Consider the following 108,374-nt stretch of genomic DNA (forward strand, 5'->3'; position numbering starts at 1 on the left):
CAGTCGAAATCTACGCTGCTGGAGATAACGGCTCTGCGCTTGCTACTTAGCAAATGCAACCAGTATCGTTGAATGCAGAAATAACCTAAAGCCTGATGATCAGGTTTGTGTAAGTGTTTTAGAACGGCATGAAAATCAATAGAATAGGTTTTATTAGCCATTGCTTTTTAATTCACTCAAAAAAACTTCGTAGCTCACTTCAGGCTCATTTACTCTTTCTGCAATTGCTTGTAAGTCTTGTTGGTCTTCAACTATTAATAACCTCACGGCTTCATCAACCAGTTCCGAAATAGAAGCATCAGTAGAAGCGGCACGCAACTTCAATGCTTGATGCAACGCAGGATCAAAGTAAATGGTTGAACGTTTTGATAAATTACTCATTACACCCACCAATAGTTAAATACGCCTTATAAAATGCCTTGTCGACTGAATTGAATCATTGATTTCTTTTTGAGTAGTATTAAGCCGTTCAGCGATAGCTTCAAAAGGACCTGGTTTTGTAAAAAACATACCTCCAGAAACCGCTTCCTCATGATCTTTTGTAATACTTTCTAATCTTTGAGCTTCAGGTATGAGTGATATTTGACCCTGCAATATAGCTTCGCAATCGACACCAGGACTTGCCCAGCGATACTTTTTCATCTCTATAACTGCTTGCATGGCTTCATCTGAATTTAGGGGATCGGCAAAATTCATATTTAAAAGACAGTCTACATCATACCAATGTCGAGCAAGTCTGTTTGGTGGAGGCTCTTTCTCTTGTGTTGAGAATTGATGTAAAGCTGTTAACTTTTCCCAGAGGATAAATTCCTTTTGATATGCCATTACTTTGGCTCTAGGCAAAGCAAGTGATTCAAAACCAGAAATACTGTCCATGTAACAATCAATATCAATAGACTCAGTTGGTTTTCCTCTATTTCTGCCTCCAAACTCTAATAAAACATGGTCAATGTATCGATAAATCGATATCTTCAGAAAATCGCTCGATTGCTGACCAGCATTTACTTAATGCTGTCCCACCTTTAAAAGCTACCGAGCAATCACCTAATAGTTTTTCATCATATAGGAGACGGAGAATTTCGGTGACCCAAACATCTTTTTCTAGAAAGTTTGCCGCTAAACCATTCTTATGCTGCTGAGCTGCATAAGTGAACATAGCAGCCAACTCATCATGCTTTGACTTATCTGCATAGAGGTCAAAAATACTCACGACAGAAGGCTACTCTCTAATTGATTTAACTTTGACTGCCACATTTTCAGCATCGGGCTATGGCTTAACTTATTGACAACATAAATAGCTTCTTTTTCATTTAAATTTAAACGCTTGATAGCTACTTTCAATGTGGACACAGGCGTATATTCTGCGGAAAGGGAAAGCAACCCTCTAAATAAGGTCCCTTCTGGTTTGTTCTCCCAGCGTAATTTAGTTGCTGTAGTGTGTTTTACCTGAACAACTTCATTCCCAACTTTAAACTCACGTGATGGACCTGTAGTCCAGTATACAGCCTTAACTGGAGCTTGAGTTTGCATACCTAAACGATAAGCAGCCTCTAACCCTTGTGGAACTAATTTATAATGATGTGTACGAGCCCAAGTTTTAGCAATATCTTCAGCCTTCGCTGTAATCTTGATAGAAGGAATGCTAGCTAAAGGTTTGGGGCGAGAGTATATACCTTTTGCTACGCGAACAACTTTACCTTCTTTAGCTAATCGACTCATTGCCTTTTGGACAGATGTTGTGGTGCCTAGAGAATAAAATCTCTCAATAGAAAAAGGAACACCTCGTTTCATTCGAAATAGTCTATTAGAGACCAAAACCGCAACGGACATAACACACCCAATACTGACAACACATAACCAACGTGATTTTATTGTAGCCCATATTTAATGTAATGCATATCCACATTGACGTCAGGATAAGTAGGTTTAACATTGTCGGTTAAGTTACTTGCTATATGACTTAAAACGTTTGCATAATAAATAGTAATTACTTAAAGAGGCAAATTATTAGCGGAAACCTAGCAAATTTTAAGTAGACGAACGGCAAGCTTTTATTGGATTGATGGTAAATTAGGAGGAGAATCTAGCGGCTAATGAACGCTAAAATACCTTTAACGTATGCTATATTTGTTAATCATCACTTAATTAAAATAATACCCATGTCTTACGATAAATCGGTATCCGATCATTACCTGCATGGCAATTTACTCAACGCCATCGAAGCGGCGCTGCCAGCATTAGGCAAAACCACAACAACAGTAACGATTGCAGATTTGGCACCAGTAGATGAATTCCATATTGGCGGGCGACAGGCAACCGATCATTTACTGGCGCAACTCAATTTTTCAGAACATGCCAATTTATTAGATGTCGGTTGTGGCTTAGGTGGTGCGGCACGCTATATCGCGAGTCAATTTAACAATAGCGTTACCGGCATAGACTTAGCCCAGGAGTACATAGATACCGGCAACGCCTTATGTCGTTGGCTAAAGCTGGAAAACAAGATCAGTTTGGTACAAGGCAGCGCCCTGGATATGCCATTTAACAATAATACCTTTGATGGTGGTTACATGTTGCACGTAGGCATGAACATAGAAGATAAAGCCACATTGTTTGCGCAAATTCATCGAGTATTAAAGCCAGGTGCCACGTTTGCTGTCTATGACATTATGCGCCAAAGTGATGGTGAATTAACCTATCCGGTTCCCTGGGCCACAACCAGTAGTACCAGTAAATTAGCCACATCAGAGCAATATCAGCAAATGTTAACACAAGCCGGGTTTACCCTGATAAAAGCAACCAACAGGCATGATTTTTCCGTAGATTTTTTTAATCAGTTACGCGCCAAAATAGCAGCCGATGACGGCCCGCCACCATTAGGCCTGCATACCTTAATGCAGCAAAGCGCCGCACAAAAAGTAAAAAACATGGTGGCAAACATTGGCAAAGGGATAATTGCCCCGGTTGAAATGATAGTGCAAAAGCCATAACCACTGACAGTGGCCCTGCCAGTTTCATGATGATTGACCCGGATGGTAATTCCATATTGATAGATCAACACGTATAACCACTATCGCCTACACTCAAGTTCAAATAAGTACACTTAAACTTGAATGTCGACAGTAAACTCATTATCCATGATAATTCTAAGCTAATTAATGGCACGATGCTGACGATGGATTGCTGCCTATCAGTTTAACAAACACATTGAATAATGGTGTAGTTCGTACTTCCTGCAACTCGTAAAACATATCAATTTTTGTACGTTTAACCGTTATCAGGCCAAAAAACTCACAAAAATTATTCATTAACCAGTGCTGATAACATCGATGTATTTGTTCTTCCTGGTTATCTTGTACATATGAGTGAAACTCTATGTCATCTACCAGCCTTGGAAACGCACTGAGGAACTCTTCGGCATACCAGCTGCCGTCTTTTACCGAATGACCGTATTTGGCCAACAGATACAAACTAAAACCAACGCTGTTTTGGATAAAGGCAAACTCTTCGCCATAGCTGCGGTAAGCCCAATTAAACTCAAGACAATAGGTTTTAAACAATAATCCATAAATTTTTCCGGGCATTTGTTCGGGATTTTTCAGCAGCTTTTTCATTGGCGCGGTAAAGATGTATTTATCTTTAACTACCCTGACCAGTTTGGCCAGCACCAACAAAACACGGACTACGTGTAAATCAAAGAAATCTTCTTCTTTGCTGATCGTTCTTGCATACTTTGGCGCACCGAAAGTGGCGTTAAATTCAGTATTGATTGCTCTGCACAGATTTCTGGGTAAATTACCTTTAGCAGTGGCTTTTACGCCCTTGTCACCAATTCCTTCAATGAGCGCCATGGCCAAAAACATCACTTGCGTATTGTTAATCGTATCAACACTCAATAGCGCTTGCTCATTAAATAATAGTACCTCATTGTGTTCAAAGGGTTGCGTTAACAAGCTATGCATTTTGTGAGACGACAAACCATGAAATACGTCAATGCTTTGACTATTGCGCTGTTGCATAAAGTTATTTAAAAACTCATTCGCCTCATCAATAGACTCAAAGTCCTTATCTTGCATGGCTTCCTTGATCTCTTCATTAAGTGCACTAGCAGGATTTATCGCCTTCGCCTTATCACTATCGGTTAGATAACAACATTTTTTATACTTTTTGCCACTGCCACAGGGGCAAGGGTCGTTACGGGCAACTTTCACTTCGTCGCGCACAAATGGTACAACATTATGATTTTCATACTCATCACCGTCGACTTCAGCAATAAAGTTATCATCATCCCAAAATTGATCGTCTGCAAATTCATCGTCATCAATTTCATCATCAAAAGAAGCATCGTCGCCATCAGTCCAAAAATCCTCTCCCAGCTCATCTGCAACTACGCCTAGTTTGAATTGTTCAATTTCAACGGCGAGTCGATAAAGGCTGATCAGCCCCACTTCCAGGTTTTTCACCTTATCAACATATTCGCTAATATCTTTTACGTTTCGGCCTTGCTCTGTTTTTAGTTTTTTACCGCTGGCAATTAACTCAACAGAGCCAATAATTACCTTGCAAATCTCTTCAATCGGCATTTCACTATCAAATTCTTCCACATTGGCAATCAGCTGGAAATCTTGCTGCCAGTCGCTAAAGGTATATGCAAATGCCGCCATGAAGCCCTGACAAAACTCAACCAGGCCCTGCGGAAACTCGGCTTTTATCTGTGGGTATAGTTCGCTTAGTGGATAATTACCCGCCAGCAAACCATCGTTGATCTGTTGGTCAAGTTTGCGGCGTGCCTCAATATTTTTTACATCTTCGAACCAAAGATCATGAACACCACTATCAGTAGAGAGAATATCGCCAGTATAATCAAACTCTTCCATCAACTCAGAGCAACAGCTCACACCACAAACAAACCCATGGTAGTAATCAAAACTTAAAGGCGGTTTGGTACAACAGCCTAGCTGGCCCTTAACCAAATCAACATAACTTTTATCAAAAAAAATGAGATCCACTGCCCGTTTCTAAAACTGAGATTAACTCTTCAAATTGCTCAAGCAAGATAGCACTTTTTATCGATTTTGCCGAGTGGATCAGGTCTGACACCAACATATCACGATAAAAACTATCAATACTTAAGGTTTGAAACTCAAAATTGGCCGCGCTTTTTTGCAATCGCTGCAAATCTTCTGATACTTCTGGCAAGGGCGCGCTATATTTAAGCAACAAGTTAATTTCAGTGTGGGTAAGTTCAATTTCGATCATATGTTTTCTAAGTGTCAAACTGCATCTGCAGCCATTGTAATCCACTTATTATTTGTTATAAAGCAAATCAGGATGATTTACTTATACAGTAAACAATAATTAATCAGAACTTTCGGTATATCTTGTTTTTGCGAAATAATTACGTCAGCGATAATCATTCTGCTGCCTTTTTCTTCAATTATTCGGTAAAGAAGTCTGAAATTATCAGCCGTAAATTCTCTGAACAGAATAACGCCTAACTCTAGCAAGTACGGTGATATAGGTGCAGCTTTTGGAGTAAAACTAACTAAACTTTCAAAGCGTTCGATGAAACTTTCAAGCCGAAGTATCACTTGTTCTTCGTTTGAATGCTTGCCTAAGTGATTGATTAAGTCATTTAATAAATTTTCAAAGGTTTTAGTGTATTGGATCCTAACCGGTTTATTTTTCATTCGCAGTAGATAAATTAGCGCGACGGTTAGCTAAACGTTGTTTAAGATCTGAACTGGATATCAAGCGGCCATTATTGCTGTCATCAACGGAAAAAGATGCTAACTTCAACATAGCAACAGCTTCATCTCTGCGCATCCTATCTTCATAGGATTCAATGACATAAGCAGGAGTCCCATTTTGGGTAATGGTCATCGGCTCATCGAGCTCAAGATTGGCCGCATTTTTTTTGAGGTAACTTATCGTTTCTACGCGCATAAGTACTTCCTTCTAAGACTTTAAATTCCGATAGTCCAAATATAGTTTTTATTTAGACTTTGTGCAAATGATTAAATTAACCGCTGCACATTTACCCAGTGTTAGTTATTATTATGCTTATAATAAATAGCAAAGTAAATTAACCGGATTTAGGATCTAACTTTGACCACAGCTCACAACAATTCTACCGCCCAGCAAGTTTTACAGAATGTATTTGGTTACGCCGACTTTCGTCACCAGCAAGCCAATATTATTGACGAGCTTGTTGCCGGCAACGATGTCTTTACTCTAATGCCAACCGGTGGCGGTAAATCGTTGTGCTATCAAATACCAGCGCTTGTGCTAGATGGTGTTGGCATTGTCATTTCACCGTTAATCGCGTTAATGCAAGATCAAGTGGATGCCTTAAAAATACTCGGCGTGAACGCCGAGTTTTTAAACTCCAGCCAAGACTATCAACGCCAGCAACAGATAGAGCAGCAACTACTCAACGGTGAACTGGACTTGCTCTACATCGCTCCGGAGCGGTTATTAACCGAGCGCATGCAAAACTTATTACTGCGAACCAACATCGCGTTATTTGCCATCGATGAAGCCCACTGTGTGTCGCAATGGGGCCACGATTTCAGACCCGAGTATCAACAGCTGTCGATACTGCATAACATTTTTCCCAATACCCCACGTATCGCGCTTACCGCCACGGCCGATCAAAGAACCCGCGATGAAATTGTCGACTTACTCGCCTTGCACCAGGCGAAACAGTTTGTGCACAGTTTCGACCGGCCGAACATTCAATATCGCATTAACGACTTACCCAACGCCAAAGAGCGGTTATGGGACTTTATCAGCAGCGAGCACAATGACGATGCGGGTATTGTCTATTGTTTGTCAAGAAAGATGGTGGAATCCACGGCACAATGGTTAAGTGCCAAGGGCCGAGTTGCACTGCCCTACCATGCCGGTTTAGCCAACGAAGTAAAGGCACAACACCAGCAGCGGTTTTTGCAAGAAGAGCAAGTGATCATTGTTGCCACCATCGCCTTTGGCATGGGCATAGACAAGCCCGATGTCCGTTTTGTCGCCCATTTAAACATCCCGAAAAGCATTGAAGCCTATTACCAGGAAACCGGACGTGCCGGCCGCGATGGACAACCTGCGAATGCATGGCTGGCCTATGGCATGCAGGATGTGATCAAGTTAAAACAAATGAGCCAAAACAGTGATGGCAACGAGTTATTCAAACAAATCACTCAACGCAAACTCAATGCCCTGCTAGGCTATTGTGAAGTGAGTTCTTGCCGCCGACAAGCCTTATTGCAGTATTTTGGCGAACAGTTAGACACGCCTTGTGGTAACTGTGACAACTGCTTAACCCCTCCGATTACCTGGGATGGCACCCTTGCCGCAAAAAAAGCCTTATCGACCGTATACCGAACCAAGCAACGATTTGGCGTGACTTATCAAATAGACGTATTACTGGGAAAAACAACACCGCGTATTATTAACTTTGGCCACAACCAACTGAGCACCTTTGGCATTGGCGAAGAACTAAGCGCACAAGCCTGGCAAGGCGTATTCAGACAATTAATCTCGATGGGCTTTTTGTCGGTAGATATGGAGTTTGGCGCCTTAAAATTGACCGAACAAGCAAGACCGGTGCTTAAAGGTGAACAGCAAATTCAATTGCGCGAACAAAGCAAAAAAGCCAAAGCGGCCAAACAAAAACGCAGCCCAAAAAACAGCCAGGCCATCACCGACTTAACCCCGCAAGATACCAGTTTATTTGAACAACTCAGAGCGCAACGAACCTTGTGGGCAAAAGACAGAGGCGTACCGCCGTTTGTTATTTTTCATGATGCCACCTTAATCGCCATCGCCCAGGCCAAACCCAACACCGCCGCAGAGCTGTTAACCATCAATGGCATAGGGGCGAGTAAAAACGACTTGTATGGTGAAGAGATCATCGCGATCATTGCCCAATCTTTGTAGATGAGGATAAAACCAAAGGTTTCAGCAAGTGCCACTTAGCTAACCAGGCACTCAAGCAACATTCGCCTTAGGCATTCTTTATCGACTTTATTATTGCAATGAAAATCTTCAAGGTTTAAACGTTGCTCTTTGATAAGCTGCTTAAGCACTGAATCTTTTATCTTGATCGACAAATAGTCAAAACCAGGCAAAAAATGCTTTGTCGTTGGACTAACCAAACCACCAGAAAAACTTAATTCATCAATATCTTGATAATATTTTTGATAATGATTGTGCCAATTGTTTTTCATCATAACGTCCTAGTGCAGCACTGCCAACGCCTTATTTACTTGAGAATGAATACGTAATAGGCAATCAGATAAGATTTCTCTTGGTAACGATTTTACCTTCATTAAGCGTTGCACACACAAGTTAAGGATTTCATCACACTCATTTTCTAAACCAGCCAACGATAAGCTTTTGGCTAGCATGACAGCAGATTCAGTAAAACAAAGCGCATAATGATTTACGTTAAGCGACATTTGCTCTAACAGCATTTCGGCACTTTCAAATGCACAACCTAAGTAAGGGATAGCTTCACTGTGCAAACCCGAAAACGCTAAATTCTCGCCATGCTCACTCGCATCTCGATAACAACTAAGCGCCCTGCCCGGAGAGCTTTGAAGTTGTTGGCCATGATTACTACATAAAAATTGATATTTCATTTTGAACACCTAAAAGAAAAGACCTAAATGAGAATAATTCTCATTTGCATTTGAGTCAAGTATTTTTTATTAAATTTCAGTTTTTATTAATCTAACCCGTTATTTCGACAGGGTTATATTTTTCATTGAGTTTTGGTGAGATCTGCCTGATTTAATATTCGGCAAATAGTGGCGCTTTTAGACCGGCGTTAACACCTATTAAATATGAGTTAAAATTTATGTTGTTAATTAAACCAAATTGCTGAATAAATGTGGTTAAGCGCTCCTATTTTGTCAACGACCAATATTTAGTTATATTAAATCAGTCTTGGTTTTGCTCACGGTTATCATTTTTGGCCTTATACTCGTGCAACATAGAACTTAGCGTATTCTCTTCATTGTATTCATTAATGTCATAGTCTTCTTCGCTTGTTGTTTTACTAATTAAAATATCGTGTAGTGCAAGCGTTGCAAATACACCCCATATAGCAAACACAAAAGTAGATGGCAGAGCATGATATTCAAGACCTATAGTCCATGCCCCTGTAATAAAAACGCCAATTAAAGACATTCGATACCCGGCATAAGCAACCATTGCGACAAAGCAAAAAATAATAAATATAGACGTAAACATAATAAATACTCTTGGTTATAACCCTGCCATTTAGCCAACTGTGAGTTGATTTTTTGTAAGCACATTGAATTTACCGCCGGAACTTATTTGGCTGCTTGCTTGGCTCGCTTTTTATCTTGAACAAAATAAACCAAACCTTCTTTTTTCATCTCAAACAAATCGATGGCCGCAAAAAAATCACTTAACTTTTGAAAGCCGTAGTTACGTTGATCAAACGAGGTATGATTATTGATGTGCGAACCAACAGGACCTAGCCTCGCCCAATAATCATCATCTTCAACCGCTTCCACCGCTTGTCTAAGCAGGTTCATTAATTTGGTATCCGATTTTATGTTTTTGTTTTTCTTTTGTACTGGCTTATTAACTTCACAAGCTTCGTCTAAATATAAAAAGCGAGTACAGCTATTCACAAACACATCCGGAGTTTTGCGTTCACCAAAGCCAATGACAACCTTGCCATCCGCCTGGGCACGAGTTGCCAGAGGGGTAAAATCACAATCGGAGGTAACAAAGCACATAATATCGATATCTTTGGTATAGAGTACGTCCATGGCATCGATAACCAAGGCAATGTCTGTGGCATTTTTACCTTTGATTAAATCAAATTGCTGAATGGGTTGAATGGCATACTCGTGTAAAACCTCTTTCCATGGCGTTAAACAACCGTTACTCCAATTGCCATAGGCTTTACGAATGTTCACTTTGCCATAACGAGCAAGCTCAGACAGAATGATGTCTATTTTTGCGGCGGGGGCATTATCGGCGTCGATAAATAATGCGATTTTTTCTTGATCCTTCAACTTAAATTCCTTTTAAAGTATTTTTTGAATTTAACTTACAACAACGTCCAATTTTAACTACCACTCCCTTAACTGTTGCATTTCTTTTAAGCGACTTTGCTGTAATAAAAGAGCTTCGAATAAGTCATCTTTAGATTGATTATCAGATGATAATCCAGGCAATGCAATATTAGCCTCAGAGAAGAATAATTGCTTGTTTATCGCGGTGTTTTCTAACCATGCTTCTTGCCACCAATCTTTAATTCTATTTTTGGAATTTCTAAGTCGCTTTTCAGAAGGAAGTTGATCTCGTTTTTCACTATTCACTTTTGAGTTTGTCGGCAATAAGTTCCATAAATCATTATTCGGCCACCTAGCAAATGGCATACAATGATCTATATCAAATTTAACATCTAATTTTTTATTAGACCAAACGCAATGTTGTTGTTCAGATTGCTGAAGTTCTTGCATTCTTTTTCGAACTCCCGTTGTTGTTCTAACAGGGTCTAACCATACTAATGCCGAATTCAATATATGCTGTTCACCATTTTCTATAAAATGATGATTCCCTTTATAAATAGACATTGTATGAGACCATTCGCTAATTAATACTGGTTCAATCCAGCATGCGTAACGATTAAAGGCTAGCCATATTGATTCAGGTAATGAAAATTCTCCCCACTGACTTAGGGATTGTAGATCTAGAAATAAAGTTTCTTTTGCTTTAACCGTTTGCTTTTCTATATTAAATACAGGATCTTTTGAATTTGAATAAGTGATGTACCTACAAGGCATTTCCTTAATGTTTTGCACTGAATGTGAAAGCGTTTTATATAATGCAATTGCATCTTTACCTGTAAATAGGTTACCAATTCGATAATCAGCGCTAGTTCTGTGAACTAATTTGTGCCAGCCATCAGCTTTCATAAACCCCATATTCGGTTTCAAATTTGGCGTTTGAAAGATATTATATTTATCTATCATATCTTTGTATTGATGACACCAGTACAAAGCAACTAAGCCGGCAGGAATGATAACTCGACCATTTTCTCGCTTTAGAACAGCACCTGGGTGTCCATCTGCTATACGCAACAACACTCTTAGCAAGGCAAGTTTATGTGTCGCGGCTTTACCATCATTAAGTGCAACGTGCCGGATAAAAGGAAACGCCCCTGTTCCATCATCGGGAAGCTTTAATTCAATAGAAAAAGTTTTTAAATTGGATAATCTAATGGTTTCTTTTTTTAAGGTTATTAGGCCTTTTAACGTTGCCTGATTTTCAACATGATCTTGATATAATGCATTGTTAGAAAGGAATACAATCTTTCCATTGGGTTTTAATAGATTTGATGTTTTACGAAAAGTCCTTGGTATTTGATTTACAGTGACTAAATGATCAACGTTGCAAATAAAAATAAAATCAAAACTGATTTCTAAATTGGTAATAATATCTAATGAGGGTAACGAGTCTTTGTAAAAATGAAAGCTATGTACAACATCATCATTTAAATTAACTTGTTCCTTGTGGACAAGTAGAATATTACAAATTTTGGACAGCTCCTTGAGTTGGCCGTTTAAATAGTCTATTGGAGGGTTTATGACCAATACTCTTGGGTTTGATAAAGAAGAAAGTTTAACTCCTGCCAATAAAGCGTCAAAACCTGAGGTATTGTCTACTTGATAATTGTTCCCTAAATCTTGCAGGTTGTTCTCATTTGATTTACTCAAAGCTATTCCATTCTTTTAATTAAAATTACATTTAACCATTTTTCACTTTCACGGCTTGGACGATTATCACCAGTTAACCAAGTTTCTTTAATAGCTAAATTTTTCAACTGACTAACCAACTCACCAAGAAGTGATTCATTTAAATCAGTGAAGTTACGGCCATTGTGTTCTCTTTCTGTATTACCATATTTGAAACTCGCATAAAACACACCATTACCCTTTAAATGATTGGCTAAATTGTGGATGGCCTCTTTTAGTTCACTTTTTGGAACATGCAATAGAGACGCGCAAGCCCATATGCCATCGTATTGCTGTGTTAGATTTAATGTTTGAAATGTTGTTACGTCTACTTTTTGATTAAGTAGTTCAGTTGCTTTTGCGGCTAACTCTGCAGAGGCATCAAAGGCATAAACTTGAAAGCCATAATCCATGAAGCGTTTCGCATCTCTGCCGCTACCACAGCCGGCATCTAAAATACTTCCGCCGATAGGGATTAAAGGTAGAAAAATATCGTAAAGAGATCTCATATCTACATTAACCGTTTCACTGAAGAATTGTTGAGCGTTATTGTTGTAGTAGTCGGACATAATAAATTTGAAGATAATTAATATGTTCAAAGTGCAATAGATAAATCCACTTGTCAATGCAACAAATAAAAATATAATATAAAACAATCCATTAATGAGTTTTTATAAAATTAGTGGTTATTTATTAATAAAGGAATATTTAATGAACTCTAATAATGGAAATTACTTCCTGTCCTCAATTTTATTTATATTATTTTTTTCTAGTTTTCAAATTTTGGCTAAAGAAGATTGTCAAAAATACTACGATGCATTAGATAATTTAAGAAGTGTAATGCGTCATGGCTACAAAGAGCCACGTGGTGAATATCTTAGAGGTAAAGAGAGAAAAATTAAAAAGCAAATTCGCCTTTGTAAAAAGGACCAGAACAATGAATTAAACTATTACTCTTCCAACATACAACAGCCAGCTAAATCAAAAATTCGATACCATAATATTAATGTGCCGAACAAAGACCAACTTGGAAGACAAGCACTAACAGTAAAGGGGTTATTTGAAGGTGTAAAACAACAAGCATGGTTAGATTTTTATCAAAGACCTAAAGATTGCCGAAAACCTAAAACAACCAGTAAATTTTCAAAATGTTTAAAGCATCGTGATGAAGCAGCTGAAAACTTCAAGGTGCATTGGGTTAAAAATAATTTGCATACATCTAAATTAGACGTTGCTGTTACCCGGTCAAAACCTAAACAACTAAATAATAAGATAAAAGACACCAATGCCCAAAACAGGAGGTTGGCGATGAATAAAGCTACTTGTATGTTTTGGCAAGAAAAACATAAACAAAACCCTCAAGATTTAAATATCAAAGATCTTATGGAAACTGAATGTAAGAAGTCGAAATAACAAAATTATACCAATCAAATTACAACAAACTCTCGCAGTGTTTTACATTTTGTTAACGGAACTTTTCTGGATAACGAGTATCATAAGTTCATGCGAGATTAAAATCACGCCAACAAATTTTTATTGTTTTCCTCCCTGAAATGAACTTTTATCGCTCTGCTATGAATACGCGAAGTTGAAACTCCGGTAAGTTGCCCTGGCAATGAAACCGACCAGCATGGCATAATAAATATCAGCACATATAATTTATAGATTGTAATTCACTTGGTTAAACTCATAGGTAGAATCTATGCTGTTATTGGTGTGTGCCCTCATTCTAGTTTGTACTATTGGCTATTTAGCCCAAACGACAGGCCTTTGCATGGTACGTGGGGTGAATGAATGGAAAAATGGTAATCCAGCTTTCTTGCTCGCTATATTGTTAAGCGGTGTTTTGGCTTGGGTCGCCGGGCTATTCTCTTATCTTTTGAATATTCCCTTAACGGTTAACACGTATGCAGCCAGTGTATGGTTTGCTATTGGTGGCATTATTTTTGGTTTAGGCACTTCATTAAATAATGGCTGTGGCGTATCTACCTTAAGTAAGCTGTCTCGTGGTGATTTGAAAATGATTGCCACGATTATCGGCTGGTTAGTTGGTTGGACGATTCTATCTTATTGGCAACCGGGCATTGATATTATTGAAATATCTCTACCAACCAATGTTATTTATGGGGTTTTACTCTTTACCTCAATTGTCATTGTTATATGGGCATTAAAAGGCGATAAGGCGCGAAAAAAACTGTGGTTTTCAATGTTAGGTATTGGCTTGCTTGCCGGTTTTTTGTTTCTTTATGAACGTCATTGGACACCTAGTGGCTTGTTACAACACTTAAGCGGCGCCATGTTAAATGGTGATACCCATGTTTGGCCGTCTATTGAGCGTTATTTATTATTTTTTGCTTTACTGGCCGGTATGTTTATCGCGGCTTGGCGAAGTAAAACATTTGATATTCAACTGGGAAATTTGCGCTTATGGTTTGTTCATATTATTGCCGGAACGTTAATGGGAATTGGCGCATCACTGGCAATGGGCGGTAATGATTCGCAGTTGCTTATCGCATTGCCAACACTTTCACCGGCAGGTGTTGTCGCGGTAGTGGGCATGATCGTTGGAATTCGGTTGGGGTTATCGATTAAGAGCCTTAGTAAATGAGTTAATCGTTAGTAAAACAAAGTTTTTCTTAGTTTTACATTTGGGTAACGGAACTTTTTTGGATAACGGGTATCATAAGTATCAGTTAACTTTTTATAGTTTTCCTCCCTTATGTGTTTTATGTTTAGCCTCTCAATTTTTTGAGAGGCTTTTTTTTTGTCCGGAATTTATTCTTGACGTTAACTTTTATCGCGTCGCGATAATTACGCGAGGATGAATCCCCGCCAACCAAGGTTAATTTTTATCGCATTGCGATAATTACGCGAGATTGAAATCCCGCCAACCAAGATTAACTTTTATCGCGTTGCGATAATTACGCGAAGTTGAAACCCCGCCAACCGGCTTTTCGGGGTTTATGGATTACGAGCGTAGCGTTAGGGTGATTTGCACTATGGCATGGTCGGTACTTTGGCCATCGCGTGCAAAAATGGGATTGATTAGATGCTGATCGCAGGTTTGATAATCGCTGATCGCAAAAAAACTGTCATCAAAGTTGGTATCAAACTCATTCGATAATAAAATGTAATCGAGCACCGAGCCTTCTGCGCCGTAGTAATGGGTGGGCAACCGACACACTGTCGAATCAACATTGTTGGCACGTAGATACAAGTCCCACGAGTCTTTTAAACAATATCTGTCTAAATAGGCATCACTGTCAAATTTCGGCGCATGGCGTAAGCGACTGGTTAGCAAATGCGATAATACGCCATCCGTTAAGGTATTATTGAAATCGCCCAGCAATATCATCGGCAACCCTGACGATTCGCGCCGGGTTATCATTGCAATCATCAACAATGTCGCTTCACTGCCCCGCTGCACAGTAGAGCCCCAACCGCCTGCAAGTTGCGCCTTGAGGTTTTCGATGATGTTTTTTTCAGCCGATAATTCCTTACACGTTTCATGCTCAAACAACGGCCGTTTCGATTTAAAATGCACCACGTAACAATCACAGTGCTCTATATGGGGCAAATCTATGGTGGCCCTGATAACTTGTCTATTGAAGGAGAAGTCGGCAGAAATCCCCATAGCAACGGCAAGCTCTTGATCTGGTACAACGCTATCGACTTCGACTATTGGATATTTCGACGCGATGGCCACAACCGGGCTGCGATAAATGAAGTCATCAATGACCTCGCTACTATCCACTACCTGAAAATACTCGTAGCCCTGCTCTGCCACTAAAGTTTTTAATGATTGAGGGCTAAACACTTCCTGAAAGCCAATAACGTCCGGTTGATATTCGGCTAAATAATTGCGGATCCACAACTGTTTTTTTGCCCATTGCTCGCTACTGTAAATCCGCTCAAACTCGTAGTAGGCATTTGGCGGCTCAAGGTAATTAAACAGATTGAAGGTAGCAATTTTAAGCTGCGGCTTTGATACCAGGTCAGGGGTGGCTCCTTGGTTATCTAGTGTTGGTTTTTTGGGGTTGGACAATCCATTTCCTATGGTGATGTATGTTTATAGTGTTTACTTATGATTTTGATTATACCTAAATTGTAAATGGTTGCACTGGCAATAATAATGATCATACGGTTAAATTTTTATTTCATCATGCCCGTTCGGGTAAACATTTTTCGATAGTCACTTGGGCTTAAGCCAGTTAACCTTTTAAATAAGCACCGAAAAAACGCCGCGTCTTCATAGCCTACGTCGGCACTAATATCATCAATGGCTATCCTTTTGGTTTCCAGTTGGTGTTTTGCTTGTTCAACTCTTAAGTTTTGTACTCGCTCTAATAAAGATTGGCCGGTAGCTTGTTTAAATCGTCGTTTAATGGTGCGCTCTGCCATGCTGATGGCTTCAATCAGTTTGCTCAGGGCGTCATGTTCTCGAAAGTGTTGTTCTAGCCACTGCTCAGCTTCCAATACAATTGCATCAGAGTGTGGACTATTTCTGACTAGCACTGCGTAGGGTAGCTGCCCTTCAGCATGCCATTTAAGCAGATACACTTTGCTGATACGTAACGCTTCACCAGGGCTACTATGACGAGAGATAATGTGGATCATTAGATCATGCCAAGATGTGGTTCCTCCAGCGGTAACAATTCGGCCTTGTTCATCGGCAAAACACAAGTTAGGTGCGGGTTGAAACTTTATGTTGGGGTATTGTCTTCGAAAGAGATCTTGATAGCCCCAATGAGAAGTGGCACAACAGCCATCCAACAGGCCTGACTCTGCTAACAGCAAAGCACCGGAACAGGCCGAATAAAGATAACTGCCTTCGTCATATTTGCGTCTTAAAAAGTCCATCAGCTGTGGATATCTGCCCTTTAAGGTTTCATCGGGCCCTAACCATATTTCAGGGATGATCAAAATATCGGCTTTGCTGTTTTCCTTGATGGTAACGTCAGATATTACCGGAATGCCATTTTCACAGGTAAACGATTTTTTATTAAGGGTAAGCACTTGCGTGTTAAATTGCACCGGCAGTACATCACAGCGTACCAGGGTTTGCCAAATATTGCCCGTAGCCGATAACACATCAATCATTCCGTATAACACCGACCCCGCAGTTTCTGGCAAGGCAAGTATGAGTATTTCAACTGGTTTATACATGTATAGGCCTCGCTGTTACTCTGTTTTGGCACAAATGGACCGATATTGGCAAGGCTCCTACTTATTAAACGGCTGCTCAAGTATTAAATTAGGTGTTATTGACCCAACGGGATCGAGCTAACCCAAACCGAGGATAAGATAATGGAACAACATGCAATGAAAACTATAGTCTGTAATGGTGTGAATGTAACGGCGCTAAACTCTACCATTGATGCCGTGAAGCAGGATCCGTCTTTGGCTAATTTTATCTTTAAAGCTGAAAACCAATGGCTAGGTGGTGGTCACAACCGCTCAAAGATTCAAGACTTTTATGGTTGTGGACAAACGGATAATTCAAGAGCCCTGCCATTTATATTAGATGCCGATGAACCACCAGTGTTACTTTCAACCGATAAAGGCGCAAATCCGGTAGAATATATTTTACACGGACTTGCCGGGTGTATGACCACCAGCATGGTCTATCATGCCGCCGCTCGTGGCATTGCCATTAGTGGCCTGAGCTCATTATTGGAAGGCGATTTAGATTTACGAGGTTTCTTAGGGTTAAGCACAGAGGTTAACAAAGGTTATAGCGAAATTAGAGTGAAAATGCGTGTAAAAACCTCCGCTGCAGTTGAAACCCTGCGGGAGTGCGTGAATTTTTCTCCGGTTTATGAAATGATCTCAAGATCGGTTCCTGTAGTTGTTGATATTGAAACTTACTAGAAAACAGGCCGAAATATAGGTTTGTGGCACTTAGTTAGCCCTTAAATCAGAATAGCCAAGGGTTGCTTAGCTATTTTTTTCAGTTTAGTTTGTGCTTATTTCTTGATTATTCCAACTTATCATATATGATAAGTTATTAAGGAGTTTATCATGACATGGAATATACAGTTTTATGATGGCGTGGATGATCAGATTTTAAAAATGCCAGCTAAAATTCAAGCCCGATTTATTAGGATAATGGATTTAATGGAAATACATGGTGCGAATCTAGGATCTCCTCATACTAAAAGCCTTGGACGGGGCTTATTTGAAATAAGGGCAAAAGCTAAAGAAGGTATAGCAAGAGGGATGTTTTGTTACCTACAAGGGAAGAACATTGTTATTGTGCATGCTTTTATTAAAAAGACACAGAAAATCCCAAGTAAAGAATTGGAGCTAGCAAGACAACGTATGAAAGAGGTAACGTTATGAGCCTATCTAAATTAAAGCAAAACGCTTTTACCAATAAAGAAGTAAAAGCTGAATATGACAAATTAGAAAGTGAATTTGCATTGGCAAATCTTCTTTTAGAAATGCGTAATAAAGCAGGTCTCACCCAAAATGATCTGGCGAAATTAATGAACACCAGCTTCACCAGTATTTCCAGGCTTGAGTCTGGCAAGGGTAACCCAAGTTTAAAGACAATTAATAATTTTGCTCAGGCCTGTGGCTTTCAATTAAATTTTAACTATGAAAGGCTAAATTAATAATTAGTTAATGAAATGATTCTTTTTCCTATGAGGCTCTAGTAAAAATAGGAAAATATTCTATTTACCAGTAAGTTAACATGTTTATTACAACAAACTATTGCAAGCTTTTACATTTCGTTTACAGTTTTATTTTTTAACTCGGGTAGAATTACACACAGTTAAGTTTTATCGCACAGCGATAATTACGCGAGGTTAAAACCCCGCCAACACTTTTCATAGTTTTCCTCCATAAAACTTTTTGCCTCTCAATCTTTTTGAGAGGCTTTTTTTTTGCTCATGGAAGAGCTATATGCAGAATTTCCATGGATGGAAAAAATTCTGCTTGTCCGGAATTTATTGGTTTTTGTTAACCTTTATCGCGTTGCGATAATTACGCGAGGTTAAAACCCCGCCAACCTTGAGTTCAGGAAGTTAAATTGATTGATTTTTGTTCAACAACAAACTATTTCAGGTTTTTACATTTGGTTAACGGAACTTTTTTTGATATGGGGTATCATAAGTAACAGTTAACTTTTTATAGTTTTCTTCCCGTGTATGTTTTATGTTTGCCTCTCAAATTTTTGAGAGGCTTTTTTTTGTCTGGAATTTATTCGTTTACGATAACTTTTATTGCGCTGCAATAATTACGCAAGGTTAAAACCCCGCCAACCGGGTTATTCGTATGGTTGGCTATATTTGAATCACGCATTATGGCGCCAGCCAATAGCTGTTATCGCGTTGCGATAATTACGCGAGGTTGAAACCTCGCCAACCTGAAATTTTAAACTATTATTTATTAGGCAAAAATAAACTTTTTAGTTGGGTGCTATGTCCTTCATCAAAGAGCTCAAACGTCGTAATGTATTTAAAGTAGCAATTGCTTATGTCATTGTGTCGTGGCTTGTTGTGCAGGTGATCGACTCCATTGTGCCTATTATTGAAGCCCCGGAATGGGCTGCTAAAGTGGTGCTGGTGTTGCTGCTCGCCGGGTTTCCCATCGCCTGCCTGTTTGCCTGGGCATTCGAACTTACCGCGGAGGGCATAAAACGCAGTAAAGACGTCGACATTGCCGATTCAATCAGCCATCAAACCAGTCGGAAAATAGACTTTATTATCATTGCCGCGCTGTTATTCATTATTGGCGGCCTGTTGTATCAGCAGTACTTTTCAACACCGGTGAACACCACGATTAATTCATCAATTGCGGTATTGCCGTTTCGCAATATTTCTTCCGATCCTGAACAAGAATACTTTTCCGATGGAATTGCTGAGGAAATTTTAAACGCGCTGGTACGGGTAAAAGGCTTATCGGTTAGCTCTCGCACCTCGTCTTTTGTATTTAAAGGCAGCGGAAAAAGTATCAAAGAAATAGCCAAGGCCTTGCGGGTGAATCACGTACTCGAAGGCAGTGTGCGCAAATATGGCAATAAGGTAAAAATCACCACACAACTTATTGACGTGAGTAACGACAAATATGTGTGGAGTAATACCTTTGAGCGCGAGCTAAATGATATCTTTGCGATACAGGAAGAGATCTCATTGGCCATTGTAAGCTCGTTAAAACTCAGCTTAGATCCATTACATAGCCAGCAAAGCCAAACAACCAATATACAAGCGTATTCAATCTACCTGCAGGGCAAATTTGAATATGCAAAACGCTCAAGCGACTCGCTGGCCTTATTTGATGCAATCAGCTTATTTGAACAAGCAATCGAGCTAGATCCCGGTTATGCAAATGCCTACGCCAGCATGGGCAGAGCACACGCAATGTTATTAAACTACGGTTTGGTGACTGATCTGAAAAAACACCACTTACTGGCGCGTACCGCGATTAATATGGCGCTGGCTCTTGATGCCAAAAACGTTGAAGCTCTGCTCTCTTTAGCAACAGTGAAGTTTCAATGGGAAGGCGATTTTATTGGCGCTCAACAAGACTTTCAAAGTGCTATCGCTTTATCGCCCCAAAATGCTGAAATATATAACTTTTTTGGTGACTACTTTAATACCATAATGGATTACGACAATGCTCTGATAATGGAAGGAATGGCATTTGAACTCGATCCTAATTCTTATATCAATGTCGCCGAATACGGGCAAACGTTGCTCAGGGCTGGACAAGTTGACCAGGGCTTAGAGCTTTTGCGTGAGCTTTTTACCGCTAAAGCTGAGTTCGTAAATTCAAACCAAATCACCGCCTTGGGAAATTACTTTGCCCGACGATTAATTGCGACAAAATTAGGCGGGCAAAAGCTCATTGCTCAGGGTTTGCTAAAAAGCCGGTTTAGCGATTTACTGTTAAAAGCCTACTCAGGTGATGAACAAGCGTTAACAACCTTAATCAATACGCCAGTGTTCGGCTATACCTATGCTGATATTTATCCGATATTTATTGCCGATATCTACTTTCAAACGGGTAAGTTTGATCAAGCCGAACTTTGGTTGCAAAAAACGCTGGATAAAGGGGTTAATTATTTTGAATTTATCGATATAAAGGTTGCCGACCCAAGGGTGAAAGTTAACCATGCCGGTATTAATAAGTTATTGAATAGTCCGCCTTTGGATAAATTTATGCGGCTACGCCGAAAAAATTTAGGGCTGTAAAACTAACCAAGCCAACCGGCTTGGTCGAATGGTTGGCAAAACTTCAGTCTCGCGTTTTATATTCTTGCAAACGTTTTAATAGCGCCGGTTTTCTTGGGTTTTTACTGATAAAGCGTGTTAGTTGCAGTTGAAATTGTGGCTCTTGCTGGTTTAATTCGTAGGCGAAACTAAGCTCTTTTATCAGTTGCGTTGCTTCGTTATAACTATGGCCAGAGCCTTTGTCGGCAAGTTTGTTGACGTCACTCCAACAGGCTGCTCTGCTGTCATATATTTGTTGGAGATGAATTTCTCTTTGTTGTTGTCGCTCTTTGGCGAGTTTTTCTTCGGCTAAAGCTTGTTCAGTTACATATATTTGATGCTGTTTTTCATAATCACACTGCAACTTTGCTAGCGATATTGTTTGTGTTTTCTCTGGTTGTTCAAGTTCAAACGTTCTAAATTGTTTTATTAACGTCTTTTTTACCGTATTGGCATTATCATTTATTAAGCTAATTAACATTGCATTTCTGTCTGCTTCAGCTAGTTGCTCAATAAAGGCTAATTGGCTTACCTCAGGCTTAGCTACTTGCTTAGGTAAATGCTTAGGTAAATGCTGGTCAGCATAGTTTTGATACACTTTTGACCAGACAAGATCGACCTGGAAAAACTCCATAATTGCTTGTTGGCATGGGCTTAATGGCTGGTTAGCATTTGCCAATATCGGCAGTGCAAAGTCTAAATTAAAATAACCACACTCTATTGCCGATAACAAGATCAGTATCAATGCCCGATAATCACCATTAATAAGTTCATCTCTTAGCGGTAATATCCTGTGCAACCAATAATTGCCATCCCCTTCATAAAAATAATACTCCTCAGTGGCAGGAAGCGACAATACCAGAATACTGTGCTGTTCAAGTTCAACAATATCAATGAGTTCATTAACCAAAAAGACGGAAATTAGATTACTGGCAAGTATGCCCTTATCCAGCTTTATATATAGCTCGGCATTTCCCCAGTTGGTCAAATAGAAACCAAAATCAAAAAAGGTTGCCATCATCTCAACCGGTTCAGCGTTTAAGTCGCCCCAATGGTATTCATTTTCAAAGTATTGCGAGGTTATCTCGGCACGGGTTGAAATATCTCTAAGTTGCTGTTGCTGTCTCTCGGTTAGCGCCTGGTCTATGGCTTTAAAATGATAATACTGGTATTCACTCATAAATTATAATTACTGTCTCTTGTTACTTTCATCATACTCAATTGAATTAACATCACACCAGGTTTTAATCGCCAACTCGGTTTGTTGTTGCTCATATTGGTACCACTTGTCGGTTATTTGCTGCTCTTCCAGCATCAATTTAAACCTACGATAAGCGCCAGATTTACTGAATATTCGGTAGGCATAATCAAATTGTTGGGGTAAAAACTGTTCCACAAAGCGAAGCGCCAGTCTTTTGCCAAGATCTAACTCATATTTATCCGGCAATTGCAGATAGCGATCATTTTCAAACAGATCATCAGGTAGATCATCCTTCGCTTCAAAACCAAATTCAGATTCATCCATATCAACAATAATCTTGCCCGTACTCGTATCTAAATACGTTACGATTTCGCTAATACTTGACATGCCAGAAAACTCTAACGCATCTACTATTTCGCTTAGGTTCACTTTTATTGGGTTTTGTTGCTGATTGCTCATTTGATTACCCTTTTCTAAGTATTCAATTAAATCTTAGTATAACAATTTAATCGAATTATAATCATGCGAGGTTAAAACCCCGCCAACCGGGTTGGTGAGACTTCAGTCTCGCGCTATGGTGCTAGCCACTTAAGTTATGGCAGCGCTTTTAGCAGTAACGCCAAGCCGGTTACTATGGTCATCACTTCGAACGTTCTTTTCACTAAGGTATTACCTTTGGTCAGGGCGATGTGGGCACCTAAATAGCCGCCAAGTAATGAGCCCAATAATAATGCGGGCAGCCAAGACCATTGTACCGCTGAGATTAATGCCAGGGTGATAGCCCCGGCTCCATTCCATAAAATGCCAACCATCACCAGGGTATAAGAGACTGCGCGCGCATAGCCCATGCCAAACCAGTAAATCAGCCACATGGTGACAAATAAGCCGGTGCCAGAGGTGAGCGAGCCATTGAGGATGCCAATCAAAAACAAGCCCAGGGCACCGATAAAATAGCCTTTAACGGACAGGTTTTTTAACTCATCTTGCAGGCCTAAATGGGGTTTCACGATGGAATAAATGCCCAGCGCTATGGTTAAACAGCCTAACGACAGCATGGCAATGTTCGCGGGTATTTGCAAAATAACGTTGGCGCCAAGCACCACCCCGGGTAATGCCCCGCCAATCATAATGGCGACTAACTGCCAACGGTATCCACCGGTTTTCAGATATTTTATCGAAGCGCCCAAACCGAGTGCCACCGAGGCAATTTTGTGGGTAGCAAGGGCTATCCCAAATGGCAGACCAAGAAAGATTAATACCGGTAATTGCAACAAGCCGGCGCCGCCGCCAGCCAGGGATGACAAGGTATTGGCGACAAGGGAGATGATGAATAATAAAATATGTTCAAGCATGGTAAATGTTGATTGACTGCAGTTATCGAGATATTAGCACTTTATTGATAGGTGATATCGCTTGTTATTTAGCTTAGTTATTCAATTTGGTTATTAGTAGTGTTGACTGCAGAGACTTTGCACAACTTTTGCGTAACTATTACAGATTATTGCTTGGCGGGACTTCAGTCTCGCGTTATGGCGCTAGCCAGCTCTTGGTTATCGCGTTGCGATAGCTGATTCTCAGTTATCGCCAGCGATAATGACGCGAGGATGAATCCCCGCCAACCGGTGAGGAGAAATCCTCGTCAACCGGCGCAGATTACCCGCGTTAATCGGTTTATCGAAAGGCTATTCCATCGTCGCGGTAACGGCGCGAACGGGCTCTGCCGGAGAGGGTTGCTGGCGGTTGTTTTTGTGGGTTTTCAATTCGGCCATGGCCTCTTCAACGGCCCTTTTCAATTGGCTGTCGATGCCTTTACTGGCCAGTTGCAAATCTTCATCCACTTCAATATCGGGCGCTACGCCTTCGTTTTCCACTCTCCATTGGCCATTTAAGTCGTAAAAGCCACTTCTTGGCGCGGTCATATAACCACCATCGATCAAGCCAGGTACGCCCCAAATCCCCACCAGGCCACCCCAGGTGGTTTTGCCAATCAGTTTGCCAATGTTATGAAAGCGGAACAGATACGGGAACATGTCACCACCCGAGCCGGCCATTTCATTAATCAGCAACACTTTCGGGCCACTAATTAACGAGCCGGGGCTGGTCAATGGTTGTCCGGGTTTTAAGGTGTTGTTGAAGTAGCCACTGAGTTTGCGATTCAGCACATCGATGTAATAATCGGCAATCGAACCGCCGTGGTTAAAGCGCTCATCAATTACTGCGCCTAACTTATCTGCCTGCGCAAAAAAGTATCGGTTAAAATACTCATAGCCTTGCGTGGTGGTATCTGGTACCCACACATAGGCCAATTGATTGTCTGACGCTTCATTGACATACCTACGGTTATTTTCTATCCAGGCGTGCATGCGCAGCTCGTATTCATTACCGGTAGGTTTTACCCAGATATCGATTGGCTTTTGAACTGAACCATTGGTGCCGATGCTAAGTTTGGTTTGTTTACCCTTGGTACCATTGAAATATTGATAAAAGTTTTCTTTGCTATCCAGCGTTACGCCATCAACCGCAAGGATTAAATCCCCCACTTTCAGTTTTTCTTTATGGCTGGCAAGCGGTGCTTTGCTGGTCACAGCCGAGTTCCATTGCTCGCCATCGTATATTTTGTCGATGACAAAATGTTTGCCGTTAATGGCCACATCAATACCCAGTAAACCAACGGTAGATTTTGGTATGTCCGGCAACTTGCCATTTCGGGTAAACGAGTGGCCTACCGAGGTCTCGGCGCCAATATTATCTAATAAATAGGTTAAATCACTCGGATGATTCACATGCTCCACCAATGGCAAATAATCTTTATAGACTTTGTTCCAGTTAGCACCGTGAATGTTGCTTACGTAAAAGTAATCTCGTTGAAAACGCCAGGCATCGTGAAACTTTTGTCGCCATTCTTTTTTCGGATCAATCCATAAATTAAGCTCAACGTTTAGTGGCTCGGATTTTTCTAGATCTGCCGGGCTGTCGGCCAGTAACCATTTGCCTTTGCTGGATACCAAAATGTGCTTATTATCGTTGGCCAACACATAGGTGCGCACATCGTCTTTGAGCAACTTGCTTTCTTGCTTATCAAAGTCAAACATATGCAATTTGTACGAGCGATCATTTGCGGTGGCGACATACAATAAACCATCGGCGGCACTGGTTAAATTGGAGTAATGGCCTTTCGGTAATGGAATTGGAATTAGGCGATTAAGTATATTGTCAAAATCGATAGTGACCACTACCTCTTCATCTTTTTCATCACTGTCGTCTTCTTTATCGCCATTATTGTTTTCGGGTTTAGCTTCTTCATCCTCTTGCTTTAACGGCACCGGTGTTGGCGTATCTTTGGTTAATAGCAGCGCATAAATCTCATAGCTTTCCAACGCTTTACCTTCAATACTTAGGTCCAGCCAAGGCGCTTTGCTGGCAAAGTTGGTACTGGCAGTCACGAATAAATATTTGCCATTGATGTCCCAGGCAAAGGCATTGTTATCAGCCATATTGGTGGTGACTAAGTGCGACGTTTTATCTTTCACTGAATAGACATAGACGTTGCGTAAAAAATTGGCTTCGGTTTTTACATAGGCAATAAAATTATCGTCTATTGAAAATTGCGGTTGTACCAGATTTTCTACGATCACCCGCGTGTCTTGATCAATTAACGTGCTACGCTGTTTGTCTAAATCGACAAACCAAAATTGCTGTTTTTCATCGGTGTAAGCAAGTTTTTTGCTGTCATGCGACCAATTTAAATTGCCATAAAACCCTTGCTCACGCAGCTTTATTTCTGTTCGGCTTTGGCCACTCTGGTTTGCTATGACTAACCGGTATTCACCGCTTTCATCACTAAACCAGGCGATTTGCTGACCATCGGGTGACCATACGCCGCTAGTTTCTCGATGACTGGATTTGGACAAGTTTCGGGTATCGCCATGTTTTGCTGGTACTGAAAACACTTCACCGCGGGCGGTGAATAAGGCGCGCTTACCATTAGGTGATAAGGCTATCGCTTCGATATGATCATTTACCTTGTTCCAACTTGCCGCCGCCCATGGAAAATCTGCGTTTATGGTGATAGCTAAGGCGTTACTGTTGCCATCTTTTAATAAAAACAATTTACCGTGTTGTTCATAGACCAAATTGATGCCATCACTGCCATAACCTTTTACGTCATAATCTTGATGGTTGGTGACCTTGCTCACTTGCTTGCGAGTAACGTTGTATTTAAATACATTGACCACATTTTCAATGTCTGACAGATAATAAATATCATCACCATGCCATGTTGGATTCGTCACTTTTTCGCCATTAAACGGCAAGCTTTGCTCTTTCAAAGTGCTTAGGCTTACGATACGCAGCGGGTTGTTTTGGCCACCCCGATATTTACGCCAGCCATCATCCCAAGGGGACACTTTTTGATAAACAAATTGGCTAGAGTCTGCTGAATAGCTGCCGCTTTGTGCTCTGATCATCGGCAGCGATGTTGGCGTATTGCCAGAGATGTTTACTTGGTAGAAACGCGATTGTGCACGTGGTGCTTGATCACGGCCTGAGCCAAACAACACCTGCTGGCTGTCGTTACTCCAGCCTTTTACAATATCGGCGCCCGGATGCCAGGTGAGTTGTTTCGGCATACCACCGTTAACATTGACGATATAAACATCGCTGTTACCATTATATTGGCCGGTAAAAGCTATCCAGTTACCATCCGGTGACAGTTTCGGGTTTTGCGCTTGCCCCTGAAAACTGGTGATGCGTTTGGCATTTAAATTACCCAGCTCGGTTTTCCAAATTTCCTGTCCATAGGTAAAGACAATGGTGTTGCCTTGAATATCGGGTTGTCTGAGTAATAACGTACCTTGATGATTACTGGCATTGGCCTGAATCATGGCCAACATAGAGAGGAGTATTATTCCGAAAATCTTTTTCATTGGTATTTCCATTATTTATTATTTTTCAACCTCTTAGTTTAATAGAGAATGTTGGTAACTCAAGAAGATTGAGGCAATTATTTCGCTTGCAATAATTTCGCGAGACTTCCGTCTCGCGTCATGGCGCTAGGCAAATGCAGTTATCGCAGGCGATAATTACGCGAGGTTAAAACCCCGCCAACCGGAAACCCGAAGCTCGATGCTCGATGCTCGATGCCCGTAGCTCGTAGCTCGTAGCTCGTAGCTCGTAGCTCGTAGCCCCCATTAACCTTCATTTAATCGAAAGAAACAACGACTGGATCAATAAAACTCTCCCGGCTCTCTTTAAAATACAGCGCATTATTCTTTGCCCATTATCAAAAAGGCTATATATGTTCGAGTTGAGTTTAAGTGAATTTAGTCGCGAAACGTTTTTACGCGATTACTGGCAAAAAAAGCCAGTCGTTATCCGCCAGGGCTTTAAAAACTTTGAAAACCCTATCGATGCCGATGAAATTGCCGGGTTAGCCGGATTAAACGAAGTTGAATCACGCATGGTGTACCGTGAAGGTGATCAGTGGCAAGCCGAATTTGGTCCGTTTGACAACTTTCAACGCTTTGGCGAGCAAGGCTGGTCGTTAATTGTTCAAGCTCTGGATCACTGGAGCGAAGAAGCCGCTGAAATGATCGAGCCATTTCGCTTTATTCCCAACTGGCGTCTCGACGATTTAATGGTAAGTTTTGCGACCCCAGGTGGTGGCGTTGGTCCACATATCGATTTATACGACGTGTTTATCTGCCAGGGCTCGGGTAAACGCAACTGGCGCGTCGGCGATATTGGCAACCATGTGGAATTTGCCGCTCATGACGCGTTATTACATGTAGAGCCTTTTCAGCCAATCATCGATACCGAACTATTACCCGGCGATATTCTCTATATTCCGCCAGGATTTCCGCACGATGGCGTCACTTTAGCGACATCCTTAAGCTTTTCGGTAGGTTTTCGTGCCAATTCAACGGCAACGATGATCAGTGGTTTAGCCGATCATTTAACCGATAAGGAACTTGCAGCTGAATTGCTAAGTGATCCACAAAGAGCATTATCTAATCACAGTGGTGAAATTAGCAGTGCTGATTTTCAACAGATTAAAAAGCAGCTGTTACAACTGGTAGAAAACGAGTCACTAATGCGGCAATTTGCCGGCAGCTTTTTAAGTCAGGCAAAACATGAACTCGACCTGCAAATTGCCGATGACGCATATAACAATGATGAGATTTCTGAGCTATTACAAGCAAACAACCTGATGCGCCTAGGCGGCTTAAAAGCATTTTATTTTAATGATTCGGTTGAACAAGGCTTGTTTTACATTAACGGTGAAGAGCACAGCGTAAGCGCTAATATTATTGCCGCAGTAAAACAGATGTGCGATAACGTAACCGTAACTCCTGAAATGATCAGCGGCTTTAGCGAAAATGAAAACTTTATCAGCTTTTTAGGTGAGTTACTCGATGCCGGCTACTGGTATTTCGCCGAGTAAATTTGCCGGGACTTCAGTCTCGCTGGTTGGCGGGACTTCAGTCTCGCGTAATGGCGATAGCCAACTCTTTGTTATCGCGTTGGAATAATTACGCGAGGATAAATCCCCGCCAACCTGGCCCTTGGTTGGCGGGACTTCAGTCTCGCGTTATGGCGATAGCCAATCTCTGTTATCACGTTGCGATAATTACGCGAGGTTGAAACCCCGCCAACCGGTGGTTCTTCGGTTGGCGGGACTTCAGTCTCGCGTTATCGAAATAAAAGTTATTTTTTGAACTAAACTTACAGTAGGTCTATGTAAGGTACTTGTCATGTTACGGTGGATTATAGGCTCATTGTTAATTGTTAGCTTTGCTTGCAAGGCCGCAACAGAATCGTCTGCAATAGACCCGCTTTCCCCTCCATCTAACAACGTGCCAGTGCTTACCATAAAAGGCGCAATCGGGCCCGCCGTTAGTGCTTATTTAGTCAAAGAAATTGACAAGGCAAATCTGCTAAATTCCCCGCTGATCATTATTACTCTCGATACTCCTGGCGGATTGAGCAGTAGTTTACGTGATATCAATATGGCCATAATGGCCTCAAAGGTGCCGATTGCCTGTTTGGTTTACCCACAAGGTGCCAGAGCTGCCAGTGCCGGCACCTATATACTGTATGCCTGCCATATTGCAGCAATGTCAACGGCAACGACTTTGGGGGCTGCAACCCCGGTGAGTATTGGTGGCCCAAGCGCGCCGAAAGATCAACAAGAAAGCAAGCCAGAAAGTGCCACGGCGATGGAAAGAAAAGTATTAAACGATGCCATCGCCTATATTCGTGCGTTGGCGCAATTGCGCGGCAGAAATGAAGAGTGGGCCGAGCAAGCCGTACGCGATGCCGAAACCCTCACCGCCACAGAAGCGCTAGAGAAAAACGTGATCAATCTGTTGGCGCAAACCCCTGCCGATTTATTGCAACAACTCAATGGGTACTCGCTCACCATTAATGAAAAACAACAACAACTCAAGTTAAGCAAGGCAAAATTACTCCCGGTAGAGGCCGATTGGCGCAATAAATTTATAGCCACCATCACCGATCCCAACATTGCCTATATTTTAATGCTGATCGGGATTTATGGGTTGTTGCTCGAGTTTTATAGCCCGGGAGGTGGCATTGCCGGGGTCACCGGCGGCATTGCATTATTTGTGGCGTTATACGCCTTTCAGTTATTGCCGGTTAATTTTGTTGGTGCCGGTTTATTAATTTTAGGTATCGCCTTAATGGTGGCGGAATCTATGGCGCCTAGCTTTGGCGTATTGGGCTTAGGTGGAATCGTGGCCTTTGTCTTAGGGTCTATCTTCTTAATCGATACCGAACAAAATCATTTTCAAATATCGATACCGTTAATTGCCTCAGTCGCCTTTATATCGTCACTGTTTTTTGTCTTTACCTTAGGGTATTTATGGCGAACCCGCAACAATAAGGTGGTCAGTGGCAAGGAAGAAATCATCGGTGGCACCGCCCTGGTGGAAGGCGATTTTAATGATTGTGGTTACGTTATTTTTAATGGTGAACGCTGGGCAGCAGTGAGTCAGGAGCCATTAATTCAGGGGCAAACCGTACAGGTTCTAAGCATACAGGGATTAACATTACAGGTAACTAAATTCACTACGATGCCCAAAGACGGGCGTGCAGCTAAGGAGTAAAACCATGGAGTTTCTCGTGTATAGCTCAGAAATATTCTGGACCAGTGTCATATTTTTAGTCTTGCTGATAGTGCTCAGCATGTTTAAAATTTTGCGCGAATATGAACGCGGGGTGATTTTTTTACTCGGCCGGTTCTACAAGGTAAAAGGCCCGGGGTTTATCATAGTGATCCCGCTGATCCAACAAATGGTGCGAGTAGATTTACGTACTGTGGTGATGGATGTACCAAGCCAGGATGTGATCAGTCGTGACAATGTATCGGTACGGGTGAATGCGGTAATTTATTTTCGGGTGATCGACTCGCAAAAGGCGATCATCAATGTTGAAAATTTTCTCGAGGCGACCTCGCAACTGGCGCAAACCACATTGCGCTCAGTATTAGGTCAGCATGAACTCGATGAAATGTTAGCCAATAGAGAAATGCTTAATGATGATATTCAGGAGATCCTGGATACTCGCTCAGATGCCTGGGGCATCAAGGTTTCCAATGTAGAAATAAAACACGTTGATTTAAATGAAACCATGATCCGCGCCATCGCCAGACAAGCAGAGGCAGAGCGTACCCGACGTGCGAAAGTGATCCACGCCAGTGGTGAAAATGAAGCATCCACCGCCTTGGTTGAGGCGGCCAGTAAACTGGCGCAAGAGCCAAATGCAATTTTGTTGCGTTATTTGCAAACATTAACCGAAATCGCCGGAGAGAAAAACTCCACCATAGTCTTTCCCTTGCCCCTGGACTTAATCAGCAGTCTGACAGCAACGTTAAAGAAAGATAACGGTGGTTAACGGTCTCGCCAATGCCACTATCCTTGCCAAGCATTTCTAACTGGCTGCAGCATCACCAAGGTTCATGGTGCTGACATGGTGGAAAATTCGGTTTTGCTGATTAAGTTTTGATAAATACGGACAAAATCTTTGGTAAAGCTCCTCGCATCTTGCGCCGCCAAATGAGAATTTTCGGGTAAAGTATATTTGCTCAAATCCGGATAGTCTTGAAAATGAATACCGGGCGCACCGGTTTTACGCAAGAGCACATCCCAGGTATCTGCTTTCGGATTATACATGCCCTCTTCCATGGTATAAAAACCTTGAGATGGCATGCGAACAAAGATCAGGGTTGCGCCTTTTGCTTGCATTTTTTTGTTAACGGTAACGGCACGTTCTATTTGTTTATTGCGATTTTCCAACGCTTTTTCTTGCTTCTCTGCCGGTAGCTCTGCAATCGGTTGAAAGCCTTGCATCCATATTTTTATCGCCAGTTTGCGGTATTCTTCATCCTTGACCACTTTATCCCACATTTGGGTATTCCTGTCTTCTGCCATTACCATTAATTTTCGTACGTCCAAATTGTTACTAATGCCTTCACGCTCAGGCCATGGCTGCCTTTTCATGATGGTAAAAAGGGCAAAGTCAGGAGCCAAAAAGCTAAGGTGTGGTTCGATCAACATGGCAAGCTGTTGCCCCAGCCATTGCGAAGGCGCTTCTTGTCGATAAGTTTTTAATGCCTTAGCACGATACTCAAAACCTGAGAAAAACAACCCCGGAGCCACCCCGACAAATACCGTGCCCTGAAAGTTATCATCATCCGCTAAATCTTCTAATACTGACAATGGTGTTGTGCCCTCAAGCGCTAATTGAATCGGTTTAATGCCGGTTTGTTGGTGCCAGATATCGGTTTGCAGGTTGAACAGCATTCTTGATGAACCGGTAAATATCACCGATTCCTTGCTCACTTTGCGCCGCTCTATCGCCCACAAACTGTTTGAATTGATATAATCCGCTTGCACCCCCTGACTGCGCCAGTAACCTTCCCAGCCGGTAAGTAATATGGCAAATACGCTTAAAGTGAGTAATATCAGTTTTAACCAGTGATGCTTTGGAATGTCTCGGTTGAAATCCTCAGTATAGTAACAGTGGTTATAGCGGTTTTTGTCATTTCTCGACTTAGAATTGGAAATAGATGAAGGCATTGCTCCCTCCCTGAGTGATGGCAATGAAAAACATCATGGTGGCGCAGGTTGCGCCAACGGCTGGCAGAGAAATATTGCTGACCACTTGTTCCAGTGTTTTATTGCGCATATACCAATGTATTGCCAACATGATGGTAATGGTGAGCAACGTTTGCATGATGTATTGGCTAGACAGTACATTTTTATCGCCTTGTAACAGCAACATAGATTGCATCATGCGCCAGGCAGTAGCAAAGTCTGGTGCGCGAAAGAATACCCAGGTAATGTTCACCAGAAAATAGGTGAAAAGTGCTAACACCACTTGTCCCTGAGTCGAACTCCAAAAGGCGACCTGCTGGTATTTTCGATACAGTATTCTCTCTCCTGCCAAATACAAGCCGTGTAATCCGCCCCACACCACAAAGGTCCAGGCGGCACCATGCCATAAGCCACCAAGTAACATGGTCAGCATTAAGTTAATAAAGGTACGTTTTGCGCCTTTTTTGTTGCCACCTAATGGAATATACAAATAATCCCGTAACCAGCTTGACAGCGAGATGTGCCAGCGCCGCCAAAAATCAGAAAAACCAATCGCGGCATAAGGAAAGTTAAAGTTGTTTGGCAATGAAAACCCTAAGGTCAGAGCCACCCCGATGGCGATAGTGGAGTAACCGGCAAAATCGCAAAATATTTGTCCGGAAAACGCCAGAGTGCCTAACCAGGCATCAACGGGGGTTAATATTTCCGCAGCAGCGAAGACCTTTTCGGCAGCAGGTGCCAATATGCCATCGGCAACCACAACTTTTGAGAACATACCGATAACCATCATGGTTATGCCCCAAAATAGCTGATTATTGGTTGCCACCCGGGGCGTGGCAAATTGCGGAATTAAAAACGTAGGACGCACTATCGGGCCTGCCACCAGTTGTGGGAAAAAGGTCACGAACAAAGAGAAATCAAGCAAGGATTTGGCTGGCTCTGCCCGCTTTAAATACACATCCAGCGAATACGCCATCGTTTGAAAGGTATAAAATGAGATCCCCACCGGCAAAATAATGTCCCAGGCCGCCGGTTGATAGCCAATATTGAAAAGCGCCATCAAAGCAATAAAATTATCGAGTAAAAATTGGCCGTACTTAAAAAAACCAAGCATTCCCAGGTTCACCACTATGCTAATGATCAACAATACTTTGCGCGCCTGCGGTCGATTTTCAGCAAACATACGTTTTGCCACATGCCAGTCAACTACGGTTGAGATCCACAATAAGATCACAAAGGGCGGGTTCCAGGCAGCATAAAAGACATAACTGGCAAGCAACAAATTTGTTTTTTTGATACGCCAGCTAAACGGCAGGTTATGCAAGGCAAGCACAACACAAAAGAAAAAGATGAAAGCAAACGAATTAAATAACATTCTGTAGCCCTGAATTGTAACTATTCACTCAATAGCTGAATTTTTAACTTAGTAAGGCAAATCCAAACTTTAAGTTTAGAAGTTGCTTATTGAAAGTCAAAACAGTGGCTAATAATGAATAAAAATAGTTGCTATTTTTATTCAAAATGGAATTTTATCGATTATTTGCTAGGCTTTATGCGTGATCTTGCTGGCATTAATGCTAATGAATTCATAGTTTTTTGGAATAATATGAGCAGTTTCGTAGTGAATATGGCCGTGCATTAAATTTCATTAAGGATAAACATAAATGAGTAAATTAATAACCAAAACTCTCGCCTGTAGCATGCTAATAATGGTGCAAATGCTGTTCGGCACAGTTTCAGCTGCCGAGGCAAAGCCAGATTCTTTAGCCGATCTTTGGATTGTGGTGCCTAACCCTGGTCAAAATGAAAAATTTGAGCAAGCGTTTAAACAACACATCAAATTCAGAGCTGAAAAAGGCGATCCCCGCCCTTGGAAAACTTACGTCCCGGTCGTTGGTAAAAACCTAAATTATTATGCCGTGCGTTTTTGCTGTACCAAATTCAACGACATTGAAAGTTATGTAACATGGGGGACAGACAATAAAATACAAGCGCACTGGAATATGAATGTTGATCAATATGTCGCACATTATGAGCATTATTATTCTCGCGTCGACTTTGAAAATAGCAACTGGCCAGAAGGCGAGCAAGGTTATAAATATTTTGGTGTTACCGATTACTCGGCCAAAATGGGCAAAGGTAAATCGATAAGTGCAGGTAAAAAAATGCTCAGCGATAACGCCAAAGCGATGAAATGGCCATATTCTTGGTCCTGGAGCTGGCAAATTGGTGGTGACGGCAATTTGTCGCTGGTTATCCCATACAATGACTATGCCGGCATGACGCCACCCGATAAATCTTTTGCCAAAGTTTTAGCTGAACATTTAGGCGATGAAGCCAAGGCCGGTGAAATTTTCAAGCAATGGTCTGATAATTTCCATTCTACCAATTATACGGTGTATCGCTTACGTGATGACATGTCGATGAGCGAGGATTAAACATTTGAGTTAATCGCGGTCCAGTTAAAGCCACTTGTCCCAAGTGGCTTATTTAATCTATTAATGACTAACTGTACTAACCGAGCTCCCTTCTCTTGAACTTTTTACATCGATGCGCAGTGCCATTTGCTCTTTTAATTCAGAGACATGCGAGATGATGCCGATGGTTCTGCCACTTGCCTGTAAATCGATTAAGGTTTGGATGGCCAGTTGCAGTGATTCTTGATCTAATGAGCCAAAGCCCTCATCAATAAATAAGGTATCTAGTTGGATACCACCAGAGCGTTGTTGTACTACATCACTTAAGCCTAGCGCTAACGACAATGAGGCCATGAACGACTCACCACCAGATAATGTGGCAACCGGTCTGGTTTTGCCAGTGTAGGCATCGTCTATGGCTAAATCTAACCCGGCGGTGACATTTTTCTTTTGGGTTTCTTCATCCTGGCGTACCAAACGGTATTGGCCTTTGCTCATGATGTGCAAGCGTTTGCTGGCAATGGCCAACACCGAATCGAGCAAATCACCCAAGACAAAACGTTCGAGCGACACCCTCACTTTACCCCTGCCAGCAGCGGCGGCGGCCAAGGTGCCAATCACTTCAAATTGCTTTTTGTTCTCACTCTGTTCAGTTTCAAGGCGATTTATTTTTATGCTGGCATCATTTAATTTACTTAATTTATTTTGCGCTTGCGCCCAGTGCTGTTCCGCCTGCTGATAATTAAGCTTTTGCTGACTCTCTTTATCTGCAAGCGCATCTATATTTGGCGGCTGCTTATCGCTTAGTTGCTCGCTTAATAAATTTAGCTCTGAGGTTAATGTTTGTCTGTTTTGCTCAAATGCCATAATTTGCTGCTGCAATGATTGCATTTTTGCGACACTTGCAGTTGCCATTTCAAATGCCGCTATATTGGCAAACTCACTATCACTCAATGCCTGTTGCCAAATATTGGCCTGCTCAGTTTCACGTTGTGTTAGCCCGAGCTGCTGCTTGCTAAGCTCTTCCACCTTGGCCTTTATTGCACTACATTCATTACTCGTTTGTTGCTGTTGCTGCTGGGCATGTTGTAAATCATTATCGAGTTTGTTGATGCTCTGCTGACATTGATCCATCGCTGCAGTTAAGGCTGATTGCTCTCGATATTGTGCAGGTAATGCCTGTTCAGCAGTGTTTAACAAGGTTTTGGCAGAACTGGATTTTGCGGTTAAATTCGGCAATTGCGCAGTCAACTGCTCAATTTTTGCGGCTAACGGGGTTAAATGACTCTCCATGGTTTGCAATTTTTTCATCGCTGCTGGAATTTGCTTTTCAGTGTTTAAGATAAACTCTGCCTGCAGGTTAATATCTCGCAACTGCGCCTTTAAGTTAGCTAAGGTACTGTTGGCGGCATCAGCCAATTCAGTATTTAGTTTTTTCAATTGTTGCTGATATTGATTAAGCACTTCGTTTGCCTGCGCCAGCGCTTTATCGAGTTGCGATTTTGCCGTTTGTTTTTGGCTTTGCAATGCTCTGGCACCATCAACTTTTTGCTTGGAGATATCTTCCATGCCTGAGGTTAATGTAGCCGGACTTGGATGTTCAATCGAGCCGCACACCGGACATGGTGCATCTTGCTGCAAGGTTCTCGCTAATACTGCCGCCTGATTGGAATGCCAGAGCATCTCAATTTTATTGGCATTTTCTGTCGCCAGCTTATAGTCTTGCTCAGCCTGGCTGAATGCATGCGTTAATTGAGTAATTTCCTGTTGCTGCTGATGACTTGCCGCTAGCGTTTGTGCAACTTTAGTTGCCAAGCTGATCTGCTGCTGCAATTGACTTTGCTGCAATAACACTTGCGCTTTATTGACCGTTTTTTGTTGTAAATCTTCAATATGAAGCTGACCATTTTTACTGCGCCGGGTAAGCTCGGCCAATTTGTCTGTGGCTTCTTGTTGCTGCGTAATCAGAGTTTGCTCATCTTTAGCCGCTAGCACAGCACTTTGCTGCACATTGGCAAAATCTGCCAAGGTATTACTATAGCCCTGTAATTGGTGTAATTGCGCTATTAGTGGGTTTCGGTTTAAACAGTTCTTGCTCACCAACTCAAGCATGACTTGGTGTTGTTGCAATTGTTGCTGTTTTTGTTGCTGCAGCGTCTTTGCCTGTTCCAGCTGCACGCTATTTTGTTTTATATCGTTTACAACCTGGCAAAGCGCTTTATATTTGGGGGCTATAGCACTGGCTTTTTCCGCCAGGCTTAACTGCTCCTTTTGCTGTTCAACTTCTGTTTTATTGACTAGATGGGCGTTTAACTGCTGCTGTTTACTGGCCTTATGGTGAAAGGCTTTGGCTAAGTTTTCCGCCATTTTTAAATCATTAAGCGCTAGTTGTTTGCTTTTATCGGCTGCAACTTTAATGGTGTTCAACTCATTTTGTTGTTGCTCCGCATCCACTATTGCCGTGTTTAGCTGGTCAATATTGGCAACAAACACTTCGTTTAGGGTTTCTTCAATTTGCTCTTTAAATTTTTTATAAATTCTGTCGATATGAGCGGCTTTATCTTTTAATAAAAACTCAATGCGTTTGAATATTTCGGTTTGGAACAGGGTCGATAATATGGCTTGTCGGGCATCCGATTTGGCCAACAATAATTCTCTAAACTTACCTTGCGGCAACACCATAACTTGCCGAAACTGCTCGGCGGAAAGGCCAATGATCTGTTTTATTTGCTCATCTGCGTCCTTTTTCTTTTTCGCCACCAGAGTTTCCTCTTCGCCATCTGCTAACACTTTGCGAAGATGAGCTGCAGCTTTTTGTTCGGTAACACCATCGCCGCGTTTGGCCTGGCGCATTTGCGTTGGTGTGCGGGTAATACGGTAATATTGACCTCGAACCGAAAACTCCAGGCTCAGTTCCGTTAAGGTTTCAGCGTTGGCATTGTCACACCTTACCCCCATGTCTTTGCGAGCTTCGTCAGTGGTTTCGCCATAAAGAGCGTAACAAATGGCGTGCAATATAGAAGACTTACCCGCCCCGGTGGGGCCATCAATCAGAAATAAAGGGTTCTCACCTAAATCGCTAAAATCTATGTGTTCGTGGCCGGCAAAAGGGCCGAATGCGTGAATATCTAAACAATAGAGTTTCATTATTTACTCTCCATATCGTTCATCTCTGCACGAGCTTCAATGATGGTGGCGTGCAACATTTGTTGTTGCTCGGCTGATAATTCCACGTTCATCACCTGACTGAAAAAGTCGGTAAACACTTGTTCTTCACTACGCTCATTATCGCTATTATTTTTTTCCTGGCTCAATTTGCTGTTTGAGCTTAACTCAAAATTAGTGCGCTCGATTTGCAATACATTGGCATACACTTGCCGTAAGCGCCCCATAGGGTCGAGGATCACTTGCGTATCGGTTAATTTTGCCAGAATATAATCGTCTGCTTGCGGGTCGCTTTTGCCTTGCTCAATAAGCTCTTGCAACGTGCCCTCTAGCACTCTTAAATCGTGCCTGGCTTTAAGCGGTAAATGCTGATGGCTTTGTAAGCCATCACTGTTTAGCTCAACTAAGGTAACGCCCTTTTTCTGTTTATATTCTGAAAATGAATATTTGAGTAAGGAGCCGGAATAGCGAATGTGCTCGACGCCTTTGTATTGTGGCGCATGCAAATGGCCAAGGGCAACATAATCAAAATTGGTTAATGGCTGCCAGGACACTCTATCAGCACCGCCAATAGATAACGGCCGCTCAGAGTCTGATTCACTGGCGCCATCAATAAAGCAGTGGCTGAGTAATACCTTAGGCTGTTTACTTTCAGCTACCTTAGTTAAGATTTTTTCTGCCAGATAGGTATGGGCCTGATCATAGGTTTTTATCTCAATTCCAGCATCGATGGTATTAAATGCTTCTCGAACTTCTACCGGATCATGATAAGGAATGCCGTAAAACGCCACCGGCCCGGTGTCACTGTTGACAACGATTGGCGTTTCGATGTCTTTGATGTCGGCCAGGATGTGCAGGCCGGCTTTTTGCATTTGCTGAGCACCAAAGCGTAAACGTTTGGCACTGTCGTGGTTACCACTTATGATGATAATGGGGATCTGCAGTTGCTTTATTTCATTAACAAAGTCATTGAGGGCATCTACAGCGTCACTTGGTGGCACCGCGCGATCAAAAATATCTCCGGATACCACTAAGGCGTCTATGTTGTGTTCGATGGCGTATTGTTTAACTTGTTTTAATACGAAAAGTTGATCGGCTAACAATGAGATATTTTGAAACAACCGGCCTATGTGCCAGTCAGAAGTATGAATGAAGCGCATCTGATCCCTAAAGTGCTAAGTGCTAAGTGCTAAGTGCTAAGTGCTAAACACAAGGTAAGGCATCAAAAGGCATTTCTCAATAGCTGGTTTTGATTAGGTTAAAAATATCTTCAAAAGCGTCTGTTATTGTCTATTTTGTCCGCGTTATGGTTAATTCAATATAGCCTTTGTTATTGTCATAAAAGCTCCAGGCGTCATTGGCGAAACAATATAAATAGCCAGGGTAAATAATTCTTAATGGTGTATTGCTCGTAAATTCAGAAAGTTCCAGATATTGATGCGGAATAGCGCTACCGTCATTTTTCACCACCCTTTGATAATCTTTATCGTGTTTGTACATAACATCCTGATGGCCTTTGCCACTATCATTGGCTATGGCCCCAATCAGCGCAAACCAGGGCTTATTCTCCACTCTTTTAGTGCCAAAAAAGTCACTGGATTCGTTTTGGCTCAAGCGTTTGTACAATGACTCAAATTTTCCCAAAAAGCTGGACGTGGCGCGGATCAGGTCGCTGCTGGTGCGTTGTTTATTTTGCTCGGTACCTAACCAGTTGCAACTCTCTTTACCATCTTGCCACTCACCGCTGGCACTAAAAGCATATTCATGCCCTTGTTCAAGGTAAATATTGGCACAATTCCAGCGAGCTTTGGCATATACCTCAATGGTAATGCTTTCGCCCTGAGCAAGAATTTGAGTAACATGATAGGGTTCATGCTCGATTGGCGATAGCCGTTGGCGCACATAGGCGCTTTCATGAAAGGACGGCGAGTTTTGTTTGATCAGCGCGGGGATATTGCGTGGACGAGAGCGCAGTTTGGCAAATGCACCTTTGTAGGAGTTATGCAGTATGCCGGCCGCATTATCGATTATTAATTGTTCAACATCGTGGCGAAAACCAAGGCCGAACATTTTGCTTTGACCGATCATCCATTTTAAAGCACCATTAGATAAGTCACTGTCGTAGTAACCGCCGCCAACATCCGCATGAACACCGGGAAACCAGATTTCGATGGCATCATCATGTTTGCTGACGTTACTCCAGCGCGTTACGGTAAAGTTGGTTCTGCGTTCGTCCATGGCCATGGCATGACGGGCGTGCAAAATATGACTCGCAAGTTTAGTGTCATGAAATTGCCAAATGTCTTTGCGGTCAAACAAATTGATGATTTCAAGATCATCGGGAATGCCCAAAGCACCAACCGTGTCCCAAACGCCTAAAAATGTGACCGGTATAGCCGCCTGTTCAAGAAAAAATTGCCAGTCAGGCTGTGCCCAACTGTTTTTATTCTGTCGGTCTTTATAACCTCTGTGAAATGCTTTATCGACTCGTTGCCAGCTTTCTTTGGCAGCGATGTCTTGTAGCTTTAATAAACCTTTACCGAGAAAGCCGGCTAAACTTCTGGCAGAAAATGCGCCTCGGGAAAAGCCCAAAATAAATAACTCATCCCCCTCCTGATAATTCAAACCAAGCCAATGGTAGGCGCTGGAAATATGTCGATTGATACCAAAACCCAATGCCCCACCCAAAACCTCGTCAACGATGCCAATTTCTTCACCACCAACACCGGGGTGATAAAACACTTTTTGCGCAACACCATCTTCGCCTGATTTACTAATGGCATTTTTTAACCGGTACACATTGGTGGGCGAGGCGACACCATTTTCTTCTTGTTCGGGGTTATTCCAGGTTCCGTCAAAACATATGATCAGTCGTTTCATCTTGCATCCCTCAGTCCCTAGTAAAATGGCGATATTATTGATAATTTTTTTATTATTGATGGTTTTAACGTTAGTTGAAAAACGGCAAATTAGCGAAACTAAATGTGGCCGTTAACCGTGTTTAACCACTGCCCTATTTGCTGACAAATGGCTTTTTTTAAAATATTCCATAAATAATTTGGGGGTATTAAAGCAATAAAACTTTGATCTAGATCAAACTACGCACACAGCGAAGCACTATATAGTGTGCTTAACAACAATAAAAACACAACATATAGATTATGACTTTTAATTGCTTGCCTCCCACGATAGTGTTTCAGGAAGTGCCAAATGAGATCAGTTTGTGCTTTAGCATCACCGGCTGCCAGGTTGGTTGTAAAGGCTGCCACAGCACCGAGCTGTGGAATAAAAATTTTGGCCAACCTCTTACCAACACCGCATTTATTCATTGGCTTAATAAATATCAGGGCTTAATTTCTACGGTGTTATTTATGGGAGGGGAATGGCAACAACATCACCTTATTGAAAAACTTATCATCGCCAAACATCTGGGGCTAAAAACCTGTCTTTATACCGGAGAAAATGCGGTTGATGATGAAATCAGTAAACATTTAACTTATGCAAAAGTGGGCAAATGGGATCCACAACGGGGTGGCTTAAACACCCCAGGAACAAATCAAAAATTCATTGAATTGAGCACAGGTAACTCTCTCAATCATCTATTTATAAAAAAAGGAATACAACATGTTGCGGCTTAGCGAAGAACAAATTAATAAAAAAACAGCTTATGTACAGGAATACTTTGCGGCAAAAAATGCTGCCGATGGTTCGAAGATGGACGCCAATGCCAACGTCACACAAAAGAACATTGCTACCTTAGAGGCGGAATTACTAAAAGATTGTTATGTGCAAATCAATCGCTCTTTGGTCAAAAATAAAATACGTGAAATTTTTGATGCCGACCTGGCCGATGAGTATCAACGCCAAATTGAAGAGCATGAAATTTACGTACACGACGAAACCAGTATCAAGCCCTACTGCACCTCGATTAGCATGTACCCGTTTTTGCTCGATGGTTTAACCAAGCTTGGCGGCGAATCGAAAGCACCTAAACATATGGAGTCGTTTTGTGGCTCGTTTGTTAACTTGATTTTCGCCATATCGGCACAATTTGCCGGCGCTGTGGCATCGGTGGAATTCTTAACGTATTTTGATTATTTCGCCCGTAAAGAGTTTGGTGACGATTACCTTGCAACCCATAGCAAAGCCATCGAAAATCATCTGCAACATGTGGTTTATGCACTAAACCAACCCGCCGCAGCACGAGGTTATCAAAGTGTATTCTGGAATATTTCAATTTTCGATCAACATTACTTCCAGTCGATGTTTGAAGATTTTGTCTTTCCTGATTTTTCCAAGCCTAACTGGTCGACGGTTGATAAACTGCAAAACTTCTTTTTAAGGTGGATAAACGCCGAACGCGATAAAGCGATCCTCACTTTTCCGGTAATAACCGCTGCCATGCTTACTGAAAACGGCGAATGTAAAGATAAAGACTTTGCTTACAATTTAGCGAAAGAAAAAGCCATGGGTAATTCATTTTTCATTTATCTATCCGATAGTGCCGATTCATTAGCCTCTTGCTGTCGTTTGCGCAATGAAATTACCGATAATACTTTCTCATTCACCTTAGGTGCTGGTGGCGTTGCAACTGGCTCGATAAACGTTATCACCATGAATATGAATCGTCTGCAACAAGATGGTCGCGATTTAAAAACCGAAGTTGAAAAGGTTCAAAAATATCAGGTTGCTTATCGAAAACTGATGGAAGATTATTTAGCCCAAGGGGCGCTGAGTGTCTATGACGCCGGCTTTATTACCCTGGACAAACAATTTTTAACCATAGGTATTAACGGTATGGCCGAAGCTGCCGAGTATGCGGGGCTAGAGGTAAGTAATAACCAAGCCTATAAAGACTTCGTCAGTAGCAAACTGCAAGTTATTTTTAAAGCCAATCAAGATGCGAAAAAAGAATTTGGTTACATGTTTAACACTGAATTTGTACCGGCAGAGAACCTTGGGGTGAAAAACTCAAAATGGGATGCCAAAGATGGTTACCTAACCAAACGCGACTGCTACAACTCGTATTTCTATTTAGTCGAAGATGAAAGCAGTAATCATCTGGATAAATTTGTCTTGCACGGTAGAGAAATAAACCAATATCTCGATGGCGGCTCAGCGCTGCATTTGAATTTAGATGAAAGTTTAACTGCCGACGCTTACGTAAAACTGTTTAACGTGGCGGCGAAAACTGGCTGTAATTATTTTTGTGTAAACGTAAAAATCACCATTTGTAACGAATGTGAGCACATAGATAAACGCACCCTACATAATTGCAGTTCGTGTGGCAGTGAAGACGTTGATTATGGTACCCGGGTAATTGGTTATTTAAAGCGAGTTTCCGCGTTTTCCAATGACCGACAAAAAGAGCACGGCCTGCGCCACTATCAACGTTTGCAGAGTGAAAGGGTATATCATCAAAGAATGAAAAATGTTCAGGTGCAAACCCAGTCTGATCTAGAGCTGATATAGCTCTTAGATGTAAACAAGTAAAGCAACATTTTAACCGACTAAGGCAGTGTAATATCGATAATTTGATGTTACTCTGCTTTTACTATTTATCTGCTTAGAGCAATATTTTTTCATTATGCTTGCCAATTTATTTAAACAATCGCCATTACTCGATGACGCCACGAAAAACTGGATTTTAGATACGTTTGCCTGGGCGCTAACGGAATTTGATTTATCCGTATTTAAAAATGATGCGCAGCTAATATTACCCATTTATGAGTTTTACCCAGGCAAAGTAAACAGTATTGAAGAAATGGCGCAATCGGTATTTGAAAATACCATAAAATATGCGGGCATGGCTCATTGGCCAATTAAATTAGTGGCTCCTAATGAGTATCGCTCCACTGAAATGGCGAAACTAAGCTTTAAAGATGGTATGCGTGGCAATAACAGCCAAGTGTTTAGCAATGATTTTAGTGAGAACAACCACACTGAAATATTGGTCAGCTATAATCCTTCGCAAATTAACCAGCCACAAGATTTAGTTGCCTCATTTGCGCAAGCATTTGCCTCTATTTTGGTGGCGCAGCGTGGGGAGTTGCCACCAGGTGGCGAAGAGTTTGTACCACAAGCGGTAGATTTGCTCGCCTGTTTTATGGGCTTTGGCGTTATGTTTGCCAATACCGCCTACCAGTTTAAAGGTGGCTGCGGCAGCTGTTATAACAAGTATGCCAACCGACAAGTGGCTTTGCCTGAGCAAGAAATGCTGTATTGTTTAGCGTTGTTCGCCACTTTAAAAAACATCCCGGTAAAGCATGTCACCTATCATTTAAAATCACACCTTAGAAGTGATTACAAAAAAGCGGCAAAAGAGCTGAAAAACGAATTAAAACAAAGTGATAATCAAGCGCTGTTAACGGCGCAGGTTTAATACGATTAAAAAACAGTGTCCCGAGATTAAAAGTCTGGCTGTATTATTTTAATCGCACATTCAGGTTGTAGTTTGTCCTAACATCACCTAGTTTAATAGATCACCTTTATCTTATTCAGAGTAAGCCGCGATGCAATATAAAAACGTTACTGCAGCCAAGTTTAAAAATATCGCTTTGGTTGCCCACGATAATATGAAACCAGCATTAATGAACTGGTGCATGACTCACAAAGATAAATTAAACCGCCATACGTTATACGCCACGGGCACTACCGGTGCGTTATTGAAAAATAAGGCCGAATTAAAGGTTACTCCACTGATCAGTGGTCCATTAGGTGGTGACCAGCAAATAGGCGCACTAATCACTGAACAAAAAATTGATATGCTGATTTTCTTCTGGGACCCGCTAGAAGCACAACCGCACGATCCGGATGTTAAAGCATTATTAAGGTTAGCAGCAGTGTGGAACATTCCGGTAGCCTGTAATCAATCGACTGCCGATTTGTTAATTACCTCGATATTATTCGATCAAGAGTACCCAAAATCGATCCCTGATTATTCCAGCTATCTGGAAAAGCGCACATAGCACAAATTTAAGAACTAGCATTGAAGTAAACTTTTGGGTTCTGTTTCATTATTTGAGTATGCTACGGGCTTCTAGCAGCGAGCAGGATATTTTATGTCAAGAGAATGCTATCTTCCCAGACTTCGCGTAGATAAAGACAGTCCCAAATTCTATTGCTGATGCGAACTGCCCGTAGCCCGTAGCTCGTAGCCAGTTGCCAGTTGCCAGTTGCCGGAAACAAAAAGGGCGTTGAATTCACATTCAAAGCCCTTTTATTTAAACTTGCTTACCGCTGCAACGTTTAGCGCAAACTCTTAATCTTCTTTGGCGTACTGTAAATCCCATACACCGTGTCCCAGATTTTGGCCGCGATTTTCAAATTTAGTTAACGGGCGAGATTCTGGGCGTGGTACGTAATCATTACTCTCTGATACGTTTTTAAAGCCCGGCGCACCTTGCATGTCTTCTAGCATACATTCGGCGTAATTTTCCCAGTCGGTGGCCATATGAAATACGCCGCCTACTTTTAACACACCGCGAATGCTTTCAATAAACTCTGGTTTTACGATGCGGCGTTTGTGATGCTTGGCTTTATGCCAGGGATCAGGGAAGAACAATTGCACCGTATCTACCGAGTTTGCTTCGATACAATCGGCTAATATTTCAATCGCATCGTGCTCGTATACTTTTAAATTTTCTACGCCTTCGGTTTCGGCCAATGCCAAACAGGCGCCAACACCAGGGCGGTGAACTTCAATACCAATAAAGTTACGTTCCGGGGCATTTTTTGCCATTTCGACCAATGACTTACCCATACCAAAACCAATTTCTAAAGTAATAGGGTTTTCATTGGCAAATAAACTGCGAGTGTCAATCTTACCATCGCTATGATTTAAGCCCATGGTATCCCATAACGTTTCAAGAGCACGTGCCTGACCTTTGGTTAAACGACCTTCACGTTTTACAAAACTTCGAACTTTGCGAATGTATTTGCCTTCGGCTTGTGCTTGTTCAACAGTTTTGTGTTTGTTCTCGTTACTCATAGGGGATCTCGTTACAGTTAATACTTAGGTTGCGAATATAAATAAGGCGCGTATTATCCTGTTTTGTAAAACAGAATTCAACTGCGCCTTAACACTAAAACCTAAACATCAACTATGTCTGGTTTATTAAGTGTGGTTTATGCCCACCAAACGTCGTAAAGCTCAGAAACAGCAACTGACTGAGCGCCAGCTTTAGTTAACCAGTCTTCAACCAATTTACGATTTTCGTCAGTACACTTGCCTAATTTCTGTGTGCAAATAAGGCCGTGCCAAATTAAATCGCCTTCACCACCAAAACCTAAACCGTTTGGCTCTATGGCTTCGCTGAAAAAGTTATTAAGAAACTCATCAATAGCATCGTTGCTAGTGCCTTCGGCAAATTTCCAGGCAACGTCAAACCCTAACTCTTGAAACTCATCTACGCGCATTTTTTTACGTAGGCGACGGCTACGGTTTTTTGATTCAGTCATGCTATTCTCAACTATTTATCTCATTTGCCGCGAAGAATAGTGTTATTTGACCAAAATGCCAAGTTTTATTCTGTTAAATATCGTACTCGTTTGATTCATACCTATCTGCGGAAGGAACTTGCCATAGATCAACTCGGTTAAAACCGCTACACTCGCACTCATTAAAATAAAAAATGTATTGTAGTTGTGAATAATGAAATTTAGTGAACAGGTTTTACATTGGTTTAATGAGCAAGGGCGAAAGCATTTCCCCTGGCAACAAAATAAAACACCATACCGGGTATGGATTTCAGAGATAATGCTACAACAAACGCAAGTAACCACGGTAATACCGTATTACCTGCGTTTTATGGAAAGCTTCCCCACCATTACCGACTTGGCCAATGCCGATGAAGATTTGGTGCTTCATCACTGGACCGGTTTAGGCTATTACGCCAGGGCGCGTAACTTGCACAAAGCGGCGAAACTCATTCGTGATGACTATCAAGGTAACTTTCCCGAAGATATTGAGCAGGTGATCGCCCTGCCCGGCATCGGCCGCAGCACTGCCGGTGCGATATTGTCGTTGTCGCTGAATCAACACCACCCTATTTTAGATGGCAATGTAAAACGGGTATTGGCACGCCACTTTATGGTATCCGGATACCCAGGACAAAGTGCCTTTGACAAACAATTGTGGCAACTGTCTGAAAGGCTGACGCCGGAGCTTGGCGTTGCCAACTTCAATCAGGCGATGATGGATTTAGGCGCTACGGTTTGTACAAGAGGGAAACCGAGTTGCACGGTTTGCCCGTTAAAAACCGACTGTCAGGCGTTCTACCATGAAAAACAAAGTGACTTTCCGGGTAAAAAACCGAAAAAGCAAAAGCCAGAGCAGAAAACCATCATGGTAATGTTTCACCAAGGTGATTCGGTATATATGTATAAGCGGCCACCATCTGGCATATGGGGTGGCTTGTGGAGCTTTTATGAAATAGCGCAACTTGATGAACTGCAAGCTTTGGCTGATAAATTAAGCTTTAAAATAACGGCAAGCGAAACACTGACCGAGTTTCGTCATACCTTTTCGCATTTTCATCTCGACATCACCCCTTTGATAGTGGATGTCATTGCAGACACTAATAATGCCGCTAATATTAATGAAAATAGCCCGCATCTTTGGTACCATCTTCAGCGCGGTGAAAATGTAGGGTTAGCCGCATCGAGTAAAACCCTACTAGCATTAATTAATAATACCAAGCAAAAAGAGAAACAATTATGAGTCGTAAAGTATTTTGCCAACATTTCAAAAAAGATGATGACGGTTTAGATTTTCAATTTTACCCTGGCGATATCGGTAAAAATATTTTCGATAATATAGGCAAAGAAGCCTGGGGCATCTGGCAGAAAAAACAAACCATGTTAATTAATGAAAATAAACTGTCGATGATGAACCCTGAAGACAGAAAATTTTTAGAAACCGCGATGGTGGCATTTTTATTTGAAGGTAAAGAGCCTGAAATTGAAGGTTACACCCCAGAAAACAAATAAAGTTTTCCAAAAAAATAATTTATACATAAAGGCTGTTTTTAAACGGCCTTTTTTATTTTTTGAACAAGGCAAATAAGTAACAAACAAAAACTTTTGCGAAGACAAATGGCGATAAATGTTAATGAATCGCTCGGAAAACCGTATTATTTGCTCAATAAACGCCTGGATTGGATTAAAAACCAACAAACAAACATTTTTTTAAAAAAAGTAGTTGACTGAATAACAGAAAAACAGTCTAATAGCGCCCGTCTTCAAGGCAAAGCCGAAAAGACATAAGAATAGACACTGCCTCGATAGCTCAGTCGGTAGAGCAGGGGATTGAAAATCCCCGTGTCCCTGGTTCGATTCCGGGTCGAGGCACCATCTATTCCTAACCTATTTAGAATAAGTGTTCACCTAAACATTTATTCGGTGCCAAGATAATTGATTGAATAAATTGAATTATCGCACACAGTTTTGTGTGCCGACTTAGCTCAGTTGGTAGAGCAACTGACTTGTAATCAGTAGGTCGCCAGTTCGACTCCGGCAGTCGGCACCATTCCTTCGTAGGAAGCAAAAAGCCCTAACTTCGGTTAGGGCTTTTTTGTATCTATCGCTTGGTCGAATTCTTAAGCTATTTTCACTTACACCAATATTTTCCATACCTTGCACTATTCGCGGTGTATCCGTCGATTAACTCAATTTGGTAGCGCTACTGATGGGCACAAAATACACCCTACTTTGAATAAACCCAATTAGGGAAAATTGGGTATTAGGGTAAATCTATTTGTATTTATCGATTTATTAAGTGCTTTATACGGGGTAAAAAGGATTTAATCAGCTGCTTAGGGTATATGGGTTGAAGTACAGCCCACTAAAACTGCGGGTGAATTTTATTAGGGTAAGTTAGTTGATGGTGTAAATATCCGAACTGGGTATTAGCACCAGTGATAGCCATTGTTATAATTAGTTTAACTTTATCTGAAAATACCAGATTACACAGAGGGATGTTTATCAGAACAGTTTGGTTCATTCATAATTAGGTCTATAGAATTTCAGACTTGTTATTCTGATCTATAAAAATTATCTCTATTTATTTCGCTAGCACATCTATTGTTAATGTAAGCTTAGAACCTGTTTATCGCGAGCTGCCGAAAAAATGCAATAGAAGTACCTACCTGTAATTAGTAAAATTTAAAAATGGTAAAGCTGATATGGCACTAAGCTATTTCCAGAAACTCTATGCAATAGAAACCAAACTCAAAACGAAAACGAACGATGAGAAGTACCAGGCTAGACAAACGCAGGCCAAACCGATTTTAGAAAAGTTATATCATTGGCTGACAAAAAAAATATAGTGCCCAAAAGTGCTTTGGGTAAAGCAATCAAATACAGTGTTAACCAATGGCCAAAGCTCATTCGTTATCTTGAAAATGGGTAGTTAAATATAGATAATAATCGTGCTGAACGCGCGGTAAAACCCTTCGTGATCGTCCGAAAAAACGGGTTGTTTAGTCAAACAGGGAATGGTACAAATGCCAGTGCAATACTTTATAGTATTATCGAAACAGCCAAAGCCAATGGTCTCATTCTATTTGATTACCTGGTCAAATGTTTAGAAGAACTCAGTCAACCCGAGCCTGACATAGAATCATTGCTACCTTGGGATCTAAAAAGCTAGGTGCCAATCCGAAGACGGACACAAAAAGCCCCGTAAAAACGGAGCTTTCTCTTTTTGAATATTTGAAAGGATCAGTCTATTAAATCCAGAAGTTCAAGTCTTTCTTTTGCTAGAATATATCTTGCGCGGACATCATCAATTTGCTGTTGAGTTAATTTCTTACCAAAGGTACGAAGCCCTCCATCGGCATCATTATGATGAATTCCCATAGCAAGCTTAAGATATTCCATAAGCAGCGGCTGAGCATCAAGATATGATATGGAATTCATAGCCTGAGAGATTTTGTTTGCCTCAGCCCATTCTCCTTTTAAAACATACTCCTGCATAGTAACACTAGCTTTTGGGAAGATAGTACCTACACCTGTAATCCCACCGCATGCTCCAGCAAGTCCTGCATGTACAGTTACAGTGTCAACACCCGCCAAAATTTTTAAATCTTTGTTCTCTAACATCAGCGTTTCAATAGTTGAAACATCTGTAGTCGATATTTTAAGAGCCGTTACTTCAGGTAGAGCAGCAAGTCTTCTAAGAAGATCTGTTGAAAGTGCATGATATCCGGCTGCATCAGGGTTGTTATAAGGCATAATTGTTACGCCTGTCTCTTTTGCAGTTGCTTCAGCAAGCTCATAGTACGCATACATTTCTTCATCAGAAGGAACCGCATTAGTTTTTGGCGGCATGACCATGACTGTATCCACTCCAACCGTTGCGAGTCCTTCAATGATTTTGGCAAGCTCTTCCTTAGTTTCTGCTGCAGCTCCACTGATCAACGGGACATTGTATTCTTTAGCAACCTCAGAAAGGGATTTAAGTAAAGAAAGACGCTGTTCGGTGCTCAGGTAGCTATTCTCACCCAGAGTACCAGAAGCGACAAGTCCGCCCATTCTGCTTCCGCCCTTTCCCTGAGCTTTTAAAACACCTGCGGCCTGTTTTTGTGTTGCATCAAAGTCAATTTCAAGGGCACCGGATTCTGACTCTTTTAGCCATGTAAACACGGCCGGCATAACCGTATATCGCCAATCTGTACTATTTGTTTCCATCATATTTCCTCTTGTTTAAAAATTATATTGGATACATTATATCATTTAAATTACCTAAGGCAAAGCCGGAGGCTTATTGGGTTCGCCCTCAAAGGGCTTAAATTAACGCTCAAAGCGTATTACATGCCAAACTTCTAGTAATTCAGACACCCATCAATATTAATTCAAACACCCATCGCAAATATCTAGAACTTAATACTTTTTGTATGGCTGTCATAATTATTTAGGATTAAAGGCTAGATTTGCTTAATCCAGCACACAAAATTTATCTTCCAACAACATATGTTAGAGATAATATTGAACAGTTAGATTAAATAATGAAACCTTATGGCTAATATTGTATTTCAAAATATTGTTCATACAGTTGAGCTGCATTACTAGTGGACTCACCCAAACCAAGCCGATGACTTGTAATCAGTAGGTCGCCAGTTCGACTCCGGCAGTCGGCACCATTCATAACGAAGCCTCAGCTGAAATGTTGAGGCTTTTTTATTTGCCTAAAGAAAATAGAACTCAAACCAATATCCCCCTGGCTTAACAACAATATTAATGTTTAACACTCTACACTCATCCCATGCGACATGAGTCGCATTTCTTTCTTGAATGTGTGCGACCTTTGTCGCATAATGTTTTTAGTCTATAGGAGAATGTGATGCGACCAACGTCAACAGAATTAGAATTTTTAAAGTTATTGTGGAAAGAATCACCTCGAACTGCACGTGAATTGCATCAGGAGCTTGAAGGAATTCTTCAGTGGGGATATTCATCAACCAGAAAGACGTTAGACAGGATGGCTGAAAAAGCTTTAGTTACGGTGACAAAAGAGGGAAATGTTAACTTATTTGCACCTCAGGTAGATAAAGTAAAAACTCTGGCATCGTTCGCGGCTGATTTTGCTAAACGGGTATTTGAATTGGACGGCCCTTTGCCAACCGCAATGTTTACCGGCAGTAAGCTAATTGATGATGATGAAATTGATCAGTTAGAACATTTACTTGAACAATTACGTAAAGAGCAAGAGCAGTAACATGGATTACCAATTCCTGTTCAATACGATTTCGTTGCAATTATTAGTATTTACCATTTGTTCAGGCCTTGTTGTCCTTTTTTCAACGCTAGCGATTAGGTTGAATCCGTTACTCGGAGAATGGTCCAGCTACTGGTTTTTTGCCTATTTGTTATGCTTTTTATCTTTGTTCCCGATTGCCCTTATTTCATTTGATAGTGATCATCTTTATGTCTTGAAGGATTTAATAACGCTTAATCAACAGCATCTGGTTATTCATGCCAGCACTGAAAATTATATCCCTAATGACAATTTTGAAGCTTCTGTTTTTATTCAACTTATTTTGGCTTTGATAGTGATTAGTACATTGCGGGCGTTGAGTATATTTACCCTAAGATCCTATCGAGTAATAGCACTGATAAAAGATGCTGAGCAAGTATCCTATATTCAAGGGATGTCAGATAGTCAGCGGCAAGAGCTCGAAAGTCGTCGCATTAAGGTAATGATATCAGCAGATGCACCTCCACTGGCTTATGGGTTTTTCTCAAAATATATTTTGCTGCCGCACACTATTGAAGGTATGACCCCAGAGCATAAGCAAATGCTGATAGAGCATGAACTTCAACACCATAGAAAACATGACACAAAAAAGGTCATATTACTGAGATTTTTAACTGGGCTGTTCTGGTTTAACCCTTTTATCCACCATTTAGAAAAACGCTTTATGTTATCCATGGAAACTAACTGCGATAAAGAAGTGGTAAAGTCTCTTGCTGTTGACTCTGCTGAATACGCTAAGTCACTTATTCGTTGTTTACGGATTTGTCAGCACTCAAATAGTAGCCGTTTAACGGCATATTTCTCCAGTCCCAATTCATTGCAAGAAGAGTTGGAAATGAGAGTAAGAAAAGTGATGGTGAAAATTCAACAGGTTAACTGCTTCACTCATTTACAAGTTTTTGCATTTTTCCTTGTTAATATGTCACTCGCTATTTTGATAAAATCAGGCTTTTTTATTTTAGATTTTTCAGCGGCTGACGAAGGCCAGATGCCTATTTCTGCTGGCTACATATCGTTTGACTATAGTGAATCAAAGCATGACCCACACTTTGGCATAGACATACAAGCACCCAGCGGCGTAGAGGTGAAAGCAAGTTTTACTGGCCGAGTGATTATTGCTGATAATTCCAGTCTCGATAAAGGCTTTGGCGTTACTGTGCTGATTGAGCATAAAGATAATACCACCAGTTTATACGCAAATTTAAATCAACTGGTTGTCGATGTCGGACAAATCGTAAGAGCAGGAGATGTTATCGGCACTTTGGGCGATACCTTAGGGCAAGATACGAGCAATAATGTTACTCCACATTTGCACTTCGAAATTTCGATATCGGGAAAGCACGTAAATCCTAATCAATATTTGCATGGCTATGGTCACTAAGTATTGATCTAAGCGCATAATTTAAAACGAACATCTACGGAATTGAAAATGAATTGGAAATTTTTACTGCCAGCTATATTGCTGACAATATATTGTACTTCGGCTGATGCAGCGGCAGAGCCGTTATCTGCGAAAACACTGGCTAAACTTGATCGACAGCTGATTGAAAATAGCAGCCGTTATGGCAGTGTTTCGCAATCAATACTGGTGAAAAAACAAGACCAGGTCATTTACCGTAAAACCCATGGACTTAGCAGCCTGGAGTTATCCACTGCGGTAAGAGAAAATAACATCTATCCGGTATACTCACTGGCAAAGCTATTTGCCAGTGTCACGTTAATGGGGTTAGTAGAGCAAGGTGAAATAGATTTGGAAAAGAGGATTACCTTCTACTTACCTGAGTTACCTGAGAGTTGGTCACAGGTATCGGTACGCCACTGTTTAAATCATACTTCCGGCATTCCCGAATACTTCTCGATGGAATATACCAAAACGGGTTTTCCAAACTCGGTTGAAGATGTCTTTGTTAACATAGCCGACCAGCCTTTTCAGTTCAAAACGGGTAACACCAACAACTATAACAACACCAATTTCTTAGTGATTGGGGCGATCATCGAAAAAGTCAGCAAACGCAGTTATGTTGAAATCGTAGAAGAAAACATTCTGACTCCTCTGGCGTTAAATCATACGTTTTATTCCCAGGCGAAAGAGGTTATCCCTAACCTGGTAAGTAGCTACTGGGGCAATAAGGGAAACCATACCGTAGATAAAGGGGTGAACTGGCCAACCTATGCTTTTACTCATAGTGGTTTATATTCAAACAAAGCAGACTTGCAACGATTTATTGAGGGTGTGGTTGCTGGCAAAATAATCTCTAAAGACACCTTGGATGAAATGTGGCAACCGATGAAGCTGAATAATGGCGAAGCAGGACGTTTTGCTTCTGGCTGGGAGTATTTTAACGAAGGCGAATTTGTTCGAGTCGGCCATGAAGGTGGAAACAGAGTTAGGATGGATTATCACTTTAAGCCAAACGATAAACGTGATAACTATACCAGCATATACTTAACCAATGGTAATGGCTTTTTTAGTGGTATCACCACGCACTTAGTTGACTCTTTGATGTCAATCATTGCACCCAGTGATTTCCCTACTTTGGTATTGCAAGAGCAATTATTGGATGCCGCCTTTAATAAAACCTTAGCTAAGAATTCAGCAGAGATATTCAAACAAATAGCCAGTAACCCATATATAAAACAGAGTGGCGTTGCTGACTTTATAACAGAGCGAGGTTACACCATTTATTTTTCATCTCGGCCAAAGGATTCGATTGCCCTGTTTGAATTTCATACTGAAAATTTACCTGATGATGCCATGGGTTGGGAGCGCTTAGGTGAAGCATGGTTGGCAGCAAATGATAAAAAACAGGCGATTAAATACTTCGAAAAAGCGTTAGCCATTGACGGCCAGTTAACTCATGTTAAACGCAAGTTAGAGCGCCTTCGTAAACAAAATTAACCATTGTTGAAAAGCATTTTTTATTGCTCTGATAGGTGTAGTATCTTGCAGAATAATAGTGTCGCCAGCAAACTCAAAGACCGCCCGCCAGATCCAAGAAATTTCCGGTTGAGAATGAGGATTTTTCAGAAGCTAACCAGTAGATAGCTTCTGCCACTTCCTCTGCTTGTCCACCTCGACCTAACGGGATGATCCCCTCTAATCTTTTAATCCGATCCGGTTCGCCCCCATCAGCATGCATGTCTGTATAGATTAAGCCCGGTCTTACACAATTCACTCTAATACCTTCCTTTGCCACTTCCAGTGATAAGCCTTTAGTTAGTGTATCGATTGCTCCTTTAGAAGCGGCGTAATCAATATACTCATTAGGTGAACCTGACTTTGCGGCCCCCGATGAAACATTGACAATTACCCCACCGTCTCCTCCATGGGCCGTTGACATTCGTTTTATCGCTTCACGACTGCATAAAAAATAGCTGGTTACGTTGTTAATCAAGATTTCATTGATGCGCGCTGCGCTCATGTCGATTAACCGCGATTGTTGTTTTAAAATACCGGCATTATTTATCAATACGCTAACGGTTCCTAACTCCTTATCAACCATTGAAAATAATCGTATTATGTCCTGTTCATCCGACACGTCCGCTTGCACCGTTATGCATTTAACACCTAGCGCAGAGATTTCCTTGGCTAGTTTTTGCGCAGGTGCGGCTTGTGATTTGTAATTGATACAAACCGCATAGCCTTTTTCGGCAAAGAGTTTTGCGGTTGCTGCACCGATCCCTCTACCGGCGCCAGTGATGATCACCACTTTATTATTTTTCATTATCTATTCCTTCAATACTTTCTATTTCTTTCATAATCCAGATTAACGACATAGTAACGATTCTCTGTTTATATTCACACCCGAATAAACTTTTTCCGTTGAGGAGTTTGTCTGGGCATTCATCCACTTGCGGATAGTAGAATGTTTACTGGCATTGTTAGCTAATTTATTTGCCAGCCCAACAATATCGCCCTTCGCCCTAGTGAATTAAAAAGCTTAATGTTAAATTGCCTATTCATTTGCTAAAACCATATTATCAACTTTTATGTATTTATCTTTCGTCGACATTTTTGATTTATTTTTTCGATTTGCGGTCATTGGCCAATTGGTTTTATTGGCTGCCTTTATTTTGTATAAATCTTGTCACTTTAAATCACTCTTGCTCACCACATTAATTATTTGTGTCTGTTCATATTTATTATTAACGCCACAAATCCCGGATCATCATTACGGCGCATTTCGCGGCGTATTATTATTTTTTACCGATATTATTCCCTATGTTTGTTGGCTTTATGTTTTTGCCTTATTAGATGATGATTTTCATCCGAAAAACTGGCCGATAGCGATTAATGCATTATTGCTGGGCGCTACCTTATGGTTAGTGTATTTCTTTATCTATTTACAAGGAAACGGGGTATTTCATCAAATAAATCATGGCATAGAAGCGGTAGTGATCTTGCATATTTTGTATGTTGCATTAAAAGATCTGCAAGATGATTTAGTGGATTCGAGAAGAAAAAAACGCATGTTAATGGTGTTTTTCCTAGCCAGTTATGGGTTTGTATTGACGGTGTTTGAATTAACAAAAGCGAGCATGATACATACTTCAATATTTAGCCTGCTTAATTCAAACTTGATTTTCATCATCGTCAATATATTTTTCTTTGCTGCACTGAAAAAGCATCAACAACAAAGACACAGCGCCGATGCTAATAGTGAAAAAAGTAACATTGATAGTAACAAGGACAATGTTAACAATCACACGCAACGTTCCAAGCAGCCATTGACAACAAATATACCGCTAATTTTTCAAGAAAACTTTGCCAAGTTAACATCGTTTATTGAGGCCGGAAATTTCAAACAAACGGAATTAACCATAAAGCAATTGGCAATGACACTGCAAACTCCTGAACACCAGTTACGCGAGTTGATTAATCAATGTTTGGGTTTTAAAAACTTCTCCTCGTTTTTAAATAGCTATCGTATCCCCGCCGCCTGTTTAGAATTTGAAAATGTAGATAACATCCGCAAACCCATTTTAACCATCGCCCTAGAACTAGGCTACGGCTCGATAGGACCATTTAATCGAGCATTTAAAGACATCACCGGAAAAACACCAACACAGTACCGACAACGGGCAATCGGCAATCGGCAATCGGCAAATAAAATAGTCAAACTCACCTGCAACAACCGATAAACCGCTGCTCGAATATAAAAAACGCTTGCCCATTTTGAAATTGCTAAGCGTTTTTTGAAATCAGCAAGACCTTCATGCGAGTAAAAGGTGAAGATAGCCCCATAAGTTTACGATGAGTACAGAGTAAATATCACTTTAAGCACAACGGCTGGTATCTGTACTTACTCTTTTACATTTACTTCGATGGAATAACTGAATAACGATTTTCGAGTTTTGTATTTGGTGTCATAGCATTTTTTTAAAAGTGAGATCAACCGTCTCCCTTCTTGCCTGGCGTTTTCTTTTTTAAACAACCCGCTGTAACTTAATAAAACGCTTGTCGTATTTTTGTTGAGTTTTATTTTCTCGACTTCCAAAAACTTTAATTTAGCATTACTGATTACGGTTTCTGGTGGTCCACACTTGCCATGGCTAGCGATAGGGAAAATAAACAATACTGAAAAAAGTACACTTAAAATTGTATTTCTTTTCATAGGGTACCTCTTATAAATATAAAGCCTATATGGAACATACAGGCTTTATATTAAGTGAAATAATTAATGTAAAGTTATTTTACTTTGTGTTGATTCTCTAATGAATTTATCTGTCATTGACATCGCGTTAATCGTGCCATCTTCCAACACATTACTTGAGACTGTCGGAGAAGCACCAACACAATCTATTTGACACGGTATCAGAACACCATTTTCAATCGAAAATACACGCCAGTAGTACCCTGCACCTGATGGCGGGTTGTAAGTACGAGTCGTACCATCGTAGTACAGTTTAACTTGGGCATTTGATTCTACAAATGTACCATTACGGCTGAAGTTATAGATGTAGTAGCTATAAGTGGTGTTTGTATCTACTTGTTCGACAGTAATAGTTTCAGGACCAAAAGCACTAGTATCATCAACATCTAACGTTACGTTTTCGGCTTGTTGACGAGCAAAGTAAACGTGGTTTGAACCAAAAGTAATATGAGAGTCGAGATCGCTTGGTGATCTCCCCCAAGTTAACACGATTCGAGCTTCACCATCGTCTACGTTTTCTGCATTAGCCGATAAGTTGATGGCTTTGTTTATGGTATCGCCACCTTGGATACTAATTGACTCGTATATGGTGTCATAACCTGTTTTAGATACTTCAAGAGTGTAGTATCCAGCTTCTAATTCAAGGCTAACAGCGCTTGTTGAACTATAAAATAACGATACAAATTCACCGGCAGGGTTGTTTAATCCCTTGCGCACTAAAACTTGTGCATCTTCGATAAATATTGAAGGATCTTGGGCATTAACCACGCTCGTACTTAATGTACCGATGTTACTTTCTTGCTCTTCAATGAATAACACTTGAGGCAATGTTGCATCGTAGTTTTTAAGCACTTCAATACTTGCCGTAGCATCAATAAAGCCCTCTTTACTAAACGTTACGTGATAAGTACCTACACTGATATCTGTAATATTGTATAAACCGTTGGCATCAGATGTGGTTGATGCAATGTGTTGACCACTAATTGTTGCAATAGTGATGTTAACACCTGTGATAGCTGAGCCCTGGTTATCGGCAACAGTACCAGAAATACTACCTAGTGCTGCTGTAAATGGACACTCAGTACTCGACCACAATTCATAACCATTTTCGAACAGTAAAATATTTTCCGGAGAATCAATATTTAATTGTCGACCTAATGAGCCATAATCAATGGCCAAATGGCTGTCAACACCCGCTGTAAGGTCAAGTAAACAATTCAATGCCGGTTCAACTTCGGGGTTGTATGAAGAGCTAGCCTCAAATTTGGCATACGGCCCCATATCAACACCAATGCTTGGACCGTCTAAATGGAATCGCCCGACAACGGGGATATTAAAGTCAATTTCATACAAAGAAACAACAATAGCGACTTTGGCATTTGCATCAACATGAATGCCACCTTCCAGTGAGTAAACAGGTTCAATCGTAGTCAAATTTGGCGTGAACTCTTTGACTTTTGATAAGATAGAGTTTGTGTATTCGATACCGGTACTAATATCACCTCGGTTTTGGAAACCATAGTGTAAGGAGCCCGCGGCACTCATCCCAATCCCCGCACCAACGGCAGGTACGGCTTGCACATTAATCAATAACGGGATAGCACCAACCGTAATAATGCGATTAACATTGAAGATTGGGTTAAATTCCTTATTAAATTGACGGCTGTACTCATAAGGAATGTCGATATCTAAAAAGGTTGCCGTTGAGTAGTTTGTGTCGGCAATAAATTTAAGATCTGTAATCGTGCTTTCAAAAACTTTAAGATCAAAATCGATATCCAGAGCCGAATTCATCGACAAGTCTGTTACGGTTTTTATACCCGGAGCAAACTGATGTTGGATACGGCGCTCAAAACTTAGTACATTTAAACTATTTTGTACTCGTGCTTGTACTCGTTGACCGGAATGAACAGTTGCAGTAACAGAATCCGCAGAATTGTAAACACTGATTTGTAAGTTAAGCTCTGCACTGGGGAATGTTTGTGAAAATGTTGCGATTTCAGTACTAAGAATGTTCCCGTTGATGGCCGTTATCTTACGCATAAAACCGTGAGTTTGATCTTCGCCAATACCAACAACAATATCGCCGACGGCAAAGTCTGGAGCGTTATCACCTGTAACTTCCAAAACATTGTCATTTATTATAAAGTTGAATTCACTTTCATTATCAATAACATGTGTTGAATATCCGTGTTCAGCATTATTCGCTGGCGTGAGTTGTGAAGACTCTAATCCCGCGATTTCAACATTAACGTCGACCAATGGTTGTGGATCAGAATCTAGTTCATAATCAATGAAAGTTAGAGTAGGCAATACTTCAATTGTGATGATGTCTTTTACCACAGCACCTTCGTTATCGATAACTTCCACTTCGAACGAAATAAAGGAATCAAGATAGTCTTGCGGGATGATAAAACTAGGCTGCAGAGAGTTTTCGTCAACTAGTGAGAGCAGTTCACCAGCAATTTGGATCCAGTTGATAGCAACTATTTCACCATCAACATCAAACGCACTAGCGGTTAGTTTTACTAAAGAACTTTGGTTAATAGCAAAATCTTCACCTGCATTTAATTGTGGTAATTCATTAACCGGCAATACTGTTATGTTGATTGAGTCACTCGCACTTTCTTGTTCATTGTCTGTCACCGTGACTTCGAATGTATACTCTAGTATTTGAGTAGTAACTGGACCTTCAAATGTAATGGAACCATCGCTATGTTTGATAATTTCGATTTCGGCGCCTGAAATTTGCGTCCACTCAATTATCTCGACAGAACCATCTGCATCTACTGCAACAGGTGTAATATTGATACTGTCTTGTTCGTTGATCGTTATGTCATCAGTAAATGAAATACTAGGAGCTAAGTTAACCGGATTGATAGTAATTGAAGTAGTATCGGTTGTCGTGGCACCTTCGTTATCAGTAGCGCTAACTTCAAACGATAACTCTAAAAATTCTGTGGTTACTGGCGCTGTAAATGTTAATGTATCGCTTGAGGTATTCGCTAAGTCGACATCAACACCACCAACTTGACGCCAAGAAATATTGGTGATTTCGCCATCGATATCGGAAGCATTCGCTTCAATAAGCACATTAGTTTGCTCGTCTTTTAAATTACCATCTACAACGACCAAATCGAGTTTTGGGGATTCATTTACTGGGTTAACTATCACTGATAATGTACGCTGCGCAGTTGCACCGTCATTATCGGAAACACTGATAGTAAAACCATAGGTCATTACTTCTGTTGTCAATGGGGTAGTAAATGATAAGTTCTGGCTGTCTTGTCCTTCGAGTTCAATACTATCACCTGAAGTTTGTTGCCAGTTATAACTAGTAATGGTGCCGTCTTCATCAGATGCTGTTGCACTAATGCTTGCTAATGTTTGTTCGTCAAAAGTGTAGCTATCTGACAAAGCCAACTGAGGCGCTTTATTTATATCTGGCTTAGAATCTGAACCTGAATCAGAACCGCCACAAGCAGTAAGCATTAAAGAGGTTGCCACCAACAAACTATACTTATGTACTATTTTTGCTATATTCATTTTTTCATTCCTTGATTTTAAAGAAAAAACATAATTGGGAAAATTTCTTTACTTATATGAATAATAGAGGTCTAGAAAAGCTATAGAGTTATAGCTATATGTGCTGCAAGACGTCCATGTATTGCTGTTAATGCCTTGATAATAAAATGCCATTCAAACATTAACACTGTAAAGTGAGTTTATCTTATCATAAATTAAAAGCTTGTAAATCCAATAAGTTATTGGGAACGAATTATGCGCCGAAATACGTTTGAAGCATTTTAGTATTATCATAAAAATTTCTTCAAATTTGATAATCACTTGGCCTACCACCTCAATGATAATGCTGTCAGTGATAGTAACAAGGATAATGTTAACAACGACACCCAACATTCCAAGCCAACATCAGCAACAAATATCCAGCTAATTTTTCAAGAAAACTTTGCTAAGTTAACATCGTTTATTGAGGCCGGAAATTTCAAACAAACGGAATTAACCATAAAGCAATTGGCAATGACACTGCAGACTCCCGAACACCAGTTACGCGAGTTGATTAATCAATATTTGGGCTTTAAAAACTTCTCCTCGTTTTTAAATAGCTATCGTATCCCCGCCGCATGTTTAGAGTTTGAAAATGTAGATAACATCCGCAAACCCATTTTAACCATCGCCCTAGAACTAGGCTACGGCTCGATAGGACCATTTAATCGAGCATTTAAAGACATCACCGGAAAAACACCGACACAGTACCGGCAATCGGCAATAAAATAGTCAAACTCAACTGCAACAACCGATAAACCGCTGTTCGAATATAAAAAACGCTTACCAATTTCAAAATTGCTAAGCGTTTTTTGGAATCGGCAAGACCTTCAAGCAAGTAAAAGGGGAAGATAGCCCCATCGATGCGCACTGGTAATAACACTCCAGTACCGCTCATCAGTTTACTATTTATTAAATTTTAAAGGGGAATATAGTGAAGGTGTTATGCAAAGTTTTGATTTTGGTTTTTGTCGTGTTTGTCTCTGCTTGTACAAATAAAATAATTGATGGTTATAACGTTAAGGAAAATCAGGACAATCCAGAAAGCCTGGCAGATAATGTTTTAGTCGATATTCAAGCGGGCTCAGGCAGTTTTTCAATGAAAGGTGGTAAACAACATGAAAATTATACCATCAATGTTTTCTACCACAAACCCAAAGGCTTTAATGAAAGCTCGCCTATTTTGATGGTGATCCCCGGTGCCGGCAGAAATGCAGATGACTATCGAGATTCATGGGTTGCTTCATCTGAGAAATATAACGCACTTATTCTTTCTCCGTCATATAAAGAAGAAGATTATAATTTTGCCGCCTATCACCTTGGTGGTATCGTCAAAAACATGAAGTTTCTAAAAGAACCCAGGATGGAAAAGTATAATAAGCGTATGGTTTTCAAAATAGAAGACGAAGACATTAGCTTTGATAGAAATTACCACTCAGACAGCTTCATCTTCAAAGACATGGATAGAATTTTCGATCATGCGGTAATGGCATTAGCCACGCCGCAAAAACAGTATGACATTTTTGGCCATTCTGCCGGCGGACAAATCGCACATCGATTAGCGGTGTTTAACCCTAACTCTAAAGTAAACCGTATCCTTGCCGCCAATTCTGGCTCATACACAGTGCCGAGCTTTGCTCAGAAACTTCCCTTTGGCACCCAAGATGCGTTGTTATCAAAAAGTCATTTTGAAAAAGCCTTTGCCGAAAAATTAGTACTGTTTATCGGTGAAAAAGACAATGAAAACGAAACCGGAGGTATGCTATTACATAGCCCGGCCGTTAATAAGCAAGGGTTGCACCGACTCGCCAGAGCTCAATATTTTTATAAGAATTCTAAAATAATGGCATCGACCTTAGAACTCAAATTCAATTGGCAATTAAAAATCATCCCTAATATCGGCCATAACTACAGATTGATGGGTCAAGCTGCGGCGACTTACCTATACGAGTGAAATAACTGATATAGCTGATATAAATCATCCATTGGCCGTCATTTTTTCACTTGGCGGCAAATTGGCGACGTATTTACGTCACCGACAGGCTATCATAATCGATATTATTTAACTCCAGATTATGAGAGTCCCCGATGTTGATAAAAGTACTTAGGCAAAAACACCTTCTTTCACAAGAACTACTTTCCGAAAAATGCGGTTTGAGTTTACGTACGATTCAACGCGTCGAAAAAGGACACCGGGTGAGCTATGCCTCATTACGGGCTCTCGCTTCTGCTTTTGATATTAATGTAGATAAACTTGAACAGGAGTTATATTCGATGAATACCGTGATTAATGACTATAAAGAGTATCCGTTCTGGGTAAGGTTCGCTTGTGGCAGAGGCTGGTTTTCGGCAAACCGGCGAGAGCTCCATAAAATAGAAATGTTTGCTTTATTCTTTAGTGTCTTTGCCGGGGGTGTTTGGGCGGGCAGTTTTTTATGGGAATTCCCATCAGGCCAGTTTCCACTTTTTAACATCAGCATGGCTAACTTCTTTGGGGTTTGTGCGGTAGCTTGTTTATTTTGCGCTTATAAATTCTCTATTGCCATTCGCGTAGGTGATAAGTACGATTTATGGTCGAAATTAGAAGCGACCCAACCCAGTGGTTTGTTTGGTGTTTTCAAAAAAAAATCATAACTTTATATTGGATCGAATTCTATAAGGAATGGCAATTTTGCATATAGCTCACCCATGATCAATCCCCCTCTAAAGCCCCCCTGTCTGTCGGGTATAAATACGTCCAGTTTACAAACCTAAAACCATCCATGGTGGTTTGCATTCCATCATCCCTGAAGTAAAAAACTCTCTCAACGGTTAATTGAGAGAGTTTTATTAGTCACGAATATATTGATTAAAGAATATATTTTCGCTTAAATGCTATCATCGATAAAAATCCGAGCATTAACCAACCAAGTGAACCACCCGAAGATTTCTTAGCTTCATTATCCTGAGGAGGCTCAGGAAAAGTACAGCTACCATCATCCGTAGTTGCGTTGGCATCATGGTTAGTGGCACTCGAATCGGTACAACCTAATTCAATACCGTCTGAATTAACGGTCAGCATAAAGCTTGTACTCGCTTTATCATCAGGATTGGCAACATCGTATACCGAGACGGTTATTTCACTTTCTCCGTGCCAGTTAGCATCTGGAGTAAGTGAGAATGTCATACCATCAATGGATGCAGAAACACTGTCACCAGAAACCTCTAAGCCAACAGCGCGATTATTTTTATGAGAATAATTAACGTTCATCGCTTCAAGTATAGCGTTTTCATCAATAGATTGGTCGGCAATATCCAATACCGTAATGTTGCCTGCAATGTTAACACTCAACGTTTGCTCAACAGTATTACCGTTCGTTACTGTCGCTACCATAGTTATATCACTGGTATTCGCTGCTGCCATAGTATTAACCACGGCAGAGAAACGTGCTACTACATGAGTGCTCTCAGGACCTTGATAGTTTGCACAAACAATAGTGCCTTCAGTTAGCTTTTCAGGTTCGTTAACTGCATAGTCATCCCAGTTGTAACCATTTACTGGGTAGAAGAAACCACGAACACCGTTATAACCCTTCAAACCAACCGTATGCTCACCTTTATCACCGGTCATTTGTTGATATGAAAAAATCATTTCATAAACGCCAGGGGTAAAGTCAATGGTTGATGACATTAAGGTTTGAAAGTTAAAGAATGTTGATTCATCAAGCGCTTGAACTCCTTTGTCAGTATTTGTGCTCCAGGGACCAATTACACCGCCAGCTTGCTTAGCTTTCATGCCTTGCCATTGCACAGCAAGATATTTATCTTGATTTAACCCTGCAATGTAAACACCAGTATGCCACTCTTTAAAGGTAGAAAAATCAATACCTGAAGCATTCAGTGTTGCTGAATCGCCGCGCCAGAAAGGTGCTACCACAAGGTCTCTAATCCCATCGAAGCCAAGGGTATAGCCCGGTAATGAAAAGATCGCGTGACCATCAAATTGTAGGTAACCGTTACCGCGCAACGTTAACATATTATCAGTATCTTTTTTATCTACACCGTATAATGGAATATGTGGGAAATATTTATCATAACCAATATAGTCAGGTATAGCCCATAGTTGAGTGTATTCATTAGTGAATGTTCCTTCTATTTTCGGCACCCCAATTCCTGGTAAGTCGACAAACTCAGGGTAGTCACTAAACGGCATACGACACATTTCATCGTCGGCATTAGTGGTATACTCATAACGGCGAGGTGAATTTTTTGAAGACATTTGCTGACCAGCAATAGTTAAACTATTACCTTCAGAACTTAATAGTGTTTCGGTGAATTCATTTCCACGTACTGAAGCAGGGTCTAGTGATAAACTTTCTGGTAACGTAACTTCGATTGCAATATCTCGGTCATGACCTAATAAATTAGCTTGTTGAGTTACTTCAAACTCAATTACATCACCTACTTTGGCACCTTGATGACTACTTGTCAGTAAAACATCAGCAGAACCTGCTGTTAAACGTACAGGAATAATACCAATATCGGCATTAGCGCTGTCAGTACCTAACTCAATTACTGCATGAATAATATCATTTTCAGCTAATTCAGGTAAATCCCAATTAACCGCTAAGGTCATCGGAGTTACGCCATCACTGCTTGTAGATTCAATATTAATACTTGAAGTGATCTCGTCATTAATAATAGCCAGTGATGAAACTATTTTATGCGCTTCATCATAAGGATCATTCCAACTATTACCATTATTAGACAATGGTTTCATATTAGTAATGGTATACCAATATTGACCAGGCTCTGGATTGTTAATCGCACAATAATCACGCTTACGCCAATCAGAAATACAAATAGCTTCTTTATACCAATCAATCAAGCCATCATTATTAACATCACGACCTAAGTCGATTCGGCTAGTATGGCGTGCAATAGAAGGTTCATCCGTAATTTCAACAACTAAGCGTTTAGTGCCTGTTGGTACATTAAACATACGGTAAGCAATTTGTGAATCAGTATCTGGTAGCGCCTCAACTATTTCCCAAGGGTATAAAGTATTTCTTTTCAAAAAATGCACGGTATTTTCAGCGTTAATTGCACCGTAAACATTGGCAGAAATAGCAGAAACCGCAGGTAAGACCATTGTAGGTGAAGTCAACTCACCTTGTGCACGCCCGATGGTTGCATCAAGGCTCATCGGTAAGTTAGCGCGCTTTGCTTTAATAATAACCGGTAGTGATTGCACTGGTTTTTTAGCATTGTCAGAGGTTAATAAAAGCTTAGCTTTGAATACTTGACCATCAGTATTACCTGCACCAATAGGATCATCTTGTTGGAAATCTACTTCAGGCACTGTAGCTGTAACCATTACCTGCTGACTCTCTCCAGCCATTAATGAAAAATTACTAGGGCTAATGTCAAGTTTAAGTAATGAAGCACCTTCATAGTCAATTTCTTCACCAGAAACGGCCCAAGTACCTGAATCAACAGCGGTAAAAGTTCTAAACCAGGTACAAGTTGTTCTACATTCACGGTTGACTAGATAAGGTGTATTTAGCTCTGTAACATCGCCACCCATCTCTGGATTCGCATTTTGGTAGTTCTCAATACTTTCATCCATAATTAGTGTTGCTTGTACCGCATTGGCAACATTAATAACGCCAGCACCGACATCATCATAGCCAGCAACCGACTTATAGGTATTAGTAATAATACCTTGCCAGTCTCTATCTTCTGAAGAATTATAAGCAGTAGTTGTTGTGCTCACTAATGCCGATTGAATTTGCGCAGGAGTCCAAGAAGGGTGAGCATTTTTAATTAATGCCATAGCACCAGCAACATGTGGTGATGCCATTGAAGTACCACTGATCATCGCCCAATTTTGACCACTTCCTCCTTGAGAAAAAATACGGTCGTTAGCATAAGCAGCAAATACATTCACACCTGGAGCAGACACTGTTGGTGCAAGTATATTTGGGTTAGTTGTACTTGGCCCTCTAGATGAGAAGCCAGCAATAGCATCTACACTGTCTTCGCCTTCACCTTTAATATGAGTCGTATAACTTCCATCGGTAATAGTCGCGCGATGCCCTGAGCCTGTTTCTAACCAACTGAGAACTTTACCACCGTCATATTCTCTTATATGAGCACTTGGTAAAGAGTAAAAGTCTTCTACTAATTGTGCTGCTGCTGGGCCATATAAATACTCTGGCTGGGTATTATAAAGAATAAAGCCACCAGCGCCACCCGATTTGACATTATCAGCTTTAGCGACACGAGCTTGGTCACTTCGTCCACAAACTACAATAGGTGCTTCCAATAAAGGATCGCCATTTGGCATTAAATCAAATGTACCTGCCGGGAATTCTGTATCACAGCTGCCATTATCACCAAGACCATAATCTGCAGCAGATACCACTGGCCCAGTGTAAGCACCAGTAACAGACGCAGCTTTATAGAAAGAAGTTGTTGGCAAGCTATCGCCTCCTTCAAAAGCCTCTAATTTTTTCTCGGTAGCTTCTAATGTACGACCATGACTTGTCGCAGCAACACTGGTTAACCAAGGAGAAACATGATCCATCCAAGCATATCCGGCGTTACCAGCTGAAGCTGCAACCGAAGCACCTGATTCACGAGCTGCTAAAAAAGCCAGCTCAATTGGGTCAGTCCATGGAAAACTTTCTGCTCCACCGATTGAGAAGTTAATAACATCAACACCATCAGCAATCGCATCATCAATTGCTTTTAGCATAACATCGCCAGGACAACCAGAATATGCTGCACCACCACCACCGGCCCAACAAACTTGATAAGAAATAATATTGGCATGGGGAGCTACACCTGAAACTTGTGGAAATACAAGGTTAGTATCTCGACCGGTGATATCTTCTCCGTAGCCTAGTTCTGAAAACTGAAAAGGAACATCATAAAGAATGTTACCTGCTACCGTTGAAGCAGTATGAGAACCATGACCGTTATAGTCTTCACCATTCGCTGGACGTTGGTGTTCCCAAGGAGCAGCCCATCCTGCACCACGAAATACCGGATCACCATAAGTGTCGGTAATTTCAGGATATGAGTAAATGCCAATTAACTTGTCATTACACATGCTAGCAAATTCTTCTAGCATACAATCGCCAAGGTAGTTTCCAGTACCTAATGGGTTTGTTGCTGTATGACCGTCTCCACCTGTTGCGGCAAACGATGGGTGATTGGAATTAATACCAGTATCTAAAATACCAACAACAATTCCTTCACCGGTAAAACCTGTAGAAGTCGCAGTTGCACTACCATCCCACACTTGATTGGCACCAATATGCTCTGGTCCTACATCGGTCATTAATTCTCGAACGATAGAGCGTGTAACAGCACGAACGCCTTGCAGCTTTGATACCGCTTGCGCTTGGGCTTGGGTTAATTTCATACTCATACCATTAAAGGCATATTTGTATGAGTGTAAAGCTGGATTTTGTGTGCCAGCGACACGGGTAATATCTGCTTTAACTTGTTGTTGTTGGTTATCTAAATGCTGAACATAACTAATGCTTGCATGACTGGTTATATTAATTTTAGCATTAGAAGACAGTGCATTAACACTAGGTGCTGTTGCCGCTAAACCGTTAATATCACCTTGATATGTCGCAACAGGTTGCTCTGCTAATTGAATGATGTAAACTTGCTCGCCGACAATACCATCTTCAAAATGAAAAGGCACTTTTGTTTCACCTGCACCCTTGCTTTTAACTAGGCTATTCGGTCCTGTAGTCTGGCCTTCACGGTTAATTATTTGTTGTTGGTATTCTTGAATTTTTTGATATTCATCTGCAGTCATAGTAAATGGATCTGCAACCGCTTTTTCATATGTTGGACTGACCGATATACCTGAGGTGCTTGCTGCAACCCCAGAAGCGTACAGTGCCGCTATGGTCATCAAACTTAATTTTTTTAACTTCATAATATGTTCCCATTGTTTTTAACTCATAACCAACATAAAACCCATAACTTCAGGAGTAATAGTTGATTACAGCTTGTCGTTAGGTGACATGCTTTCCAATTGATTTGGTACAAACACCCAAGTACTTAACCATGAATGAAAAAAACAAAACGTACGAAAATGTGCAAATTTTCAGCAAAACTGAGTGGAAAGCGGTTAAAACCTGGGCTACAAGGCAGGTGTACGAATTTGTGCAAAATTCGCTAAGCAGGTTAAATATTAAAGTGTACGAAATTGTACAAAATACAAAACCAGAAACCCCAAAAAAAACATTTAAACATGTTATTTATCAGCAAGTTAAAAACACTTCCGTCTCTTCCCCCTGGATTAACAAGCAAAAATGGTACATTTCGAAAATGGCCTTAATTGTACCGCCAACCTATGTTTGCTAAGCTCAAACAACTCAACAGTGACTAATTGTTCAACGAACAACATTCGAAGAAGTAAAAAGCTAATGCCGTACTTGCGCCACCTTTTATTGATAACATTGACGTTTGCCAGCGGATCGAGTCTTGCCGAGGAGCAAACTCTGGTCAATGATAGCCATTACCGGCCGGTGAGTGAGTGGTTGTTCGGCGTTTCAGTGGGCTATGGCAAATTAATCAACCCGTTGAATGAGCAAGATGATATTCCATTATATTTTATTCCGGATATACGCTATTACGATGAGCGTTTCTCTATTGAAAACCTCGATATATCCTACAATTTATACCAACGTAAAAACTTAATTGTCGACCTTGTCGGTAAACAAAACCTAGACGGCTTGTATTTTCCGGGTAAAAATCGCAACGTTGTTGGTTCCCTTTCGGGCATTCCCGGGATTGGCCAGGTGGAAGATGGTGATGAAATAGAGATACCTGTCCCTACCCCAGAGCAGCGTTCACTGTCATACCTGGCTGGGGTTGAATTACGTTACTACGGATATCTTGATTATCAGCTATTAGCAACCACAGATATTTCAAATGTCCATCATGGCGAGGAGTTAAGAGCCGCCGTCCATAAACTCTTGCTGTTTGATGCTTTCATCGTTGAACTCGAAGCGGGCCTGAGTTTTAAAAGCGAGCAACTCACCCAATACTACTATGGTTTCGAGGCGCCAATTGGAGTGTTTGAACAAAATCTATATCGGCCTGAAAGTGCGCTAAACTACCATATTAAACTCGATTTAAGCTATGCTTATAGTCAGGATTGGTACCTGGTGAGTACGATAAGAAATGAATGGTTAGACTCTTCCATCGCGAACAGCCCTATCGTTGCCAAAGATGAGATACTGTCCTTTTTCATCGGTATAAAGCATATATTCTAGAGGCCTTTCGATGACTAAACCAATACAGCTATTAATTACATTCGTCATCGTCATTGGCACCGCAACGGCTGCGCCCAGCCATTCCAGCCATTGGGTAAAACGTTTTGATGTGATACCCGGGACCTGTATTGTTGATGAATCTGAGCACCGCTGTATTAGACAATTCACCTTTTACTGGCAATTGTTTGAAGCCCAGCTTGTTTGTATCTACCAAAAGTCACACCAAGAGCCCCTGTATTGTAGTGAGTCCCGTATTGAAGGCAGTGAACGTATTAAATTAAACATTGACCGTGATAACGAATTTATTTTGGTTTCTCAGTTGAATAATAGCCATCGGGTACATCGTCAGGTGCTGGTCCAGCAACTGGGCATAGATGTGCGCAAAGCGAAACGTCATTTATGGAGTGTTTTTTAACGATGCAAAATAATCAATTACTCTTGATTGAAGATGATCAAGGCTTAGCCCGTTCAATTTGTAAATTCTTAACGGCAAAGGGCTTCATCGTCAGGCATTTTGTAAATGGCGATAATCTCGAACTATTAATTGCCAGTAATAATTTCGCGCTGATATTGTGTGATGTGATGCTACCCGGTACCGATGGTTTTGAAATAGCGAAAGCTATTCGCCATAAATTCAATGGCCGCTATATTTTTTTAACGGCCTTGAGTGATGTTGAGCACCAATTAAAAGGCTTTGAATTGGGTGCCGATGACTATATTTGCAAACCGGTTGACCCGGAGATTTTACTTGCCCGTATTAACGCCTGTTTACGAAAGAATACTAAGCAAGAGCCTAAATCGTCGATTGAAATCACCAATTTGACCATTGATAACGATAGCCGCATTGTCACCATTGAAAATCAGCCGATTGCTTTGTCCAGATATGAATTTGACTTGTTGTGGTTGTTAGCGCTGCAAAAAGGGCAACAGGTGAGTCGGGAATTTTTATTTGTGAATACCGTTGGCCGAGAATATGATGGCCTGGATCGGACCGTCGATGGCCGGGTTAGCCGGTTAAGAAAAAAACTGGAAAGTTATCCTAACCTTAAATGCCAAATTAATACTTCTTGGGGCCAAGGCTATATGCTTGCGGCTAAGGACTAGTCTTGTTTAAGCGGTTCCTGCGTTATTATCTGCTGATCATTACCGGCATTTTCCTCTTGATGCTGGCGGTGGACTATGCCTTTCACCGTTACCAACAACATAATGCCCCGATAGAAGTCAATATAGATAGCATAGTAACCATTGCCAAAGAATATTGTGCCATGCACCCCTGTACTGTTGAGCAAGGTAGCCCCTTCTCGCACATTACATTAATTGCCCGTGACAATTTAGGTTTATCGAACCATAGTTTGTCAATGCTCGAGCAAGACAAAATACTCAGTGTCGTTGGTCAACAGCAGCAAGCATTTTATTACGCCAAGCTGGATCAGGGAATGGTCATGCGCATTGACTCACCTCCCTCCTCTGCCGTGCCATTTTTTGCCTGGTACACCACCAGTTTTTATTTGCTACTTGGCGGGACTATCTTTGCCGTGCTCTATCCTTTATTCAGGGATATGTTTAATTTAAAGACTGCGGCCGCAAATTTTGCCGAAAGCCGACAATTTGATCAATTGGAACTTCCCAAATCCAAATATTTTCAACCTGTTAACGATGCATTTCGGTGGATGATAGCTAAAATAGCGAAACTACTGGCCTTGCAAAAGGAACTGTCCGACACCCTCTCTCATGAACTGAGAACCAGTATCTCAAGACTCAATTTTTCTCTGGCAACTCTGGACAATGACAACATAGAAGAAACTAAAGATTTATTACAGCAGGACATCAATGAACTCAAAGTACTGGTAGAGGAATACCTGAGTTTTTCTCAGCAAGAACATTTCACTCCGACCCTGGATTTACAAGTTCAAAGTTTAGTTCCTGTCATAGAACACTATATCAACTTGTTAGGGCAATATTCGAAGAAACGGATTTCTTTTATCGACCAGGCGAATACTGCGGTCTCTGTCGATCAACGCGCTATCGCCCGTGCGATTAAAAATTTGATTGATAATGCGATAAAGTACTCTGACAGTGAAGTCAAAATAACCCTGCTTTTACAAGATGAGTGGTTGGTTGTGCAAATCGAAGACGATGGCAAAGGCATAAACACCACAGAAATTGACGAATTGTTTTTGCCTTATACCCGCTCGTCACAAACCAAGCAAATATCAGGCTATGGCTTGGGGTTGGCGATCACCCATAAGATAATCGATTGGCATCAAGGTGAATTATTCGCCAAACAAAGTGCTTCATTAAAAGGCGCATGCTTCCAATTGAGGTTGCCAACTTCTGTTGAGTAAGCACATCTCCCCGTCTTTATACTACTTTATAGTTTTCCAGTTATCATCATAGCGACGCCAAATTAGATTAACTTTTATCGAAATAGGCTTTAACATCCTGATATTTAGTACGACCAATGAGGACTTGTAAATGGGGGCCAATTTGCAAGCCAAGCAAATAAGCTGCAAGCAAATAAGCCACCCACTGTAACTAATAAAAAAACCAGTTAATAAAATTAACTGGTTTTTTAAAATTTCACAAATTAGAAATAAATTATCTAACACTACTTCATGGTTAAATTAATTTTCCCTTTCTTATTTGCAAGCAAATAAGCCACCCACTGTAACTAATAAAAAAACCAGTTAATAAAATTAACTGGTTTTTTAAAATTTCACAAATTAGAAATAAATTATCTAACACTACTTCATGGTTAAATTAATTTTCCCTTTCTTATTTGCGTTGAAATACAAACTTTATTGTTGAGCTTTTCTACGAATACCGGCAATAAGCATTAATAGCATAGCAAACCCACCAAAACTACCGCCTGATGATTTCTTAGCCTCTGGCTCTGGTGCTGGGTAAGTACAAGTACCGTCATCTTCAGTCGCCGTTGCATCATAGTTAGTTGCAGATGAATCCATACAGCCTTGGATGTGTTCAACATAAACCATTACTGATGCCGTTGACTCTAACGCACCATCGGAAACAGTTACTTCAAATTCATGTTCACCAACAGTAAGGTCTGATACAGTCATTACCGAAGTTGATGGACCTTCTATCGTACCACTACCACTCCAGCTGAATGTCAGGCTATCATCGTCCATATCGTATGACGCGGAAGCGTCTAATACTGCAGAATTACCAATAGAGATAGTGACACTTTCTGGAACCATGGCTACAGGAGCATCTTCCATTGGGTTAACTGTCAAGGTAAACTTCGATGATACATTATCACCTTCATTGCCAGCGTCAGCTACAGTAATAGTGACTTCGGTTGAACCGTTCCAGTCAGCGTTTGGCGTAATGTCTACAGTTGAACCAGAAACATTACCACTTGCTGTTCCTGAAACGTTTTCACCAGATACTGAGATCACTTTTTCAGTTGAATCGTTTGCCGTGAATAGAACTTCTAAACCAGAAACCATTTCGTCTTCGTTAATAGTGATGTCATTGTACTGACCCATAGTGAGGTTACCGTTAACGGCAACGCTGGTAGAAACACTGGCTTGCTCTGCATGTTCATAGTCGCTAGTAACAACCACTTCATGCGTTGAACCTGATGCCATGTTGTTAACTAATGCGCTGAACTTAACGCGAATGGCTGATTGCTCAGGACCACGGTAGTCACCACAAACCAGCATACCAACGGCAGTTTTGTCTAATACATCGTTAATAGCGAATGTATCAGCATTCCAGCCTTCGTTTGGACCCCAAGGGTTACGGAAGCCGTGGAAGCCACGAGTACCGATTGCGCCTTGACCATTAAGAGATTCATCTAGACGATCATAGCCAAACAATACTTCATAAGCACCTTCGTTGTAATCAGGCTTAGTTTTGAAGATGGTTTGCGCGCTGTAAGAACCAGTCGTTCCAGACCACCAATCGTTGACTTCCATGCCATTCCACTGAAGGACTAATTCATTGTTGACTGTGGTGGCTACGTATAAGCCTTTCATACTCTGGGTATCCCAATCAAACATACCAGGTTCGGTAATGAAGGCTTGAGCGTGCCATAAAGCGGCAATCATAGTATCAGGGAACGTGACCCACTCCATGGCGCTATGCGAGAAGCTCATGTACCCCATAGGATCAAGTGAGAAGAATCCGGCAGGGTTTAGACCAACTGGACCAGACCACTCTTTACCATAGTGAGTAATGCTGTCGTAACCTAGATCCCCTGGGTCCACCCAGAACATATCCCAGGCGCCGCCTTGGATAATAGTCGGCATCATGAACGCGCCCATATCCCACCAGTTGTCTTTAAAGTCTCCGTCAGTGTATGGCATACGACATAGTTCGTCGGTTTCGCTGGTGGTCCACACATATTCACGAGGCGTGAACGCAGATGTTGGCTGGTTACCAGAGATGGTAATGGTATTACCTTCAACTGTGGTCATCGCGCCGTAAATACCTTCAACATCAACACTATCGTGAGAAAGGTTTAACCCTTCAGGTAACGTCGCAGTTAGGGTAAAGTCACGATCACTTGGCATCATATTGGCAGCAGCTTCAATATAAAAGTCGACAACATCACCGGTTTTCGCAGTCTCTTGGCTAGCTGCAATCATTACATCAGAGCCTATGTGTTCAAAACGAACCCCCATAGTTCCCACGTCACCAGCATTAGCCGCATCACGACCAAACTCAACAGCGGCAAAATAAACATCGCCTGCCATCGCATCTTCCGCGTTCCAGGTCATATTAACGTTGTAACCGTCGATACCATTGGCGTCACCAACGATTTCAGTCGTTAATGAATCGTCAGCACCTGCTGGAATGATTGCCAGGTTAGTGGTCATTTCAAGCGGTAATATTCTGTCACCTGGGTGGTTATGATCGTAAATTGTGTAGTTACCAACTAATGCCCAGTATTCACCCGGTGTTGGATTGTCGATGGCACACCAGTCACGGGCATAACTGAACGAGTAACAAATGGTTTCTTCATTCCAGTTCGCAACACCGTCACCATTGACATCAAAACCAACATCGATAGCACTGTCGTGCCATGTTTTACGGTCTTTTTCACGGGTCAATTCAAACACAAAACGTTTGGTGCCTTCTGGAATGGTGAAGTTTATTTGAGCGATAGCGCCCATTTCAATATCCGCGGCCAAACCTTCATCCGTTTGAACACCATTTTGATAAGGGATCAGGCTATGAACCTGAGTTTGACCTTTAACCAAGCCATTGACTCTGATATCACCCGCTTCTTTAGTGTAAAGGCGTGGTGAAAGAGCGCTACCCATTTTGCGATTAATTTCAACGGTTAAATCATTCGGCAGACCGTCAGATTTAAATTGAACACGCATTGGTAAACGTTGAGATGGCATCATCGTGTCTTCAGGTGTGATGATGACATCGCCTTCAAACGGGAAATCAGTAATTTCATTAATAAAGTTACTGACGTCTTTTGCAGCAGCGGTAAACTGCACACTCTGAACTTCACCGGCTTTCAAGCTGAACGTTGTAGGTGAGGCTTTCAAGTCAAGTAATGGCATACCTTCTGCGGTGTGCTCGTTCATGGTGACATTAAAAGTACCATCTTGCGTTGCACGGAAGGTTCTGATCCAGCTACAGTTGAACTCACAACTTGTGTTATACAAATAGGCTTCATTCAATGAAGGTAAATTACCACCATTGCCAGGATCCGCGGCGCGATAGTTGTCGCCGGTTTCATCTAATACCAGGCCAACACGTGAAGCCGCTTCTACATTGATAACACCAGAACCATAGTCGTCAAGACCAGCTTGACCTACGTTCCAAGGACCAACTGCAGCAGTACCATTGTTGTTGGCAGTCGACATTAATGCTGACTGAATTTCAGCAGGCGTCCAATCAGGATGCAACTGAGTTAACAATGCCATAGCACCAGCAACATGAGGCGCTGCCATAGACGTGCCCGAAATTGCAGAATAGTCAGTAGGAAATGGGAATTTTGTAAACGGCATATCATCAGCATATGCTGCATATACATTTACACCCGGCGCACCGACGTTTGGTACCATAGAATCAGGTGTTGTTCTGCTTGGCCCACGTGAAGAGAAGTCAGCTACATAATCTGCTTCGCCCATAGTTGAACTGATGGTAGAAGCATTAATAGTAGCCATATGACCAGTACCAGACTCTAACCAAGGGATCAGGCTGTACATCACATTACTTTTTAGTAATATTCCAGGGATGACATAAGCATCGTTTGGACCTGATTGTCCCCATGGTGGATCTTGTGAATAGTCGGTGTTGTAAAGGATAAAACCACCTGCACCACCGGCCTGTGCATTGACCGCTTTTTCAACGCGAGCAATTTCACCTCGTTTACAAACAACGATTTGGCTTGATGTAAAGGTTCCAGCAGGGAAAGGTACATTACACATACCATCACTATTGGCATCATTGCTATCAATAATACCGTCCCAGTTAGTATCAGAGTCTGGGTAATTAGTCGCAAGAACTAGCTCGCCAGTGATACCGTCTGTGTAACCAGCGCCTACATAAGGCAGGTTCCAGGAATCAGGCATCATAGCCGGATCGCCACCCGATAACTCGCTTAGGGTTTTTTCGCTATAACTGATAGTACGACCGTGCGTGGTTGCGGCAACTGAGGTTACCCAAGGAGAAACATGATCAACCCAACTTTGACCTGCATTACCAGCCGATAACGATGCTGAAATACCCGCTTCACGCGCGGCCAGAAAAGCCATTTCCATTGGACTTTCCCAGGGAGAAGACTCGCTACCACCTATTGAGAAGTTGATGACATCGACCCCATCGGTAATAGCATCTTCAATACCAGCAATTAGGGCTTCACCCGGACAAGCTGTGTACTGATCGCTTGGCTGCCACTCATCACCAAATGAACCATCGCCAGGAAAACATACCTGATAAGCAATAATGTTAGCACGCGGCGCTACACCAGACATATGTGGAAAAACTAAATCAGTCGCTAGACCGTCACCAGTTTCTTCAAGCAATGCTATAGTATAAGGTACGTCAAAAAGTTCATTACCCGCTGTGGTTGACGCAGTGTGCGAACCATGGCCTTGATAATCTTCACCGTTTTGTGGACGTACAGGGTTCTCTGGTGTTATCCAAGATCCCATGCCTTGGAATACCGGATCCATATAAGAATCAGTAATAACCGGATAAGAGCGCACACCAATCAGCTTGTCATTACACATGCTGGAAAATTCGGCTTTTTCACAATCACCGTAGTATTGGCCGCGCGGGTTAGTATGAACATAACCGTCACCGGCTACTTCAGCAAATGAAGGGTGATCTGAGTTGATACCGGTATCGATAATACCCACCACAATACCTTCACCTTTATTGGCAAGTTCTAACGTATTCGGCGTCCAGATTTTGTCTGCACCAATGTGCTTAGGACCAACATCGGTGTGTAACTGGTAGTTTGTAGAACGCTTTACATTGCGCACGCCTGGTAATTTAGAAATGGCCAGGGCTTTATCTTGGGTCAGTTTGATAGTCGCGCCGTTAAGGGCATATTGAAACGTCCGCTTGATATCAACGTTAACACCGGCAACTGACTTAATTTGTTGGATATGCTGGTTTTGCTTGCTAATCAAATGCTGGCGATAGCGAGCAACATCAGTATCTTTCGGATTCAACTTGAAACTATCCAGTGATGCTACGCCAAGCGGAGCAGCGGTTCGGCTTTTGCTGTTAGTTGCTTTTAAGCCGTTGATCCGGCCGTCATATAAGGCGACGGCTTGCTCGTTGAATTCGACGATATAAGTGTTTATACCACTTACATCATCTTCCCAGGTAAAATCAACTTTGGCCGCAATCGCTCTATGGGTATTGGTTGTTGGAAAGCTATTGCTGCTTGCTTCGCCAGCTTTCAAGCGATTGGCTCTTTTCTTACGAGCATCGCTGTTTTTTTGCATTGCCTGAGTGATTTTTACTTCTTTTAAAAAGTCAGGCATCGGCTGCAAAGTCGGTGGCGTCGTCACCCCGGCGCTTGCGGCGCTTAGCCCAGCAACATACAGTGCCGTAGCGATAGATGTTGCGATTTTATTTTGTTTACTCACTAGATTTTACTCCTAATTATTATCTGCGAAGTTAAAACTTCTGCACCAGCATTTAGCCATAACCGCAAGAAGGAATTTGTACAGGTTTGTACAAATTTTGCACTGGCGAGGCAAGATTAGCTATATGGGCAGGGAGTTGCAGACAAATTGTACAACTTTGTACAAGATCTTCGTTACATTTTGAAAAAAGTGTGGCAAAAACAACGCTAACTTCGGGGATTAATCAACAATAAGCACAGTTCGTTTAACCCAGCCCATTAAAGTTAACACCTGCTCAAAAAACATGCGTTGCTATACAAATACGCTTAGCTTATTATCCTGATAATGATATTTATCTTACTTTAAGTGCTGAGGTCGCTTGGTGTTGTTTTAACACAAGACAACTGGCGAGCCTTAGTGAAGAGACTTTAACAAATGAAGAAGTGCATATATTGGTTTATCTGGTTGGCGATGTTATCGCCGTTTGCTGTTATCGCGGCAGAACAATCAATACCAGAAACTACCGAGGTTAATTCCTGGCATTTAGGGGTGAGCCTGGGCTATGGTGAAATGATCTCGCCGCTTACCGATGGTGATGACATTGCACTCTACGTTATGCCTGATATCCGCTATTTTGGCGAATACTTTTACCTTGAAAATACTACCCTTGGCTACAGTTTGAAAGAAACCCCCAACTATTCTATTGATTTGGTTGGCCTGCTTAATCAGGACGGGTTATATTTTCCCAATGATCAACGCGACTTGATCGCTGCAGCATCTCCACCTCTGCAAATAACTATTGCTCCGTTTCCGATAGAGGAAGAAGAAGTAGAACAACCAGACATTGCCATCTATCCTAAAAAAAAATCTCTTTCCTATATGGCGGGTGTGGCCTGGCGCTACCGCGGAGAAATGGATATAAACGTCGTTCTGGCGTCTGATATCACCGCCGGGCACCATGGCAAAGAATTGCATGCCAACATCAAAAAACAATTTAATATCGGTCGGCTGGAGTTTGAGTCTAAAGTTGGCATGTCCTACAAAGATGCCGCTTTAGTTAATTATTATTATGGCGTGAGTGAAGATGAACTGCCGTTTGGATTTGAGTATCTGGATTATCGCCCTGGTGCAGCAATCAACTGGCATGTACAACTTCAGCTTGGTTATCCTATCTCTGATCATTTCTGGCTGGTTTCATCTTACCGATATGACAACAATGATAGTGAGATTGCAAACAGTCCAATCGTGGCAAAAGACGATTTCCAGTCTTATTTTTTCGGCTTTAAGTGGGTGTTATGATGAAATCAGATAAAAAACTAGTGCCCGCAATTGTTATATTAAGCCTTTGCTTACCCTTGTTGTTTGAGTTGCAAGCCAGTGAATATCGTCCGATCAAACGCTTTGATATACGCCCCGCGGTTTGTGTTATTGAAGAAGATGCCGACTGCCACTCCAGGTTTATTTTCAGCTGGGATTTAGCCTATGCAACCCGAGTCTGTTTAAAACCTAACCAGCACAAAGAATTTCTCGTTTGTGATGATAACCCCAGTGTTGAAATCGAACTGGTGATCGATATCAGCGATAACAGTTATTATGATTTGATCCCACAAAATAATGCCCAGTTGCGGGTCAGTCGAATGATAGAAGTACAACGCCTGAATCAGGATGTACGCATTCTCAACCGACGTATTTGGAGTGTATTTTAATGAGTAGCCCCATTGCTCATATTTTATTGATTGAAGACGATCTTCGACTTGCCGGTTTTATTGCAAATTTTTTAGTTAACAATGGCTACCAGGTCACCCACTGTGCCTGTGCGAGCGAATTAGATTTAAAAGTTCAAAGCAGTCAAGTCGATTTGATCCTTTGTGACATTATGTTGCCAGGCACTAGCGGTTTTCAGCTGCTCAAAGAGGCCAGAAAAGACTATTTCGGACCATTTATTTTTATGTCGGCGCTCAGTGATGTGGAAAATCAACTGCACGGATTTAAATTAGGCGCCGATGATTACATCACCAAGCCGGTAAAGCCGGAGTTATTACTGGCACGGATAAAAGCCGTTTTATATAGACAGCAAGGCCGAGACAATAAACCCGAAGACAAATCACTAAGCATAGGTAACCTTACGGTGAACCAGGAATCTCGAACCGTGGTAATTAACTCCGAGCGGTTAAAACTTTCCCGGCACGAATTTGATGTACTTTGGCTATTGGCTTTAAATAAAAATAAAGCCCTTACCAGAGAGTACTTGTTTTTAAATATCACCGGTAAAGAATATGATGGTTTAGACCGAACCATGGACGGGCGGGTTAGCCGGCTTCGTAAAAAAGTTAATGCCTACGAAAATGCCGGTTGTAAAATCAGGACCATGTGGGGAAAAGGTTATATGCTGTCGACAGGTGCCGAATTTTGATTTCCCACTTTACCCGATACGCATTAATATTCGTTTTCATCCTGTTTTCCGCCGTATTTTTTGCCGATTTTTGGTATCAGAAAAATCAAGATAACTCACCACAGGTCTCTTTAACTGAAGAAATAGAAACGGTACAACAAATATGCCATCAGTACAGCTGTGCTGACGGTAGCCAGTTCGGTAGAGTGACTATTTTGGCAATAGACTTGCTGCATTTTCCTATAGCACAACAACAGCGTTTAGATAATAACCAGATAGTTATGGTTAGCAATGACCAAGACGAGCAGTTTGCTTATGCAAAAGCAAAAAACAGCCAGTTTATCATTAGATACGGTCCCTTCTTAATTGGAAACTCCAATGCGATGTTTTGGTATACTAGCTTATTTTACCTAATTTTAGCTGTCGCCATATTTGCCGGCTTGTTTCCGTTATTTAGAGAGATGGCTAAACTGAAAAAATCGGCGGAAAATTTTTCCCAATCGGGTGAATTGTCGGTGTTGCCAACAGGTAAATCGGCCTTTTTTAATCCGGTGAATACAGCATTCGCGGCGATGACAACAAAAATTGCGCAATTATTAGCGTTGCAAAAAGAATTGTCGGATACTCTTTCTCATGAAATAAGAACCCCGTTATCAAGAATCCGTTTCGCCAAGGAGGCCCTCAACAACAATAATATTGACGACTTTAAAAATGAAATGGAGTTGGATTTAGATGAAATGGAGTCACTGGTAGAAGAGTATTTATCATATTCTCGCCTGGAACACGAAAAGCCAGAGCTTGAAACCGAGTTGCAATCACCCGTTGCCATTGTTGAAAAGCATGTTGTTTTGTTTAATAAGTACACCAAAAGGCAGGTCGGCTTAGTGCTAGATTGTAGCACCAACATAGCGATTGAATTTAATGAAAAGAACTTCTCCAGGGCAGTGAAAAATCTCATTGATAATGCCTGTAAGTATTCAAACTCTGAAGTTTTAGTGACCATTAAAGACAATGCAGACAACAATACAGACAACAATAAATTACTCATCCTTATTGAAGATGATGGCCCCGGCATAAAGGCACAACATATCGATGATTTATTTTTGCCTTATACTCGAATTAAAGGAGAAAATGTTTCCGGATTCGGTTTGGGTTTAGCGATTACCAGAAAAATAATTATCTGGCATAAAGGCACTATATCGGTAAGTCCAAGTAAAAGTCTGGGAGGCGCCTGTTTCTGTATAGAAATTCCCCATACTGAATAATCTTATGCTGAGAAAGCACTTCATTTGTTGTATGCTACGCCATTCAAACTTAACCACTGAATAACTGATTTAACATTAATGAAAGATCTGACGCAAGGCTCAATTCCCAGGCATTTAATTAGCATGGCCATCCCTATGATGGTAGGTATGTTTGTGCAAACACTGTATTTTTTAGTCGATCTGTATTTCGTTGGCAAACTCGGTGGTACGGCATTAGCCGGGTTAAGTCTGGCGGGAAATGCGATGTTTCTAATTTTTGCCTTAACCCAGATATTAAACGTTGGCACCGCAACCTTAATTTCTCACGCCGTCGGCAGAAAAGATCAAGATGATGCGAATTTAACCTTTAATCAGTCAATGATGATCTCCACCATTGTTGGCGTAATAGTCTGTGTCATTGGCTATTTAAACGCCGAGCGTTACCTAAGTGTCGTATCACAAGACTCCGCTACCATTGCCGCGGGCTTAGAATACCTGCAGTGGTTTATTCCCTGTATGGCGTTACAATTTTTGATGGTTGCGATCAGTGCGGCCCTGCGCGGCACCGGTATCGTCAAACCAACGATGATAATTTCGACTGTGTCTATCATTATCAACATCATATTGTCCCCGATATTAATTTCCGGTTGGGGCACAGGGTACGCGATGGGTATCGCTGGTGCAGGATTTGCCAGCTCAATATCGGTAGTCTTCGCCGTTATCCTTCTTTGCTATTACTTTATCAAAGCCGAAAAATATATCAGTGTAGATTTTTCACTGTGGCGGCCAAACAGCCAATGTTTGAAAAAGATCCTCGGCATCGGTTTTCCCGCTGGTGGTGAGTTCTTTTTAATGTTTGCCTATATGGCTACCATCTATTGGCTTATTCAACACTTTGGCGCCAACGCGCAAGCTGGCTTTGGTTTAGGTTCCCGGGTTATGCAGTCACTATTTTTACCGGCAATGGCCTTAGCCTTTGCCGCGCCGGCGATAGCCGGACAAAACTTTGGCGCGCAAAAATATGACCGAGTCAGAGAAACATTTAAATGGTCGGCCATATTAACCTGCTCTCTGATGGCAATATTAACCCTGGTGTGTTTAAGCCAATCACAATGGCTTATTCAAGGTTTCTCAACGGATGCCGAAGTTCTGCTGATCAGCAGCGTATTTTTACAAATCATCTGCTGGAACTTTGTTCCTTCGGGTTTGGTGTTTACTTGCTCGGGCTTATTCCAGTCACTGGGTAATACCTGGCCGGCGTTAATCAGCACAGCAACCCGGGTGTTAGTTTTTGTTGTGCCAGCGCTTTGGTTATCGAGAAGCGATGATTTTCAAATTGAACAAATTTGGTACTTATCGGTAACTACCGTGTGTATACAAGCCGTTGTGAGCTTTTATTTGTTAAGACGAGAGTTTAAGAAACGCTTGCCGAAAATAGACAATGCTGATATCGAAAAAGTAGAAGCCGTCGCTTAGATGATGCGGTTTATTTGTAATAATATTATCCCTAGAGCAAACTTATGAATGAATTTTACCCAGAAATATCTCCTTTTAACGACTTCTTACTAGCCGTGGATGAGCAGCACAAAATTTACGTTGAACAATGTGGCAACCCCGATGGCCAACCTATTCTCTTTATTCATGGCGGCCCAGGAGCCGGTTGTAGTACCAACGACAGACGTTTTTTTGATCCCGAAAAATATCGAATTATTTTATTTGATCAACGCGGCTGTGGCCGTTCTCACCCGCATGGCTGTTTAGATAACAATGATACTTCGCACCTGGTGAGCGACATTGAACAAATCAGACAACATTTGAACATCGAACAATGGCATGTTTTTGGCGGTTCCTGGGGCTCTACCCTGGCATTAGTTTATGCCCAGACACATGCTAATAGTGTTATCAGCCTAGTGTTACGAGGTATATTTTTGGCCCGTGACATTGATACTAACTGGACATTTTCGGGTGGTGGTGCAACCCGTATTTTTCCCGATTACTGGCAAGAATATTTATCCGCTCTACCTGCAGGAGAGTCGCAACCAGGTGTACATACGGCCTATAACCTGATGACGGGTGATGATAAAGCTCTGGCAATGAAAGTGGCAAAAGCCTGGAGCATCTGGGAGATTCGCTGCTGCACCTTAATTCCAGATCAAGCATTTGTTGATGCCGCCACCGGAGATAAATCGGCATGGACATTGGCCCGACATGAGGCACACTTCATGGTGAATGATTGCTTTTTAAAGCCCAATGAAATTTTAGCCAATTGCGACAAAATTGAAAACATTCCAACCGTGATCGTTCATGGCCGCTATGACATAGTTTGCCCGTTTGATAATGCCTGGTTACTGCATCAGCAATTACCCAATTCCACCCTCATTGCCAGCGAAGCTTCTGGACATGCTTCTATAGAGCCTAACACTAAGCATCATTTAATAGCCGCAACACAACAAATGCTCGAAATATAAACTAAATAACAGTTAACCATGTTACTTCGTTAACTGACTATCCAGCCAGTTAACGATGCTGCTGGCTAAGTGAGCATCTTTATCGAGTAAAGGGTAGCCATGGTCCCCGCCTTTATAGCCAATAAACTTACTGTTCGCATTGGTGGTTGTGGCAAATAATTTCTTCGCACTTTGGTATGTGCGGGTATCTTCTTCAGCGGCAATAATCAGTGTTGGCTTATTCGCCAGCGCGGTTTTATAGCGATCGATATTTTCATCACTTTGCCCGGATGAAAAAAAGCTAATGGCATTTATCGGGTTATTTTCCGCCAGGGTGATCGCCTGTGAGCCACCACAACTTGCACCGATAACACCTATAACGCCATTTGCGGCCATGTTACTTTTCAAATAATCGTAGGCCAGTTGTACATCATCTGGCCATTGGGCCGACATCGCTTGCCATGCTTCTCTTCGCTGTTCTCTGGGTAATGCCTGAACTTTTTTTACATCAAACTGTGCATTTACACTCTCACCAAAACCACGAAAATCTAAACTTAAAGCATGTATACCCTGCTCAGCCAGTTGCTGACCAATGTCGTTGTACATGGTTCGGTTGTAATTGCATTGGTGCAACATCAACACCGCACGGTTACTATTTTGTACACTCTGATAATAATCGGCTTTTAACTCAACATCTTTATCTGCCGCCAGGGTTAGCTCAGTGGCATGCGCACTCAGTGAAATGGTGAGTAGCATGGCCGATATTGATTTAAATAGTCTTTCCATAAATTGCTCCCTAAATTGTTCTTTTAAATGATTTATACCAATCAAAACTAACGTATTGCTGGTTTGCTGAGAAGAACTAATCGATGAATGGTATAAAAATCAAGCTAAAGCAATTGTTTACACGGATTGATAACACTTATATTTATCCAAACAACCCGTAATTTTCTTGGGATTATCTCGATATCGAGATTTGCCTTACTCTGTCCTATCTCGATATCGAGATTATTTTTCTATGCCAAATCATATAAATACTTAACCACTTGATATTAAATGAATATTTTCAATTGGCATGGACATTGCTGCATTAGATTTACAAATGTTTAATGGTAAAATTTATTTATGGATATAGTCAGAGAAAAAAAGAACACTAAATGGAGCAAAAAAACACTGGGTATTCTTACCCTGATCATGATGCTCTGCTTGGTACTGACTTTTATATCGAAGCAAAGCAATGGCGCTTTCCTTGTTGCTAAAGATTCTTTACTTATTGGCGCGGTACAACGCGGTGAACTCAACATCTCGGTACGTGGTACCGGGGTGTTAGCGCCTAAAGATATCCGCTGGGTGGCAACGAATGTTGAGGGCCGAGTTGAGCGTATTTTTACCAAAGCTGGCGCCCAGGTCAAAACAGGCGATTTGTTATTAGAATTAACCAATCCTTTGTTAGTGCAGCAATTAGAAGAAACCAAATGGCAGTTGGAAGAAATGATTGCCGAAACCCAGGCGCAAGAAGTCGCTCTGGAGTCACAGTTATTAGATCAAGAAGCTGCAGTCATTAATGAAAGGCTAAACCATGAAAGAGCATCATTAACCTTTAATGCACAAAAAAAGCTGCTAGATCAAGGCGTTGTCGCAGTATCAAAAATTGATCATGCGGAAGTTGAAATTGAAGTCGCCCAGTTTGAACAAAGGTGGCAATTGGAAATTAAACGATTGGCCAAAAAGCAGGAAACCCTGGTGGCACAACGTCAAGCCTATCAAGCCAAAGTCCACAGAATGCGCCGAATTTTGCAACGCTTTCAGGAACAGGTAGATGGCCTAAAGGTGCGGGCGACTATGGATAGTATAGTCCAGGTGATGCCAATGGAGTTAGGTCAGCAAGTTAGCCCGGGCACAAATTTGGCGCGACTGGCACGAAACGGCGAATTTTTTGCCGAGTTACGCATACCGGAAAAGCAAATTAAGGATGTTGTGCTTGGCCAAACTGTCATCGTGGATACCCGTACCAGTAAAATACAAGGCGTGGTAACGCGTATTGATCCTGCCGTAACCAACGGCTCAGTACAAGTTGATGTTGATTTAATCGGCAATACACCAAAGGAAGCACGGCCAGATTTGACCGTGGATGGGGTCATAGAAATCGCCCGCATTAGTGATACTTTATTTGTCAAACGACCGATGTTTGCTAACGGTTTTAGCGAAGCCACGGTGTATTTGTTAGATAAAGATGGCGAAGTAGCCAACAAGAAAATCGTCAAGTTTGGGCAAACGTCGACAAAATATATTCAAATACAAGCCGGACTTAATGCCGGTGAAAACATTATTGTGTCAGATATATCCGCTTGGGAACAACACTCAATAATAAGACTAAATTAGGAGAAAGTTATGAACAACAATATAGTGGCTGATCAGCAACCACTGGTCGAACTTGGTGATATTAAAAAGGTGTTTTTCACTGATGACGTGGAAACACATGCTCTGAATAATATTAATTTGACCATAAATAAGGGAGAGTATCTGTCAATTACCGGACCATCAGGTTGTGGCAAGTCTACCCTATTGTCATTGCTAGGCCTGCTTGATACTGCAAACAGCGGTAGCTACCAATTAGCAGGACATGATGTCTCAAGTTTAAATCGCGATGATAGGTCAAAAATTCGTAATAAAGAAATAGGTTTTATCTTTCAGTCATTTAATTTAATTAGCGATTTGAGTGTCGCGGAAAATGTTGAGCTGCCGTTAACTTATCGAACCGACCTTACGGCTCAACAACGCGGAGCAATGGTAGGTGATTCATTAGAAAAAGTTGATATGTTACACCGAGCCAATCATTTTCCGTCACAACTTTCCGGTGGCCAGCAACAACGCGTTGCCGTTGCTCGCGCCATATCGGGTAAACCCTCGATTATTCTGGCCGATGAACCAACCGGAAATTTAGATTCAAAAAATGCTCAAATTGTCATGGCCTTACTCGATGAGCTCCACCGTGAAGGCGCAACGATTTGCATGGTAACTCATGACCCTCGCTCGGCTGCTCGCGCACAGCGCATGATTGAGGTTTTTGACGGCAAAATCGTCGCCGATCAAAGTACTGAAATAACAGCGGCGATAGCCGTATGATATCTGTTAGTGCAAACAATTAGATTTGATAAGAGGATTTTTTGGTGTCTATTTCTCTAGATATAAAATATGCCGCAAGGCTGCTACATAAAAAACCGGTTTTTACCGTACTAACCGTGCTGATTGTCGCAATCGGCTTAGGGTTAACGTTATATACCTATTCGTTGCTGAGTAGCTTAGTGTTTAAGCCTTTAGTGCTTAACAACGATAAACCGGTTATTTCGATAGAAGGTGAGTTTAATGAAAGCCACTTATACCGTATTGGGGTCGATCCCTTTGATTTACTGCGGGTAAGAAACGAAATGGACGATTTACAAGATTTTGGCATTTACATTGAAGGCACGGCTTTAATTGGCAAGCCAGATAATAATACCGGGACTCGAAAGTTCAACGCCGCGTTTATTGAGTGGAATGTATTTGAATTTGCCGGTGTACAGCCCATATTAGGTCGAGGCTTTACCCCTGAAGACCATTTTGAGGGGGCAGAGCCGGTTATGGTCTTAAGCCATCAAGTATGGCAAGACTATTTCTTGGCAAAAGAAGATGTCGTTGGCTCTGTGATAATGGCGGATGCGATTGCCACTCGAATTATTGGCGTAATGCCAGAGGGTTTTGCCTTTCCGGCCACGGCACAAACCTGGCATCCTATTGAGCAAAACTATCTGACGCCAACCGTTCGCACTCGTGAGCGTTTTTATGCTTACGCGCATTTAAAAGACAATGCCGATTTTTCCACTTTTGAGCACAAGTTGTCGGTATTAAATAAAAGTATTGTTGAAAGTCTGCCTGAAAATATGTTGTGGCGACGTTCGGTCGATGGCGGGTATTTAGTAACCCTACCGTTTAAGAAGGCCAGCATACCCCAGTTTTATTCTATTTTTATCACTATGTTTGTCGTTGTTTTTCTTATTCTTTTGCTCGCTTGTATCAATGTGGGAAATTTATTGCTCGCTCGAGTAAACGAACGCTTTAAAGAGATTGCCATTCGAGTCGCCTTAGGTGTGCCACGTAAACGTTTAATATTACAAATGTTATGGGAAAGTATTTTCATTTGCACTGTTGGTGGTTTTATCGCCATTTTACTGGCCGGATGGGGACTGGAGCTGAGTAACTCGGTATTTGAACAGATGTATGCGGTGAATCAGCAAAAACCTTTCTGGTGGCATGTAACATTAGATAGCGATGCAATTCTGGTGCTTATTATTGCGGTGATCATGATGATAGCCATTACCGGTTTGATCCCGGCGTGGCGCGCATTATCCGGCGATTTCAATGCGGTATTAAGAGATGGTACCCGTGGTGCACAAGGGAAAAAAGCGGCAAACGCCAGTAAGGCATTGGTGATCAGTGAGATTTTCCTTTCTTGTGTGGTGTTGGTTATTGCGACCATATTATTAGCCTCCAGTTATTCCGCCGGTCGGGCCGATTATGGGGTGGAAACTCAAAACAGGATCACCGCCACTATAGAGCTTCCTAGCGAAAATTATAAAATTAGATATGGCACCGAACACCAAGACAGCGATACCTTAAATCGCACCGCAGTTTACTACAAGTTAAAAACTGAATTGGAGCAGATGCCAAACATTGAAGCTGTTAGCTTTATGAGCAGTTTACCCGGCACCGGTGAAGGGGCCAGTTATTTTGAAATAGAAGGCAGAGCGGCGTTAGTGTATAACGAAAATCCCGCGAGTAATAGTGAGGTGGTTGCTCGAGATTCCTGGCGTGCAATTGGCATGAAAGTGATCCAGGGCCGAGATTTTGACCATAGAGATATTAGCGCAACAGAGGCAACGATCATTATTAATGAGTCGATAGCGAAAGAATTTTTTCCTGACGGTGACGCGGTTGGTCATAGAGTTCGACGTATTGGTGAAAACAGACAGGGCGACTGGCTAACCATAATCGGTGTGGTTTCTGATACATTCCATGGCTCAGCAATGAAAACCTCGAGTGAAACCTACACTTCATATTATCTGTTGGATACCATAGGTCGTAGCCGAATTGATATCGCCATACACTATGTAGGCCAGCAAGCGTTGGCACAAAAATCGCTGCAACAAGCAATTAATAACGTTGATGATAATGTGACGTCCTATCACCTGCAAAGTTATGACGATTTAATTGCCCAACCGATGATCTTGGTGTCGGCGATCAGTAAAGTATTCTTATTGTGTGGCGTGATAGCGGTATTTTTGGCTGCCAGCGGAATTTATGCGGTTGCTGCCAATGGCATAACGCAACGTACACAAGAAATAGGTGTGCGTAGAGCATTAGGCGCCAGCGATAACAATATCATGCGGTTATTTTTAACCCAGGCGGTCAGTCAATTACTCATTGGCCTTTCTATTGGCGTGGCAATATCACTTTGGGTGGTGAACAGTATGACCGATACTTTGGTGATCAATGACGCGAGTTATGTTATTGGCTTGTTCGGCATTCCGCTGTTAATTATTATTATGGTGTTGTTTGCGACTTATGTACCGACCCGGAAAGTGGTATTGATGGAGCCGAGTTTCGCCCTGCACCACGATTAACCTAGAACTTTAACTGAATATTCTTTAATATTATCTAGTATCAACGTTGCGTTACTTAGTTACTGAAGTTAAGTAAGTAACGCACCGTTATCTAGTGGAGTTTGCTTACCTTAATGAACAAAATAAAACCCTCTGTGCTTATTGCCGATGATGATACCCGGGTTATTACCGCGTTAAAGTTATTATTAAAGGCGGAAAATTATCTGGTAACTGCGGTCACTTCGCCAGCGGCATTACTGCAAGAGTTAAAGCTAAATGATTTTTCCGTTATTTTAATGGATTTAAATTATCAAAAAGATACCACCTCAGGCCGGGAGGGGCTGCAACTTATCCGCGAAATACGGACGCTTGACGAATCTTTGCCTATTGTGGTGATGACAGGCTATGGCAGTGTCGATATCGCCGTCGAGGCGATGAAACTAGGAGCGTCTGACTTTGTCCAAAAACCTTGGGGCAACGATAGATTATTAACCATTTTACAAGCCCAAATTCATATTCAACAAATTGAAAAGAAAGGATTTAAACTCGCGCAAGAAAATGCCTTATTAAAAGCCCAAGCGACAACGCCGAGCACAAATATTATTGCTCAATCGTTAGTGATGCAGCAGTTGTTGGCTCAACTGGAAAAACTGGCTCACAGCGACATGAATATATTATTTACCGGTGAAAATGGCACCGGCAAAAGCATGTTCGCCGACTATTTGCACCATTGCTCGATGCGTACCAGTAACAGCTTCATTTCGGTGAACATGGGTGCGATCAGTGAAAGTTTGTTTGAAAGTGAAATGTTTGGTCACGTAAAAGGGGCATTCACCGATGCCAAAGAAAACCGTATCGGACGTTTTGAACTGGCTGAAGGCGGGACGATATTTTTGGATGAAATAGCCAACATTCCGCTTTCTCAACAAGCCAAGTTATTAAGAGTATTAGAAGAACGTCGCTTTGAAAAAGTAGGCAGTTCTAAAACTCAACAAATTGATGTTCGCCTGGTGTCAGCAACCAATGCCGCATTAGAGCAGTTAATTAGCCAGGGCAAGTTTCGTCAAGACCTGCTGTATCGGTTAAATACCATTGAAATCAACATTCCAGCATTAAGGGAACGGGTTGACGATATTATGCCGCTGGCGCAGCACTTTTTATCATTGTACGCCAAGAAATACCGCCTGCCTGAACAAACGCTTTCAGAGGAGGCGGTGTTTGCTTTAAACAATTATGCCTGGCCGGGAAATATTCGCGAACTGAGTCATATGATGGAGCGCGCTATTTTTCTCAGCCAAGATCAGCGGATAAATCTTAGCGATCTTGGTTGGCAACAACCGAGTAATAACGATAAAACTGCGAATTTTGACATCAGTAACGCCAGCCTGGATGCCATTGAAAAGCATATTATAATTGAGCGTTTATCACGTTTTCAGCATGACTGTCATAAAACCGCAGATTCACTGGGCTTGAGTAGAAGCTCTTATTATCGACGTTTAGAGAAGCACAACCTTTAATACCATGATGAAAAATAATAAAGCTAACCGGGACATAAGTTTTGAAAACAAATTGTTGCGGCTGGCGTTGTTTACCGGTTTATTGCCAACGGTATTTTTATTTTATGCCTTATATGCCCATGAATTATCACTGTATTTAAAAATCATGTTGCTGTTTTTTGTGTTAGTCAGCGTGTTTTATTGTGCATTTACTATTCGTCAAAAAGTCATTTTTCAGTTGAGAACATCAGCCAACCTAATCACCGCCATGCAAGCTGGTGATCATTCTCTGCGTGCCCATCAGGAGGCTGCAACAGGCGCTTTAAATGAATATAATCAGGTATTTAATCAGCTCTCAAGCGCCCTGGCTGAACAACAATTAATCAGCAAAGAAAAACAGGTACTACTATACAAGGTGATTGCCCAAATCGATGTCGCCATTATTGCCGTCGATAATAAAGGCAGTATCAGCTTAATGAATCCAAGCGCGGAAAAGCTGTTTAGCTGTCGATTTGAGCAAATGCAAGGCTGGCCGATTAACACCTTAGGACTGCAAGATATTTTATCTGGTGAACATCGAAAAGTAATTGAATTTGAAATCAAAGAACATAAGAAAAAAGTCTTTATTCATACCGATGAGTATTTTGAAAAGGGTATTAAACAACAACTTATTTTTATTACCGATATACAAAACCTGTTGCGTGAGGAAGAACGACAAGCATGGCAAAAGTTATTACGCGTATTAAGTCATGAAATCAACAATTCTCTGGCACCAATAGCTTCTATTAGTGAAACCCTAACTCGCTTACTGGCAAACGATAGCGCTTTGGCTGATAGCACTTTGGCAGACCGCACTTTGACAGGCCGCACTTTGACAGACCGCACTTTGACAGAGAGTAATGCTGAATTGGTTGCCGACTTGCAAGAAGGCTTGTTGGTTATCACTGAACGTGCCAATTCGCTGAATATTTTTCTGCAGCGCTATCAACAACTCAGTCGATTACCGGTACCCGATAAAAGCCTATTTGCGCTGCAACCTTTGCTGAGCTCCATGGCGTTGCTGTTCGAGCAAGACAATATTCAGTTTAATGGTGAGCCGTTTGATATTTATGCGGACGAAAGTCAACTGCAACAAGTATTGGTTAATTTAATTAAAAATGCTCAGCAAGCGATGGTAGATGTTCCCGACGGGATCATTGCGGTTTCATGGCAACACAAAGCTGACGCCATCGAAATCAAAATAACCGATGAAGGCAGCGGCATTAATAATGTGGATAACTTGTTTGTGCCCTTTTATACCACCAAAACCGATGGCAGCGGCATTGGCCTGGTGCTAAGTCGACAAATCATTAGCAACCACGGCGGCGATTTAACCATTAGCAATCGAGTAGACAAAATTGGCGCTATTGCGACCATATATTTACCTTTCAGTCATTCACAATGACGGCTGTTCAGCTGGTGAGGTTAACACATTATTCCAGTCGCCCCTTTTGCGGTTGGATTGCTTGCGGCAACTCGGTCTCGCCCAGAACTTCTAACAAGTTGATCTCAGTGGTACGGGTCATCGCACTCAAAGCTAAGTCGTTGGTTGATAAGCCAAATGGTTCTTCTAACTCTTCACTCAAAGCATCGAGGCCAAAAAAGGTGTAGGCAACGATGGCGCAAAATAACGGAGTGACCAGGCCCTGAGAAGCGACGATGCCAAAGGGTAAGATAAAACAGTAAAGGTATGCCGTGCGCTGCACCAGTAACATATATGCAAACGGCAATGGCGTGTTCTGAATGCGCTCGCATGCTGCCTGAACCGAGCCCATTGAGGTAATGTGATCGTCGAGGCTCTGCAGTAAAAAATCTGACAGCAGCTTTTTGTGTCGGCAGGTTCCCAGCTTTCGCCCCATCAGGCGCAATAAACAATCTGCCAGATTCTGAGATTGACGCAGCGGTTCAATGTCTTCTGCTTCGACATATTTTCCTATATCGTCCCAGGGATCTGATTTTCTCAACTGATGCCTTAGTGCATGATTAAAGGCAATGGTCAGATATACCATGCGTCTTTGAACTTCAGCGCCCCCCTCCGCCTTACCGTCAATGTAAGAGGTTACCTGACGAGATAAGCTGCGGGAGTCTACAATTAGCTGTCCCCATTGCTTACGAGCTTCCCACCAACGGTCATAACAGGCATTGTTTCTAAAGCCAAGAAATAGCGATAATGCAAGCCCCAATAAAGCCAAAGGCGCCAGGGTAAAATCGGGAAATATCGAAGGGTAATAATATTGAGCAGCGGCAACTGCCACGCCAAGCAAGGTGACAAAAATTATCTGCGGCAGAATAAGCGGCACCACGGAGCCACGAATAACAAAAAACAGCTGTAATGCATTGGGTTTATCACGAACAATCATAAGTATCTCCTACTTGAATATAGCAACTGTACCGACAAACAAGGTATAAAGGCAACCGTCTACTGACCATTCAGTTCGTTATTAGCGATGTATCACCCCGCCGCAAAAATTCATCGAATGAGCTAATTGTAGTCGCTAGTTGTTCGCATAATATCCGAAGCAGACTGAGTTAACTGAGTGAAGATCACGCCGTTATTATTGCTGTCAAAATCACTGTTTACCGGGCTTTGTGTCCATCCATCTACGGCTTTTGATTGAAAAGAATATTCTCGTAAGCCCGGGGCTTTTTCATTTGATAAACACACTAAGCCTTTATCGGTGAGCTTTAAATTTAGCTTCCTGTCGATAAAGCTTGGCTGGCAAGATAAGGCAATTGGTTGCGGCTCAGTATTTAAGGATGAAAATTGCAGCACTTGGCCACTGTCATTGGCAATAAAATAGTAATTTTGATCTATCGCCGAGTACAGTCCGCCTTGGTAACCTGATGGCAGAGATGCCAGTTTATTATTGCTAATGTTATAACGCATCAGCTGCCAATCATTATTTTTGATGGTGGAAAAAATCAGATTATCTTCATCTTGCCAACTCGCGCCGGCAATGGCGATATTATCCAGCGGCAGCAGCCTGATGTTTGCTGAACTCAATTCAGCGATAAAGATTTGATTATCGGCTAAAATCATTAACTGGCTGTCATTGGCTGAAAACGCGAGTTGATAGAGCTTTACCGGATCATTAAAAAAGGTCAGCTGTGAGCTGTTATTGCTCGATAAATTTGATAAATAAACTTCCGCCGTGGTTGAACGCTTTGACACGAAGGCGTATTGCGAAGAATTATTTGCCAATGCGGGTAAATAATCCATCACCGTTGAGTTGTCTAACACGATTTGTTGTGGTTGCGATTGAGGTTCCAAGTTAGCTGATATTAGCTCACGATAATGAATATCTCGATTCAATAAGTAAGAGACAAACGCATAATCTTCGCCATTATTAATTCGTGAAACCTGCTTAATCCGTGAAGTATTACTCGCCAGCACCGCAAGCTTTTGCCCGGCAAGACTGCTTTGCCATATCTCAAAGGCAGGATGGGGTGAGGGGTGAATGATGCTGTTGTTATCATGGTGCCAAATGACTGAGCGCATCAGATAAGGCAATTGTATCGTTTGCGTTAAGGTGCTGCTGGCAATGTCTAACGTGTAAATGCGAGTTTGCGGGGCAAATTCGCTATTGAGCAGCACTAAGCTTTCGCCATTAGGGGATATGTCAAAACTGTAATTGCCCCTGCCACGGGTGATCGGCTGGTTAATGATATCTTTTTCATTATTAGACAAATTCACTCGAAAAACTTGATAACCGTGAGTCTTAGACTGGCGATCATTAAAATAAAGGTACTTACCGTCAGGTGAAAAGACAAAATACGGATTACTATTGCGACTGCATTCGCTGATCGGCTGCCAATTGTCACTATTGGCTAACTTACCAGTCTCGCCCCAATAAATCATACAAACGTTATTATGTTGATACAAAAATGCCAGTTTGTCTGTGGTCGGGGACCAAATTGGTCTACTGATATTGGCCTGTGCATGGCTGATCGATTGGTGAGAGTGATTGCTTAAATTTTCAATGTTGATATGCCGCTTTTTACTCAACGATTCTTTCGTGTAAGCAACCATAGCCGCATTGGGAGAAACGGCAGGATAAAGTTCAATCCCCACTTGCCGAGTCAACGGTTTGAAGGCTTTGGTTTGTACTACTGTGGTAGAGTCAAATTTCAATGCATAGAAAATGATCGAGAGCGTTAACACCATAAAGATAATCAAGAGATGTGTCTTATGCTTATTAGTTACGCTTGGCGCTGGTGTATTTTTCTCGAGATTAGTCGACTGAGTTACCCGTTCTTGGGGTTTATTACTGATATTATTGCTGATGTTGTTGGCTTGTGGCAATGACTCATTATTGAAAGTGTTTAACATTTCATCAGTGGCGCTAAACTCGGCAACCATACGATAGCCCTTGCGCGGTACGGTAATAATAAACTGTGGGTTTTTCGGCTCATCTGCTAATACTTTTCTGACTTTCACCAGGGTGCGGCTAATAGCATTTTCGGTCACTATGGTCCCGGTCCAGACGCATTCCATTAATTCATCTTTGCTGATCAATCGTTGACTATTTTGACAAAAAAACACTAATAGCTCATACACTTTAGGTGCTAAATCAATGGTTTCTTCACCGCGATAGAGCTGTTGATTATGAGTATCGATACAAATGTCGTTGAACTGCAAATAGCGCAAAGTATGTTCCAGGCTTGTTATTAATATTGTTGATCAGCTTGCTAACTATAGTACTGCACTTTAATTTAGTTATTAAGCTATATATATGCCAAATAACGGATTCATTTGTAACAAAATCAACGCCCTACTTGGCTGCAACGATGCCAGTCACAACTTGGTCACAACTTAATCCTAACTACAGCTTAATAATCACCTCACTTTCATTACTTTTTTGCCGTGTTTATTTACTCTGCTCTAAGCAACACCTAAACAATAAATTATGGAGTAACTGATGAAGGCATTTTTACACACCGCTATTGGTAAAGATTATCGACAATTTCAACACTATATTTGGCCGCTACTACTGTATTTTTTTAGCACTTTTACTTTTGCCAACAGTGCCTTAAGCAATAATGTACAAGCGCAAACCCAAGTACTAGCAAAGCAGGGAAAAATATTAATCATCATTTCCAGCGATCAACACGGGTTTTGGCTACCTGAAGTATTAGAGCCATATCGGTTGTTAGCCGATGCCGGCTATGCCATAGATATTGCCAGCCCACTCGGTGGTGACGGTTATGCCAGAGGTGTATCCAGGTTATCAAAAGAGCAGCAGAACTGGTTTAACAATGCAGATTTAAAGCAGCAATTGCAACAAACAAAACCCTTATCAGCAGTGGTCGCAACAGCATATTTAGCCGTATATTTTGCCGGGGGTTCCGGGCCTATGTTTGATTTAGTAAACAATAAGCAAGCGATGGCAATTACCCGAGATATTTATGAAGCAGGCGGTATCGTATCGGCCGATTGCCATGGGCCGGCAGCATTAATCAATGTCACGCTTGCCAATGGTCAACGGTTAATCGCTGGTAAAAAGCTTACCGCAAAAGCCAATATTGAAGAAGGCAGCTGGGCAAGAAACAACTATCCGTTCTTACTCGAAGATAAAATTGCTGATGTAGGCGGTTTATATAGCGCTAAAGGCAAGAATCAGGTTCATGTTGTGGTTGACAGACGATTAATCACTGGACAAAACCCTGCCTCGGCATTACCTATGGCAAAACGTTTACTTGCGCAACTGGCAAAGCGAAACTAGGTGTCTGATTCGAGTCGACAGCATAAGTAAAAAGTCCCCAGTAAGTGGATGTCCAACTATTGGGGTTCACTTCAGATTACTGAGGTATTTTTTAATGGTTGGTTTAACGAATTACTTCAGTCCGTGCACCGACCGCAACAGGGTTTCCTTCGCCGTATTTAAGTGCGTTTCCATAGCGGCAATCACACCAGAAGTATTGTGTGCCAGCAACTGCGTGATTATCTCTATATGTTCTTCTAGGGCAACAACATTACGCTCTAACTCATCACCTTTGTCCCATTGATAATGGTAGTGACAAATTAAAGATACCACATCAAAAAATTGCATAAAAAAACGATTTTCAGAAGCTCGTTGAATGATGAAATGAAACTCTCGGTCTAACTCACTAAGCTCGGTATAACGGTTCTCCACATCGGCAAGAACCTCATTATGCTTGTCCAGTAATAGTGACAACTCTTGCCAAACCTCATCACGTTGAGCAGTCGACAGCAATTTGGTAATTGAGCTCATTTCCAGAATGCGACGGAACTCAATCAGTTCTAGCGCAAATTTTTCATCAAATTCAACCATTTGCCATTTTGCTCTGGGACTCTTATCGATCAGACCAAATCGCGAGAACTTGATCAAAAACTCTCTTACGGTAATGGTGTTGCAACCTGATGACTTGGCCAGTTCGAGCTCAGAGAATTTGTCTCCAGGTAAAAGTTTACCGTGATGAATTAGGTTGAGGAAGTACTTTTCGATGATTTCTTCTTTCGACGAGACACTATTGCTGGTATCAAAATAATCACTTGCTTGTGGCGCTCTAACTACCTGTTTTTGCGAACCTTCAATGGTAATAATACCTTTCTTTTCCAATTCAGCTAATGCAGTTCGAATCGTAGTTCGGCTAACATTGAGTTTTTTTGCCAGGGTATTATCTTTCAAATAAACGGTACTATCATCAGAAAAGTCGACCAACGACGCTAATATACCATTTACTGTTTCCTGAATAAGATGACTATGAACACTCACGCTGACTTACCTTTTTAGTATCAATTTTAATTTATCGGAAATCAGCATACCTTAAGGTGCTGTTTATTTATAGTAACAAAGAATAAATTTTGATTTCACTAAAAAATCTGTTTTTTTCACATAAAGACAGGTCACCAAAAACAGGCGAAACAGATAGGTTTGTGTTACTTAAAAGTTAACCTAAAAAGATTTCATGATTGCCAGCAACCTTCAGCTCAGGGTGTTTCACCACTACTTTTTTTAATTCTCTAACTTGCCGAGAGCCCAGTTCCACCAGTAATACATATTTGCCGGATTCAATTTCTTCTTTGATCAATTCAGGATTGACATTGCTGCGGGTGTTAATGATCAAACTGCTATCCGGTTTCATGATAAAAACAAAAAATAATACGATGGTAGAAACTGCGCACCAAACCATTAAAAATAACGTAAAAGCCAATAAATAACTCAATATTGCAATACCTACAATGACTGATAACGCAATCAATAAGCCGTATTCGCCACGTAACAAAGAGCTAAAAATTTCATCTTTTACCGGCATAAAGGTCTCTAGGTGATGAGTACCCTGATCTTTTGAAATAAGGTGAATTTGAGGTTTGGTGAAGCCGTGGTTTTCAAGCTCAGCCGTGACTAGCTTCAATTCATCGATGTCATCACAAATGTAGAAGTGTCTTTGCATAAATTCCATCTCTAATTGCAAACAAATTCCCTAGTTAAAAATTATGGTGCATATCTAGGAAAGATCAAATATATCGAGAAGTGCTGTTAGAATTTCGCGAGGTTAAAACCTCGCCAACGGGGAATACGATAAAGTATTTGGTACGGCCGGATATAATGCGAGGATAAAACCCCGCCAACAAAAAAAATAGGACACTATATAGTGTCCTATTCATCATTTGCTTAAGCTTCCTGCCTGAATTAGAGCTCTATTTAGTCCGTTAATCACTGCCCCCAGCGATAATAAGTCCATCTATCCTTCTACTTCCTGCGTTCTTCCCTAAATGCCTCATCCTGATGGCATTAAGCTATATGATAAAAATCCAATTTTAAACAATAGACAAATCCGTTGCGTATAGCGAGCTTCCCTTTAATTATCGCCGTCACTGGCAATAAACTAAAATGTTGCTTCCTTGCCGGTTCATCCTGAACCCAATGTCTCCTGACAAGACAAATATTAACAAAATATTCACTTTTACCAAGTCGGTTTTCAGCAAAAAAATACAGCAAACTTATGCTATTTTAAAGTGATCGCTGTACAGGCCTTTAGTTATAGGGCCTGCTGCTTTTATGTAAGCGATAGAAACAACGAATATCAGGTTTTTCTCACACCTTTGTAAGACATATCTCACAAAGTTTATAGCAAAACAGCCTATCATTAAAAATTTGTGAAAATCGTCATTCGAAACGAGATTGTCTTTCACCAAAATATTCTTGAGATTTAACTTAATCTCAAAATCAATCTCCTGTATGCCTGGCTATTTATACTCCGTTAATAGTGAAGTTACCAGTTTCATTACCACGTTCAGGGTCGTGCTGAAGCATAATTACCCTAATGTTCTCTACTATCTTGCTGTATCAAACGTGTTTAATTATTTCATAATGTGAAATCGTAGAAAGCTATATTCCAACACCAGTTAATTGACACAAGAGTCAAGTTTATGCAAGTATCGAGTGAACGATTTATTAACAAAATTGTAACAACATTATTTTGACACGCCGCTAAAACAGATAAAAAATAGGAATGTATTTTGGAAATTTTATATAAAGTTGAAGATAAGCCCCCGGTAGGTACATCGATATTGCTCGCCGCTCAGCATTTACTTGCCGCTCTGGGCGCAATAATAACTGTGCCATTAGTCGTGGGTGGCGTTTTGGGTCTGCCGGTAGAAGATATTGTTGTATTAGTTAACGCGGCGATGCTTGTTTCGGGTGTGGTGACTATGATCCAGTGTAAAGGGGTTGGTCCCGTTGGCATTCGACTGCCTTGTGTTATGGGGACCAGCTTTACCTTTGTCGGCGTTTCCATCGCTATTGGCTTTGAACACGGAGTTGCGGGAATTTTAGGCTCTGCTTTAGTGGCATCCCTGGTGATGATTATTGGTAGCTTTTTTATGCCGATGATTCGGAAGTTTTTTCCACCGATAGTTACCGGCACGGTTGTTACTTTGATTGGTCTGTCCTTAATTCCTGTTGCAGTTGATTGGTTTGCCGGAGGTCAAGTAGGACAAGAGGGTTATGCATCACTGCCTAATTTAGCAATAGGTATGCTTGTGTTAGCAACGGTTATTGCACTCTCTATGTTCGGTAAAGGTATTTTATCGGCTGCTGCCGTTGTAATCGGTATGGCAGTGGGGTTTGTGGTCTGTGTAGCCTTAGGTTTGGTCGATTTTAAACCCGTACAAGATTCTCCATTACTTGCTTTGCCGAGCCCTTTTCATTTTGGTTTAAGTTTTCCAATTAGTGGCATTATCGGTATGTCTATTGCCTATTTAGTGACAATAGTCGAATCTACCGGTGATTTCTTAGCGCTATCGAATGTGACAAAAACTAAATTAACCGGAAAGAAATTATCTAGCGGCATATTATGTGATGGGTTAGGTTCAGCTTTAGCATCATTATTCTCTACGACGCCTTTCTCTTCTTTCTCACAAAATGTTGGTATTGTTGGCATGACTGGCGTAGCAAGTCGTTATGTGGTTGCCATTACTGGCGCAATGTTGGTTCTTGCCGGGTTATTTCCAATCATCGGAGCATTGGTGGTCGCGATTCCACTGCCTGTTCTTGGTGGTGCAGGCTTAGTTATGTTTGCCATGATAATCACCGCCGGGGTAAATATTTTATCTCACACTCAGCATACCAAAAGAAACGGTATTATTATCGCGGTAAGTATTGGCGCTGGCATGGCGGTAACGGTTCGTCCTGAACTATTAAGTCACTTACCCGAGTTTCTAAAAATCATTCTTGCCTCTGGCATTACTACCGGTTCGGTAATTGCGTTGTTTTTAAATGCGGTTCTTCCTGGTGCTGATACCATTGTAGAGACGAAAGAGCAAAGTTCTATTGAAGACGAGCCCACCAGCAACGCAGTGTAACCAAGATGTTAGCTTATCGATGAAACAAGGGTCTGATTTATCAGACCCTTTACAGTTTAGTTGCCAGTGACAACGTTAAAACATCGTACTCAAGATAATCAACGATGGAAAAAAGAAGAAATAGGTGCGCATCATCATGCGCAAATAGCGATTCGCTTCCTTTAATTCCATAAAGTGATCAATAACCACCAGGCCTTTATACATTACCGTTAACGCCACAAAGATAGTGATAAAAGCGGTCGAATCAAAACCCTCACCCAAGATGGTGTTACTGAACGTAATCGTGATTAATGCGGCAAAGTAATATTCAAGCTTTCCAAAACGTTTCATGCTCTTGTTCCTATCGTAAAACGTACAGTAATGGGAATATTAAAATCCACATTAAATCGATCATATGCCAATAAACGGCCAAGGCTTCAAGGCCTGAGTGCTCTTTGGCAGAATAAGCGCCACTGCGCAATCTGAAAATCACCCACAAAATGGCACAAGCGGCCCAACCTACGTGTAAAAAGTGGTTGAACGTCATGTAATAATAAACGGTAAAAAACTCATTGGTTTTGGTACTGAAGCCTTGCAAATCGTTCCAATAAAACTCATAGCTTTTAAAGGATAAATACATACAGGCACAGATAAAGGTATACCAAAGGTAGCGTTCACATTTTTTATAGTCGTCGCGGCGCACGTTGCTCATGGCTTTCGCCATAAAAAAACTACTGGCCAACAAAATAACGGTGTTACTAACCCCGATGGTCGTGTTTAAGCTCAGCGGTCCCGAAGCAAAGACCTCAGGGTAGTTAAATTTTGCAATAAAATAGGCGGTAAAAAAAATACCAAACTCGGTTAATTCTGACAGGATACCCACCCAAATAGGAATGTTGCCAGGTACCCGGCCCGCATTTTGTTGACTCCAACTGCGGGGAAATATCGCCAGGGTGTTGCTTGATTCGATAGAACTCATATTCAGCACTAAACCTTATGTGATACAACTTCGATTAAACATCGGCTCATTTTTAATCAACTTGGTATAAAAAAACAACGCAACAGCAAGCTAACTAATTAGCCGGCCTTGGGTTGCGTGAGTATTGGTAAATAAATAACCACGAAACTGCCATAAGCAATAGTCCACAACACAACAGCAGCGTTAATTACCTGACTATAATCGGCAACAACATAGTTGCCAAACACTCGGACAACGGCGGCCAAGATTATCGCCACAAAAGCAAAGGTCATGACTTTACTGGCCACTATCGCCCTGCCGCTATGGCCTAATGAGACACGTGATACCATGGATAAAATCATCGTCGCCATGGCGCCTACCGTCAATAAGTGAATGGCCTGTGATTGACTTACCCAGGTGGTTATCTCAGCCAGAGCGAATAAAAACAACCCCAGGGCGATGCACCAATAACTCAAATGTAATGACCAAACCAATGGGGTTTTTAACGTAACCCATATGCGCCAGCGCAGTGCTCTAGCAGCATGTGCTATTGCGGCAACAAAAAAGATAACCGCACTAAGCATTGCCGGTAATTCAATAATGTTGAAGCTACTGATTAACGCCAGCAGAGTGGAAATGATGACCAGCTTTTCCAACCAGGCAATGGCATTAACCCGCCGGGTTTGAGTGCCATTGGCGGTAAACATCGGAAACACTCTGCCGCCCATAAGGGTCATGATCAAAGTGATAAGCAGAACCATAGTGATACTGGCAGTACTCATAAATTGCATTGATTGCGAAATTATGGAGTAATGCATACTAATGTTTATTAACGTCATGATCAGCAATATCGGAATAAACATTAAGTTGCGCCAAAGTTTCACTTTGATAATAGGATAAGCAAGTGCCACGGCAGCGAGTGGCAAAAACATGATGTCGGCCACAGTAATTAACCATTGCGGCATAATATCAGGCAAGAGAAAGGCCACCCTGGCAAACAACCAGAGGGCAAATAAGGCAAACAAAGCACGGCCGTTTAAACTGCGCACGCCAGTCCAGTTTTGCACTGCGGTTAATAAAAAGCCGACGATAATTGCGCTGACAAAACCAAATAACATTTCATGCTTATGCCACCATAGCGCGCCACCATAGACATTGATTGCAACGCTACCATTTAACAGTGCGCTCCAAATTATCAAACTAATAATGCTAAAAAATGAAGCGCATAAAAAGAATGGGCGAAACGCGAGTTCGAAAAATGCCATCGGTTTGTCGGCTTTTTCAGCGTCTGAGTTGTTAGCATTTGCTATGTTTATCATGTTGATAGTCCTGTTAAAGGAGAGTTATTTAGGCAACATTGATTGCCAGTATGTCGCCTATTTCTGTTTTCTGGTCCGAGTCAATGAGATCGGCGAGAGTGTATCGGTCTAAGGTTTGATAAAAGCTTTGTTGAGCTTGGGCAAACACTTGTTTTAGCTGGCAACTGGCGGTAATTACACACTGATTGTTATCGCCAAAACATTCCACCAGCTTATTAGAATCTTCTAACTCGCGAACCAAAGTGCCAATGTTTATTTGCGCAGCTAAACGGTTAAGTTTAATGCCACCATTTTTACCACGAGTCGCTAATAAGTAGCCTTTGATATTGAGTTGCTGAACAATTTTCATCAGGTGGTTTTTCGAGATATTGTAACTTTTAGCGATGTCATTGATGGTCGCTAACTGCGACGAATTTATGGCTAAATAAATTAACACCCGCAACGAATAATCTGTGTATCGAGTAATATGCATTTACTGTATTCATCATTAACAACCAAAAGATGCATGTATTTTACATCTTTAAAGTGAAAATACAAATTTTTATCAAAACAGATAAAACAAAGTTAATTTAGATCAAGAAATTTAGTGGATAAGATGTGATTTGTAGTGCATCGGCTTAATGGTGCTTTTTGCCGGTTAAAAAATCGAACAGCATGACCCAGTCGCCAATAACAGCTAAGATCCACAATAACAGGTATTGTTGGCTATAAGTGGCGTACGCCAACATCATTAACACCAAAACACTGCCAAGATAATGCAATGCTCGACAAACAGCATTTCGATGTTGGCTTAAATAAAAAGGGTAAAATTGTTTAAAGCTTTGATATTGTTTATCGCTCATAACTTTACCTTGAATGAATGCTCAAGACTTTCAATTAAGTTTATCCGTTACTTTTGTCGGTTATTGGACACGCCTAATTATCACGGCTAATTCTCACGGCTAATTCTCACGATAGTGCACCATTAACGGCCCGGTTACATTACCAACGGAAATTTCGGTTAATACCTCATAGTCACATTCTTTGAAGAATTCTTTGTATTTGTCAGAGGTCACATAAATTGCCAAGCCTTCACTTTCAGGTTCATCGTCTAGCACGGTATTTACCGCAGCCAACAAGTAATGGCCAAAGCCATGGTGTTGATGTAAAGGATGAATGGCTATAAACGATAAGATATGAAAACGTTGCATCGGCACCGCAGCAATGATCTGTTCTTCTTTTAGGATCATTTGTTTGGTACTTACAAAGCCAGCACTTAACATCATTTTTAAGCGCCAGTGCCAAAACCTGTCGGAGCCAAAGCCCGATGCGGGCATGTGCAAACAAGCAACACCGACTAAGGCTTCGCCCAGGTAAATTCCTAGTATAGGCTGTTTAGCCTGCCAAAATGCGGCGAGCTCTTCACGAATAGAGGCTCTGAGTTTTTGTTCATAATCACCAGTGCCAGTATTAAATATATCGATAAATACCGGGTCATCATGATACGCCTGATAAATAAGTGAAGCCGCAAGCTTCAACTCTGGTGCAGTTAAATACGCTGCCCTGATGTCGACATCAGCAGCAATTTTTACATCATTCATAACTCGCCCTTTATAACTTTTATTGCAATTTTCAACTGTTCGCAGCACTACTATTTTAGTAATTTATTATTGTTATGATTGCAATTAGCCCGTTTTATTATTTTTTTAGGTACTGTTTTTAGGCACTGATTGCTACGCTGGAAAACCACAATAGCAATTAAATTGATTTTAAGTCAAACAATGTTGCTCATTTTTTATGCTGCTAGCGCAATTGCCTCAATTTACTGAGTTTGAGTAATTTAATTCCATAGCTAGGCAATTTTCAGATCACAACTATACTAAAATTAGATCAGACACATTAAGAGGTTTACCGTGGATTTATCAGCACACAATTTGGCCGGGTTATTTGCTCAACTTGGCCTGGATAATAATAAACACACCATTGAAATGTTTATCACAGAGCATAAAGGCTTATCAGACTGTACCAAATTGGCCGATGCCAGTTTTTGGAACCAATCGCAGGCTAATTTTTTAACCGAGGCAATTACTCAAGATTCAGATTGGAGTGAAGTAGTCGATGTATTGGACAGTATGTTGCGGTAGCAGTGTTGGCTGTTTAAAAAATTAATGCTGGTTCAGGGAGAAACCAGCATTAGATAAAATTATAAGTTTGACATTATAGCAAGTTGATTAAAGCTGTTTGTATGCGCTTTCGCCCCAGCTTACTAACTTGCTGTCTTTAAATACTAAAGGCGTACATTCGTCTTTGGTCGTCATGCCATCACCGTGTTTACGATTGGTGCGGTAATACAACACTTGAATGGTTTCACCGCCTTTTTCATAACTTTCGTTAAAATCTGGCACTCCAAAATGATCTTGCGCGTCGTTAAAAGACATACCAGTTACCAGACGCGCCATTTTTTTACGGTTTTCATATTCTCTGTCTTCATGATCGCTAACATAGCGGTCAAAATCACCATCGCCATCAGCAACCACAATACAGCCAGTTAACCCTAAAGTTAATGGTGCGATAAGCATTAAAGCAGCTAAAGATTTTTTCATTATTTTTTCTCTCTTATGAATGTTCAAAATATTGATTGAATGAGTATTATTCGTTAAGTTTGTAACCTGCCATTAACAAAGCAATCGGCGGGCCAATTTTGTAACTAGCTGTATTTATTAGGTTTTATTATTTTCTCATGTTTTTACTGATGACATGATTAGTTATTTTCGCTATTATTTATGCAATTTAACAACTATTGACTAAAAATGAATCAGAATCACGAAATTTACCAAATAGCCGCCGCACTGGCAGCAGAGCACAAAACCCCATCGGTTGCGTTAATAAAGGCAAGGTTGAGCCAGTCTCTGCCATTGGCGCAAATTATTAAAGGCTTACAAATCTGGCAAAGCAATCCCGCTATCGCCGATACCAGCACCGCACCGGACATCAAACCAAAGACGGATAAAACCACAGGTGATGTACTAACGAAAGCCGAAGTTGAGCAATTAATTTCTCAGGCTATCGCACCATTAGTTGCAGAAATTCACTTATTGAAAGCCCGTTTAAAGTAGTCTTGTAAGCAACTTACAGTAAATTTAAAACTCAAGGCTTTCGATAAATTCGATCAAATTGTTGGCAATAAACTTACTTGGCTCACAGCCCACCGGTTCAACCCAGACTTCACCGCTGTCATTCTTGACAACCAAATTGATGTCTTCTTCATCGGTTACCGCAAAAAATATCGTCTCTTTTTGCTTGAGTTTTTGTTTCATCAGCAAATGGCCGATAATGTTTTGTTGCAACCGCTCATAATCGGCTTTGTTCCAGGCAAACAGCAATTCTAAATTGCCCTCGCTGCACGTTGCCGGAATGGCTTCCGAATAGATGTGACTGAAATATTGATGCACGTCTGGGTGAATTGTTAATGACAATGCTTGCTCAACGTTTTTAAAATCAAAGGTCTCATCCATTTTCACCGGCTGCCAACTGATAAAGCCATCGCCATCAATAGCACCGGTTTCGCATGGCGACGGCCAGTCATCATCATGTTCAACGCTAGGTAATTTTCCCGTTTGCTGTAGCTGTTGGGCAATAAATTTGTCACTAAACTGGCGAATTATTTCGCCAAGACTTTGTTCTTTATTCTTCATCGGGTAAAATACGCCTATATTTTTTTAAGTATGCTAATTAGTATACCAATCGTTTAAATCAAAGTAAGCAAAACCTTATATGACACATTACCAAAATGCCGATGAATTAAAATCTTTATTGTTAGGGAAACGCACTGACTACACCAGTGAATACGCCCCACAATTGTTGCAAGGCGTGCCGCGCTCGTTAAATAGAGATGATTTGCAACTTGCTGATAATTTGCCATTTTTTGGCGAAGATGTGTGGTATGGCTATGAATTATCCTGGTTAGAGCCTAATGGCAAACCCGTTGTCGCCGTTGCCGAATTTAGAGTGCCCTGCACCAGCACCAATTTAATCGAGTCAAAATCATTTAAATTGTATTTAAACAGTTATAATCAAACTCGCTTTGCCAGTTGGCAAGAGGTTCAGGCTAGCTTGATAAAAGATCTCAGTAACACTGCTGAGGCCGCAGTAAAGGTTAGCCTTTATCCGGTGGATGACTGCCCTGCACTTGCTATTGCTAACTCAGCAGCGGTCAAAATCGATGATCTAGAGCTCAACGTTGATAATTATCAATTTAACCGTGATATTTTAAGCGCTGCAATCGCCAAAGATTCCAAAGATAGCAAAGACATCGTGAGTGAACACTTGGTGAGTCATTTATTGAAGTCGAACTGTTTAATCACCAACCAGCCTGACTGGGGCAGTGTTTATATTAGCTACACGGGCAAGCAAATCGATCATAAAACGCTGTTGGCTTACATCATTTCGTTTCGCATGCACAATGAATTTCACGAACAGTGTGTTGAACGTATATTTACCGACATCATCGAATTTTGCCAACCCCAAACGCTTACCGTCTTCGCCCGTTATACCCGCCGTGGCGGCTTAGATATCAATCCGTTTAGGAGCAGTGAAAATATATCGGCGCCACAGAGTAGAACGATAAGGCAGTAGAACGAGAGACAAAGAGCCATTGTTTCTATGCACGTTGTGAATTTAGGAGGTCCCGTTCAAAAGCATAACGGGATGCCTGTTATTAGCTTTTGTCAAATTTCTAAGCTGGAAAAGCTATGTTTGGATCATATTTTTTGTGATTCACCATTATCTGGTACGCTATCCTCAATATCTTTTTCGCAAGAATGCAAAGTG

At 41.4% G+C, this 108,374-nt stretch carries 91 protein-coding genes, 2 tRNA genes and 1 pseudogene; 48 read left to right on the forward strand and 46 right to left on the reverse strand.

Annotation, left to right across the window (positions count from 1 at the left end):
• Nucleotides 1-153 precede the first annotated feature (153 nt).
• From ND16A_RS05095 to ND16A_RS05090, 4 genes are read right to left on the reverse strand one after another with little or no spacing between them, the layout of a single operon-like run.
• A complete protein-coding gene (locus tag ND16A_RS05095) occupies nt 154-381 on the reverse strand; it encodes a CopG family transcriptional regulator (protein ID WP_033078483.1) in 228 nt (75 codons plus the stop codon).
• A gap of 15 nt (nt 382-396) precedes the next feature.
• Entirely contained in the window at nt 397-975 is a 579-nt protein-coding gene (locus ND16A_RS21755) for a nucleotidyl transferase AbiEii/AbiGii toxin family protein (protein WP_327144886.1), read from the reverse strand.
• On the reverse strand, nt 947-1,210 hold the full coding sequence (locus tag ND16A_RS21760) for a nucleotidyl transferase AbiEii/AbiGii toxin family protein (RefSeq protein ID WP_235282194.1): 264 nt from the start codon (nt 1,208-1,210) through the stop codon (nt 947-949). The genes ND16A_RS21755 and ND16A_RS21760 overlap by 29 nt, the downstream gene beginning before the upstream one ends.
• Nucleotides 1,207-1,791, reverse strand: coding sequence for a DUF6088 family protein (locus ND16A_RS05090; protein ID WP_235282196.1), 585 nt, complete (start codon nt 1,789-1,791; stop codon nt 1,207-1,209). Before ND16A_RS05090 ends, ND16A_RS21760 begins: the two co-directional genes overlap by 4 nt.
• A gap of 368 nt (nt 1,792-2,159) precedes the next feature.
• Between ND16A_RS05090 and ND16A_RS05085 the strand changes: the two genes are divergently transcribed.
• The gene (locus ND16A_RS05085; RefSeq protein WP_033078555.1) at nt 2,160-2,990 is read left to right on the forward strand and encodes a class I SAM-dependent methyltransferase; all 831 of its coding nucleotides are present in this window, start codon (nt 2,160-2,162) and stop codon (nt 2,988-2,990) included.
• 165 nt (nt 2,991-3,155) lie between these two features.
• On the opposite strand, the gene ND16A_RS21135 is transcribed toward ND16A_RS05085, so the two are convergent.
• The 4 genes from ND16A_RS21135 to ND16A_RS05065 all read right to left on the reverse strand — a co-directional run bounded on the left by ND16A_RS21135 (nt 3,156) and on the right by ND16A_RS05065 (nt 5,946).
• Complete coding sequence (locus ND16A_RS21135) at nt 3,156-5,009, reverse strand: SEC-C metal-binding domain-containing protein (RefSeq protein ID WP_033078485.1); 1,854 nt, start codon at nt 5,007-5,009, stop codon at nt 3,156-3,158.
• Entirely contained in the window at nt 4,990-5,259 is a 270-nt protein-coding gene (locus tag ND16A_RS05075) for a hypothetical protein (RefSeq protein WP_033078486.1), read from the reverse strand. The genes ND16A_RS21135 and ND16A_RS05075 overlap by 20 nt, the downstream gene beginning before the upstream one ends.
• A gap of 77 nt (nt 5,260-5,336) precedes the next feature.
• Nucleotides 5,337-5,690, reverse strand: coding sequence for a type II toxin-antitoxin system RelE/ParE family toxin (locus ND16A_RS05070; RefSeq protein ID WP_033078487.1), 354 nt, complete (start codon nt 5,688-5,690; stop codon nt 5,337-5,339).
• A complete protein-coding gene (locus ND16A_RS05065) occupies nt 5,680-5,946 on the reverse strand; it encodes a type II toxin-antitoxin system Phd/YefM family antitoxin (protein ID WP_033078488.1) in 267 nt (88 codons plus the stop codon). Before ND16A_RS05065 ends, ND16A_RS05070 begins: the two co-directional genes overlap by 11 nt.
• A gap of 162 nt (nt 5,947-6,108) precedes the next feature.
• Between ND16A_RS05065 and recQ the strand changes: the two genes are divergently transcribed.
• Complete coding sequence (recQ, locus tag ND16A_RS05060) at nt 6,109-7,935, forward strand: DNA helicase RecQ (RefSeq protein ID WP_033078489.1); 1,827 nt, start codon at nt 6,109-6,111, stop codon at nt 7,933-7,935.
• 35 nt (nt 7,936-7,970) lie between these two features.
• On the opposite strand, the gene ND16A_RS05055 is transcribed toward recQ, so the two are convergent.
• The 6 genes from ND16A_RS05055 to ND16A_RS05035 all read right to left on the reverse strand — a co-directional run bounded on the left by ND16A_RS05055 (nt 7,971) and on the right by ND16A_RS05035 (nt 12,346).
• A complete protein-coding gene (locus ND16A_RS05055; RefSeq protein WP_152593903.1) occupies nt 7,971-8,228 on the reverse strand; it encodes a hypothetical protein in 258 nt (85 codons plus the stop codon).
• A gap of 6 nt (nt 8,229-8,234) precedes the next feature.
• Complete coding sequence (locus tag ND16A_RS20355) at nt 8,235-8,639, reverse strand: hypothetical protein (RefSeq protein ID WP_052073215.1); 405 nt, start codon at nt 8,637-8,639, stop codon at nt 8,235-8,237.
• 301 nt (nt 8,640-8,940) lie between these two features.
• Complete coding sequence (locus tag ND16A_RS05050; RefSeq protein WP_033078491.1) at nt 8,941-9,252, reverse strand: hypothetical protein; 312 nt, start codon at nt 9,250-9,252, stop codon at nt 8,941-8,943.
• 83 nt (nt 9,253-9,335) lie between these two features.
• The gene (locus ND16A_RS05045) at nt 9,336-10,052 is read right to left on the reverse strand and encodes an NYN domain-containing protein (protein ID WP_033078492.1); all 717 of its coding nucleotides are present in this window, start codon (nt 10,050-10,052) and stop codon (nt 9,336-9,338) included.
• Nucleotides 10,053-10,109: 57 nt separating this feature from the next.
• The gene (locus tag ND16A_RS05040; RefSeq protein ID WP_052073216.1) at nt 10,110-11,759 is read right to left on the reverse strand and encodes a class I SAM-dependent methyltransferase; all 1,650 of its coding nucleotides are present in this window, start codon (nt 11,757-11,759) and stop codon (nt 10,110-10,112) included.
• Between the two features lie 2 nt (nt 11,760-11,761).
• Nucleotides 11,762-12,346 carry a class I SAM-dependent methyltransferase gene (locus tag ND16A_RS05035; protein ID WP_033078493.1) on the reverse strand — a complete coding sequence of 195 codons (585 nt, stop codon included), beginning with the start codon at nt 12,344-12,346 and terminating at the stop codon, nt 11,762-11,764.
• Nucleotides 12,347-12,488: 142 nt separating this feature from the next.
• On the opposite strand from ND16A_RS05035, the gene ND16A_RS05030 reads away from it, so the two are divergent.
• Nucleotides 12,489-13,190: a hypothetical protein gene (locus ND16A_RS05030; RefSeq protein WP_033078494.1), complete on the forward strand. Its 702-nt coding sequence runs from the start codon at nt 12,489-12,491 to the stop codon at nt 13,188-13,190.
• Between the two features lie 289 nt (nt 13,191-13,479).
• The gene (locus tag ND16A_RS05025; protein ID WP_033078495.1) at nt 13,480-14,385 is read left to right on the forward strand and encodes a YeeE/YedE thiosulfate transporter family protein; all 906 of its coding nucleotides are present in this window, start codon (nt 13,480-13,482) and stop codon (nt 14,383-14,385) included.
• 360 nt (nt 14,386-14,745) lie between these two features.
• Here the strand turns inward: ND16A_RS05025 and ND16A_RS05020 are convergent, their stop codons facing one another.
• The gene (locus ND16A_RS05020; protein WP_443080374.1) at nt 14,746-15,822 is read right to left on the reverse strand and encodes an endonuclease/exonuclease/phosphatase family protein; all 1,077 of its coding nucleotides are present in this window, start codon (nt 15,820-15,822) and stop codon (nt 14,746-14,748) included.
• Between the two features lie 107 nt (nt 15,823-15,929).
• The gene (locus ND16A_RS05015) at nt 15,930-16,943 is read right to left on the reverse strand and encodes a GlxA family transcriptional regulator (protein ID WP_033078496.1); all 1,014 of its coding nucleotides are present in this window, start codon (nt 16,941-16,943) and stop codon (nt 15,930-15,932) included.
• A 141-nt stretch (nt 16,944-17,084) separates the two neighbouring features.
• On the opposite strand from ND16A_RS05015, the gene ND16A_RS05010 reads away from it, so the two are divergent.
• The 4 genes from ND16A_RS05010 to ND16A_RS20360 all read left to right on the forward strand — a co-directional run bounded on the left by ND16A_RS05010 (nt 17,085) and on the right by ND16A_RS20360 (nt 20,977).
• Nucleotides 17,085-17,648 carry an OsmC family protein gene (locus ND16A_RS05010; RefSeq protein WP_081945634.1) on the forward strand — a complete coding sequence of 188 codons (564 nt, stop codon included), beginning with the start codon at nt 17,085-17,087 and terminating at the stop codon, nt 17,646-17,648.
• 150 nt (nt 17,649-17,798) lie between these two features.
• Entirely contained in the window at nt 17,799-18,119 is a 321-nt protein-coding gene (locus ND16A_RS05005; protein WP_033078497.1) for a type II toxin-antitoxin system RelE/ParE family toxin, read from the forward strand.
• Complete coding sequence (locus tag ND16A_RS05000; protein WP_033078498.1) at nt 18,116-18,394, forward strand: helix-turn-helix domain-containing protein; 279 nt, start codon at nt 18,116-18,118, stop codon at nt 18,392-18,394. The genes ND16A_RS05005 and ND16A_RS05000 overlap by 4 nt, the downstream gene beginning before the upstream one ends.
• An 810-nt stretch (nt 18,395-19,204) precedes the next feature.
• Complete coding sequence (locus ND16A_RS20360) at nt 19,205-20,977, forward strand: tetratricopeptide repeat protein (RefSeq protein ID WP_052073217.1); 1,773 nt, start codon at nt 19,205-19,207, stop codon at nt 20,975-20,977.
• Between the two features lie 43 nt (nt 20,978-21,020).
• Here the strand turns inward: ND16A_RS20360 and ND16A_RS20365 are convergent, their stop codons facing one another.
• The 4 genes from ND16A_RS20365 to ND16A_RS04985 form a co-directional block, all read right to left on the reverse strand.
• Nucleotides 21,021-22,175, reverse strand: coding sequence for a hypothetical protein (locus tag ND16A_RS20365; RefSeq protein WP_052073218.1), 1,155 nt, complete (start codon nt 22,173-22,175; stop codon nt 21,021-21,023).
• A gap of 9 nt (nt 22,176-22,184) precedes the next feature.
• Nucleotides 22,185-22,655 (reverse strand): UPF0158 family protein, encoded by a 471-nt coding sequence (locus ND16A_RS04995; protein ID WP_052073219.1) that lies wholly within the window; start codon nt 22,653-22,655, stop codon nt 22,185-22,187.
• A 134-nt stretch (nt 22,656-22,789) separates the two neighbouring features.
• Nucleotides 22,790-23,548 (reverse strand): sulfite exporter TauE/SafE family protein, encoded by a 759-nt coding sequence (locus tag ND16A_RS04990; RefSeq protein ID WP_033078499.1) that lies wholly within the window; start codon nt 23,546-23,548, stop codon nt 22,790-22,792.
• A gap of 330 nt (nt 23,549-23,878) precedes the next feature.
• A complete protein-coding gene (locus tag ND16A_RS04985; protein WP_033078500.1) occupies nt 23,879-27,121 on the reverse strand; it encodes a S41 family peptidase in 3,243 nt (1,080 codons plus the stop codon).
• 371 nt (nt 27,122-27,492) lie between these two features.
• Between ND16A_RS04985 and ND16A_RS04980 the strand changes: the two genes are divergently transcribed.
• From ND16A_RS04980 to ND16A_RS04970, 3 genes are all read left to right on the forward strand, one after another.
• Nucleotides 27,493-28,638: a cupin domain-containing protein gene (locus ND16A_RS04980; RefSeq protein WP_033078501.1), complete on the forward strand. Its 1,146-nt coding sequence runs from the start codon at nt 27,493-27,495 to the stop codon at nt 28,636-28,638.
• 310 nt (nt 28,639-28,948) lie between these two features.
• Nucleotides 28,949-30,322, forward strand: coding sequence for an NfeD family protein (locus ND16A_RS04975; RefSeq protein WP_052073221.1), 1,374 nt, complete (start codon nt 28,949-28,951; stop codon nt 30,320-30,322).
• 4 nt (nt 30,323-30,326) lie between these two features.
• Entirely contained in the window at nt 30,327-31,109 is a 783-nt protein-coding gene (locus ND16A_RS04970; protein WP_033078502.1) for a slipin family protein, read from the forward strand.
• Nucleotides 31,110-31,171: 62 nt separating this feature from the next.
• Here the strand turns inward: ND16A_RS04970 and ND16A_RS04965 are convergent, their stop codons facing one another.
• Together ND16A_RS04965 and ND16A_RS04960 are read right to left on the reverse strand one after the other, a co-directional pair.
• The gene (locus tag ND16A_RS04965; protein ID WP_052073222.1) at nt 31,172-32,293 is read right to left on the reverse strand and encodes a hypothetical protein; all 1,122 of its coding nucleotides are present in this window, start codon (nt 32,291-32,293) and stop codon (nt 31,172-31,174) included.
• Nucleotides 32,268-33,686, reverse strand: a complete 1,419-nt coding sequence (locus tag ND16A_RS04960; protein ID WP_033078503.1) for an MBOAT family O-acyltransferase — start codon at nt 33,684-33,686, stop codon at nt 32,268-32,270. Before ND16A_RS04960 ends, ND16A_RS04965 begins: the two co-directional genes overlap by 26 nt.
• Nucleotides 33,687-33,975: 289 nt before the next feature.
• Here ND16A_RS04960 and ND16A_RS04955 point away from each other — a divergent pair, with 289 nt between their 5' ends.
• The gene (locus ND16A_RS04955) at nt 33,976-34,749 is read left to right on the forward strand and encodes a hypothetical protein (protein WP_033078504.1); all 774 of its coding nucleotides are present in this window, start codon (nt 33,976-33,978) and stop codon (nt 34,747-34,749) included.
• Nucleotides 34,750-34,809: 60 nt separating this feature from the next.
• Here ND16A_RS04955 and ND16A_RS04950 read toward each other — a convergent pair whose 3' ends face one another.
• The 3 genes from ND16A_RS04950 to ND16A_RS04940 form a co-directional block, all read right to left on the reverse strand.
• Nucleotides 34,810-37,875, reverse strand: coding sequence for an AAA family ATPase (locus ND16A_RS04950; RefSeq protein ID WP_033078505.1), 3,066 nt, complete (start codon nt 37,873-37,875; stop codon nt 34,810-34,812).
• Nucleotides 37,875-39,053 (reverse strand): exonuclease SbcCD subunit D, encoded by a 1,179-nt coding sequence (locus tag ND16A_RS04945; protein ID WP_033078506.1) that lies wholly within the window; start codon nt 39,051-39,053, stop codon nt 37,875-37,877. The genes ND16A_RS04950 and ND16A_RS04945 overlap by 1 nt, the downstream gene beginning before the upstream one ends.
• 130 nt (nt 39,054-39,183) lie before the next feature.
• Nucleotides 39,184-40,773, reverse strand: a complete 1,590-nt coding sequence (locus ND16A_RS04940; protein WP_033078507.1) for a DUF2235 domain-containing protein — start codon at nt 40,771-40,773, stop codon at nt 39,184-39,186.
• Nucleotides 40,774-41,054: 281 nt separating this feature from the next.
• On the opposite strand from ND16A_RS04940, the gene nrdG reads away from it, so the two are divergent.
• From nrdG to ND16A_RS04920, 4 genes are all read left to right on the forward strand, one after another.
• Complete coding sequence (gene nrdG, locus ND16A_RS04935; protein WP_033078508.1) at nt 41,055-41,531, forward strand: anaerobic ribonucleoside-triphosphate reductase activating protein; 477 nt, start codon at nt 41,055-41,057, stop codon at nt 41,529-41,531.
• Nucleotides 41,518-43,365 carry an anaerobic ribonucleoside-triphosphate reductase gene (gene nrdD, locus ND16A_RS04930; protein ID WP_052073223.1) on the forward strand — a complete coding sequence of 616 codons (1,848 nt, stop codon included), beginning with the start codon at nt 41,518-41,520 and terminating at the stop codon, nt 43,363-43,365. The genes nrdG and nrdD overlap by 14 nt, the downstream gene beginning before the upstream one ends.
• A 115-nt stretch (nt 43,366-43,480) precedes the next feature.
• Nucleotides 43,481-44,275, forward strand: a complete 795-nt coding sequence (locus tag ND16A_RS04925) for a hypothetical protein (RefSeq protein ID WP_033078509.1) — start codon at nt 43,481-43,483, stop codon at nt 44,273-44,275.
• A 130-nt stretch (nt 44,276-44,405) separates the two neighbouring features.
• Nucleotides 44,406-44,861, forward strand: coding sequence for a methylglyoxal synthase (locus ND16A_RS04920; RefSeq protein WP_033078510.1), 456 nt, complete (start codon nt 44,406-44,408; stop codon nt 44,859-44,861).
• A gap of 293 nt (nt 44,862-45,154) precedes the next feature.
• Here the strand turns inward: ND16A_RS04920 and trmB are convergent, their stop codons facing one another.
• The gene (trmB, locus tag ND16A_RS04915) at nt 45,155-45,883 is read right to left on the reverse strand and encodes a tRNA (guanosine(46)-N7)-methyltransferase TrmB (RefSeq protein ID WP_033078511.1); all 729 of its coding nucleotides are present in this window, start codon (nt 45,881-45,883) and stop codon (nt 45,155-45,157) included.
• Between the two features lie 137 nt (nt 45,884-46,020).
• Entirely contained in the window at nt 46,021-46,353 is a 333-nt protein-coding gene (locus tag ND16A_RS04910) for a YggL family protein (RefSeq protein ID WP_033078512.1), read from the reverse strand.
• A 193-nt stretch (nt 46,354-46,546) separates the two neighbouring features.
• Between ND16A_RS04910 and mutY the strand changes: the two genes are divergently transcribed.
• From mutY to ND16A_RS21765, 5 genes and pseudogenes are all read left to right on the forward strand, one after another.
• Nucleotides 46,547-47,614: an A/G-specific adenine glycosylase gene (mutY, locus tag ND16A_RS04905; RefSeq protein ID WP_033078513.1), complete on the forward strand. Its 1,068-nt coding sequence runs from the start codon at nt 46,547-46,549 to the stop codon at nt 47,612-47,614.
• A complete protein-coding gene (locus tag ND16A_RS04900; protein WP_033078514.1) occupies nt 47,611-47,883 on the forward strand; it encodes an oxidative damage protection protein in 273 nt (90 codons plus the stop codon). The genes mutY and ND16A_RS04900 overlap by 4 nt, the downstream gene beginning before the upstream one ends.
• A gap of 287 nt (nt 47,884-48,170) precedes the next feature.
• Nucleotides 48,171-48,246, forward strand: a tRNA-Phe gene (locus ND16A_RS04895).
• 99 nt (nt 48,247-48,345) lie between these two features.
• Nucleotides 48,346-48,421 (forward strand) — tRNA-Thr (locus ND16A_RS04890).
• A gap of 631 nt (nt 48,422-49,052) precedes the next feature.
• Nucleotides 49,053-49,543, forward strand: a pseudogene (locus ND16A_RS21765) (IS66 family transposase); the annotation flags it as partial.
• Nucleotides 49,544-49,614: 71 nt separating this feature from the next.
• Here ND16A_RS21765 and ND16A_RS04885 read toward each other — a convergent pair.
• A complete protein-coding gene (locus tag ND16A_RS04885) occupies nt 49,615-50,583 on the reverse strand; it encodes a dihydrodipicolinate synthase family protein (RefSeq protein ID WP_033078515.1) in 969 nt (322 codons plus the stop codon).
• Between the two features lie 652 nt (nt 50,584-51,235).
• Between ND16A_RS04885 and ND16A_RS04880 the strand changes: the two genes are divergently transcribed.
• From ND16A_RS04880 to ND16A_RS04875, 3 genes are read left to right on the forward strand one after another with little or no spacing between them, the layout of a single operon-like run.
• Entirely contained in the window at nt 51,236-51,610 is a 375-nt protein-coding gene (locus ND16A_RS04880) for a BlaI/MecI/CopY family transcriptional regulator (RefSeq protein ID WP_033078516.1), read from the forward strand.
• Between the two features lies 1 nt (nt 51,611).
• Complete coding sequence (locus ND16A_RS20370) at nt 51,612-53,030, forward strand: M23/M56 family metallopeptidase (RefSeq protein ID WP_052073224.1); 1,419 nt, start codon at nt 51,612-51,614, stop codon at nt 53,028-53,030.
• A gap of 48 nt (nt 53,031-53,078) precedes the next feature.
• A complete protein-coding gene (locus ND16A_RS04875; RefSeq protein ID WP_033078517.1) occupies nt 53,079-54,548 on the forward strand; it encodes a serine hydrolase domain-containing protein in 1,470 nt (489 codons plus the stop codon).
• A 73-nt stretch (nt 54,549-54,621) separates the two neighbouring features.
• Here ND16A_RS04875 and ND16A_RS04870 read toward each other — a convergent pair whose 3' ends face one another.
• A complete protein-coding gene (locus ND16A_RS04870) occupies nt 54,622-55,374 on the reverse strand; it encodes an SDR family oxidoreductase (RefSeq protein ID WP_033078518.1) in 753 nt (250 codons plus the stop codon).
• Between the two features lie 265 nt (nt 55,375-55,639).
• On the opposite strand from ND16A_RS04870, the gene ND16A_RS20375 reads away from it, so the two are divergent.
• Nucleotides 55,640-56,791, forward strand: a complete 1,152-nt coding sequence (locus ND16A_RS20375) for a helix-turn-helix domain-containing protein (RefSeq protein ID WP_052073225.1) — start codon at nt 55,640-55,642, stop codon at nt 56,789-56,791.
• Between the two features lie 161 nt (nt 56,792-56,952).
• Here ND16A_RS20375 and ND16A_RS04865 read toward each other — a convergent pair whose 3' ends face one another.
• Both ND16A_RS04865 and ND16A_RS04860 read right to left on the reverse strand, forming a co-directional pair.
• Nucleotides 56,953-57,264, reverse strand: coding sequence for a hypothetical protein (locus ND16A_RS04865; protein ID WP_033078519.1), 312 nt, complete (start codon nt 57,262-57,264; stop codon nt 56,953-56,955).
• A gap of 63 nt (nt 57,265-57,327) precedes the next feature.
• Nucleotides 57,328-60,849 carry a PKD domain-containing protein gene (locus tag ND16A_RS04860; RefSeq protein WP_033078520.1) on the reverse strand — a complete coding sequence of 1,174 codons (3,522 nt, stop codon included), beginning with the start codon at nt 60,847-60,849 and terminating at the stop codon, nt 57,328-57,330.
• Nucleotides 60,850-61,149: 300 nt separating this feature from the next.
• Between ND16A_RS04860 and ND16A_RS0119530 the strand changes: the two genes are divergently transcribed.
• The 3 genes from ND16A_RS0119530 to ND16A_RS0119535 all read left to right on the forward strand — a co-directional run bounded on the left by ND16A_RS0119530 (nt 61,150) and on the right by ND16A_RS0119535 (nt 63,501).
• A complete protein-coding gene (locus ND16A_RS0119530) occupies nt 61,150-61,599 on the forward strand; it encodes a helix-turn-helix domain-containing protein (protein WP_052073226.1) in 450 nt (149 codons plus the stop codon).
• A 202-nt stretch (nt 61,600-61,801) separates the two neighbouring features.
• Nucleotides 61,802-62,821, forward strand: coding sequence for an alpha/beta hydrolase (locus ND16A_RS04855; RefSeq protein ID WP_052073227.1), 1,020 nt, complete (start codon nt 61,802-61,804; stop codon nt 62,819-62,821).
• Between the two features lie 134 nt (nt 62,822-62,955).
• Nucleotides 62,956-63,501 carry a helix-turn-helix domain-containing protein gene (locus ND16A_RS0119535; protein ID WP_081945638.1) on the forward strand — a complete coding sequence of 182 codons (546 nt, stop codon included), beginning with the start codon at nt 62,956-62,958 and terminating at the stop codon, nt 63,499-63,501.
• A gap of 214 nt (nt 63,502-63,715) precedes the next feature.
• On the opposite strand, the gene ND16A_RS21935 is transcribed toward ND16A_RS0119535, so the two are convergent.
• Entirely contained in the window at nt 63,716-68,809 is a 5,094-nt protein-coding gene (locus tag ND16A_RS21935; RefSeq protein ID WP_033078522.1) for a S8 family serine peptidase, read from the reverse strand.
• Between the two features lie 493 nt (nt 68,810-69,302).
• Here ND16A_RS21935 and ND16A_RS04840 point away from each other — a divergent pair, with 493 nt between their 5' ends.
• From ND16A_RS04840 to ND16A_RS04825, 4 genes are read left to right on the forward strand one after another with little or no spacing between them, the layout of a single operon-like run.
• Nucleotides 69,303-70,154, forward strand: coding sequence for a MipA/OmpV family protein (locus ND16A_RS04840; RefSeq protein WP_033078524.1), 852 nt, complete (start codon nt 69,303-69,305; stop codon nt 70,152-70,154).
• Between the two features lie 10 nt (nt 70,155-70,164).
• The gene (locus ND16A_RS04835; RefSeq protein WP_033078525.1) at nt 70,165-70,569 is read left to right on the forward strand and encodes a DUF3019 domain-containing protein; all 405 of its coding nucleotides are present in this window, start codon (nt 70,165-70,167) and stop codon (nt 70,567-70,569) included.
• Nucleotides 70,570-70,571: 2 nt separating this feature from the next.
• Complete coding sequence (locus tag ND16A_RS04830) at nt 70,572-71,258, forward strand: response regulator transcription factor (RefSeq protein WP_033078526.1); 687 nt, start codon at nt 70,572-70,574, stop codon at nt 71,256-71,258.
• Nucleotides 71,259-71,260: 2 nt separating this feature from the next.
• Nucleotides 71,261-72,499 (forward strand): sensor histidine kinase, encoded by a 1,239-nt coding sequence (locus ND16A_RS04825; protein WP_033078527.1) that lies wholly within the window; start codon nt 71,261-71,263, stop codon nt 72,497-72,499.
• A gap of 453 nt (nt 72,500-72,952) precedes the next feature.
• Here the strand turns inward: ND16A_RS04825 and ND16A_RS04820 are convergent, their stop codons facing one another.
• On the reverse strand, nt 72,953-78,244 hold the full coding sequence (locus ND16A_RS04820) for a S8 family peptidase (protein WP_052073228.1): 5,292 nt from the start codon (nt 78,242-78,244) through the stop codon (nt 72,953-72,955).
• Nucleotides 78,245-78,658: 414 nt separating this feature from the next.
• Here ND16A_RS04820 and ND16A_RS04815 point away from each other — a divergent pair, with 414 nt between their 5' ends.
• The 6 genes from ND16A_RS04815 to pip all read left to right on the forward strand — a co-directional run bounded on the left by ND16A_RS04815 (nt 78,659) and on the right by pip (nt 84,327).
• The gene (locus tag ND16A_RS04815) at nt 78,659-79,522 is read left to right on the forward strand and encodes a MipA/OmpV family protein (protein ID WP_033078528.1); all 864 of its coding nucleotides are present in this window, start codon (nt 78,659-78,661) and stop codon (nt 79,520-79,522) included.
• On the forward strand, nt 79,519-79,929 hold the full coding sequence (locus tag ND16A_RS04810) for a DUF3019 domain-containing protein (RefSeq protein ID WP_033078529.1): 411 nt from the start codon (nt 79,519-79,521) through the stop codon (nt 79,927-79,929). The genes ND16A_RS04815 and ND16A_RS04810 overlap by 4 nt, the downstream gene beginning before the upstream one ends.
• Nucleotides 79,929-80,636 carry a response regulator transcription factor gene (locus tag ND16A_RS04805; RefSeq protein ID WP_033078530.1) on the forward strand — a complete coding sequence of 236 codons (708 nt, stop codon included), beginning with the start codon at nt 79,929-79,931 and terminating at the stop codon, nt 80,634-80,636. The genes ND16A_RS04810 and ND16A_RS04805 overlap by 1 nt, the downstream gene beginning before the upstream one ends.
• On the forward strand, nt 80,633-81,880 hold the full coding sequence (locus tag ND16A_RS04800; protein WP_033078531.1) for a sensor histidine kinase: 1,248 nt from the start codon (nt 80,633-80,635) through the stop codon (nt 81,878-81,880). The genes ND16A_RS04805 and ND16A_RS04800 overlap by 4 nt, the downstream gene beginning before the upstream one ends.
• Before the next feature lie 78 nt (nt 81,881-81,958).
• Entirely contained in the window at nt 81,959-83,335 is a 1,377-nt protein-coding gene (locus ND16A_RS04795) for an MATE family efflux transporter (protein ID WP_200880850.1), read from the forward strand.
• Between the two features lie 44 nt (nt 83,336-83,379).
• A complete protein-coding gene (gene pip, locus ND16A_RS04790; protein WP_033078533.1) occupies nt 83,380-84,327 on the forward strand; it encodes a prolyl aminopeptidase in 948 nt (315 codons plus the stop codon).
• 21 nt (nt 84,328-84,348) lie between these two features.
• On the opposite strand, the gene ND16A_RS04785 is transcribed toward pip, so the two are convergent.
• Nucleotides 84,349-85,092, reverse strand: a complete 744-nt coding sequence (locus ND16A_RS04785; RefSeq protein WP_033078534.1) for a dienelactone hydrolase family protein — start codon at nt 85,090-85,092, stop codon at nt 84,349-84,351.
• Between the two features lie 339 nt (nt 85,093-85,431).
• On the opposite strand from ND16A_RS04785, the gene ND16A_RS04780 reads away from it, so the two are divergent.
• The 5 genes from ND16A_RS04780 (at nt 85,432) to ND16A_RS04760 (ending at nt 92,885) form a co-directional block, all read left to right on the forward strand.
• Nucleotides 85,432-86,688, forward strand: coding sequence for an efflux RND transporter periplasmic adaptor subunit (locus ND16A_RS04780; protein ID WP_033078535.1), 1,257 nt, complete (start codon nt 85,432-85,434; stop codon nt 86,686-86,688).
• Between the two features lie 9 nt (nt 86,689-86,697).
• On the forward strand, nt 86,698-87,432 hold the full coding sequence (locus ND16A_RS04775; protein WP_033078536.1) for an ABC transporter ATP-binding protein: 735 nt from the start codon (nt 86,698-86,700) through the stop codon (nt 87,430-87,432).
• Between the two features lie 44 nt (nt 87,433-87,476).
• Entirely contained in the window at nt 87,477-89,966 is a 2,490-nt protein-coding gene (locus ND16A_RS04770) for an FtsX-like permease family protein (protein WP_033078537.1), read from the forward strand.
• A 113-nt stretch (nt 89,967-90,079) separates the two neighbouring features.
• Nucleotides 90,080-91,462, forward strand: a complete 1,383-nt coding sequence (locus ND16A_RS04765; protein ID WP_033078538.1) for a sigma-54-dependent transcriptional regulator — start codon at nt 90,080-90,082, stop codon at nt 91,460-91,462.
• 4 nt (nt 91,463-91,466) lie between these two features.
• Entirely contained in the window at nt 91,467-92,885 is a 1,419-nt protein-coding gene (locus ND16A_RS04760; protein WP_033078539.1) for a sensor histidine kinase, read from the forward strand.
• Between the two features lie 28 nt (nt 92,886-92,913).
• Here the strand turns inward: ND16A_RS04760 and ND16A_RS04755 are convergent, their stop codons facing one another.
• Nucleotides 92,914-93,840 (reverse strand): bestrophin family protein, encoded by a 927-nt coding sequence (locus ND16A_RS04755; RefSeq protein WP_033078540.1) that lies wholly within the window; start codon nt 93,838-93,840, stop codon nt 92,914-92,916.
• A 122-nt stretch (nt 93,841-93,962) separates the two neighbouring features.
• Nucleotides 93,963-96,128: a winged helix-turn-helix domain-containing protein gene (locus ND16A_RS04750; RefSeq protein WP_052073229.1), complete on the reverse strand. Its 2,166-nt coding sequence runs from the start codon at nt 96,126-96,128 to the stop codon at nt 93,963-93,965.
• Between the two features lie 271 nt (nt 96,129-96,399).
• Here ND16A_RS04750 and ND16A_RS0119540 point away from each other — a divergent pair, with 271 nt between their 5' ends.
• Nucleotides 96,400-97,203, forward strand: coding sequence for a type 1 glutamine amidotransferase domain-containing protein (locus tag ND16A_RS0119540; RefSeq protein WP_052073230.1), 804 nt, complete (start codon nt 96,400-96,402; stop codon nt 97,201-97,203).
• A 111-nt stretch (nt 97,204-97,314) separates the two neighbouring features.
• Here the strand turns inward: ND16A_RS0119540 and ND16A_RS04745 are convergent, their stop codons facing one another.
• Both ND16A_RS04745 and ND16A_RS20380 read right to left on the reverse strand, forming a co-directional pair.
• On the reverse strand, nt 97,315-98,217 hold the full coding sequence (locus ND16A_RS04745) for a GntR family transcriptional regulator (protein ID WP_052073231.1): 903 nt from the start codon (nt 98,215-98,217) through the stop codon (nt 97,315-97,317).
• A gap of 175 nt (nt 98,218-98,392) precedes the next feature.
• Nucleotides 98,393-98,917 (reverse strand): hypothetical protein, encoded by a 525-nt coding sequence (locus ND16A_RS20380; RefSeq protein ID WP_152593904.1) that lies wholly within the window; start codon nt 98,915-98,917, stop codon nt 98,393-98,395.
• A 1,048-nt stretch (nt 98,918-99,965) separates the two neighbouring features.
• Between ND16A_RS20380 and ND16A_RS04740 the strand changes: the two genes are divergently transcribed.
• Nucleotides 99,966-101,309, forward strand: a complete 1,344-nt coding sequence (locus tag ND16A_RS04740) for a nucleobase:cation symporter-2 family protein (protein ID WP_033078543.1) — start codon at nt 99,966-99,968, stop codon at nt 101,307-101,309.
• Nucleotides 101,310-101,384: 75 nt separating this feature from the next.
• Here the strand turns inward: ND16A_RS04740 and ND16A_RS04735 are convergent, their stop codons facing one another.
• The 6 genes from ND16A_RS04735 to ND16A_RS04710 form a co-directional block, all read right to left on the reverse strand.
• Nucleotides 101,385-101,639: a cytochrome C oxidase subunit IV family protein gene (locus ND16A_RS04735; protein WP_033078544.1), complete on the reverse strand. Its 255-nt coding sequence runs from the start codon at nt 101,637-101,639 to the stop codon at nt 101,385-101,387.
• 10 nt (nt 101,640-101,649) lie between these two features.
• Nucleotides 101,650-102,267, reverse strand: a complete 618-nt coding sequence (locus tag ND16A_RS04730; RefSeq protein ID WP_033078545.1) for a cytochrome c oxidase subunit 3 family protein — start codon at nt 102,265-102,267, stop codon at nt 101,650-101,652.
• A 98-nt stretch (nt 102,268-102,365) separates the two neighbouring features.
• The gene (locus tag ND16A_RS04725; protein ID WP_033078546.1) at nt 102,366-103,565 is read right to left on the reverse strand and encodes an NnrS family protein; all 1,200 of its coding nucleotides are present in this window, start codon (nt 103,563-103,565) and stop codon (nt 102,366-102,368) included.
• Nucleotides 103,566-103,593: 28 nt separating this feature from the next.
• Nucleotides 103,594-104,037 carry an RrF2 family transcriptional regulator gene (locus ND16A_RS04720; RefSeq protein ID WP_033078547.1) on the reverse strand — a complete coding sequence of 148 codons (444 nt, stop codon included), beginning with the start codon at nt 104,035-104,037 and terminating at the stop codon, nt 103,594-103,596.
• 145 nt (nt 104,038-104,182) lie between these two features.
• Complete coding sequence (locus ND16A_RS04715) at nt 104,183-104,407, reverse strand: DUF962 domain-containing protein (protein ID WP_033078548.1); 225 nt, start codon at nt 104,405-104,407, stop codon at nt 104,183-104,185.
• 99 nt (nt 104,408-104,506) lie between these two features.
• Nucleotides 104,507-105,145 carry an N-acetyltransferase gene (locus ND16A_RS04710; RefSeq protein ID WP_033078549.1) on the reverse strand — a complete coding sequence of 213 codons (639 nt, stop codon included), beginning with the start codon at nt 105,143-105,145 and terminating at the stop codon, nt 104,507-104,509.
• A gap of 312 nt (nt 105,146-105,457) precedes the next feature.
• Between ND16A_RS04710 and ND16A_RS04705 the strand changes: the two genes are divergently transcribed.
• Entirely contained in the window at nt 105,458-105,688 is a 231-nt protein-coding gene (locus tag ND16A_RS04705) for a DUF2789 family protein (protein ID WP_033078550.1), read from the forward strand.
• Between the two features lie 87 nt (nt 105,689-105,775).
• On the opposite strand, the gene ND16A_RS04700 is transcribed toward ND16A_RS04705, so the two are convergent.
• Entirely contained in the window at nt 105,776-106,147 is a 372-nt protein-coding gene (locus ND16A_RS04700) for a DUF3192 domain-containing protein (protein WP_033078551.1), read from the reverse strand.
• Between the two features lie 207 nt (nt 106,148-106,354).
• On the opposite strand from ND16A_RS04700, the gene ND16A_RS04695 reads away from it, so the two are divergent.
• A complete protein-coding gene (locus ND16A_RS04695; RefSeq protein WP_033078552.1) occupies nt 106,355-106,660 on the forward strand; it encodes a hypothetical protein in 306 nt (101 codons plus the stop codon).
• Between the two features lie 24 nt (nt 106,661-106,684).
• Here the strand turns inward: ND16A_RS04695 and syd are convergent, their stop codons facing one another.
• Nucleotides 106,685-107,239: a SecY-interacting protein gene (syd, locus tag ND16A_RS04690; RefSeq protein ID WP_033078553.1), complete on the reverse strand. Its 555-nt coding sequence runs from the start codon at nt 107,237-107,239 to the stop codon at nt 106,685-106,687.
• A gap of 79 nt (nt 107,240-107,318) precedes the next feature.
• On the opposite strand from syd, the gene queF reads away from it, so the two are divergent.
• Complete coding sequence (gene queF / locus ND16A_RS04685) at nt 107,319-108,179, forward strand: NADPH-dependent 7-cyano-7-deazaguanine reductase QueF (protein ID WP_033078554.1); 861 nt, start codon at nt 107,319-107,321, stop codon at nt 108,177-108,179.
• Nucleotides 108,180-108,374 lie beyond the last annotated feature (195 nt).

Source organism: Thalassotalea sp. ND16A (assembly GCF_000764205.1).
In the GTDB taxonomy this organism is placed as follows: Bacteria; Pseudomonadota; Gammaproteobacteria; order Enterobacterales; family Alteromonadaceae; genus Thalassotalea_A.

What these genes read in the sequence shown, in the direction of transcription:
- mutY (WP_033078513.1), top strand. Translation starts at nt 46,547, where the DNA reads ATGAAATTTAGTGAACAGGTTTTACATTGGTTTAATGAGCAAGGGCGA.
- ND16A_RS04925 (WP_033078509.1), top strand. Translation starts at nt 43,481, where the DNA reads ATGCTTGCCAATTTATTTAAACAATCGCCATTACTCGATGACGCCACG.
- ND16A_RS04785 (WP_033078534.1), bottom strand. Translation starts at nt 85,092, where the DNA reads ATGGAAAGACTATTTAAATCAATATCGGCCATGCTACTCACCATTTCA.
- ND16A_RS04910 (WP_033078512.1), bottom strand. Translation starts at nt 46,353, where the DNA reads ATGACTGAATCAAAAAACCGTAGCCGTCGCCTACGTAAAAAAATGCGC.
- ND16A_RS21935 (WP_033078522.1), bottom strand. Translation starts at nt 68,809, where the DNA reads ATGAAGTTAAAAAAATTAAGTTTGATGACCATAGCGGCACTGTACGCT.
- ND16A_RS05090 (WP_235282196.1), bottom strand. Translation starts at nt 1,791, where the DNA reads ATGAAACGAGGTGTTCCTTTTTCTATTGAGAGATTTTATTCTCTAGGC.
- ND16A_RS05015 (WP_033078496.1), bottom strand. Translation starts at nt 16,943, where the DNA reads ATGTATAAACCAGTTGAAATACTCATACTTGCCTTGCCAGAAACTGCG.
- ND16A_RS05035 (WP_033078493.1), bottom strand. Translation starts at nt 12,346, where the DNA reads ATGTCCGACTACTACAACAATAACGCTCAACAATTCTTCAGTGAAACG.
- ND16A_RS04765 (WP_033078538.1), top strand. Translation starts at nt 90,080, where the DNA reads ATGAACAAAATAAAACCCTCTGTGCTTATTGCCGATGATGATACCCGG.
- pip (WP_033078533.1), top strand. Translation starts at nt 83,380, where the DNA reads ATGAATGAATTTTACCCAGAAATATCTCCTTTTAACGACTTCTTACTA.
- ND16A_RS04810 (WP_033078529.1), top strand. Translation starts at nt 79,519, where the DNA reads ATGATGAAATCAGATAAAAAACTAGTGCCCGCAATTGTTATATTAAGC.
- ND16A_RS05000 (WP_033078498.1), top strand. Translation starts at nt 18,116, where the DNA reads ATGAGCCTATCTAAATTAAAGCAAAACGCTTTTACCAATAAAGAAGTA.
- ND16A_RS04815 (WP_033078528.1), top strand. Translation starts at nt 78,659, where the DNA reads ATGAAGAAGTGCATATATTGGTTTATCTGGTTGGCGATGTTATCGCCG.
- ND16A_RS04985 (WP_033078500.1), bottom strand. Translation starts at nt 27,121, where the DNA reads ATGAAAAAGATTTTCGGAATAATACTCCTCTCTATGTTGGCCATGATT.
- ND16A_RS04725 (WP_033078546.1), bottom strand. Translation starts at nt 103,565, where the DNA reads ATGATAAACATAGCAAATGCTAACAACTCAGACGCTGAAAAAGCCGAC.
- ND16A_RS20365 (WP_052073218.1), bottom strand. Translation starts at nt 22,175, where the DNA reads ATGAGTGAATACCAGTATTATCATTTTAAAGCCATAGACCAGGCGCTA.
- ND16A_RS20370 (WP_052073224.1), top strand. Translation starts at nt 51,612, where the DNA reads ATGGATTACCAATTCCTGTTCAATACGATTTCGTTGCAATTATTAGTA.
- ND16A_RS04880 (WP_033078516.1), top strand. Translation starts at nt 51,236, where the DNA reads ATGCGACCAACGTCAACAGAATTAGAATTTTTAAAGTTATTGTGGAAA.
- ND16A_RS04710 (WP_033078549.1), bottom strand. Translation starts at nt 105,145, where the DNA reads ATGAATGATGTAAAAATTGCTGCTGATGTCGACATCAGGGCAGCGTAT.
- trmB (WP_033078511.1), bottom strand. Translation starts at nt 45,883, where the DNA reads ATGAGTAACGAGAACAAACACAAAACTGTTGAACAAGCACAAGCCGAA.
- ND16A_RS20375 (WP_052073225.1), top strand. Translation starts at nt 55,640, where the DNA reads ATGTATTTATCTTTCGTCGACATTTTTGATTTATTTTTTCGATTTGCG.
- ND16A_RS05055 (WP_152593903.1), bottom strand. Translation starts at nt 8,228, where the DNA reads ATGATGAAAAACAATTGGCACAATCATTATCAAAAATATTATCAAGAT.
- ND16A_RS04945 (WP_033078506.1), bottom strand. Translation starts at nt 39,053, where the DNA reads ATGCGCTTCATTCATACTTCTGACTGGCACATAGGCCGGTTGTTTCAA.
- ND16A_RS04900 (WP_033078514.1), top strand. Translation starts at nt 47,611, where the DNA reads ATGAGTCGTAAAGTATTTTGCCAACATTTCAAAAAAGATGATGACGGT.
- nrdD (WP_052073223.1), top strand. Translation starts at nt 41,518, where the DNA reads ATGTTGCGGCTTAGCGAAGAACAAATTAATAAAAAAACAGCTTATGTA.
- ND16A_RS04980 (WP_033078501.1), top strand. Translation starts at nt 27,493, where the DNA reads ATGTTCGAGTTGAGTTTAAGTGAATTTAGTCGCGAAACGTTTTTACGC.
- ND16A_RS04830 (WP_033078526.1), top strand. Translation starts at nt 70,572, where the DNA reads ATGCAAAATAATCAATTACTCTTGATTGAAGATGATCAAGGCTTAGCC.
- ND16A_RS04755 (WP_033078540.1), bottom strand. Translation starts at nt 93,840, where the DNA reads ATGATTGTTCGTGATAAACCCAATGCATTACAGCTGTTTTTTGTTATT.
- ND16A_RS04885 (WP_033078515.1), bottom strand. Translation starts at nt 50,583, where the DNA reads ATGGAAACAAATAGTACAGATTGGCGATATACGGTTATGCCGGCCGTG.
- ND16A_RS04760 (WP_033078539.1), top strand. Translation starts at nt 91,467, where the DNA reads ATGATGAAAAATAATAAAGCTAACCGGGACATAAGTTTTGAAAACAAA.
- queF (WP_033078554.1), top strand. Translation starts at nt 107,319, where the DNA reads ATGACACATTACCAAAATGCCGATGAATTAAAATCTTTATTGTTAGGG.
- ND16A_RS0119540 (WP_052073230.1), top strand. Translation starts at nt 96,400, where the DNA reads ATGAAGGCATTTTTACACACCGCTATTGGTAAAGATTATCGACAATTT.
- ND16A_RS05085 (WP_033078555.1), top strand. Translation starts at nt 2,160, where the DNA reads ATGTCTTACGATAAATCGGTATCCGATCATTACCTGCATGGCAATTTA.
- ND16A_RS04955 (WP_033078504.1), top strand. Translation starts at nt 33,976, where the DNA reads ATGAGTAAATTAATAACCAAAACTCTCGCCTGTAGCATGCTAATAATG.
- ND16A_RS04775 (WP_033078536.1), top strand. Translation starts at nt 86,698, where the DNA reads ATGAACAACAATATAGTGGCTGATCAGCAACCACTGGTCGAACTTGGT.
- ND16A_RS04940 (WP_033078507.1), bottom strand. Translation starts at nt 40,773, where the DNA reads ATGAAACGACTGATCATATGTTTTGACGGAACCTGGAATAACCCCGAA.
- ND16A_RS05070 (WP_033078487.1), bottom strand. Translation starts at nt 5,690, where the DNA reads ATGAAAAATAAACCGGTTAGGATCCAATACACTAAAACCTTTGAAAAT.
- ND16A_RS04865 (WP_033078519.1), bottom strand. Translation starts at nt 57,264, where the DNA reads ATGAAAAGAAATACAATTTTAAGTGTACTTTTTTCAGTATTGTTTATT.
- ND16A_RS05025 (WP_033078495.1), top strand. Translation starts at nt 13,480, where the DNA reads ATGCTGTTATTGGTGTGTGCCCTCATTCTAGTTTGTACTATTGGCTAT.
- ND16A_RS05050 (WP_033078491.1), bottom strand. Translation starts at nt 9,252, where the DNA reads ATGTTTACGTCTATATTTATTATTTTTTGCTTTGTCGCAATGGTTGCT.
- ND16A_RS04835 (WP_033078525.1), top strand. Translation starts at nt 70,165, where the DNA reads ATGACTAAACCAATACAGCTATTAATTACATTCGTCATCGTCATTGGC.
- ND16A_RS04715 (WP_033078548.1), bottom strand. Translation starts at nt 104,407, where the DNA reads ATGAGCGATAAACAATATCAAAGCTTTAAACAATTTTACCCTTTTTAT.
- ND16A_RS04700 (WP_033078551.1), bottom strand. Translation starts at nt 106,147, where the DNA reads ATGAAAAAATCTTTAGCTGCTTTAATGCTTATCGCACCATTAACTTTA.
- ND16A_RS04960 (WP_033078503.1), bottom strand. Translation starts at nt 33,686, where the DNA reads ATGTTATTTAATTCGTTTGCTTTCATCTTTTTCTTTTGTGTTGTGCTT.
- ND16A_RS05075 (WP_033078486.1), bottom strand. Translation starts at nt 5,259, where the DNA reads ATGATCGAAATTGAACTTACCCACACTGAAATTAACTTGTTGCTTAAA.
- ND16A_RS04840 (WP_033078524.1), top strand. Translation starts at nt 69,303, where the DNA reads ATGCCGTACTTGCGCCACCTTTTATTGATAACATTGACGTTTGCCAGC.
- syd (WP_033078553.1), bottom strand. Translation starts at nt 107,239, where the DNA reads ATGAAGAATAAAGAACAAAGTCTTGGCGAAATAATTCGCCAGTTTAGT.
- ND16A_RS04735 (WP_033078544.1), bottom strand. Translation starts at nt 101,639, where the DNA reads ATGAAACGTTTTGGAAAGCTTGAATATTACTTTGCCGCATTAATCACG.
- ND16A_RS05010 (WP_081945634.1), top strand. Translation starts at nt 17,085, where the DNA reads ATGGAACAACATGCAATGAAAACTATAGTCTGTAATGGTGTGAATGTA.
- ND16A_RS20360 (WP_052073217.1), top strand. Translation starts at nt 19,205, where the DNA reads ATGTCCTTCATCAAAGAGCTCAAACGTCGTAATGTATTTAAAGTAGCA.
- ND16A_RS05030 (WP_033078494.1), top strand. Translation starts at nt 12,489, where the DNA reads ATGAACTCTAATAATGGAAATTACTTCCTGTCCTCAATTTTATTTATA.
- ND16A_RS05005 (WP_033078497.1), top strand. Translation starts at nt 17,799, where the DNA reads ATGACATGGAATATACAGTTTTATGATGGCGTGGATGATCAGATTTTA.
- ND16A_RS04870 (WP_033078518.1), bottom strand. Translation starts at nt 55,374, where the DNA reads ATGAAAAATAATAAAGTGGTGATCATCACTGGCGCCGGTAGAGGGATC.
- ND16A_RS04950 (WP_033078505.1), bottom strand. Translation starts at nt 37,875, where the DNA reads ATGAAACTCTATTGTTTAGATATTCACGCATTCGGCCCTTTTGCCGGC.
- ND16A_RS04720 (WP_033078547.1), bottom strand. Translation starts at nt 104,037, where the DNA reads ATGCATATTACTCGATACACAGATTATTCGTTGCGGGTGTTAATTTAT.
- ND16A_RS04875 (WP_033078517.1), top strand. Translation starts at nt 53,079, where the DNA reads ATGAATTGGAAATTTTTACTGCCAGCTATATTGCTGACAATATATTGT.
- ND16A_RS04995 (WP_052073219.1), bottom strand. Translation starts at nt 22,655, where the DNA reads ATGAGCAATCAGCAACAAAACCCAATAAAAGTGAACCTAAGCGAAATA.
- ND16A_RS04970 (WP_033078502.1), top strand. Translation starts at nt 30,327, where the DNA reads ATGGAGTTTCTCGTGTATAGCTCAGAAATATTCTGGACCAGTGTCATA.
- ND16A_RS05065 (WP_033078488.1), bottom strand. Translation starts at nt 5,946, where the DNA reads ATGCGCGTAGAAACGATAAGTTACCTCAAAAAAAATGCGGCCAATCTT.
- ND16A_RS04805 (WP_033078530.1), top strand. Translation starts at nt 79,929, where the DNA reads ATGAGTAGCCCCATTGCTCATATTTTATTGATTGAAGACGATCTTCGA.
- ND16A_RS04780 (WP_033078535.1), top strand. Translation starts at nt 85,432, where the DNA reads ATGGATATAGTCAGAGAAAAAAAGAACACTAAATGGAGCAAAAAAACA.
- ND16A_RS05095 (WP_033078483.1), bottom strand. Translation starts at nt 381, where the DNA reads ATGAGTAATTTATCAAAACGTTCAACCATTTACTTTGATCCTGCGTTG.
- ND16A_RS04860 (WP_033078520.1), bottom strand. Translation starts at nt 60,849, where the DNA reads ATGAATATAGCAAAAATAGTACATAAGTATAGTTTGTTGGTGGCAACC.
- ND16A_RS04965 (WP_052073222.1), bottom strand. Translation starts at nt 32,293, where the DNA reads ATGCCTTCATCTATTTCCAATTCTAAGTCGAGAAATGACAAAAACCGC.
- ND16A_RS04920 (WP_033078510.1), top strand. Translation starts at nt 44,406, where the DNA reads ATGCAATATAAAAACGTTACTGCAGCCAAGTTTAAAAATATCGCTTTG.
- ND16A_RS04975 (WP_052073221.1), top strand. Translation starts at nt 28,949, where the DNA reads ATGTTACGGTGGATTATAGGCTCATTGTTAATTGTTAGCTTTGCTTGC.
- nrdG (WP_033078508.1), top strand. Translation starts at nt 41,055, where the DNA reads ATGACTTTTAATTGCTTGCCTCCCACGATAGTGTTTCAGGAAGTGCCA.
- ND16A_RS04695 (WP_033078552.1), top strand. Translation starts at nt 106,355, where the DNA reads ATGAATCAGAATCACGAAATTTACCAAATAGCCGCCGCACTGGCAGCA.
- ND16A_RS20355 (WP_052073215.1), bottom strand. Translation starts at nt 8,639, where the DNA reads ATGAAATATCAATTTTTATGTAGTAATCATGGCCAACAACTTCAAAGC.
- ND16A_RS0119535 (WP_081945638.1), top strand. Translation starts at nt 62,956, where the DNA reads ATGTTGATAAAAGTACTTAGGCAAAAACACCTTCTTTCACAAGAACTA.
- ND16A_RS04795 (WP_200880850.1), top strand. Translation starts at nt 81,959, where the DNA reads ATGAAAGATCTGACGCAAGGCTCAATTCCCAGGCATTTAATTAGCATG.
- ND16A_RS04990 (WP_033078499.1), bottom strand. Translation starts at nt 23,548, where the DNA reads ATGCTTGAACATATTTTATTATTCATCATCTCCCTTGTCGCCAATACC.
- ND16A_RS04730 (WP_033078545.1), bottom strand. Translation starts at nt 102,267, where the DNA reads ATGAGTTCTATCGAATCAAGCAACACCCTGGCGATATTTCCCCGCAGT.